At 74.2% G+C, this 114,696-nt stretch carries 99 protein-coding genes and 2 tRNA genes; 59 read left to right on the forward strand and 42 right to left on the reverse strand.

The genetic code is table 11. The features are described 5' to 3' along the window. Positions 1–723: 723 nt before the first annotated feature. From AB0883_RS00005 to AB0883_RS00030, 6 genes are all read right to left on the reverse strand, one after another. Complete coding sequence (locus tag AB0883_RS00005; protein WP_366638151.1) at positions 724–1,719, reverse strand: TauD/TfdA family dioxygenase; 996 nt, start codon at positions 1,717–1,719, stop codon at positions 724–726. A 51-nt stretch (positions 1,720–1,770) separates the two neighbouring features. After that, complete coding sequence (locus AB0883_RS00010) at positions 1,771–4,776, reverse strand: condensation domain-containing protein (protein WP_366638153.1); 3,006 nt, start codon at positions 4,774–4,776, stop codon at positions 1,771–1,773. 2 nt (positions 4,777–4,778) lie between these two features. After that, entirely contained in the window at positions 4,779–6,569 is a 1,791-nt protein-coding gene (locus tag AB0883_RS00015; RefSeq protein ID WP_366638155.1) for a non-ribosomal peptide synthetase, read from the reverse strand. A gap of 4 nt (positions 6,570–6,573) precedes the next feature. Then, positions 6,574–7,395, reverse strand: coding sequence for a hypothetical protein (locus AB0883_RS00020; RefSeq protein WP_366638157.1), 822 nt, complete (start codon positions 7,393–7,395; stop codon positions 6,574–6,576). Between the two features lie 91 nt (positions 7,396–7,486). Further along, positions 7,487–8,224 (reverse strand): ABC transporter permease, encoded by a 738-nt coding sequence (locus AB0883_RS00025; protein ID WP_366638158.1) that lies wholly within the window; start codon positions 8,222–8,224, stop codon positions 7,487–7,489. Then, a complete protein-coding gene (locus AB0883_RS00030) occupies positions 8,224–9,168 on the reverse strand; it encodes an ABC transporter ATP-binding protein (protein ID WP_366638160.1) in 945 nt (314 codons plus the stop codon). Before AB0883_RS00030 ends, AB0883_RS00025 begins: the two co-directional genes overlap by 1 nt. A 230-nt stretch (positions 9,169–9,398) precedes the next feature. Between AB0883_RS00030 and AB0883_RS00035 the strand changes: the two genes are divergently transcribed. From AB0883_RS00035 to AB0883_RS00060, 6 genes are all read left to right on the forward strand, one after another. Continuing rightward, on the forward strand, positions 9,399–9,629 hold the full coding sequence (locus AB0883_RS00035; protein WP_366638162.1) for a hypothetical protein: 231 nt from the start codon (positions 9,399–9,401) through the stop codon (positions 9,627–9,629). A 1-nt stretch (position 9,630) separates the two neighbouring features. Beyond that, entirely contained in the window at positions 9,631–11,103 is a 1,473-nt protein-coding gene (locus AB0883_RS00040; protein WP_366638163.1) for an amidase, read from the forward strand. A 126-nt stretch (positions 11,104–11,229) separates the two neighbouring features. Next, positions 11,230–12,162, forward strand: a complete 933-nt coding sequence (locus AB0883_RS00045; RefSeq protein ID WP_366638165.1) for an ABC transporter ATP-binding protein — start codon at positions 11,230–11,232, stop codon at positions 12,160–12,162. An 8-nt stretch (positions 12,163–12,170) separates the two neighbouring features. After that, positions 12,171–12,995: an ABC transporter permease gene (locus AB0883_RS00050; RefSeq protein WP_366638167.1), complete on the forward strand. Its 825-nt coding sequence runs from the start codon at positions 12,171–12,173 to the stop codon at positions 12,993–12,995. A gap of 38 nt (positions 12,996–13,033) precedes the next feature. Then, positions 13,034–14,182, forward strand: a complete 1,149-nt coding sequence (locus tag AB0883_RS00055) for a histidine kinase (RefSeq protein ID WP_366640193.1) — start codon at positions 13,034–13,036, stop codon at positions 14,180–14,182. Then, a complete protein-coding gene (locus tag AB0883_RS00060; protein WP_101411373.1) occupies positions 14,179–14,784 on the forward strand; it encodes a response regulator transcription factor in 606 nt (201 codons plus the stop codon). The genes AB0883_RS00055 and AB0883_RS00060 overlap by 4 nt, the downstream gene beginning before the upstream one ends. A gap of 9 nt (positions 14,785–14,793) precedes the next feature. On the opposite strand, the gene AB0883_RS00065 is transcribed toward AB0883_RS00060, so the two are convergent. Continuing rightward, positions 14,794–15,762 (reverse strand): peptidoglycan DD-metalloendopeptidase family protein, encoded by a 969-nt coding sequence (locus tag AB0883_RS00065; protein ID WP_366638170.1) that lies wholly within the window; start codon positions 15,760–15,762, stop codon positions 14,794–14,796. 202 nt (positions 15,763–15,964) lie between these two features. Here AB0883_RS00065 and AB0883_RS00070 point away from each other — a divergent pair, with 202 nt between their 5' ends. Continuing rightward, positions 15,965–16,690: a Clp protease N-terminal domain-containing protein gene (locus tag AB0883_RS00070; protein ID WP_366638172.1), complete on the forward strand. Its 726-nt coding sequence runs from the start codon at positions 15,965–15,967 to the stop codon at positions 16,688–16,690. A gap of 6 nt (positions 16,691–16,696) precedes the next feature. Here the strand turns inward: AB0883_RS00070 and AB0883_RS00075 are convergent, their stop codons facing one another. Together AB0883_RS00075 and AB0883_RS00080 are read right to left on the reverse strand one after the other, a co-directional pair. Next, the gene (locus tag AB0883_RS00075) at positions 16,697–17,215 is read right to left on the reverse strand and encodes a hypothetical protein (RefSeq protein ID WP_366638173.1); all 519 of its coding nucleotides are present in this window, start codon (positions 17,213–17,215) and stop codon (positions 16,697–16,699) included. A gap of 122 nt (positions 17,216–17,337) precedes the next feature. Next, the gene (locus AB0883_RS00080) at positions 17,338–17,529 is read right to left on the reverse strand and encodes a DNA repair protein (RefSeq protein WP_366638175.1); all 192 of its coding nucleotides are present in this window, start codon (positions 17,527–17,529) and stop codon (positions 17,338–17,340) included. Positions 17,530–17,864: 335 nt separating this feature from the next. On the opposite strand from AB0883_RS00080, the gene AB0883_RS00085 reads away from it, so the two are divergent. Continuing rightward, positions 17,865–18,527, forward strand: coding sequence for a GNAT family N-acetyltransferase (locus AB0883_RS00085; RefSeq protein WP_366638176.1), 663 nt, complete (start codon positions 17,865–17,867; stop codon positions 18,525–18,527). A 200-nt stretch (positions 18,528–18,727) separates the two neighbouring features. On the opposite strand, the gene AB0883_RS00090 is transcribed toward AB0883_RS00085, so the two are convergent. From AB0883_RS00090 to AB0883_RS00100, 3 genes are read right to left on the reverse strand one after another with little or no spacing between them, the layout of a single operon-like run. Next, positions 18,728–19,426, reverse strand: coding sequence for a TetR family transcriptional regulator (locus tag AB0883_RS00090; protein ID WP_121396225.1), 699 nt, complete (start codon positions 19,424–19,426; stop codon positions 18,728–18,730). Continuing rightward, on the reverse strand, positions 19,389–19,883 hold the full coding sequence (locus AB0883_RS00095; RefSeq protein WP_366638178.1) for a DCC1-like thiol-disulfide oxidoreductase family protein: 495 nt from the start codon (positions 19,881–19,883) through the stop codon (positions 19,389–19,391). Before AB0883_RS00095 ends, AB0883_RS00090 begins: the two co-directional genes overlap by 38 nt. Further along, positions 19,880–20,497, reverse strand: a complete 618-nt coding sequence (locus tag AB0883_RS00100) for a hypothetical protein (protein WP_366638180.1) — start codon at positions 20,495–20,497, stop codon at positions 19,880–19,882. The genes AB0883_RS00095 and AB0883_RS00100 overlap by 4 nt, the downstream gene beginning before the upstream one ends. A gap of 165 nt (positions 20,498–20,662) precedes the next feature. On the opposite strand from AB0883_RS00100, the gene AB0883_RS00105 reads away from it, so the two are divergent. Continuing rightward, positions 20,663–21,025 (forward strand): STAS domain-containing protein, encoded by a 363-nt coding sequence (locus AB0883_RS00105; RefSeq protein WP_366638181.1) that lies wholly within the window; start codon positions 20,663–20,665, stop codon positions 21,023–21,025. Between the two features lie 6 nt (positions 21,026–21,031). On the opposite strand, the gene AB0883_RS00110 is transcribed toward AB0883_RS00105, so the two are convergent. Next, positions 21,032–22,234, reverse strand: a complete 1,203-nt coding sequence (locus tag AB0883_RS00110) for a PP2C family protein-serine/threonine phosphatase (protein ID WP_366638183.1) — start codon at positions 22,232–22,234, stop codon at positions 21,032–21,034. A 90-nt stretch (positions 22,235–22,324) separates the two neighbouring features. Continuing rightward, positions 22,325–23,776 (reverse strand): glycoside hydrolase family 3 N-terminal domain-containing protein, encoded by a 1,452-nt coding sequence (locus AB0883_RS00115; RefSeq protein WP_366638185.1) that lies wholly within the window; start codon positions 23,774–23,776, stop codon positions 22,325–22,327. 166 nt (positions 23,777–23,942) lie between these two features. On the opposite strand from AB0883_RS00115, the gene AB0883_RS00120 reads away from it, so the two are divergent. Further along, a complete protein-coding gene (locus tag AB0883_RS00120) occupies positions 23,943–25,118 on the forward strand; it encodes an ROK family transcriptional regulator (RefSeq protein ID WP_366638187.1) in 1,176 nt (391 codons plus the stop codon). Positions 25,119–25,265: 147 nt separating this feature from the next. Here the strand turns inward: AB0883_RS00120 and AB0883_RS00125 are convergent, their stop codons facing one another. Both AB0883_RS00125 and AB0883_RS00130 read right to left on the reverse strand, forming a co-directional pair. Continuing rightward, a complete protein-coding gene (locus AB0883_RS00125; RefSeq protein ID WP_366638189.1) occupies positions 25,266–26,279 on the reverse strand; it encodes an ABC transporter permease subunit in 1,014 nt (337 codons plus the stop codon). Further along, a complete protein-coding gene (locus tag AB0883_RS00130; RefSeq protein WP_366638190.1) occupies positions 26,276–27,286 on the reverse strand; it encodes an ATP-binding cassette domain-containing protein in 1,011 nt (336 codons plus the stop codon). The genes AB0883_RS00125 and AB0883_RS00130 overlap by 4 nt, the downstream gene beginning before the upstream one ends. A 131-nt stretch (positions 27,287–27,417) precedes the next feature. On the opposite strand from AB0883_RS00130, the gene AB0883_RS00135 reads away from it, so the two are divergent. Continuing rightward, a complete protein-coding gene (locus AB0883_RS00135; RefSeq protein ID WP_233599637.1) occupies positions 27,418–28,212 on the forward strand; it encodes an ABC transporter ATP-binding protein in 795 nt (264 codons plus the stop codon). Positions 28,213–28,225: 13 nt separating this feature from the next. Then, entirely contained in the window at positions 28,226–29,122 is an 897-nt protein-coding gene (locus AB0883_RS00140) for a ribokinase (RefSeq protein ID WP_366638192.1), read from the forward strand. Between the two features lie 20 nt (positions 29,123–29,142). Here the strand turns inward: AB0883_RS00140 and AB0883_RS00145 are convergent, their stop codons facing one another. Next, the gene (locus AB0883_RS00145; protein WP_366638194.1) at positions 29,143–30,498 is read right to left on the reverse strand and encodes a BTAD domain-containing putative transcriptional regulator; all 1,356 of its coding nucleotides are present in this window, start codon (positions 30,496–30,498) and stop codon (positions 29,143–29,145) included. Positions 30,499–30,682: 184 nt separating this feature from the next. On the opposite strand from AB0883_RS00145, the gene AB0883_RS00150 reads away from it, so the two are divergent. Then, positions 30,683–31,270 (forward strand): hypothetical protein, encoded by a 588-nt coding sequence (locus AB0883_RS00150; protein WP_366638196.1) that lies wholly within the window; start codon positions 30,683–30,685, stop codon positions 31,268–31,270. Positions 31,271–31,281: 11 nt separating this feature from the next. Here the strand turns inward: AB0883_RS00150 and AB0883_RS00155 are convergent, their stop codons facing one another. Next, positions 31,282–32,031 (reverse strand): hypothetical protein, encoded by a 750-nt coding sequence (locus tag AB0883_RS00155; protein ID WP_366638198.1) that lies wholly within the window; start codon positions 32,029–32,031, stop codon positions 31,282–31,284. Between the two features lie 58 nt (positions 32,032–32,089). After that, positions 32,090–32,569: a DUF6232 family protein gene (locus AB0883_RS00160; RefSeq protein WP_366638199.1), complete on the reverse strand. Its 480-nt coding sequence runs from the start codon at positions 32,567–32,569 to the stop codon at positions 32,090–32,092. A gap of 364 nt (positions 32,570–32,933) precedes the next feature. Between AB0883_RS00160 and AB0883_RS00165 the strand changes: the two genes are divergently transcribed. Continuing rightward, positions 32,934–33,335 carry a nuclear transport factor 2 family protein gene (locus AB0883_RS00165; RefSeq protein ID WP_366638201.1) on the forward strand — a complete coding sequence of 134 codons (402 nt, stop codon included), beginning with the start codon at positions 32,934–32,936 and terminating at the stop codon, positions 33,333–33,335. Here the strand turns inward: AB0883_RS00165 and AB0883_RS00170 are convergent. Further along, positions 33,332–33,808, reverse strand: a complete 477-nt coding sequence (locus AB0883_RS00170) for a DUF6232 family protein (protein WP_121396212.1) — start codon at positions 33,806–33,808, stop codon at positions 33,332–33,334. The genes AB0883_RS00165 and AB0883_RS00170 overlap by 4 nt on opposite strands. Positions 33,809–33,907: 99 nt before the next feature. Between AB0883_RS00170 and AB0883_RS00175 the strand changes: the two genes are divergently transcribed. Next, positions 33,908–34,681, forward strand: coding sequence for an enoyl-CoA hydratase-related protein (locus AB0883_RS00175; RefSeq protein ID WP_366638203.1), 774 nt, complete (start codon positions 33,908–33,910; stop codon positions 34,679–34,681). A 118-nt stretch (positions 34,682–34,799) separates the two neighbouring features. Further along, positions 34,800–36,422, forward strand: a complete 1,623-nt coding sequence (locus AB0883_RS00180) for an acetolactate synthase (RefSeq protein ID WP_366638205.1) — start codon at positions 34,800–34,802, stop codon at positions 36,420–36,422. Positions 36,423–36,470: 48 nt separating this feature from the next. Here the strand turns inward: AB0883_RS00180 and AB0883_RS00185 are convergent, their stop codons facing one another. Genes AB0883_RS00185 through AB0883_RS00195 form a run of 3 tightly spaced genes read right to left on the reverse strand, consistent with a single transcriptional unit; the run spans position 36,471 to position 37,669 of the window. Continuing rightward, positions 36,471–36,905 (reverse strand): PLD nuclease N-terminal domain-containing protein, encoded by a 435-nt coding sequence (locus AB0883_RS00185; protein WP_366638207.1) that lies wholly within the window; start codon positions 36,903–36,905, stop codon positions 36,471–36,473. Positions 36,906–36,932: 27 nt separating this feature from the next. Continuing rightward, the gene (locus AB0883_RS00190; protein WP_366638209.1) at positions 36,933–37,280 is read right to left on the reverse strand and encodes a DUF202 domain-containing protein; all 348 of its coding nucleotides are present in this window, start codon (positions 37,278–37,280) and stop codon (positions 36,933–36,935) included. Further along, on the reverse strand, positions 37,277–37,669 hold the full coding sequence (locus tag AB0883_RS00195; RefSeq protein ID WP_366638211.1) for a DUF202 domain-containing protein: 393 nt from the start codon (positions 37,667–37,669) through the stop codon (positions 37,277–37,279). Before AB0883_RS00195 ends, AB0883_RS00190 begins: the two co-directional genes overlap by 4 nt. Before the next feature lie 40 nt (positions 37,670–37,709). On the opposite strand from AB0883_RS00195, the gene AB0883_RS00200 reads away from it, so the two are divergent. From AB0883_RS00200 to AB0883_RS00220, 5 genes are all read left to right on the forward strand, one after another. After that, positions 37,710–38,507 carry a GNAT family N-acetyltransferase gene (locus AB0883_RS00200; RefSeq protein WP_366638212.1) on the forward strand — a complete coding sequence of 266 codons (798 nt, stop codon included), beginning with the start codon at positions 37,710–37,712 and terminating at the stop codon, positions 38,505–38,507. 2 nt (positions 38,508–38,509) lie between these two features. After that, the gene (locus AB0883_RS00205) at positions 38,510–38,917 is read left to right on the forward strand and encodes a hypothetical protein (RefSeq protein ID WP_121396205.1); all 408 of its coding nucleotides are present in this window, start codon (positions 38,510–38,512) and stop codon (positions 38,915–38,917) included. Positions 38,918–39,283: 366 nt separating this feature from the next. Further along, a complete protein-coding gene (locus tag AB0883_RS00210; RefSeq protein WP_366638214.1) occupies positions 39,284–40,063 on the forward strand; it encodes an electron transfer flavoprotein subunit beta/FixA family protein in 780 nt (259 codons plus the stop codon). A gap of 11 nt (positions 40,064–40,074) precedes the next feature. Beyond that, entirely contained in the window at positions 40,075–41,034 is a 960-nt protein-coding gene (locus AB0883_RS00215; RefSeq protein WP_366638216.1) for an electron transfer flavoprotein subunit alpha/FixB family protein, read from the forward strand. A 171-nt stretch (positions 41,035–41,205) separates the two neighbouring features. Further along, on the forward strand, positions 41,206–43,914 hold the full coding sequence (locus AB0883_RS00220; RefSeq protein ID WP_366638217.1) for an HAD-IC family P-type ATPase: 2,709 nt from the start codon (positions 41,206–41,208) through the stop codon (positions 43,912–43,914). A gap of 118 nt (positions 43,915–44,032) precedes the next feature. On the opposite strand, the gene AB0883_RS00225 is transcribed toward AB0883_RS00220, so the two are convergent. Continuing rightward, a complete protein-coding gene (locus AB0883_RS00225; RefSeq protein ID WP_366638219.1) occupies positions 44,033–44,818 on the reverse strand; it encodes an anti-sigma factor in 786 nt (261 codons plus the stop codon). Beyond that, on the reverse strand, positions 44,772–45,374 hold the full coding sequence (locus AB0883_RS00230; RefSeq protein ID WP_366638220.1) for a sigma-70 family RNA polymerase sigma factor: 603 nt from the start codon (positions 45,372–45,374) through the stop codon (positions 44,772–44,774). The genes AB0883_RS00225 and AB0883_RS00230 overlap by 47 nt, the downstream gene beginning before the upstream one ends. A 230-nt stretch (positions 45,375–45,604) precedes the next feature. On the opposite strand from AB0883_RS00230, the gene AB0883_RS00235 reads away from it, so the two are divergent. From AB0883_RS00235 to AB0883_RS00265, 7 genes are all read left to right on the forward strand, one after another. Next, positions 45,605–46,435, forward strand: a complete 831-nt coding sequence (locus AB0883_RS00235) for a DUF4397 domain-containing protein (protein ID WP_366638222.1) — start codon at positions 45,605–45,607, stop codon at positions 46,433–46,435. After that, on the forward strand, positions 46,432–47,097 hold the full coding sequence (locus tag AB0883_RS00240) for a class F sortase (RefSeq protein WP_366638224.1): 666 nt from the start codon (positions 46,432–46,434) through the stop codon (positions 47,095–47,097). Before AB0883_RS00235 ends, AB0883_RS00240 begins: the two co-directional genes overlap by 4 nt. Before the next feature lie 167 nt (positions 47,098–47,264). Then, positions 47,265–48,440 (forward strand): cysteine desulfurase family protein, encoded by a 1,176-nt coding sequence (locus AB0883_RS00245; RefSeq protein ID WP_366638225.1) that lies wholly within the window; start codon positions 47,265–47,267, stop codon positions 48,438–48,440. A 168-nt stretch (positions 48,441–48,608) separates the two neighbouring features. After that, positions 48,609–49,682: a tRNA 2-thiouridine(34) synthase MnmA gene (gene mnmA, locus AB0883_RS00250; protein WP_366638226.1), complete on the forward strand. Its 1,074-nt coding sequence runs from the start codon at positions 48,609–48,611 to the stop codon at positions 49,680–49,682. A gap of 40 nt (positions 49,683–49,722) precedes the next feature. Next, on the forward strand, positions 49,723–50,727 hold the full coding sequence (locus tag AB0883_RS00255; protein WP_366638228.1) for a methionine synthase: 1,005 nt from the start codon (positions 49,723–49,725) through the stop codon (positions 50,725–50,727). 35 nt (positions 50,728–50,762) lie between these two features. Then, positions 50,763–50,888 (forward strand): VOC family protein, encoded by a 126-nt coding sequence (locus tag AB0883_RS00260; protein ID WP_366638230.1) that lies wholly within the window; start codon positions 50,763–50,765, stop codon positions 50,886–50,888. A gap of 73 nt (positions 50,889–50,961) precedes the next feature. Beyond that, complete coding sequence (locus tag AB0883_RS00265) at positions 50,962–51,963, forward strand: ADP-ribosylglycohydrolase family protein (protein WP_366638232.1); 1,002 nt, start codon at positions 50,962–50,964, stop codon at positions 51,961–51,963. A 182-nt stretch (positions 51,964–52,145) separates the two neighbouring features. On the opposite strand, the gene AB0883_RS00270 is transcribed toward AB0883_RS00265, so the two are convergent. Beyond that, the gene (locus AB0883_RS00270) at positions 52,146–52,676 is read right to left on the reverse strand and encodes a type II toxin-antitoxin system PemK/MazF family toxin (protein ID WP_366638234.1); all 531 of its coding nucleotides are present in this window, start codon (positions 52,674–52,676) and stop codon (positions 52,146–52,148) included. 197 nt (positions 52,677–52,873) lie between these two features. Between AB0883_RS00270 and ligA the strand changes: the two genes are divergently transcribed. The 6 genes from ligA to AB0883_RS00300 all read left to right on the forward strand — a co-directional run bounded on the left by ligA (position 52,874) and on the right by AB0883_RS00300 (position 63,833). Beyond that, positions 52,874–55,009 carry an NAD-dependent DNA ligase LigA gene (gene ligA / locus AB0883_RS00275; protein ID WP_366638236.1) on the forward strand — a complete coding sequence of 712 codons (2,136 nt, stop codon included), beginning with the start codon at positions 52,874–52,876 and terminating at the stop codon, positions 55,007–55,009. A 172-nt stretch (positions 55,010–55,181) separates the two neighbouring features. Continuing rightward, positions 55,182–57,827 carry a bifunctional diguanylate cyclase/phosphodiesterase gene (locus AB0883_RS00280; RefSeq protein WP_366638238.1) on the forward strand — a complete coding sequence of 882 codons (2,646 nt, stop codon included), beginning with the start codon at positions 55,182–55,184 and terminating at the stop codon, positions 57,825–57,827. Between the two features lie 178 nt (positions 57,828–58,005). After that, positions 58,006–58,311 carry an Asp-tRNA(Asn)/Glu-tRNA(Gln) amidotransferase subunit GatC gene (gatC, locus tag AB0883_RS00285; RefSeq protein WP_366638240.1) on the forward strand — a complete coding sequence of 102 codons (306 nt, stop codon included), beginning with the start codon at positions 58,006–58,008 and terminating at the stop codon, positions 58,309–58,311. Beyond that, on the forward strand, positions 58,308–59,789 hold the full coding sequence (gene gatA, locus AB0883_RS00290) for an Asp-tRNA(Asn)/Glu-tRNA(Gln) amidotransferase subunit GatA (protein ID WP_366638241.1): 1,482 nt from the start codon (positions 58,308–58,310) through the stop codon (positions 59,787–59,789). Before gatC ends, gatA begins: the two co-directional genes overlap by 4 nt. Before the next feature lie 13 nt (positions 59,790–59,802). Next, a complete protein-coding gene (gatB, locus tag AB0883_RS00295) occupies positions 59,803–61,302 on the forward strand; it encodes an Asp-tRNA(Asn)/Glu-tRNA(Gln) amidotransferase subunit GatB (protein WP_366638243.1) in 1,500 nt (499 codons plus the stop codon). Between the two features lie 173 nt (positions 61,303–61,475). Next, positions 61,476–63,833 carry a transketolase C-terminal domain-containing protein gene (locus tag AB0883_RS00300; RefSeq protein WP_366638245.1) on the forward strand — a complete coding sequence of 786 codons (2,358 nt, stop codon included), beginning with the start codon at positions 61,476–61,478 and terminating at the stop codon, positions 63,831–63,833. Between the two features lie 869 nt (positions 63,834–64,702). Here the strand turns inward: AB0883_RS00300 and AB0883_RS00305 are convergent. From AB0883_RS00305 to AB0883_RS00315, 3 genes are all read right to left on the reverse strand, one after another. After that, complete coding sequence (locus AB0883_RS00305) at positions 64,703–66,277, reverse strand: metallophosphoesterase (RefSeq protein WP_366638247.1); 1,575 nt, start codon at positions 66,275–66,277, stop codon at positions 64,703–64,705. Between the two features lie 57 nt (positions 66,278–66,334). Next, positions 66,335–67,510, reverse strand: a complete 1,176-nt coding sequence (locus tag AB0883_RS00310; protein ID WP_366638249.1) for a PQQ-dependent sugar dehydrogenase — start codon at positions 67,508–67,510, stop codon at positions 66,335–66,337. 67 nt (positions 67,511–67,577) lie between these two features. After that, a complete protein-coding gene (locus tag AB0883_RS00315) occupies positions 67,578–69,392 on the reverse strand; it encodes a SpoIIE family protein phosphatase (RefSeq protein ID WP_366638251.1) in 1,815 nt (604 codons plus the stop codon). Positions 69,393–69,581: 189 nt separating this feature from the next. Here AB0883_RS00315 and AB0883_RS00320 point away from each other — a divergent pair, with 189 nt between their 5' ends. Next, complete coding sequence (locus AB0883_RS00320; RefSeq protein WP_366638253.1) at positions 69,582–70,508, forward strand: 2-hydroxyacid dehydrogenase; 927 nt, start codon at positions 69,582–69,584, stop codon at positions 70,506–70,508. 21 nt (positions 70,509–70,529) lie between these two features. Here the strand turns inward: AB0883_RS00320 and AB0883_RS00325 are convergent, their stop codons facing one another. Continuing rightward, positions 70,530–70,907 carry a PH domain-containing protein gene (locus tag AB0883_RS00325; protein WP_366638254.1) on the reverse strand — a complete coding sequence of 126 codons (378 nt, stop codon included), beginning with the start codon at positions 70,905–70,907 and terminating at the stop codon, positions 70,530–70,532. A 204-nt stretch (positions 70,908–71,111) separates the two neighbouring features. Between AB0883_RS00325 and AB0883_RS00330 the strand changes: the two genes are divergently transcribed. After that, on the forward strand, positions 71,112–73,388 hold the full coding sequence (locus AB0883_RS00330; RefSeq protein WP_366638256.1) for a bifunctional diguanylate cyclase/phosphodiesterase: 2,277 nt from the start codon (positions 71,112–71,114) through the stop codon (positions 73,386–73,388). 73 nt (positions 73,389–73,461) lie between these two features. After that, positions 73,462–74,286 carry a MerR family transcriptional regulator gene (locus AB0883_RS00335; protein ID WP_366638257.1) on the forward strand — a complete coding sequence of 275 codons (825 nt, stop codon included), beginning with the start codon at positions 73,462–73,464 and terminating at the stop codon, positions 74,284–74,286. A gap of 110 nt (positions 74,287–74,396) precedes the next feature. Here the strand turns inward: AB0883_RS00335 and AB0883_RS00340 are convergent, their stop codons facing one another. Together AB0883_RS00340 and AB0883_RS00345 are read right to left on the reverse strand one after the other, a co-directional pair. After that, complete coding sequence (locus tag AB0883_RS00340; protein WP_366638259.1) at positions 74,397–77,399, reverse strand: carbohydrate binding domain-containing protein; 3,003 nt, start codon at positions 77,397–77,399, stop codon at positions 74,397–74,399. A 380-nt stretch (positions 77,400–77,779) separates the two neighbouring features. After that, positions 77,780–78,799, reverse strand: a complete 1,020-nt coding sequence (locus tag AB0883_RS00345; RefSeq protein ID WP_366638261.1) for a LacI family DNA-binding transcriptional regulator — start codon at positions 78,797–78,799, stop codon at positions 77,780–77,782. Positions 78,800–79,173: 374 nt separating this feature from the next. Here AB0883_RS00345 and AB0883_RS00350 point away from each other — a divergent pair, with 374 nt between their 5' ends. From AB0883_RS00350 to AB0883_RS00365, 4 genes are all read left to right on the forward strand, one after another. Continuing rightward, complete coding sequence (locus AB0883_RS00350) at positions 79,174–80,463, forward strand: extracellular solute-binding protein (RefSeq protein ID WP_366638262.1); 1,290 nt, start codon at positions 79,174–79,176, stop codon at positions 80,461–80,463. Positions 80,464–80,533: 70 nt separating this feature from the next. After that, on the forward strand, positions 80,534–81,550 hold the full coding sequence (locus tag AB0883_RS00355; RefSeq protein ID WP_366638264.1) for a sugar ABC transporter permease: 1,017 nt from the start codon (positions 80,534–80,536) through the stop codon (positions 81,548–81,550). A 162-nt stretch (positions 81,551–81,712) separates the two neighbouring features. Beyond that, positions 81,713–82,546 carry a carbohydrate ABC transporter permease gene (locus AB0883_RS00360; protein ID WP_366640194.1) on the forward strand — a complete coding sequence of 278 codons (834 nt, stop codon included), beginning with the start codon at positions 81,713–81,715 and terminating at the stop codon, positions 82,544–82,546. Then, positions 82,543–84,993: a glycoside hydrolase family 2 protein gene (locus tag AB0883_RS00365; protein ID WP_366638265.1), complete on the forward strand. Its 2,451-nt coding sequence runs from the start codon at positions 82,543–82,545 to the stop codon at positions 84,991–84,993. The genes AB0883_RS00360 and AB0883_RS00365 overlap by 4 nt, the downstream gene beginning before the upstream one ends. 80 nt (positions 84,994–85,073) lie before the next feature. Here AB0883_RS00365 and ilvD read toward each other — a convergent pair whose 3' ends face one another. Beyond that, entirely contained in the window at positions 85,074–86,921 is a 1,848-nt protein-coding gene (gene ilvD, locus AB0883_RS00370; RefSeq protein ID WP_366638266.1) for a dihydroxy-acid dehydratase, read from the reverse strand. 110 nt (positions 86,922–87,031) lie between these two features. Here ilvD and AB0883_RS00375 point away from each other — a divergent pair, with 110 nt between their 5' ends. The 5 genes from AB0883_RS00375 (at position 87,032) to serA (ending at position 95,161) form a co-directional block, all read left to right on the forward strand. Next, entirely contained in the window at positions 87,032–89,374 is a 2,343-nt protein-coding gene (locus AB0883_RS00375) for a bifunctional diguanylate cyclase/phosphodiesterase (protein WP_366638267.1), read from the forward strand. Positions 89,375–89,642: 268 nt separating this feature from the next. Next, complete coding sequence (locus AB0883_RS00380; RefSeq protein ID WP_366638269.1) at positions 89,643–91,529, forward strand: acetolactate synthase large subunit; 1,887 nt, start codon at positions 89,643–89,645, stop codon at positions 91,527–91,529. Next, positions 91,529–92,044 carry an acetolactate synthase small subunit gene (gene ilvN / locus AB0883_RS00385; protein ID WP_089001623.1) on the forward strand — a complete coding sequence of 172 codons (516 nt, stop codon included), beginning with the start codon at positions 91,529–91,531 and terminating at the stop codon, positions 92,042–92,044. Before AB0883_RS00380 ends, ilvN begins: the two co-directional genes overlap by 1 nt. Positions 92,045–92,165: 121 nt before the next feature. Continuing rightward, a complete protein-coding gene (gene ilvC / locus AB0883_RS00390) occupies positions 92,166–93,179 on the forward strand; it encodes a ketol-acid reductoisomerase (protein ID WP_366638271.1) in 1,014 nt (337 codons plus the stop codon). 383 nt (positions 93,180–93,562) lie between these two features. Continuing rightward, entirely contained in the window at positions 93,563–95,161 is a 1,599-nt protein-coding gene (serA, locus tag AB0883_RS00395; protein WP_366638273.1) for a phosphoglycerate dehydrogenase, read from the forward strand. A gap of 63 nt (positions 95,162–95,224) precedes the next feature. On the opposite strand, the gene AB0883_RS00400 is transcribed toward serA, so the two are convergent. Both AB0883_RS00400 and AB0883_RS00405 read right to left on the reverse strand, forming a co-directional pair. Next, on the reverse strand, positions 95,225–95,581 hold the full coding sequence (locus tag AB0883_RS00400; RefSeq protein ID WP_121396167.1) for a hypothetical protein: 357 nt from the start codon (positions 95,579–95,581) through the stop codon (positions 95,225–95,227). 319 nt (positions 95,582–95,900) lie between these two features. Beyond that, positions 95,901–96,746, reverse strand: coding sequence for an FAD:protein FMN transferase (locus AB0883_RS00405; RefSeq protein WP_366638275.1), 846 nt, complete (start codon positions 96,744–96,746; stop codon positions 95,901–95,903). 223 nt (positions 96,747–96,969) lie between these two features. On the opposite strand from AB0883_RS00405, the gene AB0883_RS00410 reads away from it, so the two are divergent. Together AB0883_RS00410 and AB0883_RS00415 are read left to right on the forward strand one after the other, a co-directional pair. Further along, positions 96,970–98,001, forward strand: a complete 1,032-nt coding sequence (locus tag AB0883_RS00410; RefSeq protein ID WP_366638276.1) for a 3-isopropylmalate dehydrogenase — start codon at positions 96,970–96,972, stop codon at positions 97,999–98,001. A gap of 196 nt (positions 98,002–98,197) precedes the next feature. Continuing rightward, positions 98,198–99,295 carry a branched-chain amino acid aminotransferase gene (locus AB0883_RS00415; RefSeq protein ID WP_366638277.1) on the forward strand — a complete coding sequence of 366 codons (1,098 nt, stop codon included), beginning with the start codon at positions 98,198–98,200 and terminating at the stop codon, positions 99,293–99,295. Between the two features lie 76 nt (positions 99,296–99,371). Here AB0883_RS00415 and AB0883_RS00420 read toward each other — a convergent pair whose 3' ends face one another. The 4 genes from AB0883_RS00420 to AB0883_RS00435 all read right to left on the reverse strand — a co-directional run bounded on the left by AB0883_RS00420 (position 99,372) and on the right by AB0883_RS00435 (position 101,887). Beyond that, positions 99,372–100,109, reverse strand: a complete 738-nt coding sequence (locus AB0883_RS00420) for a tyrosine-protein phosphatase (RefSeq protein ID WP_366638279.1) — start codon at positions 100,107–100,109, stop codon at positions 99,372–99,374. A gap of 57 nt (positions 100,110–100,166) precedes the next feature. After that, positions 100,167–100,625 carry a PRC-barrel domain containing protein gene (locus AB0883_RS00425; RefSeq protein WP_366638281.1) on the reverse strand — a complete coding sequence of 153 codons (459 nt, stop codon included), beginning with the start codon at positions 100,623–100,625 and terminating at the stop codon, positions 100,167–100,169. 168 nt (positions 100,626–100,793) lie between these two features. Continuing rightward, a complete protein-coding gene (locus tag AB0883_RS00430; RefSeq protein WP_121396158.1) occupies positions 100,794–101,324 on the reverse strand; it encodes a carboxymuconolactone decarboxylase family protein in 531 nt (176 codons plus the stop codon). A gap of 2 nt (positions 101,325–101,326) precedes the next feature. Further along, positions 101,327–101,887 carry a peroxiredoxin gene (locus AB0883_RS00435; RefSeq protein ID WP_121396157.1) on the reverse strand — a complete coding sequence of 187 codons (561 nt, stop codon included), beginning with the start codon at positions 101,885–101,887 and terminating at the stop codon, positions 101,327–101,329. Between the two features lie 340 nt (positions 101,888–102,227). Between AB0883_RS00435 and cimA the strand changes: the two genes are divergently transcribed. Further along, on the forward strand, positions 102,228–103,808 hold the full coding sequence (gene cimA, locus AB0883_RS00440; RefSeq protein WP_366638283.1) for a citramalate synthase: 1,581 nt from the start codon (positions 102,228–102,230) through the stop codon (positions 103,806–103,808). A gap of 49 nt (positions 103,809–103,857) precedes the next feature. Here cimA and AB0883_RS00445 read toward each other — a convergent pair whose 3' ends face one another. Beyond that, positions 103,858–104,838 carry an endonuclease/exonuclease/phosphatase family protein gene (locus tag AB0883_RS00445; RefSeq protein WP_366638285.1) on the reverse strand — a complete coding sequence of 327 codons (981 nt, stop codon included), beginning with the start codon at positions 104,836–104,838 and terminating at the stop codon, positions 103,858–103,860. 395 nt (positions 104,839–105,233) lie between these two features. Here AB0883_RS00445 and AB0883_RS00450 point away from each other — a divergent pair, with 395 nt between their 5' ends. The 7 genes from AB0883_RS00450 to arfB all read left to right on the forward strand — a co-directional run bounded on the left by AB0883_RS00450 (position 105,234) and on the right by arfB (position 110,697). Continuing rightward, a complete protein-coding gene (locus tag AB0883_RS00450) occupies positions 105,234–105,761 on the forward strand; it encodes a hypothetical protein (protein ID WP_366638287.1) in 528 nt (175 codons plus the stop codon). Between the two features lie 159 nt (positions 105,762–105,920). Further along, positions 105,921–106,970, forward strand: coding sequence for a MoxR family ATPase (locus tag AB0883_RS00455; RefSeq protein WP_366638289.1), 1,050 nt, complete (start codon positions 105,921–105,923; stop codon positions 106,968–106,970). Between the two features lie 29 nt (positions 106,971–106,999). Beyond that, on the forward strand, positions 107,000–107,986 hold the full coding sequence (locus tag AB0883_RS00460) for a DUF58 domain-containing protein (RefSeq protein ID WP_366640196.1): 987 nt from the start codon (positions 107,000–107,002) through the stop codon (positions 107,984–107,986). Continuing rightward, positions 107,983–108,942: a VWA domain-containing protein gene (locus AB0883_RS00465; RefSeq protein WP_366638290.1), complete on the forward strand. Its 960-nt coding sequence runs from the start codon at positions 107,983–107,985 to the stop codon at positions 108,940–108,942. Before AB0883_RS00460 ends, AB0883_RS00465 begins: the two co-directional genes overlap by 4 nt. A gap of 44 nt (positions 108,943–108,986) precedes the next feature. Continuing rightward, positions 108,987–109,850, forward strand: a complete 864-nt coding sequence (locus AB0883_RS00470) for a trypsin-like peptidase domain-containing protein (RefSeq protein WP_121396151.1) — start codon at positions 108,987–108,989, stop codon at positions 109,848–109,850. A 109-nt stretch (positions 109,851–109,959) separates the two neighbouring features. Further along, positions 109,960–110,262, forward strand: a complete 303-nt coding sequence (locus AB0883_RS00475) for a hypothetical protein (protein ID WP_366638292.1) — start codon at positions 109,960–109,962, stop codon at positions 110,260–110,262. A gap of 9 nt (positions 110,263–110,271) precedes the next feature. Beyond that, positions 110,272–110,697, forward strand: a complete 426-nt coding sequence (gene arfB / locus AB0883_RS00480) for an alternative ribosome rescue aminoacyl-tRNA hydrolase ArfB (RefSeq protein ID WP_121396149.1) — start codon at positions 110,272–110,274, stop codon at positions 110,695–110,697. A gap of 19 nt (positions 110,698–110,716) precedes the next feature. Here the strand turns inward: arfB and AB0883_RS00485 are convergent, their stop codons facing one another. Beyond that, entirely contained in the window at positions 110,717–111,607 is an 891-nt protein-coding gene (locus AB0883_RS00485; protein ID WP_366638294.1) for a 3-methyladenine DNA glycosylase, read from the reverse strand. Between the two features lie 34 nt (positions 111,608–111,641). Continuing rightward, positions 111,642–112,925, reverse strand: a complete 1,284-nt coding sequence (locus tag AB0883_RS00490; RefSeq protein WP_366638295.1) for a hypothetical protein — start codon at positions 112,923–112,925, stop codon at positions 111,642–111,644. Positions 112,926–113,120: 195 nt separating this feature from the next. Between AB0883_RS00490 and AB0883_RS00495 the strand changes: the two genes are divergently transcribed. From AB0883_RS00495 to AB0883_RS00505, 3 genes are all read left to right on the forward strand, one after another. Further along, positions 113,121–113,924, forward strand: coding sequence for a fumarylacetoacetate hydrolase family protein (locus AB0883_RS00495; RefSeq protein WP_366638297.1), 804 nt, complete (start codon positions 113,121–113,123; stop codon positions 113,922–113,924). Positions 113,925–114,031: 107 nt separating this feature from the next. Continuing rightward, positions 114,032–114,103, forward strand: a tRNA-Gln gene (locus tag AB0883_RS00500). A 132-nt stretch (positions 114,104–114,235) separates the two neighbouring features. Beyond that, positions 114,236–114,308, forward strand: a tRNA-Glu gene (locus tag AB0883_RS00505). Positions 114,309–114,696: the final 388 nt, after the last annotated feature.

Here is a 114,696-nt window from a genome sequence, read left to right on the forward strand (position 1 = left end):
CAGGAGGTGGGGGTGCATGGTGGGGGTTATTGGGTTGGCAGTGCGGAGTTGCTGGTCAGGCATTGTCGGGTGGTGGTGGGGCATGAGACCGTCACGCGGGACTGATGATCCGCGCACGCACGGTGTGGGAAGGGCGCCCCGCACCTCTGCGAACCGGTAACGGCGTGGACCGGGACCGGCTCTCCCGCCGTCGCGTTCCGGCTGCCCCGGGCCACCGCCACCGGGGCCGGGCGGGGGGAGGGATCGGCGTCCCACAGAAGGCCGTACCTCCGCGCGCGCGACGATTCCACGTCTGCGCAACGCATTGACGCGAGTCGCCGGCCGGCGAATGTGGCGGGGCGGGCGGCCCAGGGTCGCGGAATTGTCGACCCTAGCGCCGGGAGGCGAATGACGTCCTCGCGGGAAAAGCACCGCTCGGTCAAATGCGAATGATGCCATGCCTCGCCGCGGGGCGGAACACCGCGGTCGGGGAACCCGGACCGGGCCGGGCACGGCGGCTGCGCGGCGGCGGACGGCGGCTGCGCGCGCCGGGGGCCTGCGTGGCGCCGGACGGGGTGTGCGCGGGCAGGTGTCGTCGCCGGTGGGCGGCGTCCGCGGGGCGGGACACGGACGCGGTGGTGCGGGCTGCCGCATTCCGGCGCCGATCACCACCGCGTCCCACGGTCCGTCGTCGACGAGCCGGTCCGTGCGTACGGATCCTGCGTCGACCCTCCGGGCGGGCCGTCAGTTGCCGCTGTCGAGCACGTTCCCGTCGTGCGGGCGCAGGGCCCGGGAGCGCCGGAAGTCGCGGTGCACGAAGATCCGCTGGAGCCACCGGTCGCGGCCGTCGTAGCGGGGCGTGAACTCGGTCCGGCCGTGCAGGGCCAGCCGGTTGTCGACGACCGCGAGGTCACCGGGTTCCAGGATGAACGTCCGGCGGACGGTGCGCAGCGCGTCGCCGAGCATCGACAGCGCCTGCGCCGCCTCGGGGTCGAGGGGGAACGAGCTCTCGAAGTCGACCTGGACGTTCGGGTCCTCGAAGCTGCCGCTGAGGATGCCGTGCGGTTCCGGCGCGCTGCGCAGGTCGCCGAACGACGCCGGCGGTTCGGTGACGAACCGTGGCTCGTGCAGCACCCTGCGGACCTGCTCGGACAGCAGCGGCAGGGCGTTGCGGATCGACGTCACCTGCAACCCGGCCACGTTGTCGTGGTCGTTGCGTAGGCAGTGCAGCCCGACGTAGTCCGGGCGGTAGACGTGGAAGGCGTTCTCCACGTGCATGGACAGCGTCACCGAGCCCGCGTTGCCCTGGAACTTCTCCATGCCCGGCACCGGCACGACGTCCTGCACCAGCGCGCCGGCCTTCTCCTCCTTGAAGGCGATGAGCTCCCCGAGTTGCAGCCCGAGCAGCACCTGCGCGGCGGCGGGCACGGTGGACTCCCGCTGCGCCGAGCCGGCCACCGTGGGCGTGTCGGGCAGCTCGTCGGCGTCCACGGGCAGGTTCCGCACCAGCAGCACGGCGTCGGGCCCGGGATCCCAGGCGAAGCGCCGCACCATCTGGCGCAGGCGTACGGGCAGGTTGCTGGAGAGTTCGCGGGCCGTTTCGAGCCAGGCGGCCGAGTCCACCAGGCGCGGCGGTCGGCCCGCCAGGTAGCGGGCGATCGTGTCGACCTCGATGTTCTCCTCGCGGGTCAGGACGATCGAACGGTCGGTACTGCGTGTGGGCTGGACGTCGACAGTCACGCCGAGCCTCCTCTGCTGAGGTTCGAGACGGTGTGGGGGTTGAGCGAACGGTCAGTCGTCGTCCTCGTCGTCGTCCCAGAACGCGTCCTGCAGGTGCTCCGCGAGCTGCCGTGGCGTCGGGTTGGCGAACAGGTCGGCGAGCTGTACCGGCATCGACAGTTCGGTCCGCACCCGCTGCACGAGCTGGGCGCCCAGCAGCGAGTGGCCACCACTGGCGAAGAAGTTCGAGTCCGCGTGCAGGCCCGGCCGGTCGAGCATCTCGGTCCAGATCCCCACCAGGGCGACGGTCGTCTCGTCCGGCGGGTCGGCCTCGGCCGACGCCCTCGCCGCGGCGAGCGCGACGAGGGCCGCGCGGTCCACGGTGCCCGCCACGGTGACCGGCAGCTGGTTCAGCACGACCAGGTCGGGCGTGAGCGGCAGGGCGGCGCGGGCGTGCTCGCGAAGCCGCTCCGCCACGTCGGGCTTGCGGGACTCGACGAACGCGACGACCGTGACGTCCTGCGCGTCGCCGGTGGACCCGACGGCGGCGACCGCCTCCACGTCCGGGTGGGCGGCGAGGACGGACTCGATGTCGCGCAGGTGGATCCGCTGGCCGGCGACGCGTACCTGGGCCGACAGGGGGCCGACGACGTCGATCCGGCCGTCCGGCAGCAGGCGGGCGAGGTCGCCGGTGCGGTGGAACCGCCCGTACGTGGGGTGCTCGCCGAACCGGGCGGCGGTCAGCTCCGGCCGGCCGTGGTAGCCGGCGGCCAGCGTGTCGCCCGCGACGCACAGCTCCCCGCGTACGCCGATGCCCAGCTCGTGCCCGGTGCCGGGCTCGGTGACGAAGACGCGGGCGGCCGGGAGGACACCCGTCCCCTCCCGTCCGCCGTCGAGCGCGGCGTACCCGGCGACGCCGTGCGTGGTGTAGCCGTGGTGCGGCGTGCATCCGGTGGCGTGCAACTGCGCGGCGAGCGGCCGGGGGAGCGGTTCGTGGGCCACCAGGACGGCGCGGCCCGCGAGCCGGGCACCCGCGTGCTCGACCACCTTGCGCCACACCGCCGGCGGCGCCTGCACCACGGTCACCCCGTGCCGCTCCACCAGCTCGCCGAGCGCGTGGCCGTCGGCGCGGGCCCCGTCGGGGGCGACGACGACCCGGCCGCCGGTGGTCAGCGCGACCAGCAGCTCCGTCAGCGCCGCGTCGGTGGCGGCGCTGCCCAGCCAGGCGGTGACGGCCGGCCCGGTGGTGGTGACCCGGTCGGCGAGCCGCGCGACGGCACGGGCCAGGGCCCGGTGGGTGACCGTCACCGCGAGCGGGGCGGTCGCGTCGAGGTGGTACTCCAGGTAGGCCACCGCGTCGAGGCCGGGACCGGACGGCGCGTCGGTGCGGACCGCGTCGGTGGGGCCGGGAACGGCGGGGATACGCACCGCGCCGGGCACGGGGAGGCCCTCGGCGGCCAGCACCGGGTCGGCACCCGAGTCGGCCAGCCGCGCGGCGAGGTCGGGGATCGGCTGGGTCGGGTCGAGCAGGACGCAGCGCTTGCCCGCCAGCCACACGCCGAGCCACGCGGCGGCCAGCTCCGCGCCGCGCGGCGCCAGCACGGCGACCGTGCTCCCGGCCGAGGCCGCGACCAGGTCCCGGGTGGCGATCGCCGCCGACCACAGCCGGCCGTACGACACGGCGTCCGTGCCGTCCTGCACGGCGACGAGGTCCGGGTTCGCGGCGACCGTCGCGTGCACGGCGTCCAGCACGGACGCCGTGGTGGCCGACTCCGGCGGCGACGCCGGCAGGGCGAGGTCGGCCGCGCCACGGCGGGACAGCTGCGCCACCGGCCGGTCCAGGTCGTCGCCCAGCTGCACGAGCAGCGCGTCGTACCGTTCCAGCAGTAACCCGACGTCGGCCGCGTCGAAGGCGTCGACGCAGAACGCCGCGCGGACAGTGGTCGCCTCCTCGCCCGGCATGATGAAGAACTCCAGGTCGAAGCGGCTGTAGCCGTTCTCCACCATGACGTGGCGCACCGGCATCCCGGTCAGCGTGGCGGAGGCGTCGACGGTGCCGGGCACGTAGTTGAACAGGTGCCGGAAGAACGAGCTGCGCCACGACGACGGCGCGTCGCCGAGCACGGCGGGGGACACGTGCTCCAGCGGTACGTCGGCGTGGCTGATCGCCTCGAGGAAGGTACTGCGCGTCTGCTTAACGACGGCGCGGAAGTCGGCGTCCGGGTCGACCCGGACCCGCAGCGGCACCAGGTTCGCGTGGTAGCCGATGGCGCTCATGCTGCGCTGGTCGCGGACGTTCACCGGGGTGCCGATGACCACGTCGGAGCCCGCGCCGTGCTGGGCGAGCAGCACCGAGTACGCCGCGAGCAGCACGACGGCCTCGGAGGCGCGCAGTTCGCGCTGGAAGCGGCGCACCACGGCGCGGGCCGGCGCGGAGAGTTCGTGGTGGACGGTCCGGGCGCGCAGGGACGGCGCCCCGACGGGCGGCCGGGCGCACCACAGGCCCGCCTCGGCGGCCCGCAGCCCGTCGAGATTCTTGCGCCAGTACGCGACGCTGCGCTCGTCCGGCGCGCGCTCCGCGAGCGCGGCCACCGGGGCGTCGTCCGGCCGGCGTCCCGCCGCGAGCGCCTCGTAGCCGGCGAGCAGCTCGCGGAGCAGGATCGTGGTCGACATGGCGTCGAAGTTCAGGTGGTGCACGACGACGCAGCACACGTCGGCGTCCGCGCCCGCGCGGACGCCCGCCCGCAGCAGGGGGCGGCCGTCGATGGCGAAGGGCTCGGCGGCGAACGCGGTCAGGTCGGCGTCCCTCCCGTCGTCGCCCGCCCCGATCTCCACCACGGGCACGTCGACCTCGTCGGGACCGAGCACCTCCCGGGTGAGCGTCGCGTCGCCCGAGCGGAACACCGTGCGCAACACCTCGTGGCGGGCCAGGACCGCCCGCAGCGCCGCCGTGAGCAGCCCGCGGTCGATCCGGCCGGCCACCTCGAAGGCGACCGCCACGTTGTTGACCCCGGTGTCCGGCACCAGCCGCTCGAGCAGCCACATGGCTGCTTCCTTCCTGCTGGCTGCGATGGTCATGCTCACTCGTCCCCTCGGTCGGTGTCGGCGCAGACCTCGGCGAGTCGCGCCACGGTCCGGTTTTCCAGCACGTCGCGCAGCGACAGCGTGAGCCCGCGTCTGCGTGCCTCGTTGACGAGTTGGGCGGCGCCGAGGCTGGTGCCGCCCCGGACGAAGAAGTCGTCGTCGACGCCGATCGAGGAGACGGCCGTGTAGGTGGCGAAGAGCTCGCACAGCAGCGCCTGCAACTCGTCGGCCGGCGCCCGTCCGCCCGACGTCGCCGCGACCTCCGGCGCCGGCAGGGCCGCCGTGTCGAGCTTGCCGTTCACGGTCAGCGGCAGCGCCGCGAGGCTCACCACGGCGCTCGGCACCATGTAGTCCGGCAGCGTCTCGGCGAGGTCCTTGCGCACCTGCTGGGGGTCGATCCTCGCGTCCGTCCCGGGCACGACGTACGCGACGAGCTGCTTGACCTCGGGGGTGTCGGTGCGGATCACCGCCGCCGCGTGGCGCACCTCCGGGCGGCGCAGCAGCGCCGCCTCGATCTCGCCGAGCTCGATGCGGTAGCCGCGGATCTTCGCCTGGTTGTCGACCCGCCCGCAGAACTCGTACTCGCCGTCCTCGGTGGGCCGGACCCGGTCACCCGAGCGGTACATCCGGGACCCGGCCGGGCCGAACGGGTCCGGGAGGAACCGCTCGGCGGTCAGGGCGGGCCGGCCGAGGTAGCCGCGGGCCAGCTGGCCTCCCGCGATGAACAGTTCGCCGATCTCACCGGGCGCGACCGGCCGGAGCCGCTCGTCCAGCACGTGGAAGCGCACGTCCGGCATGGGCTGACCGATGGGCAGCGGTCCCGGCGGCACCGGCTGGTCCGGCTCGATGACCACGGTGCTGCACCCGACGGTCGTCTCCGTCGGGCCGTACTCGTTGACCACGCGCGCACCCGGGTGCCGGCGTCGCCACGCGTCGACGGTCTCGCCGAGCAGCAACTCGCCGCCGGCCATCAGCTCCCCGGTCGGGGAGGCCTCGGCGGGCAGGGCGGTGAGCAGCGGAATGTGCGACGGCGTCACCTTGACGAACGTCGGCCGCTCCTGCCCGTACGGTCCCGCCGCGGGCGTGCCCATCTCCTCCAGGGCGCCGAGGTGCACGCAGCCGCCGGTCGACAGCGGCGCGTAGAACGCGGTGACCGTCAGGTCGAACGCGAACGAGGAGTGCAGCACGGCGCGCCCGCGCACCCCCGGATAGGAGCGCTCGACGTGGCGGAGGTACGTGTCGAGCTGGCGGTGCTCGATCACCACGCCCTTCGGGCTGCCGGTGGAGCCGGAGGTGTAGATGACGTACGCGGGGTTGGCCAGCCGCAGGGGGGCGAGCCGGTCCGCGTCCGTCGGATCGGTGTCCGGCTGGCCGGCGTACGCGTCCGACTCGTCGAGGAGCACCCGCGGCAGGCCGGCTCCCGGCACCGCGTGCTGGTCGTCGGCGGTGGTCAGCAGCAGCATGGGCCGCGCGTCGGTGAGCATGTGCTCGATCCGCTGCGCCGGGTAGCTCAGGTCCAGCGGCAGGTAGGCCGCCCCGGCCTTGAGGGTGGCCAGCGCGGCCACGACCAGGTGCGCGGAGCGGATCCCGATCGCGACGAGCCGCTCCGGGCCCGCGCCGAGCGCCACCAGCCGGTGCGCGAGCCGGTTCGCCTCGGCGTTCAGCTCGGCGTACGTCATCCGGTGCGCGCCCCACACGACGGCGGTGGCGTCCGGGGTGCACCGCACCTGCGCGGCGAACAGGTCGGGAAACAGCGCGGGCCCGCGGCCCGCCGGGCTCGGCGCCATCGCGCTACCCCGCTATCCGCACGCCGGCGTCCGAGCCGGTCATCAGGCCGGAGACCGCCGCGGCGACGTCCGGGTGCCGCAGCATCTGGTCGTGGTCGACGTCGAGCCGGATGTTCCGCCCGAACACCTGCTCCCGCTGGGTCGAGTGTGCGGAGGTGATCGCCGTCGCCGTCTCCCACCGCGCGGTCGGGTCGATCTCCGCCGCCGCGCGCAGGTAGCCGACGAACGAGGCGAAGCTGCCGCCCAGCTCGCCCCGGACGTCGTCGTCCAGCCCGAGCCTGCGGCCCGCGACGTCGATGGCGTCCCGGAAGATCCCGGCGAGGGCGGGCCCGATGAGCGTGAGGTCCTCCAGGCCGTACTTCTCCTGGACCGCCTGACCGTCGGCGTGGAACGCGGCGATCTCCTCGGGGGAGAGGATGGTCCGCAGCGCGTCCGCGGCGGCGTGGAAGTCCCGGTACAACCCGACGATGTTCGGCAGCTCCGGATCCAGCAGGATCAGCGTGGGCGCCTCGTCCTGCACCTCGGCCAGCCGGGACGCGAGGGGGGCGGCGAACACCGCGCCCACGCAGTAGCCGATCACGGTGTCGACCGTGCGCTCGCGCCGGCGGACGCCCTTCACCCACCGCTCGACGTAGTCGTCGCCGGACATGGTCTCCTCGGCGCCCGAGGCGGGCGCCACCGTCTCCCAGATCTCGCCGGGCGCGCTCAGCAGCGGGACCAGGTCCCGGAAGCATGCCTGGGTGCGGCCGGTGCTGGTGAAGTCGACGGTGAGCGTGAGGCCGCCCGGTTCGCCCTTGCGCAGTATCTGCCAGGCACTCTTTTTCACGATGGAATCCCTCGTCGTAGCGGTGCGTACGGTCGTCGTGGTAGGAACGCGGGGCCTTCGGCGTCTGCCGTCCACGCCTGGTCGCGGGCGCTCAGACGCGGGCGCTGTCCTTCAGGTACCGCAGGGTCACGGCGCCGCCGAGCACCACGGTCCAGCCCGCGAGCACCAGGGCGGCGAGCCCGAGCCGGGAGTTGTCCTCGAACGGGCTGTGGCCGATCTCGGCCAGCCAGTGGCTCGGCACGACCGCAGACACCGCCTGAAGCCACTCGGGGAACGCGACCGCCGGGAACAGCGCGCCGCCGATCGCGCCGAGCAGCAGGTGCGTGACGGAGGTGAGGACCTGCACGCTCTCGGCCGTGGCGATCTGGCCGATGAGGACGCCCAGCAGCGCGAACGGCAGCGTGCCGAGCCAGACCCCCAGCACAAGTAGCAGCCAGCCGCCCAGCGGCAGCTTGACGCCCTGCAACAGCGCGCCGGTGAGCGCGACCGCCGTGATCGCCGGGAAGGCCACCACCATCGCCGCGGCCAGCTTCGCCGTCAGGTAGGCGGTCGGCGACAGGGGGGTGATGCGCAGCTGACGCTGCCATCCGGTCGACCGTTCGATCGCCACCCTCGAGCCGACGTTCAGCGCGACGAACAGCGCACCGAAGGCGGCGAGGCCGCCCAGCAGGTGCTCGCTGAAGTCGATGCCGGTGCGCTCGACGACCTCGCCGCGGAACAGGTTGGCCTGCATGAGGTAGAGCAGCGTCGGGAACAGGAACGCGCCGATCCAGAACTTGCGGGCCCGGATCACCCGTTTCACTTCGAGTTTGAGGAAACCCGTGCTCATCAGGCGGCCCCGCCCTTCGTCGCGGTGAGGGCCAGGAACGCCTGTTCCAGGCCGAGGGCGCCGATCTCGACGTCGTACGCCCTGGGGAAGCGCGCGAACAGCTCCCGGGCGGCGGCGTCGGAGTCGGAACAGACGAGTTCGACGCGCTGGCCCCGGGCCTCGGCGGTCATCACGCCGGGCAGCAGACGCAGCTGCTCGACCGTCGCGTCCGGAACGGTGGCGGACAGCGAGCGCCCGGCAACCACGCTGCGGATCTCGGCGACGGTGCCGTCGGCGATGACCACGCCGGCGCGGACGAGCACCACCCGGTCGGCGAACTCCTCGGCCTCCTCCAGATAGTGGGAGGCGAAGACCACGGTGCGCCCCGCGTCGGTGAACTCCCGCATGGAGGCCCAGAACATGTGGCGGGACTCGACGTCCATCGCCACCGTCGGTTCGTCCAGCACCAGCAGGCGCGGATCGGACACGAGGGCCATCGCCAGCCGCAGCCGCTGGCGCTGACCACCGGAGAGCCGGGTCCGGCGATCCGCGATGTCGGTGAGGTCGGTGCGGCGCAGCACCTCGGCGATCGGGAGCGGTTTGGCGTGCAGCGACGCCGCCATCGTGAGCAGCTCGCGGATGGACACGTCGTCGAGCAGCGCGCCGTCCTGGAGCGTCGCCCCGATGATGCCCCGGGTGATGGCCTCGCGCGGGGTGTGCCCGAAGACGCGGATCTCGCCACGGTCGGGGCGGGTGAGCCCCAGGATCATGTCGACGAGCGTGGACTTTCCCGCGCCGTTGGGCCCGAGTAACGCGACCACCTCGCCGGGAGCGAGGTGCAGGTCGATGCCGTTGACGGCGCGCACGTCGCCGTAGCTCTTGTGCACATCCGACACGTCGATCGCCTGTGGGTCTGCCGCACCGAGCGTGGGTGTGGCCACGAGGTTCCCGATTGCGTTGGTCATTGATTTCCCCATTAGATCGGTGCGGGTATGCGAATAGTATTTAGCAGCGTGACTCGGTCGGAATCCAGGAGTTCCGGGGCCACCCGCCGTGATGATTGGCGTCCGGCATGCCTTTTTCCGGGGGGGTGAGGGGTGACCGTAGGGGTTACCCCGCGATGGCCGTACCCGCCATCGTCGGACCTGTCGTGGTCCTGGGCTGCGCATTCCGTGGCCCGTGCGGGGAGGTGTTCGTGACACGTCAGAAGCGGAACGGTGACGTTCATTCGTCGAACGGCGACGTGAGAACGGACGTCGTGGTCCGTGACGACATCACGGCTGAGCTGTTCGCTTTTCCACACAGCGACTTTTTCCGGGAAACCGTGAGGGGCACCGAACGGGAATTGGCCGGTAATCGGCCCGTCGTTTCTGCCGCCCCGCGAACCGTCGCGACCGGCCGGCCCGATCACCCGGGGGTGGGCTGACATGGACCGCCTCGCCGCCGCGGCCGAGCGGGCCGACCGGCTCGGGCCGATGCTCGGCACCTTCCTGCACCGCTTCCCGATCGACGACCCCGGTACGGACGGGCCGCTGCGCGGCACGCTGATCGGCGTCAAGGACGTCGTCGCCGTCGCCGGCGCGCCGAGCACCTGCCAGAGCGTCGTGCACGACGCGAGCTGGTGGGCCGACCGCGACGCGACAGTGGTGGCCCGGCTGCGCGCGGCGGGCGCCGTGATCGTGGGCAAGACCACGATGGCGGAGCACGCGCTGTCCCGGCCGGACCCGGACGCGTCCTTCCCGGTGCCGCGCAACCCGTGGGACCCGCACCGGTGGACCGGCGGGTCGAGCTGCGGCAGCGCCAACGGCATCCCCGCCGGGTTCTTCGACGCGGGTGTCGGCACCGACAGCAACGGCAGCATCCGGATCCCGGCCGCGCTGTGCGGCGTGACCGGGCTGAAGCCGACGCAGGGTCTCCTGCCGGCGGCGGGCGTCCGCCCGCTGGCGCGGTCGGTCGAGACGGCGGGTCCGCTGGCCCGCACGGCCCGGGAGTGCGCGCGGCTGCTCGCCGTGATGGCGGACCGGCCCGCGGAGCTGTCCCGGCCGGCGCTCGCCGACCTCGCGGGCGTCCGCGTCGGCGTCCCGGGCGACCTCGTGCGGTACGCCGCCGGGCTGACCGACGACACCGCCGCCGCCTTCGACGCCGCGCTCGACGAGCTGCGGGCCGCCGGGGCGGAGGTCGTCGACGTGCCCTTCGACGAGGCGTTCCCGCTCTTCGCCGCGCAGCTCGTGACGATGCTGGTGGAGGCGTTCGAGGTGCACGGGGCGCAGTTCCGGGCGCGCTGGAACGACTACGGCCGGCCGTTCCGGTGGAACGTCGCGCTCGGCGGCGTGCTCCCGGCGGAGACGTACCTGCGGGCCCAGCGGGTACGCGGGTGGGGCGCCGAGGCCCTGCGGGCGCGGTTGCGCGACGTCGACGTCATCGCCACGCCCGCCTGGCCGTCCGCCGCCCCCCGCTACGACGACCAGGCCAGCCTCCAGACGATCTCCTTCCTGCCCAGCATCTGGAGCGCGGTCGGCTTCCCCGCGCTGGCGCTGCCGATGGGGGCCGACGGCGACGGGCTGCCGCTGTCGCTGCAACTGGCCGCCGCCCCCGGCCGCGACTTCGAGCTGGCCGCCGTCGCCGACGTCTACCAGCGGCGCACCGGCTGGCACGAGCGCGAGCCGAAGCTGGAGATCGTGACGGACCTCGCGGGAGTCTGCGCCCCGGAGGCGCCCACCGACGGCGTCGACCCCGTCCGGCGGGAGCGGCTGGCCCAGGCGTTCGGCGAGCTGGGCGTCCCGCTGGGCGAGGGGGACCTCGACCAGGTGACCATGACGTGGTCGAAGGTGCAGGCCCTCGCCGGGGTGTTGCCGGAACTCCCGGTGGACGTGCCGCCGTTCGTCGCCACCGGCGGGTGAGCTCGACCGCGACGGCGCGGGCGTCGCACACGTGGGGGACGCACGGGTGAGGCATGCGTACGACACGGTCGGAACGTGACGCGGCGGGGGTTGGTTCTGTCGCCAGTCGCCGGCAGCCTGTGAAGCATGGATGACGTCGTGATCGAAGTGGACGGGCTGCGCCGCAGCTACGGGGAGTTCGAGGCGGTGCGCGGGATCTCGCTGCGGATCCGCCGGGGCGAGCTGTTCGCCCTGCTGGGCACCAACGGTGCCGGTAAGACCACCACCATCGAGGTCCTGGAGGGACTGCGACCGGCCACCTCCGGCCGGGTCCGGGTGCTCGGGCTGGATCCGGTGCGCGACCGGGCCGCGCTGCGTCCCCGGACGGGGGTGATGCTCCAGCACGGCGGGTTCACCGGCGCGCTGACCGTTCGGGAGACGGTGGAGATCTGGCGCTCCCTCACCGTCCGGCCGCAGACCGTCGGTGAGGTGCTGGAACTGGTCGACCTCGGCGGCCGGATGAACGTGGCGGTCGAGCAGCTCTCCGGCGGCGAGGGCCGGCGGCTGGAGCTGGCGCTGGCCGTGCTCGGCCGGCCGGAGGTGCTCTTCCTCGACGAGCCGACCACCGGCATGGACCCGGCCTCCCGGCGCCGCACCTGGGACGTCGTCCGGGAACTCCAGAAGGGCGGGACCACCGTCCTGCTCACCACGCACTACCTGGAGGAGGCGGAGGTCCTCGCCGACCGGGTGGCCATCATGCGGGGCGGGAGCATCGTCGCCACGGGCGCCCCGGAGGACGTCGTGCGCACCCTGCCCGCCCGGATCAGCTTCCGGCTGCCGGCGACGGACGCGCTTCCCGACCTGCCGCACGCCGCCCGTTTGGTCGATGGCGACCGGGTCACGTACGAGTCCCGCCAGCTCCAGACCGACCTCACCCGGCTGCTCGAATGGGCCAACGCGGCCGACATCCGGCTGGCGTCCCTGTCGGCCCGACCGGCCACCCTGGAGGATGTCTTCCTGGACATCGCCGCCGACCACGACCTGACCGACCAGCACGCGGAACCGGAGGCCGCCCGATGAGCGGGACGATGACGACGCCGAGCCCCACCACCACCGCCGCCCCGCGCGACCGGGCCACCAGGCCGCTCTGGCAGATGGCCGCGATGCTGAAGATGGAACTGCTGGCGCTGCGTCGCAACTGGACGGCCACCACCATGTCCGTGGTGACCCCGCTGATGATCGCCATCCTGCTCGTCAGCGAGTACGGGGGCGAGGCGGTGTCGGGCGTCCGCCGGGTCGTCAGCATCACCACCCTGATCATTGTCTTCCTGGTGCACCACCACCTGACCACCGTGTACGCGTCGCGCCGCCAGGAGCTGGTGCTCAAGCGGCTGCGGGCGGGGCTCGCCTCGGACCGCACCATCCTGCTCGGCACGGCCAGCAGCACCGTGGTGATCTTCCTCGCCCAGTTCGTCGTGCTGGCCGGCTACGCCACCCTGGGGCTGGGCCTGCCGATGCCGAAGAACCCGCTGGTGATGGCGGTGGCGCTGCTGTTCGGCTCCGCGATCATGGCGGCGTTCTCGGCGGCGCTCTCCGCGATCACCCGCAGCTCCGAGGCGGCCATGCTGACCACCCTGCCGACCGTGGTGATCTTCCTGGCCACGCCGGGTGCGCTGCTGCCGCTCGGCGCGCTGCCGGAGTCGCTGGAACGGATCCTCTGGTTCCTGCCCATGGGGCCGTTCACCGAGATCATGCGCGTCGGCTGGCTCGCCCGCACCGACGAGGGCCAGGCCCTGAGCTTCGGCGGGACTCTGGCCGAGACGCTGCCCTCCTTCGGGGTGCTGCTGGTCTGGCTGGCGGTGTCGCTGTTCGTGGCCGCCCGGTACTTCCGATGGGAGCCCCGGCACGGATGATCGAGGTCATCGCGCCACCTGGCATCGGGAGCGTGAGCATGGAGCGGGCGCAGGTCGAGCGTGACGTCGGCCTGCGCCGCGCCCGTGCCGTCACGTTGAGCACCGTGGGCAGCGGCGTCCTGGGCACGCTGCTGCTGGCCGCCGTCGGACTGTCACGGGAGGACGATCGCCGCTGGGTGCTCGCCGGGACGGTGGGCGTCGTCCTGTTCGTCGCCGCGCAGAGCGGGGCGCTGTACGGGGCGATCACCCCGTGGCTGGCCGAGTCGACGCGGCGCCGCCTGCTCGCCGGGTTCGTCTGGGCCGCCGTGCTCTCCGTACCGCTGGTCGGGCCCGTGGGCGGGCCGGAATGGGCGACCTGGGGATTCCTGGGGGCGTCGGTGATCGGCTCGGTGTCCCTGCTGCGGCAGTGGTGGGCCGCCGGCCCGGCGGTGCTGCTGTCCGTGGCGACGGCCGCCGGGGTGGCGGCCTGGAACGGGGCCCCGGTCCGCGGCCAGGTCACCATCGTGCTGGTCGCCGGCCTCTGCATGGCCGCGTGGAACGCCCTGCAGCTCTGGCTGTGGGGGCTGCTCGTCCAGGCGCAGCGGGGGCGGGCCGCCCAGGGCCGGCTCGCCGCCACAGAGGAGCGGCTGCGGTTCGCCCGCGACGTGCACGACCTGCTCGGGCACAGCCTCTCGGTCATCGCGCTGAAGGCCGAGCTGGCGTCCCGGCTGGCGGCCACGGACGCCGGGCGGGCGAGCCGGGAGGCCGCCGAGGTGCAGCGGCTGGCCGCGTCGGCGCTGGTCGAGCTGCGCGAGGTGGTGCACGGGTACCGTGCGGTGGACCTCGGGGACCAGATCGCCGCGGTGGAGCAGGTGCTGCGTTCCTCCGGCATCCGCTGCGCGGTCGCGCTGCCGCCGGACGACGTACCGTCGGAGATCGCCCGGCAGCTCGTCGCGGTGCTGCGGGAGGCCAGCACCAACGTGCTGCGGCACAGCCGGGCCACCTGGTGCACCATCGAGATCAGCCAGGACGAGGACGAGGTACGGATGACCATGACGAACGACGGCGCCAAGGGGGCGTCGCCGGACCGGCACAGCTTCGGGCTGCGCGGGCTGGCCGAGCGGCTGGCCGAGGCCGGGGGGACCCTGCGCCACCGGATCGACGACGGGGTGTTCCGCCTCGACGTGACGGTACGGACCCGCCCGTGATCAGGGTGCTGCTCGCCGACGACGAGGACCTGATCCGGGCGGCGCTGGCCGCCCTGCTCGGTCTGGAGTCCGACCTGGAGGTGGTGACCGAGGCGCCGGACGGGCGGGCCGCCGTGACCGCCGCGCTGGCCCACCGGCCGGACGTCGCCGTGGTGGACCTCCAGATGCCGGCCCTGGACGGGCTGGAGGTGACCGCGGAGCTGGCGCGCGTCCTGCCCGCCTGCAAGGTGGTGATCCTGACCGGGCACGGCCGGCCGCCGCACCTGCAACGCGCGCTGGCGGCCGGGGCCAAGGGGTTCCTGCCCAAGGGCGCGCCGGGCGGGACGCTCGCCGACGTCATCCGCCGGGTGCACGCCGGCGGCCGGTACGTCGACCCGGCCCTGGCCGCCGACGCGCTCACCGCGCCCGAGTGCCCGCTCACGCCGCGCGAGCTGGACGTGCTCCGGCTGGCCGAGTACGACACGCCGGTGGCGGAGGTGGCCCGCCGTACCCACCTGTCGGCGGGCACGGTCCGCAACCACCTCTCCGCGGCGGTCAGCAAGCTCGGGGTGGCCAACCGGGCGGAGGCGTTCCGCACCGCCCGGGACAACGGCTGGCTCTGACGGCGCCGCTCAGATGAGCACGCTCCAGGTCACCGGGCCGACGAGGCCGTCGACGACGAGGCCGTTGCGGCTCTGGAAGCCGCGCACCGCGCTGGTGGTGACCGACCCGAAGCCGCCGTCCACGAGGAGGCTCGCCCCCCGGGCGTTGAGCGCGGTCTGCAGGCCGCGCACCAGGTCGCCGGAGTTGCCCTCGCGCAGGGGCAGCACGAGCGCGGTCCAGGTGATCGGGCCGACCAGGCCGTCGGCGTAGAGGCCCCGGCCGCTCTGGAAGCTGCGCACGGCGCTGGCGGTGGCGGCGCCGAAGTTCCCGTCCACCACGACGGAGATGCCGCGCGCCCGCACCAGGTACTGGATCACCCGGGGCACCCACCCCGACGCGCCCTGGCCGACGCTGGGGTAGCCGGTGCTGCCCAGCGGGGCCGTCGAGCCGAGGGTGATCCCCTGGTTGGCCAGGAAGACCCGGGGATCGAGCGAGGTCAGTCGGGGGCGGTGGATCTCGAAGTGCAGGTGCGGGCCGGTCGAGTTGCCGGTGGTGCCCATCAGGCCGATCAGCTGGCCGCAGCTGATCTGCTGGCCGGCGCTGACCAGCACCCGGTGCAGGTGGCCGTAGTAGGAGAAGTAGCTGTCGGCGTGGTTGATGTGGACGCTGTTGCCGGTGCGTCCGCCCAGGGGGCCGCTCGTCGTGTCGCCCGGGTACGAGTTGGTCCTGACGTCCCGGACGGTGCCGGCGGCGGCGGCGTAGACCGGGGTGCCCTGGCTGTTGGCCACGTCCCAGCCCAGGTGCCCGGGCCGGCTGGGAATCTTGTAGCCGGAGGTCAACGTGCCACGCGTCGGGTTGCTCCAGGCGCCGACGGCGGCCTGCGCGGGGCTGGGCAGGCCGACGACCCCGATCCCCACGCCGACGCCGAGCGCCGTGAGGAGGGTGCGGCGCCGGGCCGGTACGTGGCTCAGGCCGGCTGTCTCCGGTGCGTCACACATGTTGCCTCCGATGTTCGTCCCGCAGGGGCGGTTGGACGATGGAGACCGGATCGTAAATCTTCTATATCGACCGGGGCAATGGTGAAAGTTTCCTACGACCGTCACGCACCGTCGTCCGCCGGGGTCGGCGAGCCGGAGGCGCTGGGGACCGCATCGTCAACTTGGGGTTGACGGTCGAGTGCCGTCAACTTATGGTTGACGCATGACGGAACCAGTGCAGATGAACAACCCGGTACGTCTGGACGACCTGATCCAGGCGATCAAGAAGGCGCACACCGACGCGCTCGACCAGCTCACCGACGCGGTCATCGCCGCCGACCATCTCGGCGAGGTCGCCGACCACCTGATCGGCCACTTCGTCGACCAGGCCCGCCGCTCCGGCGCGTCCTGGACCGAGATCGGTCGCAGCATGGGCGTCAGCAAGCAGGCGGCGCAGAAGCGCTTCGTGCCGAAGCCCGACGACCCGCCGCTCGATCCGCAGCAGGGCTTCTCCCGCTTCACCCCCCGCGCGCGCAACGTGGTGATGGCCTCGCAGAACGAGGCCAGGGCCACCGGGCACGCCGAGATCCGCCCCGAGCACCTGGTGCTGGGGCTGCTCAGCGAGCCGGAGGCCCTGGCCGCGAAGGCGATCGTCGCCCAGGGGGTGCCGCTGGAGCGCGTACGCGAGGCCGCGACGGCCGCGCTGCCGCCCTCGACCGCCGAGGTGCCCGACCTGATCCCGTACGACGCCCAGGGCAAGAAGGCGCTGGAGCTGACCTTCCGGGAGGCCCTGCGGCTGGGGCACAACTACATCGGCACCGAGCACATCCTGCTCGCGCTGCTGGAGCACGAGAACGGCGCCGGGGCCCTCAGCGGGCTCGGCGTGGGCAAGGCCGCGACCGAGGAGTGGGTGGCGGCGGCCCTGCGGGCCGTGCAGATGCGGGAATGACCCGCCTCAGGGCGCGGCCGGGAAGCCGTAGCGGGCGGCGTGCTCGGGATCCGTCGGGTCGACCTGGCGGATCCCGGCGTCGGCGAGCCGCTTGTTGACCTCGTCGAGCCGCTCGCGCACCAACCGGGCCTCCTCCTCGGTGACCCGGCCCCGGTGCGGCCGGCCGGCGTGCTCGATGGTGCCGTAGTCGACCCGCTCCGCGCCCTTGCGGGCCTTCGGCGGGCGGACCCGCTCGGCGGTCTTCAGCAGTTGCGCCATCGGCACGTCGGTCGCCATCGCGTCGAACTCGCTCGCGGTGAGCACCACCCGGCGCGGCTCGCCGTCGCCGTGCCGGTCGTGGATCTCGACCACCGCGACGTCCAGCGCGGCGTCGTCGATGGCCTCCACCTCGACCGGGGTGGCGTCCAACCGCACGGGCCCCGCGACCAGGTCAGGGTGCTCCAGGACGACGACGCGGACCACCTCGTCGTCGGGCTGGATGGCCGTGCCGCTGAAGTCGGAGACGTGGATCGTCTTCTTGCCCATGCGCGGAGCTTCTCCTGTCGTAGGCCGGGATGCCGGACCAGAAGAAATTACCCGACAGGTGTGCGAAAGCCGCCGGTGGACCGTCCGGGTGTGTCGCGGAGCCGCCCCGCCGCCCGCAGCGGTCAGCGGGTGTTCAGGCCGCCGCGCGAGGAGGCGCCGGCGGGCTGCTTGTTCACCTCGCTCCAGGAGAGCGCCCCGGTCCCGGCGCGGTGACCCCGGTACGCCGACTGGGCCGGGAACCGCCCGCCGGCCTCGGTGGCCCGCCAGAGTCGCTCGGGGTCCTGGTGGTACCGGTCGTTCGGCTGATTCGGCATGACCATACCGTCCCAAACAAAGTTGTCCATGTATGAAAGTGAATATGACGACCGATCGATGCGTCCGGTTCCCGTGATCTGCGACCGTCCCACGAATTCGTGGCCGTCGGCGTGCCGGTACGTCTACCCGCCCGCCGCGCCACCCAACCCTCGCGCCGGGGCGCCTCCCCCCGGGGCCGGTCCGTCGGGTCGCGGGACGCCCGGTCGCCCGCCCCGGACGGGTTCCGTCCCGCGGGGTCGCCGCGCCCGCGTACGGTGATCGTCGGCGAGGCGGGCCGGGCGTCGGCGGCCCGGCCGCCGGGTGACCACCGACGGCCGCGGGGAGGTGACCGGCGATGTCCGACCGGCGGCTGCACCTGCACCTGGCGTGCTGGCTCGGCCAGTGGCCGGCGGGTCCCGGGCTGCATGTGGTCGGCTCGCACCGACGGGCCCGACCGGCCTGGGACGGCCGGCTCCGGCCGGCCGTCGCGGTGACCGCCGGCGCGAGCACCGTGCTCTCGGTGTCCCCCGACCGCGTCGCGGCGGTGCGCGAGTGGGCCCGGCGGCCGGGCGGGCCGCCGCTCGCGCAACTGCCCGCCGTGGTGGCGGGACCCGGCTGGGCGGTGCACGACAGCGTGTTCCGGTGGAGCGTGGCGCCGGCCCCACTGCCGGACGTGGGGGAGTGGACACCCGCGGGCGCCGCCGGGCTGCCGTCCTGGCTCCGCGTGTTCGACCGTCCGGTGCTGGTGGTGCGCGACGCCCGGGGGCACTACCTGGCCGGGGTCGGGATCAAGCGGCACGACGCGTACGGCCACGAGCTGGCCGTCGGCACCGTGCCGACGGCCCGGGGGCGGGGACTGGCCCGGCGGCTGGTCGCCCAGGCGGCGCGTCGGGTGCTCGCCGAGGGGGCCGTCCCGACGTACCTGCACGACCCCGCCAACACCGCCTCCGCCCGGGTGGCGACCGCCGCCGGCTTCCCCGACCGGGGCTGGCGCTCGTTCGGCGTCTACCCACCCTGAGCGCGCGCACGGCGGCGGCGCGCGGACCGTGGATCCCGGGCCGGATCCACGGTCCGCAGTCTCCCCCCAGGGTCCCGCGGGTGACGTACGCACCAATCACGCTACGTAACTGTTGTGGCGAAGACAAGGCGCCATGGGTGCGACCCGGGTGTCGAATAGGGATTTGACCTGCGACTATTCGCAGGATGGCGTCGTGGGGGTCAGTGACGCAGCGTGCGAATGAGGTCGAGCACCTGCCGGGTCACCGGGCGCAGCACCCGCAACCGGGACAGCCCCACCAGCCGGTCGACCAACGGCACCGCGCCGTCGATCAGCTGCCGGGTGCGGGCCTGGCCGGGCGAGCGGTCGTAGACCCAGTAGAGCACCACACCCATGTACGCCAACCAGAGCAGCTCCGGCAGGTGCGGGCGCAGCTCCGGGTCGACCCGGGCGGTGGAGCCGTCGAGCGCCTCGGCGAAGAGGCCGATCGCCGCCTCGCGCGGGCCGGACGACTCCGCCGAGAAGGGGCTCAGCGGGGAGGTCGGTTCCGCCGCCGTCTTGAAGAAGCTGGCGGCGAAGGCGTGCGACGGGGTGAGCACGTCGATCCCGGCGTGCATCACCCCGGCCAGCCGGGCGGCAAGGTCGGGTTCCCGGGCGAGCACCGGGCCGGCCGCCGCCCGGTGCTCCGTCTGGGCGCGGGCGTAGAACTCCTGGATCAGGTGTTCCTTGGAGCCGAAGTAGTAGTAGGCGTTGCCCACCGCCACCCCGGCCTCCTGGGCGATGGCGCGCATGGTGGTCCGGGCGTACCCGCGCTCGCGGAACAGCCGCATGGCGGTGTCCAGGATGAGCTGCCGGGTCTGCTCGCCGCGCGCGGTCGCCGGCTCACCCGCAGCGGTCGTCGGCGCAGTCTGCTCGGTCATCGGGGTCACCGTATCCCGCCAGGCCGTCGCCCGGCTCCGCCCACGGGTCGCGGACGCGTTCGCGGACCGAGGCGGCGGCGGCGACCACCCGCCGGGCGAGGGGGAGCAGGTGCGGTCGGGCCAGCCGCTCGGCGGTGCCCCGGTGGTCGGCCAGGGCCCAGAGGCAGGCGAACCAGGCGCCGTCGCCCGCGTACACCTCGCCGGTGTCCGCGACCACGGTGAGGTCGCGCAGCGTGGCGTCGTGGTCCAGGCCGGGGAAGCGCCGCCGGGCCTCGGCCGAGCCGGCCGGCACGAACTCCAGGGGTACGAGCTGGGCGCGGGACGCCAGCCAGCGCCGGGCGGACCGGCAGAGCGGGCAGTGCGCGTCGTAGAGGACCGTGAAGCCCCGGACGCCGCCGCCCCCGTGCGCGGTGGCGTCCGGGAATCCACCCGACCCGCCGACGGGCCTGGTGGTCATCGGACCGGCGGGCTGCCGGCCGGCCCGGTCTCCGCCCCCGGACCGGCGGGGTGCGGGCCGGCGGGGTGCGGGCCGGCGGGGTGCGGGCCGGCGGGGTGCGGGCCGGCGGGGTGCGGGCCGGCGGGGTGCGGGCCGGCGGGGTGCGGACCAGCGGGGTGCGGACCGGCCGGGTGCGGACCGGCCGGGTGCGGGCCGGCGGGGTGCGCGCCGCGCGGGGCGGGCGGCATCGGCAGCCGGCCGACCGGCGCGAGCGGCGGGTGGGTGGCGAACTGGCGCAGCCGGCCACGGCGGTACCGGCCGAGCGCGAAGACGTTGAAGAAGTGCAGCGCGCCGAGCACCAGCAGCACCAGGCCGATCTTGAGGGAGAGTTCCTCCATGGCCTGGGCGGTGGACCCGACCGGGTCGGGGTGCTTCATCGCCACCGTGACGTAGCCGAGGTTGAGCAGGTAGAAGCCGACGACGAGCAGGCTGTTCACGGCCCTGGCCAGCCGTTCGTCGGCGAAGACCTCCTCCAGGAAGACCAGCCCGTTGCGCGACAGCGCCCGGGCCACCCAGACGGTCAGCCCGATGCTGATCGCCAGGTAGACCAGGTACATCCAGACCTTCGTGTCCATCGCCGACGCCTCTCTTGAACGCGTTCAAATCTTGTCGCCTCAGCGTATGCGACTTCTTGAACGCGTTCAAGTGGCCCTCGCGGCCGTCGGCGTGGCCCGGCCGGGCGAGGGTCGGTATGGTCGAGTCGCGCCGGTGCCGGCGCGTCCTTCGACGGTGAGGCGGCCATGGACCGGGGCGAGCGGAACGCGGAGCCGGGGCGGGTGGTCCTGCGCCCGGCCGGTGAGATCGACATGGCCACTGCCGGCGACTTCGAGGCGACGCTCACCGAGGCGCTGCACCGGCCCGGCGTCCGGGAGGTCGTCGTCGACCTCGCCGACGTGCGGTTCCTGGACTCCAGCGCCGTACGCGTCCTGGTGCACGGCGTCTCCGTCGGCCGCGAGCGCGCCGTGACGCTGCGGGTGACCGGCCCGCAGCCGGGTGTGGCGCGGGTCCTGCGGATCACCGGGGTCGGCACCCTGCTCGGGCTCGCCGACTCCGACTCCGACGCCGGTCGGCCCGTCGCGCGCGGGTGGCGCGGGCTGGACTGACCGGGCTCAGGGCTCCGAGTTCGCCGACGCGTCGGCGGACCACTCGACCAGCAGCAGGGTCGCGTCGTCCTGCTGCGCCCCGCCCTGGTGTTCCTGCACCGCGTGACTGAGGCGGCGTAGCGTCTCCGCGGCCGGCAGCCCGGAACCGATGTGCCGTTCGGCGAGGTCCGCGAGGCGGGACAGCCCGAACATCTCGCCCGCCGGGTCGCGTGCCTCGGTCATCCCGTCGGTGTGCAGCAGCAGCCGGTCGCCGGGCTCCAGCCGGGTCTGCGCCACCTCGACGCGGCCGTCGGGCAGGCCGAGCGGGAGCCGGCGGCCCCCGGTCAGCTCCCGCACGGCCCGTCCCCGGCGCAGCAGCACCGGCGGCGGGTGCCCCGCGTTGACGTACCGCAGCAGTCCGGAGCCGGTGTCGAATTCGGCGAGCACCGCGGTGACGAAGCGCGCGTCGTGCCATTGACCGGCGATCGCGACGTCCACGGCCCGGACCAGGCCGGGCAGGTCCGAGCCGGCGCGCCGGGCCGCCCGCAGTGCCGCCAGCGCCACCGAGGTGGTGAGCACCGCAGGCAGGCCGTGCCCGACCCCGTCGAGGATCGCCAGCGTCACCCGCCCGTCGTGCACCGCGTAGTCGAAGGCGTCCCCGCCGACCTCGTAGCAGGGCTCGAGCAGGGCGCTGAGCACCACCTCCGAGGTGGCGAAGGTCAGCGGCGGGAGCAGGTTCCAGAGCAGCTCGGCGGAGACCCCCATCGGCCGGCTGCGCCGCGCCCGGTGCAGGGCGTCCCCGTAGTCCCTCTTGCTGGTGACCAGGTGACCGACCAGGCCGGAGACGAGCCGGCAGCCGTCGCGGAGCGCCTCGTCGGCGAGGTCGGCGTCGGCCGGCGGGAACACCTCCAGCAGCCCCAGCCGGTCGGTGCCGTTGACGATCGGCACCCACAGCCGGGGCGGTGGCCCCTGCCCCGCGTGCACCTCGACCTGGGTGAAGGCGCGCCCGGCCAGGCTGGTGTCGATCGGCAGCAGCTCCGGTGCCGTCCGCCCCGAGCCGGGCAGCGGGCGCAGGCCGTGCTGCTCGGCGTCGACCAGGTACACGGTCGCCGTCACGCCCAGCGGCCGGAGCACGGCGCCGACCGTGGCCGCGAGCTCGTCCGGCGGCAGCCGGTGGGACCGGGACAGCAGGTCGGCCAGGGCCCGGTGCCAGGGGTCGGTGGCGGTCATGCAGTCGCATACCCCGGCCGGGCCCGGTCGAAGCCGGCCGGGCCCGGCCGGGGGAGCGATCCGCCGCCTGACGGCGCGTACCCGTGGGCGTCAGCCGGCCAGGCCGAGCACCTCGGCGGCCGCGCGGCCGCAGGCGTGGCTCGCGCCGTAGGTGGTGACGAACGCCCGCACGCCGGCCGGCCGCCACCGCGACGGCCAGCCCATCTCGACCACGGTCACCGGGTGCTCGGCGGCCAGCGCGGTCACCAGCTCCGCCCCGCCCGGCAGCCGGTGCAGGTGGCGGCCGACCAGCACGATCGGCCGGTCCCCGGCGAGCTGGCGCAGGGCGGCCGGCCCGGTCTCGGTGGCGACCACCCGCAGCTCCTCCGCGCCGTCCAGGTGCGGCCCGAGACCCCACGGCACCCGCCCCTCGGCGATGGTCGACGCGGCGTGCAGTTGGACGACCAGCGGACGGTCCAGGCCGGTCAGCTCCCCCTCCACCCGGACGGCGCGGCGCGCCGCCGCGTACCCGAGTCCGTCGGGGGCGGTCGACGTCGTGCCGGCGGCCCGGGTCCAGGCGGCGAGCGCGGCGGCGCGGCCGGCCGCCTCCTCCACCCGCGCCCGGTCCAGGCGGCCGTCGCCGAGCGCGCCGACGATCTCCGCGACCACCCGCTCGACCAGTTCGGCGTCGACCTGGGCGCCGATGCACAGCAGGTCGGCGCCGGCGGCGAGGGCCCGGACGGCGGCCGGGCCGATCCCGCCGGCCGCCACCGCGGCGCCCTTCATCTCCAGCGCGTCGGTGATGACCGTGCCGGTGAAGTCGTACTCGCCGCGGAGCAGGTCGACCAGGACCGCCCGGCTGAAGGTGGCGGGGCCGTCGCCGGTCAGCGCGGGCACCCGGATGTGCGCGGTCATCACGGCCCGCGCGCCCGCCGCGACGACCGCGGCGAACGGCGGCAGGTCGCGCCGGCGCAGCACGTCGAGCGGCACGTCCACGGTGGGCAGCTCGTGGTGGGAGTCGGCGACCGTCGCGCCGTGCCCCGGGAAGTGCTTGGCGCAGGCGGCGACCCCGGCGGCCTGGAGACCGGTCACGGCGGCGGCGGAGTGCGCGGCGACCCGGGCCGGGTCGGCGCCGAACGAGCGGGTGCCGATCACCGGGTTCTCGTCGGCGGTGTTGACGTCCACGGTCGGCGCGAGGTTGACGGTGATGCCGAGGGCGGCCAGCTCCGCGCCGATGGCCTCGTAGACCCGGCGGGTCAGCGCCACCTCGTCGATCGCGCCGAGCGCCGCGTTGCCCGGGTACGGGCTGCCGGTGGCGTGCGCCAGCCGGGTGACGTCGCCGCCCTCCTCGTCGATCGCGATCAGCACGTCCGGGCGGCCGGCCCGCAGGGCGGCGGTGCTCGCCGCCACCTGCCCCGGGTCGTGGACGTTGGTGCCGAACAGGGTGTGCCCCGCGAGCCCCTCGGCGACCAGGTCGACCGCCCAGCCCGGGGGAACCGGCCCCGGGTACGCGGCGAGCAGCGTGCCGAGCGCGAGCCGGCGCAGTCCTGGATCCAGCCCCACGTGATCTTCCCCTTTCGTCCCCGCGGCACGGAAGTCGTACCGGCGGGGGTCGGTGACGTACCGGGTCGGCCGACCTCCCCGCTCACGGGCGGCCGATACGCTGTCGGCTACCCGCTCGCAGGTCGGTTTACAGTTAGCAAGGTTTACCAAAACTAGAGGACGTGGCATGAGTGCGACCCGGCTGCCCGGCACCCCCCGCCTGTTGCGGGCGCTGAACGACCGCGCGGCGTTGGAGCTGCTGCTGGAGCGGGGGCCGCTGACCCGGGCCCGGCTCGGCGAGCTGACCGGGTTGTCCAAGGTCACCGCCTCCCAGCTCGTCGAGCGGCTGGAGGAGCGGGGCCTGGTCACCCGGGTCGGCGAGCAGGCCGGCGGGCGGGGACCCAACGCCCAGCTCTACGCCGTGCGACCCGGCAGCGCACACGTGGTCGGGGTGGACGTCGGCGCCGACCGGGTGGTGGCCGCCTGCGCGGACATCACCGGGGCGGTGATCGGCCGGGTCGAGCAGTCGACCCAGGACACCGACGACCCCGTCGGGGTCGTGCACAACGCGGTCGTCCAGGCCGCGAGCAGCGCCGGGGCGAAGCTGTCGAGCGTACGGCGGATCGTGCTGGGCACCCCGGGCCTCGTCGACCCCGGCACGGGCGACATCACGTTCGCCTTCAACCTGCCCCGCTGGCACACCGGTCTGCTCGCCGCGCTCCGCGACGACCTGCACACCCCGGTGGTCTTCGAGAACGACGTGAACCTGGCCGCGGTCGCCGAGGCGCAGTCGGGCGCGGCCCAGGGGCTGACGGACTTCGTGCTGGTCTGGGTCGGCGCCGGCGTCGGCCTGGCGATCGTGCTGGGCGGGCGGCTGCACCACGGCAGCAGCGGCGCCGCCGGCGAGATCGGCTACCTGCCGGTGCCCGGCGCGCCCATCCCGCGCGACGTGTCCCGCCGGGCGAAGCCGGCGTTCCAGCAGCTGATCGGCGCGGACGCGGTCCGCGAGCTGGCCCGCGCGCACGGCTACCCGGACGACAGCGGGGCCACGGCGGTGCGGGCGGCGGTGGCCGACGGCACGGCGGGCGGTCCCATGCTCGACGAGGTGGCCCGCCGGCTGGCGCTGGGCGTGGCGAGCACGTGCGTGGTGCTGGACCCGCCGCTGGTGGTGCTCGCCGGCGAGGTCGGCCAGGCCGGCGGGGCGGCGCTGGCCGAGCGCGTGCAGCACGAGGTCGCGGCGATCACCCTGGTGCGCCCCCGGGTCGTGCCGACGGGGCTGACCGAGGAGCCGATCCTGCGGGGTGCGCTGCGTACCGCCCTGGACGCCGTCCGCGACGAGGTCTTCGGCTCGACCGTCGGCTGACCGGGGTCGGTCGCCTCCCGGCGCGGACCGCGCGCCGGCCCCCGCCGACCGGGGTCGGCGGGGACGATGGCGGCCGGGCGTCATGTGAAGGAATATTTCATCGCCGGCCCGGATACTGCAAGGACTTGCCGAGTCCCCGGCCGGCCGTCACATCAGGTCGCGGCGGCGGAACGCCGCGAAGGCGGCGGCGGCCAGCGCGCCGGTCAACCCGAGCAGCAACACCAGCGCCGGCTGCCAGGTCACCACGTAGAGGCCGTCGCAGGAGGCGGTCGACCCGGTGGCGCACGCCCGGTAGTCCCAGAACTCGACCCGGCCGTTGAGCAGGGCCGCCGCGTAGCTGGAGAGCATGTACCGGTCCACCTTGACGACTTCCAGGATCTCCATCACCAGCCGGGCGCCCAGCTCCCACACCACCAGGTAGCCGGCGATCGCGCCGAGCGCCGCCGAGGTGTGCCGGCCCAGGGTGGCGATGGCGAAGCCGACCACGGTGAGCAGCAGCACCAGCAGCATGCCGCGGCCCCAGGTCGCGCCCAGCGAGCCCCAGAACTCCCCGTCGAGCCGCCCCGGCCGCCCGCCGAACGCAGCGATCAGCCAGAACGTCCCGAGGTACGCCGCCGAGGCCAGCACGGACAGCAGCGCCGTCCCGCCGAGCAGCGTGCCCAGCTTGGTGCCGAGCACGGTCATCCGCCGGGGACGCCAGAGCAGCAGGTTCACCACGCCGCCGGAGTTCAGGTCGGCGCCGATGTAGGAGGCGCCGACCAGGAACCCGAAGAGCGCGAGGAAGGCGATGAGGAAGTAGAGCAGCGCCGCGGCCTCCTCGGCGAAGGTGAACACCCCGTGGAGGAAGTCGGCCGCCACGGGCGCCCGCTCCATCTGGGCCGGGTCGACCTCGCTGCAGTCGTCGGGGACGTACTCCCGCACGTCGTCCGCCAGCACGGCGCCGCGCTGCCGGTCCAGGCAGAGCTGGTGGGTGCGCTCCAGGTCGGCGCGCGCCGCGGCGGCGGCCCGCTGGGCGTCGAAGATCTCCTGGGCGGTGGGCCGGTGGGAACTCGCCAGTGTGGTCGCCGCGGTGACGCCGAACGCGAGCACCAGCAGGACGAGCATGAGCTGCACGAAGCGCCGGGCGCCGAGACGCTCCAGTTCGGCACGGACCAGGTTCACGCGTCCACTCCCCGCACGTCGAGGTCGATCACCGGTTCGGAGGGCCCGCCGTCGGGCGGCACCGAGTCGTCCACCTGCCGGGGCAGCGCCGGGTGCGCCGCCGTGCCGGTCAGTTCGAGGAAGACGCTCTCCAGGTCGGGCCGCAGCGGCGTCAGCTCGCGTACCCACAGGCCCGCCTCGCCGAGGGTGCGGCTGACCTCGGTGGCGTCGTCCACGTCGCCCACCACCAGGTGGTCGTCGTGCCCGGTCGCCGCCAGCCCGGCCGCCGTCAGCAGCTCCACGGCCCGTGCCGGATCGTCCACCCGCACCAGCAGCTCGTGCCGGTCGAAGCCGGCCAGCACCTCGTCGACGCGCCCGGCCGCCACCCGCCGGCCCCGCGAGATGATCGTCACGTGGTCGCAGATCAGCTGGATCTCGGCCAGGATGTGGCTGGAGACGAGCACGGTCACGCCGGCCTGCGCCAGCGAGCGCATCAGGTCCCGCATCTCCCGGATGCCGGCCGGGTCCAGCCCGTTCGCCGGCTCGTCCAGGATCAGCAGTTCCGGGTCCTTGAGCAGGGCGGAGGCCACCGCCAGCCGCTGCTTCATGCCCAGCGAGTAGCCCTTGACCCGCTCGTCGCCCCGGTCCCGCAGGCCCACCTGCTCCAGCACCTCGTCGACCCGGGCGGTCGGCACGCCGCCGGCCCGGGCGAGCAGGCGCAGGGTCCGGTGGCCGGTGAAGTTGCCGAAGAACTGCGGGCTCTCCACGATGGCCCCGACCCGCCCGGCCACCAGGGGCAGCCCGTCCGGCGAGGGGACGCCCAGCACCGTCATCCGCCCCGCGTCGGCCCGCACCAGCCCGAGCAGGGCGCGCAGCGTGGTGGTCTTGCCCGACCCGTTGGGGCCGAGGAAACCGTGGATCTGGCCGGCCTCCACCAGCAGGTCGAAGCCGTCGACCGCCACCCGGCGGCCCTGCCGCACGCTGTGGAAGGTCTTGCGCAGACCCTCGATCTCGATGACCGCGCTCATCCGCGCGGCTCCGTGCTGCGACCGGGCATGGACCGTCCTCCGGTTGTGGTGACCAACGACACGGCGCCCCACCCTATGGCCGGGACGCCGCCCGTGGGGGGAGCCCCGGCGTTGCGTGGTTGGATGGTCGGGTGACTGGGGACGAGGATCTGGTGGTCAGCCTCGACGGCGTCGGCGTACGCCGGGCTGGCACGGCACTGCTGCACGACGTCGACTGGCGGGTCGAGCTGGACGAGCGCTGGGTGGTGCTCGGGCCGAACGGCGCGGGAAAGACGACCCTGCTCAACCTCGCCGCCGGGCGGCTGCACCCGACCACCGGCACCGCCCACGTGCTCGGCGAACGGATCGGCCGCACCGACGTCAACGAGCTGCGCACCCGCATCGGGCTCTCCACCGCCGCGCTCGCCGAGCGGGTACCCGCCGACGAGCGGGTCAGCGACGTCGTCGTCACGGCCGCCTGGTCGGTGGTCGGTCGCTGGCGGGAGAGCTACGACAGCAGCGACGAGGCCCGGGCCCGCGCCCTGCTGGGCCAGCTCGGCATCGGGGGCCTCGCCGAGCGCACCTACGGCACCCTGTCGGAGGGGGAACGCAAGCGGGTGCAGATCGCCCGCGCGCTGATGACGGACCCGGAGCTGCTGCTGCTCGACGAGCCGGCCGCCGGGCTCGACCTGGGCGGGCGCGAGGACCTGGTCGCCCGGCTGGCCGAGCTGGCGTACGACCCGGACGCCCCGGCGCTGGTGCTGGTGACCCACCACGTGGAGGAGATCCCGCCCGGCTTCACCCACGCGTTGCTGCTGCGCGAGGGCGGCGTGGTCGCGCAGGGGCTCCTCGACGACACGCTCACCGGGGACAACCTCTCCAAGACCTTCGGGCTGCCGCTGGTGGTCCAGCGCTCCGGCGACCGGTTCACCGCCCGCGCCGCCTGACGGGGAGCTTGCGATGCGGCAGACCAGGGTCGTCGTGGTGGGCAGCGCCAACATGGACCTGGTGGGCACCGCCCCCGCCCTGCCCCGCCCGGGGGAGACCCTGCTCGGCACCGACTTCGTCATGGTGCCCGGCGGCAAGGGCGCCAACCAGGCCGTCGCCGCGGCCCGGGCCGGCGCCTCCTGCGCCTTCCTCGGGGCGATCGGCTCCGACTCGTTCGGCGTCACCCTGCGGGCGCGGATCACCGCCGCCGGGGTCGACACCGACCAGCTCCGCACGACGTACGGCACGTCGGGGGTGGCGCTGGTGATGGTGAACGCCGAGGGCGAGAACGCGATCCTGGTCAGCCCGGGTGCCAACGCCTCGATGACCGGCCTGACCGAGCCGGAGCTGACCGCCGTACGCGACGCGGACGTGCTGCTCGCGCAGCTGGAGATCCCGGTCGCGACGGTGACCGAGGCGGCCCTTGCCGCCCGGGCGGCCGGCACCCGGGTGGTGCTCAACGCCGCCCCGGCCGTGCCGGTGCCGCCGGAGCTGCTGGCGGCGACGGACCTGCTGGTGGTCAACGAGACCGAGGCGCAGGCGCTCACCGGGCGCGGCCGGGACGAGCCGTCGGCCCTGCTCGACCTGGCGCCCCGGGCGGTGCTCACCCTCGGCGCGGAGGGCGCCTGGTACGGGGACCGGGACGGCACCGCCGTGCACGTGCCGGCGGTCAAGGTCGACGTGGTGGACTCCACGGCCGCCGGGGACGCCTTCACCGCCGCGCTCGCGGTGGCCTGGGGCGAGGGCCGGGACGTGGTCGACGCGGTGCGCTGGGCGGCGGCGGCCGGGGCGGCCTGCGCCCGCCGGCTCGGCGCCTCCGTGGCGCTGCCCACCCGGGCCGAGATCGACGAGCTGTACGTCCCCGCCTGATCCGGCCGACCGGCCACGGGTCAGGCGCTCCGGCACGGCGCCTGCGCGGCCGGGCGCCCGCAGGTGCCCAGGCTGCACCAGCGGCGCAGGCCGCTCTCGTCGAGGAAGAGCCACCCGCACCGCTCGTCCGAGCAGGCGCGGACGGTCAGCCGACGCGGGTCGGCCAGCAGCGCGGCGGCGCTCCAGGCGGCGGCGTGCACGGGTAGCCGCAGCCCGGCTGAGAGATCCGTCCACCACCGCCCCCGGCCGTCGGTGTCGCGTCGGAGCACCAGCGTCCCGGTGGCGGCCTCGGCGGCCCGCGCGACGGCGTCGAACGCGTGCCGGTCGTCCGGGTCGGTCAGGCAGGCGTACAGCCGGGCGCGGAGGGCGCGGGCCTCGTCGAGCGCGGCGGCGGCCTCGCCGGGGTTGCGCCGGGCGAGGACGAGCAGCCTGCTCACGGCGACGTCGTCGGCCAGCCCCACGTGCCCGGCCCAGACCGCCAGGGTCCGGTATCCGCGTAGCCACTCCGATCCGGGCAGCGGCGGCTCGTGTCCCCAGCCGGCGAAGGTGTTGCAGAACTCCAACGCCGGATGCCCACCCACGCTCCACGGCAGGCTCTCGCCGTGGACCCGTACCTCGTAGACGGGTCGGTCGGGCCGGTCGAGGCGGTGGTCGTCGTGGAGGATCCGCCGGTGCACCTCCCGCAGCCGCATCCCCGGCTCGACGCCGAGATCGGCCACCAGCATCCGCCGGGCCGTGCGGTACAGCAGCAACGCGTCGGCCTGCCTGCCGGCCCGGTAGAGCGCGGTCATCAGCGCCGCGACGAGCCGTTCCCGGGTGGGGTACCGGGGGGCCAGCGGGGTCAGCTCGGCGATCACGCGGGCCTGCTGGCCCAGCGCCAGCCGTGCCTCGGCCCGCAGTTCGACGCCGGTGAGGTGGAGCTCCTCGATCGGGCCGTCGAGCCGTGCGCGCAGTTCGTCGTCGGCCGTGTCGGCGAGCAGCGGGCCCCGCCGGAGGCCCAGTGCCCGGTCGAGCAGCCGTACCCGCTCGGCCGGGTCGGCGACGCCGCCGGCCCGATGGACGAGGCCGGTGAACTCGCCGACGTCGACCCGGTGCCCGTCGGGTTCCACGAGGTAGCCGTCGCCCCGGGTGCTGATCCGGACCCGGTGCGGCGACAGCGCCGCCCGGAGCCGGCCGATGTAGGTGTGCACCGCGCCGCGGGCCGAGGCGGGCGGCTGGCCGTGCCAGAGCAGGTCGATCAGCCGGTCGGTGCCGACCAGGTGACCTGGTTCGAGCAGGAGGACGCCGAGGATGCACCGCTCCTGACGGCGGCTGCCGAGCTCGACCGGCTGTCCGTCCTGGCGCGCTTCGAAGGGTCCGAGCAGTCGGAAGTCCATACCCGCTAATACCACCTGACCGCCCCCGGGGTTGTCGGCCCGGTGAGCCGCTGGTGACCTCCCGGGCACCTGCGGGACGGGGCGGCGACGAACGGTGGTGTGACCACGGGCCCGGCGGTAAGGAACTGGTCAGCCACGCCGGCGATCCTGGTCCGACCGACCGTCGAGAAGAGCTGGAGTGACCATGCGTTGGAGAACGAGCATCGGAACCTTCCTGGCCGCCGCCGTGTTCGCCGCGACCCCGGCGACGGGGGCGTCCGCCGCCGGCACCGGCGCGTCCCCGGGCCCCGAGGGTGCCGCCCCTGCCGAGATCGCCGCCGCCCTCGCCGAGGCGAGCCGGTTCGGCAGCTGGGTGCCGGCGCCGCAGGAGGCCTTCGAGATGCCCGCCGGGGCGCGCTGCGACTTCGCCGTGCGCGTCCGACCCGTCGTGGACGAGGTCCGCAAGCTGGTGCTGGAGACGTATCCGGACGGTGCGCCGAAGCGGGAGTTGTACACCGGTGCGCTCGTCAACCGGGTGACCAACCTGGAGACCGGGGCGACGAGCCTGGCGGACGCCAGCGGCACCTCCCTGGTGACCTACGACACGGATGGCTCGATGACCTGGTACGTGGTCGGGCCGGTGCTGCTCGGGTTCCGGGAGAACGCCGGTTCGCTGCCGCGCGGCCTGTGGCTGGTGGACGGGGTGTTCCGGGTGGAGTTCACCCCGACGTACGACAAGACCATCACGATGGTGCGCGGCAGCACGCACGACGTGTGCACCGACGTGGCGTGAGCGCGCCCCGGTCAGGCCTCGACGTCGTCGGTGAGCCTTTCGCCCCGGCGGCGGAGCATGCCCAGCCCGGGGATGCCGGCGACGGCGAGCTTCAGGTCGCGGGTGACGTCGAGCAGGTCGTGCAGGTCCGGGCCGACCCGGTCCAGGGTGGCCAGGATCGGCAGGATGTCCGCCGTCAGGTGCTGCTTGAGCTTCGGCAGCTCGTCGACGAGCCGGATCGCGGCGTTCACCTCCTCGTGGCTGAGCTGCTCGACGAAGCGGTTCGCCATCGGGGCGCCCCGGCGCAGCGCCGGCTCGTACGCCGTCAGCAGCTCGGCGGCGGTGGCCGCCGCCTCGGCGGCGGTGCCCACGGTGCCGGCGGCCCGTACGGCCACCGCGTCGGCCTCGGCGACCACCGCGCCGGCCGTCCGGGACACCTTCTCCGCCTCGCCGACCACGACGGCCGCGGCGGCGGCCACCTCGGTGGCCGTCTCGATCGCGGTGGTCGCGGCGGCGCTGATGACCGCCACCTCCCGCACCGCGCCCTCGGCGTCGGTGAGCACCCGGTCGGTGCGGTCGAGGGTCTGCTCGATCCGGTCCACCACGCCGTCGATGCGGTCCACCATGCCGTCGACCCGCTTCAGCAGGGCCTCCACCGAGTCCAGCACGGCGAACGCGCGGGCCGGCACGGCGGCGAACGAGGCGGCTGAGCCGAGGGCCTGGTCGAGGGCGGAGCGGGTCAGACCGACGACCGCGGCGGGCCGGGGGAGGGGAATCACCATGGCATCCAGTGTGCGTCGCCCGCGCCCGTACCGCCGGACAGGGCGGCGGGCCCCGTGGTCAGGAGTCCGGGTACTGCTCCACCGCGCGCTGCACCGCCCGGTAGATCTGCCCGAACCGCAGCGCGTCGGGGGTGCGCAGCAGCAGCACCTCCCGGCCGTGGTGCTGGACCCAGAGCTCGTGCACCTTGCTGCCCCGCTCGTAGGAGCGGTCGAGCCAGCCGAGGGGGATCTCCAGGAAGGGGGCCAGGGCCAACGCGCCGACGACGCACCCGGCGAGGATGATCAGCGCCAGCTGCCACTCGCCCCGGTCCTGCGCCGACCAGGCCAGCGAGAGCACGCAGACCACCGCGACCAGCGGAGGCAGCGAGAGGAGCAGGACCAGGACGCCGCGACCCAGCACCCGCCCCCGTACCGCCAGCGTCTTCGGCCCCTGCGCGTGCCAGACGTACGTCACGTCGGCGATCGCCACGGCATGGCCCCCGGCCCGGATCGACTCCGACGTCACCTGTACCGCGTCGTCCCGGTAATAGATGGTCATCACTAAGCCTAACCACTGCCGCGCGGGGCCGTGCCGGACCGGGTGGTGTCGCGTCGGCCCTTTGGAGCTGAATCGTTTATGACATCGCCCTGTTGGTCGCTGGCGCTCGTCGGTAGGCCGGAGCGGCTGAGTCGTCTACGTCATCAGCTCCAAAGAACGCGCGAGGCGTACTGCCGCTGCCGTGCGACGGGTGCGCCTCGTCCGCCTTCGGTCCGGAGCTCACCGCAACCGCGATGGAGCGCCACCGCGACGGCGTCGGAGTGGCTTTCGAGAGCCGACGGGTCTCAAGGCCCGCGTCGCCAGCGCGTCGTCCGGCCGGTCCGGGGTCGGTCCGAGTCGGTTCGGGTCGGTATCGTGACCGGCCATGACGGAGCAGGAGCACAACGTCGAGGTGGTCCGCCGCTACCTGCGGACCTTCGTCACCAAGGACCTGGCGGAGTTGCGCGCGGTGGTCGACGAGGACGTGCTGATCTACGGCTCTGGTGCCGGGGTCCGGGGGCGGCACCACGTCGAGGGGGCCGTCGCCTCGCCGGGGCTGACCGTGCTCGACCAGGAGATCGTCGAGATCTTCGCGGCCGGCGACCGCGTGGTGGTGTCGCTGGCGCAGACCTACCGGCGGGACGCCACCGGCGCGACGGCGGTGCAGGGCGCGTGCAAGATGTACCGGCTGGCCGACGGCCGGATCGTGCAGTTCTGGGGCGAGCAGGACCTCTTCGGACTGCTGCGCGGCCTGGGCATGCTGCCGGACGGGCCGATCGGGTTCTAGCGGCGACGGGGCGACACCGGCTGGCCGGCCTCGACGGCCCGCTGCACCGCCCGGTAGATCTGGCCGAAGCGCAGCGCGTCGCCGGTGCACAGCAGGCGCACCGGCTGGCCGCGCCAGCGGGCCCAGATCTCCAACTGCCGGCTGCCCCTGGCGTACGAGCGGTCGAGGTGCTCGAAGAGGAAGTCGGCGACCGGGCCGACCGCGAGCCCGATCAGCACCGAGGCGCCGACGATGGCGATGGTGACGGTCAGGGAGCGGTCCAGCCAGAGCGCGAACGCGATGCCGAGCGCGGCGGCGACCAGGGGACCGGCGAGCGCCGCGCCGATCGCGCCGCGTCCGACGAGCACCCGCCAGGACCGGCTGCCGCGCCGGTGCCAGACCATGCTGATGTCGGCCAGCCGGAAGGTCCGGCCGTCCACCCGGACGGCGGTCGAGGTGACCTGCACGGACCTGTCGTCGTAGTACGTGATCATGGCGGTACTCCCGGTGGCGGGCCTGACACCACACTACTTACCCCAACGATCCGGGCCGTAAGGTTGGCACGCGACTTCGACGAGGAAGTGAGGGCCAGCGTGGGCGAGTTCGTGCGGTTGGAGACCAAGGACGGCATCGGCACCATCCGGCTGGAGCGGCCGCCGATGAACGCCCTGAACACCCAGGTGCAGGAGGAGTTGCGCGCCGCCGCCGCGGCGGCCACCGCCGACCCGGGCGTCCGCGCCGTCATCGTGTACGGCGGGGAGAAGGTCTTCGCGGCCGGCGCGGACATCAAGGAGATGGCCGACATGTCCTACGTGGACATGGCGGACCGGGCTGCCGGCCTGTCCAGCGCGCTCGGCGCGATCTCCCGGATCCCGAAGCCGGTCGTGGCCGCGATCACCGGCTACGCCCTCGGCGGCGGCTGCGAGCTGGCGCTGGCGTGCGACTGGCGGGTGGTGGCCGAGGACGCCAAGCTCGGGCAGCCGGAGATCAAGCTCGGCATCATCCCCGGCGCCGGCGGCACCCAGCGGCTGGCCCGGCTCGTCGGCCCGGCCCGCGCCAAGGACCTGATCATGTCCGGCCGGATGGTCGACGCCCAGGAGGCCCTGCGGATCGGCCTGGCCGACCGGGTCGCCCCGGCGGCCGAGGTCTACGACACCGCGGTCGAGCTGGTCCGCCCGTACCTCACCGGTCCGGCGCAGGCCCTGCGCGCCGCCAAGCTCGCCGTCGACGCCGGTCTCGACATGGACCTGAACTCCGGTCTGGCCTGGGAGAGCCAGCTCTTCGCGGCGCTGTTCGCCACCGACGACCGGCGCGAGGGCATGGCGGCGTTCGTGGCGAAGCGCAAGCCGGACTTCACCGGTCGTTGACCGGCCCGGGCCGGCGGGGCGGCCCGCCGGCCCAGGCGCCGAGCCGAGAAGTGTTCACATTCCCCCTACCGGTGAGTAGCGTGTGACTCCGGCCATGCGGACGAAGGGAAGAGCGGCGATGACGGAGCGGATCGAAGGTCACGGCGGGGAGCTCGCGCTCGCGGCGCTGCGCGCGTACGGGGTGCGGGAGATGTTCACCCTCTCCGGCGGGCACGTCTTTCCGCTCTACGACGCCGCGCACAAGACCGGCTTCCCCATCTACGACGTGCGGCACGAGCAGTCGGCGGTCTTCGCCGCCGAGGCGGTGGCGAAGCTCCAGCGCCGACCCGGCCTCGCCGTGCTCACCGCCGGCCCCGGCGTCACCAACGGCATCTCGGGGCTGACCAGCGCGTACTTCAACGCCTCGCCGGTGCTGGTGCTGGGCGGCCGGGCCCCGCAGTTCCGCTGGGGCGCGGGCAGCCTCCAGGAGATGGACCACCTGCCGCTGGTCGCCCCGGTGACCAAGCACGCCGAGACGGTGTTCAGCCCCGACGACATCCCGCGCGCGGTGACCGCGGCGCTGACCACCGCGCTCACCCCGCACCGGGGCCCGGTCTTCCTCGACTTCCCGCTGGAGGCGGTCTTCTCGGTCTCCGACGCCGAGCTGCCCGCGCTGCCGGGCATCGCGCCGGTCGAGCCCGACCCCGCCGAGGTGACGAAGGCGGCCGGCCTGATCGCCGCCGCGAGCCGTCCGGTGATCATCGCCGGCTCCGACGTCTACGCCGGGGACGCGGTCGACGCCCTGCGGGCCGCCGCCGAGTCGCTCCAGGTGCCGGTCTTCACCAACGGGATGGGCCGGGGCGCGCTGCCGCCGGAGCACCCGCTCGCCTTCGCCAAGGCCCGTCGCGTGGCGCTCAGGGGCGCCGACGTGGTCGTGGTGATCGGCACCCCGCTCGACTTCCGGCTCAGCTTCGGCGACTTCGGCGACGCCCGGGTGGTGCACGTCGTCGACGCGCCCAGCCAGCGGGCCGCGCACGTGCAGCCGGCCGCCGCCCCCGCCGGCGACCTCCGGCTGATCCTCACCGCGCTGGCCGACCACCCGGGCGACCGGGCCGACCACGCCGACTGGATCGCCGAGCTGCGTACCGCCGAGGACGCCGCGAAGGCCCGCGACGCCGAGGAGATGTCCGCCGAGACGGACCCGATCCGGCCCGCCCGGGTCTACGGCGAGCTGCGCAAGGTCCTGGCCCGCGACGCCATCACCATCGGCGACGGCGGCGACTTCGTCTCGTACGCCGGCCGCTACCTGGAGCCCGCGCAGCCCGGCACCTGGCTCGACCCCGGCCCGTACGGCTGCCTCGGCACCGGCATGGGCTACGCGATGGGCGCCCGCGTCAGCCACCCCGACCGGCAGATCTGCGTCCTCATGGGCGACGGCGCGGCCGGCTTCTCGCTGATGGACGTGGAGTCCCTGGCCCGGCAGAAGCTGCCGGTGGTGATCGTGGTCGGCAACAACGGCATCTGGGGCCTGGAGAAGCACCCCATGCGCGCCATGTACGGCTACGACGTCGCCGCCGACCTCCAGCCGGAGCTGCGCTACGACCACGTCGTGAGCGCCCTGGGTGGAGCCGGCGAGACGGTGGCGAAGGCCGGCGACCTCGGGCCGGCCCTGCGGCGGGCGTTCGACGCCGGCGTGCCGTACCTGGTCAACGTGCTCACCGACCCGGCGGACGCGTACCCCCGCTCGTCGAACCTGGCCTGAGTCCCAGCCCGCCGCCGTCGCCGGGAGGCCGGCGACGGCGGTGGGGATTCAGGCGCCGGGCGTGGACCCCTCGGGCCGGTCCTCCTCACGCGGCGGCTCGCCGTCGCGCCGGCGCATCTCGTCCTCGCGGCGGCGCAGGTCCTCCTCCCAGCGGCGGAACAGCTCCCCGTCCTCCCGCCGGGAGCGCTCGCCCAGCGAGCGGAGGAACTCGGGGTCGTCGTCGGGGGCGACCGGGCGGGGCCGCTCCCGGGGCGGCAGGACCCGGCCCTTCGGCGCTCCGCCGGCGGCTCGCCCGGGGACGCGCTCGCGACCCGCGGCGAACCAGGCGAGGGAGCCGAGCAGCGGGAAGAACAGGATGATCAGCACCCAGGCGATCCGGGGCAGGGCTTTGATCTCGCCCTCCTCGGCGGAGAGGCAGCTGATCAGCGCGCAGACGGCGAGGACGATCTGCGCGACGAAGAGGAGGACGTAGAGCCGGGCCATGGGTCAATGATGGCCTACCGGCTCCCGTCAACCCAGTCCACGCGCCGCCAGGAGGGTGCCGAGCAGCGCGAAGCCGACGGTGGCGAGGGCGACCAGGGGCAGCGACCGCCCGTAGCCGGGGGGTGGACCGCTGCCGGTGGCCCGCCGCCAGCAGAGCGTCAGCGCCGCGCCCCAGCCCAGCACGGCGACCCCGGCGACCAGCGCGCCGAACGTCCCGCCGGCGGACGGGCCGGTGAGCGCGAGCCGCACGGTCAGCACCATGATCACGGTGAGCGCCAGCGCCGTACGCCGCCAGGCCAGCCGGGTCCGCTCGGGTTGCAGTCCCGGGTCGCGCGCCGGCCGGTCCCGCCGTGGCGGCTCCGCCTGGTGGCTCACGGGCCGCCGACCGCCCGGGCCAGCACCGCCGCGACCAGCAGCAGCGCGCCGAGACCGACGGCGAGGGCGAGCACCGCCGGGAAGCGGGAGGCGGGCAGCTCCTCGCCGAGCCGGATGGCCCGCTCCGTACGCGCCCAGTGGTCGACCGCCCGCACGGCGACCGTGCCGCCGAGCAGCAGCAGCGCGACGGCGATCACCTCGCGCAGGTGCGCCAGCGGCAGGGGCGGCAGGAACTGCGCGGCGGCCAGTCCGCCCGCGACCAGCGCCAGCCCGGTACGCAGCCAGGCCAGGAAGGTCCGCTCGTTGGCCAGCGAGAAGCGGTAGTCGGGGGTGCTGCCGACCGAGCGCAGTTCGCGCGGGTCGAACCATCGCCTGATCGCCTGCCACACGTGGCTATTATCCGTTTCCGTCCGGTCGTAGCCTGGAGCGGTGACGGATCTTGACGTGACCACGCTGCGGAACGCGTACGACGAACAGTTGCGGGCGTTGGTGCCCGACCCGTTGCCGGCCGGGGTGGCGGTGGAACGGGACGGCCCGCTGATCCGCATCCTCGGCCTCGACCACGGCGGCTTCCTCACCTACCGGGACCTGGGCGGGCTGACCGGCGCGGCGCTGGACGAGCTGATCGCCCGGCAGGTGCAGATCTTCCGGGCGCGCGGCGAGTCGGTCGAGTGGAAGCTGCACGGCCACGACGAGCCGGCGGACCTGCCGGACCGGTTGCGCGCGGCGGGATTCGTCCCGGAGGAGCGGGAGACCGTGGTGATCGGGCCGGTCGCGCCGCTCGCCGCCGCGCTCCCGGTCGTCCCCGAGGGCGTACGCCTGCGCGAGGTGACCGCCCGGGCGGACCTGGACCGGATCGTGGCGATGGAGGAGGCGGTCTGGAACTCCGACCGCGGCCACCTGGCGACCGGCCTGGAGAAGGAGATCGCCGCCGACCCGCAGTCGATCACCGTGGTGGTGGCCGAGGCGGGCGACGAGGTGGTCAGCGCGGGTTGGGTGCGGTACGTGCCGGGGACGGGGTTCGCCACGTTGTGGGGCGGTTCGACGCTGGCGCCGTGGCGTCGCCGGGGCATCTACCGGGCGCTGGTCAACCATCGGGCCCGGCTGGCGGCCCAGCGCGACCGGACGCTGCTCCAGGTGGACGCCTCCGACGACAGCCGGCCGATCCTTCAGCGGCTCGGTCTCGTCCCGGTCACCACCACCACCCCGTACGTCTACACTCCGTGATCATGGAACAGCGGTTGACGGAAGACGAGCGGCTGACCCTCAAGACGGGCGCGTTCGGGGCGGTGTTCCTGGTGGCCAACGCGGACCCGGGGATGCTCGCCCTGTTCCGGGAGAGCTTCGCCGCCTCCGGCGCGATGGCCGACAGCAGCGGGGTGGTGAAGGAGGCGCTGACCAGCGGTCCGTTGCCGAAGCTGCCCAAGGACTCGGCGCTGGAGATCGAGTCGGTGGTGCTGCCGGCGTTGGGGCGGTCCGTGCGGATCCTGCGCGAGAAGTCGCCCCGGGACGTGGCGGGCTACCGCGAGGTGGTGCTGTCCGCGGCCGAGCGGGTGGCCGGCGCGCACCGGGGGGTGGCCCCGGCGGAGGCGGCGGCCATCGCGCGGATCAGGGACGCGCTGGATCAGCCGGCGTGAGCCGCTCCGGCGACCAGAGCGCCCGGACGGTGGCCCGCACGCACCGGTCGCGGAGCCGGCCGCAGGCGCACCGGTACGCCTCGGGTCGCGTCCGGCGGCAGCGGTGCCGCGGGACGTCGGCACGGCCGGATTTGGCTTTTTCTGACATTTCGTGACACCTCCTGTTTCGCCAGATTACCCGCCCGCAGGGCCGTCGGTGAGCTGTGTCACCCTGAGGGCGCCGGAGGCGGATGCTACTGGCAGGTAACATTGCGCCGTGGGCAACTGCACAGCACCGCGCGGTTGACCGGCGTCAACGGAAGCGCGAGGCTGCGCCCCAGACCGGGCGAGCGATCGCAACACCAACAGGAGGGTCGTCGAAGCGCGATGAACATCGTCGTACTCGTCAAGCAGGTGCCCGATTCGGGCGCGGACCGCAGCCTGCGTGCTGACGACAACACCGTCGACCGCGGTTCGGCGAACAACGTCATCAACGAGATGGACGAGTACGCCATCGAGGAGGCGTTGAAGATCAAGGAGGCGCACGGGGGTGAGGTGACGGTCCTGACGATGGGTCCGGACCGGGCGACCGAGTCGATCCGTAAGGCGCTCTCCATGGGCCCGGACAAGGCCGTGCACGTGCTGGACGACGCCCTGCACGGGTCCTGTGCCGTCGCCACGTCGAAGGTCCTCGCCGCCGCCCTCGGCCAGTTGAACGCCGACCTGGTGCTCTGCGGCAGCGAGTCGACCGACGGTCGGGTGCAGGTGATGCCGCACATGCTCGCCGAGCGGTTGGGCATCGCGGCGCTGACGGGCGCCCGCAAGCTCACCGTCGACGGCTCGACCCTGACCGTCGAGCGGCAGACCGAGGAGGGCTACGAGGTGGTCACCGCCACCACGCCCGCCGTGGTCTCCGTCTGGGACACGATCAACGAGCCGCGTTACCCGTCGTTCAAGGGCATCATGGCCGCGAAGAAGAAGCCGGTGCAGACGCTGTCGCTGGCCGATCTCGGGGTCGCTGCGGCCGAGGTGGGTTTCGAGGGCGCGACCAGCGCCGTGCTGGAGCACACCAAGCGCCCGCCGCGCTCCGGCGGCGCGAAGATCACCGACGAGGGCGACGGCGGCGTCAAGCTGGTCGAGTTCCTCGCCACCGAAAAGTTCGTGTGAGGGGTCTGGACATGTCTGAGGTTCTCGTCGTCGTCGAAGCCACCCGGGAATTCGGCGTCAAGAAGGTCACCCTGGAGATGCTCACCCTCGCCCGCGAGCTGGGCACCCCGAGCGCGGTCGTGCTCGGCGGCCCCGGCGCCGCCGAGGCGCTGAGCGCCAGGCTGGGCGAGTACGGCGCGGAGAAGATCTACGCGGCCGAGAGCGAGGAGATCGACGGCTACCTGGTCGCCCCCAAGGCGACCGTCGTGGCCGAGTTGGTCTCGCGGGTACAGCCGGCCGCGGTGCTGCTGGCCTCGTCGCAGGAGGGCAAGGAGATCGCCGCCCGGCTGGCGGTCAAGCTGGACAACGGCATCCTGACCGACGTGGTCGGTCTGGCCGCCGACGGCACCGCCACGCAGGTGGCCTTCGCCGGTTCCACGATCGTCAAGTCGAAGGTCACCCGCGGCCTGCCGCTGGTCACCGTCCGGCCGAACTCGGTCAACCCGACCCCGGCGGCGGCCACCCCTGCCGTGGAGCAGCTCACCGTCGCGGTCACGGACACCGACAAGCTGGCCAAGGTCGTCGACCGGGTCGCCGAGCAGAAGGGCTCCCGCCCGGAGCTGACCGAGGCCGGCATCGTGGTCTCGGGTGGTCGTGGTGTCGGCAACGCCGACAACTTCAAGCTGGTCGAGGAGCTGGCCGACCTGCTCGGCGGCGCCGTCGGGGCGTCGCGCGCGGCCGTCGACTCGGGCTACTACCCGCACCAGTTCCAGGTGGGTCAGACCGGCAAGACGGTCTCCCCGCAGCTCTACGTCGCCCTCGGCATCTCCGGTGCCATCCAGCACCGGGCCGGCATGCAGACCTCGAAGACGATCGTCGCGGTCAACAAGGACGGCGAGGCGCCGATCTTCGAGCTGGCCGACTTCGGCGTGGTGGGCGACCTGTTCAAGATCGTCCCGCAGGCCGCGGAGGAGATCCGCAAGCGCAAGTGAGCTGACCTCCGTCCGCGCGAGGGCCGGGAACCGCGACACGGTTCCCGGCCCTCGCCGTTTCTCCGGTCGCCGCCCGGAACGACCCACGGGCCCCGCGCCGGCCTGCGACGATGGAGACGCTCTCCCCGGGTACCCGGTGCGGCCGTCCCCGTGCGGAACAGGAGTGTGCCGATGCCGGCCAGGACGTCCGAGGGCGACCACCACGCGCTCGCCGTGCACGAGGTCGTGTTGCTGCTCGGCACCGACACCGGGCAGGGGCTGACCGACGAGGAGGCGGCGGCCCGGCTCCAGCGGTACGGGCCCAACGTGCTGCCCCGCGCGGCCGGGGGCGGGGCCCTCCGTCGCCTGCTGCGGCAGTTCCACAACCCGCTGATCTACGTGCTGGTCGCCGCCGGCATGGTCACCCTGCTGCTCGCCGAGTACGTCGACTCGGCGGTGATCTTCGGGGTGGTGCTCGTCAACGCCGTCGTCGGCTTCCTCCAGGAGTCCCGCGCGGAGGCGGCCCTCGACGCGTTGCGGGCGATGGTGCGTACGCAGGCCCGGGTGCTGCGCGGCGGCCGGCAGCGCCACGTGCCGTCGGACGACGTGGTCCCCGGGGACCTGGTGCTGATGGAGGCGGGGGAGAAGGTGCCCGCCGACCTGCGGCTGGTCCGCGCCGCCGAACTGCGGGCCGACGAGTCGGCGCTGACCGGCGAGTCGCTGCCCGTACGCAAGGACGAGCTGGTCGTACCGGCCGAGACGCCGGTGGCCGACCGCCGCAACCTGCTCTACTCCGGCACCCTGCTCACCGGCGGTACGGCGGTCGGCGTCGCGGTCGCCACCGGGGCGGAGACGGAACTGGGCCGGATCCACCGCCTGGTCGGCGGCGCGGAGGTGCTGGACACGCCGCTGACGGTCAAGCTCGCCCGGTTCAGCCGCCTGCTCACCGTGGCGATCCTGCTCCTCGCCGCGGTGACCTTCGGCATCGGCGTGGTACGGGGGCAGGACGCCGGCGAGACGTTCACCGCCGCCGTGGCGCTGGCCGTCGGCGCGATCCCGGAGGGGCTGCCCGCCGCCGTGACGGTCACCCTGGCGATCGGCGTGTCCCGGATGGCCCGCCGCCGGGCGGTGATCCGGCGGCTGCCGGCGGTGGAGACGCTGGGCAGCACCACCGTGATCTGCACCGACAAGACCGGCACCCTCACCGAGAACCAGATGACGGTCCAGGTGCTCTGGACGCCGCAGGGCCGCTACGAGGTGGGCGGGACCGGCTACGCCCCGACCGGCGAGATCCGGGACCCCGGGGGTGGCCCGGCCCCGACGGGGGAGGGCGCGCTGCGCTGGTCGCTGCTCGCCGGCGTGGGCTGCAACGACGCCCGGCTGGACGAGCAGGACGGGCGGTGGGTCGTGCTGGGCGACCCCACCGAGGGGGCGATGCTGGTGGCGGGCGCCAAGGTGGGGCTGCACGCGCACGAGGTCGCCGCGGAGCTGCCCCGGGTGGCCGCCGTCCCGTTCACCTCGGAGCGGCAGTTCATGGCGACCCTGCACGAGCGCCCCGACGGCGGGCGGATCGTGCTGGTCAAGGGGGCCGTGGAGCGGGTGGTCGAGTGGTCCGGCTCGGCGGCGTGTCCCGACGGCTCGACGGGACCGCTCGACGCCCCGGCCGTGCTGGCCGCCGCCCACGAACTGGCCGCCGAGGGGCTGCGGGTGCTCGCCACCGCGATGCGGCCGGTCGGCCCGGCGGACGGGCTCGTGGAGGAGGAACTGGCCGGCACCCTGGTCTTCACCGGGCTGCACGCGATGCTCGATCCGCCCCGGGCCGCCGCCGCGGCGGCCGTCCGGTCCTGCCACCGCGCGGGGATCGACGTGAAGATGATCACCGGGGACCACCTGGCCACCGCCAGCGCCATCGCGCGTCGGCTCGGGCTGCTGCGTACCGAGCCCGGCCCCGGCGACGTGCTGACCGGCGCCGACCTGGCGGCGCTGCCCGCCGGGGAGCTGCCCGCGGCGGTACGCCAGGCGTCGGTGTTCGCCCGGGTCTCGCCCGAACAGAAGCTGCGGCTGGTGGAGGCGTTGCAGGCCGACGGCCAGGTGGTCGCGATGACCGGCGACGGGGTCAACGACGCCCCCGCGTTGCGCCAGGCCAACATCGGGGTGGCCATGGGTCGCAGCGGCACCGAGGTGGCCAAGGAGGCGGCCGACGTCGTGCTGACCGACGACGACTTCGCCACCATCGAGACGGCCGTCGCGGAGGGGCGCGGCGTCTTCGCCAACCTGACCAAGTTCATCACCTGGACGCTGCCCACCAACGCGGCGGAGGGGCTGGTCATCCTCGTCGCGATCGTGCTCGGCTCGGCGCTGCCGATCCTGCCCAGCCAGATCCTCTGGATCAACATGACCACGGCGGTGTTCCTCGGCCTGACGCTCGCCTTCGAGCCGAGGGAGCCCGGGATCATGGACCGCCCGCCCCGCGACCCGGGTCAGCCCCTGCTGACCGTCGCGCTGGTGGTCCGGGTGCTGCTGGTCTCCGCGCTGCTGGTGGTGGGCGCCTGGTGGCTGTTCGAGTGGGAGCGTTCCGGCGGGGCCGACCTGGCGCAGGCGCGCACCGCCGCGGTGAACCTCTTCGTCACCGTGATGGCGTTCTACCTGTTCAGCTGCCGCTCCCTGACCCGCTCGCCCTGGCGCCTGGGCCTGTTCAGCAACCGCTGGCTGATCGTCGGGGTGCTGGTGCAGGCCCTCGGTCAGCTCGCCCTGACCTACCTGCCGGTGATGAACGACCTGTTCCGCACCGCGCCCATCGACGGGCAGGCGTGGCTGCGGATCCTGGGCATCGCCGTCGTGGTCTCCGCCATCGTCGCGCTCGACAAGCGGTTCGGCCGCTTCGGTCGCCGGCTCGGCTGAGCCGCCGGCCGGGGTCGGCGGGGCCGCCGGTCGCCTGGCGGGCAGCATCGCGGCACCGGCCGCCGGGGCGGGCGATGGGAGCTGATCGGCGGGCCGGGGAGCTGAGCCGGCCCGCCGATCAGCCCGTCAGGGTGCCCCTCACCAGGCTCTTGCCGGAGTGGGCGGTGTTGTTGTCGTACGCCTCGGCGGAGACGTCGACAACCGAGTATGCCTCAAGGTCCACGTTCGGCGGCAACGGCAGCAGTTCGTCCGTCGCGTCGCCGAGCACGCCGACCGAGAACATCTCCATGTTCCGCGGGTTGATGAGCCAGACCTCGTAGTACCCCGGGACGTCCGGGAGATTCGCCACGTGCAGGTGCAGTCGGCCGTTGTCGAAGACCCGGGCCTCGCCGTTGGCGTCCGGGGGCGTCTCGCCGTACGCCTTCAGCGGCGCGCTGGCCAGCACCACCCGCCGCGGCGCGGGCTCCGGCGTCGATCCGGTCGCGTCGAGCACGGCGACGGTGCCGACGACGCCGATCGCGGCGGCGGCCACCGCGGTCGCGGCGGTCACGGCCCAGCGCGACCAGCGCCCGCGCCTCGGCGCGAGGAGCACCCCGCCCGAGCGGTCGGACGGCGGTTCGCCCGACGGGCGCTCGTCGGCCGACCGCTCGGCGCGCGGCCCGGGCAGCACCGGGAGGGACTCCGCCGCCCGGATCTCCGCGACGATGCCCTGCCAGACGTGCTCCGGCGGGTCGGGCAGGTCGTGCAGGCCCTGGGCGCCGGCGCCGAGGCCCGCCACGTGCTGGAGGGTCTCCATCTCCGCCCGGCAGTGCGCGCAGGTGTCGAGGTGGGTGTTCTCTCCGGCTTCCGCCTCGGTCTCACCGAGCGCCAGGAAGACCAGCCGGTCGTGGTCCAGGTGCGGCACCGTCCACCTCCCATCTGCGTTTCAAGCTCGCCATGCCGCGCCGGATGTGGCTCTTGACCGTGCCCAGCGGCACCCCGGTCACCGTCGCGATCTGCTGGTGGGTCAGGTCGTCGAAGAACGCCAACTCCAGCATGCGCCGCTGGTCGTCGGGCAGTCGGGCCAGCTCGTCGGCGACCACGAGCCGGTCGACCACCGTGTCCGGATCCGGGCCGGCCGGCGCCGATTCCGGCAGCTGCCGGACCGTCTCGACCACCCGGGTCTCCCGGGCGGAGGCCCGCAGCCGGTCGATCACCTTGCGCCGGCCGATGCCGAGCAGCCAGCCGACCAGCGAGCCCTTGGCCGGGTCGAAGGTGTCCCGCCCCAGCCAGGCGGCGACGAAGGTGGTCTGGGTCACGTCCTCCGCGTCGCTGCGGTTGGCCAACGTGCTGGTGGCCAGGTGCAGGACCGCCCGGCCGTACCGGTCGTACGCCTCCCGCAGCGCCAGCTCGTCGCCCGCACGGAAGCGGGCGGCCAGGTCGTCCACGGGTGGGTCCGGCTCCTGCCGTGCCGCTGTCACAGGGCGGCTCGCCTTCCAGGGGGCATGCCCGACTGTAGCTCCCACAGTCATCGCCCCACCTCTCCGGTCGGTCTGGTCTCAGCAGCTCTTCGCTCCGCGGGCGGCGGACGGATGCGGCTGTGACGGACGAAAAGAAGTTGCCGCCGGCCGCATCCGGCGGTGGTGGACCGGGCGTAACTCGTTTTGCACACCAGGCCTGACGAACCAGTACCAATCACCAGGAGGCAGACATGCAGCTCTCGTACTTCCGTCGGGTCGCCGCGGGCGGCGCGGTCGCCGCGCTGACGTTCGCCGGAGCCGGCGCCCTCACCGCCACCCCCGCGTACGCCGCCTCGTCGAAGGTCTCCGTCGTGCACGGCATCCCGGACACCCCGGTCGACGTCTACGTCAACGGCGAGAAGACGCTGGACAACTTCAAGCCCGGCGACGTGGCGGGCCCGCTGAACCTCGAGGAGGGCGCGTACGACATCGCGCTCACCAAGCCCGGCGAGCCGATCGCCCAGGCGATCCTCAGCGTCGACGACGCCGCGGTGCCGGGCGGGGCGAACATCAGCCTCGCCGCCCACCTCGACGCCACCGGCAAGCCGAAGATCACGCCGTTCGTCAACGACACCGGCAGGGTCGCCGCCGGCAAGGCCCGGCTGATCGTCCGGCACACCGCCGCCGCCCCGGCGGTGGACGTACGCGCCGGCGGCACCCCGGTCTTCGAGGACCTCACCAACCCGAACGAGGCCAAGGGCGACGTCGACGCGGGCACCGTCAAGGCGGACGTGGTGCTCGCCGGCACCGACACCGTGGCGATCGGGCCGGCGGACCTCGACCTCAAGGAGGGCACCGCGACGATCGTGTACGCCATCGGCTCGGCCGAGGCGAAGAACCTGGGCGTCGTGGCGCAGACCATCACCGGTCTGCACTCGGCCCCGGCCGGGGTGCCCAGCGGCGACGGCGGCCGGGCCGGCACCGGCGTGGACACCTGGTGGTACGTGCTGACCGGCGCCGGCGTACTGCTCCTGGTCGGCGGCGGGGCGCGGGTGGCCACCGCCCGGACCGGTCGCAGGTGACGGTGCGCCACCGCGGGGCGCTGGCGGCCATGGCCGCCAGCGTCGCCGCGCTCACCGTCGCGACCGTGGTCGCCTGCGGCTCCCGGCCGGCCGAGGACGTCGGCGTCGACGAGGCGGCGGCCCTGGCCAGCCCCACGCCGGCCCCGTCGGTCACCACCGGCGACGCCGCCCCGGTGCCGGTCACCACGGGGGACCTGCCGGCCGGTAGGAAGGTCGTCCCGCCGGTACGGCTGGAGATCCCCACGATCGACGTCACCGCCACGGTGAACGCGGTCGGCATCAACAAGCGCACCAACGAGTTCGAGGTGCCGCCCAGCGTCGACCAGATCGGCTGGTACCGGTACGGGCCGGGCCTGGAGACCGACGCGGGCTCGGTGGTCGTCGCCGGCCACGTGGACAGCGCCACGCAGGGCGAGGGCGCCTTCTACCGCCTGCGCGAGCTGGACGAGGGCGACACCCTCACCGCGACCGGCAGCGACGGCGAGGCCCGGCGGTACCGGGTCGTCGCCCGGGAGGAGTACGACAAGACCAGGATCCCGCTGGACCGGTACTTCGCTCGCGACGGCAAGCCACGGCTGACCCTGATCACCTGCGGTGGGCCGTTCGACGCGAAGGCCCGCAGGTATCGCGACAACATCGTCGTCACGGCGGTGCCCGCCTGACCGACCGCACGGCGGGGACTCCGACGCGGCGGGACCCCGCACACCGGTCAGGCCCCGGGACCGGGCGGGGAGGAGCGCCCTCCCCGCCCGGTCCCGGCGTCCGTGCCCGTCGCACGGGGCCCCTCCGGCATCCGGGCCGCCTCGAACCGGTCGTAGGCTGAACGGCGATGGCTTACCTGGATCACGCCGCGACCACTCCGATGCTCGACGAGGCACTGGAGGCGTACGTCGCCACCGCCCGCGAGGTCGGCAACGCGTCCTCACTGCACGCGGCGGGCCGCCGTGCCCGGCGGCGGGTGGAGGAGTCGCGGGAGCGGGTGGCCGCCGCGCTGGGCGCCCGGCCCTCCGAGGTCGTCTTCACCGGCGGCGGGACCGAGAGCGACAACCTCGCCGTGAAGGGCATCTTCTGGGCCCGCCGGTCCGCCGACCCCCGGCGGGACCGGGTGGTCTCCAGCGCCGTCGAGCACCACGCGGTGCTCGACGTGGTGGACTGGCTGGCCGAGCACGAGGGTGCCGGCGTGGGCTGGCTCGCCGTCGACGCCGCCGGCCGGCTCAGCCCCGACGAGCTGCGCGCCGAGCTGGCCGCCCACGGCGACCGGGTCGCCGTGGTGACCGCGATGTGGGCCAACAACGAGGTCGGCACCGTGCAGCCGGTCGCCGAGCTGGCCGCGGTCGCCGCCGAGCACGGGGTGCCGTTCCACACCGACGCGATCCAGGCGGTCGGGCAGGTGCCGGTCGACTTCTCCGTCGGCGGGGTCGCCGCCCTGACCGTGACCGGGCACAAGCTCGGCGGGCCGACCGGGGTGGGCGCCCTGCTGCTCGCCCGCGACGTGTCGGCCACCCCGCTGCTGCACGGCGGCGGCCAGGAGCGCGACGTGCGCTCCGGCACCCTCGACACGGCCGGCATCGTGGCCTTCGCGGTCGCCCTGGAGGCGGCGGTCAAGGGCCAGCAGGAGTACGCGGCCCGGGTCGCCGCGCTCCGCGACGACCTGGTCGAGCGGGTCCGGCACGCGGTGCCCGAGGTCGTCTTCAACGGCGACCCGACCGACCGGCTGCCGGGCAACGCGCACTTCTCCTTCCCCGGCTGCGAGGGCGACGCCCTGCTGCTCCTGCTGGACGCCCAGGGCATCGCCTGTTCGACCGGTTCCGCCTGCTCCGCCGGGGTGGCGCAGCCCTCACACGTGCTGCTCGCCATGGGCGCCGACGACGACCGCGCCCGCTCCTCGCTGCGCTTCACCCTCGGCCACACCAGCACCCCCGCCGACGTCGACGCCCTCATCGCCGCCCTCCCGGCCGCCGTCGAGCGCGCCCGCCGCGCCGCCGCCCTCCGCACCCCCCGCTGACCCACACCACCCCCGCCCTGCGGCGATCATGCAGTTGTGGTGCCCGGAGCGTGACTTCCCGCGGCATTCGTCCCCCACCACAACTGCATGATCGGCGGGAGGACGGGGCGGGAGGGTGGGGAGGGGGTGGGGCGGGGATAGGGTCGGTGGGGCGAAGGGAGTGAGCCGGTGAGGGTGTTGGCGGCGATGTCGGGCGGGGTCGACTCGGCGGTCGCGGCGGCGCGGGCCGTCGAGGCGGGACACGACGTGACCGGCGTGCACCTGGCGCTGGCCCGCAACCCGCAGACCTACCGCACCGGCGCGCGCGGCTGCTGCACCCTGGAGGACTCCCGCGACGCCCGGCGGGCCGCCGACGTCATCGGCATCCCGTTCTACGTGTGGGACATGGCCGACCGCTTCCACGCCGACGTGGTGGACGACTTCGTCGCGGAGTACGCCGCCGGCCGTACGCCCAATCCCTGCCTGCGCTGCAACGAGAAGATCAAGTTCGCCGCGGTGCTGGACCGGGCCGTGGCCCTGGGCTTCGACGCCGTGGTCACCGGCCACCACGCCCGCCTCGGCGCCGACGGCCTGCTGCGTCGCAGCGTCGACCTGCCCAAGGACCAGTCGTACGTGCTGGCGGTGCTCACCCGCGAGCAGCTGGACCGGTCGATCTTCCCGCTCGGGGACTCGACGAAGGCCCAGGTCCGCGAGGAGGCCGCGCGGCGGGGGCTGGCGGTGGCCGACAAGCCGGACTCGCACGACATCTGCTTCATCGCCGACGGGGACACCCGCGGCTTCCTCGCGGAGCGGCTCGGCGAGGCGCCCGGCGCGGTGGTGGACGCCGCCACCGGCGCGGTGGTGGGCAGCCACACCGGCGCGTACGCGTACACGGTCGGGCAGCGACGCGGCCTGCACCTGGACCGCCCGGCGCCGGACGGCCGGCCCCGCTACGTGCTGTCCATCACGCCGAAGACCAACACCGTGACGGTGGGCCCGGCCGAGGCGCTGGAGGTCTCCCGGGTGCGCGCCGAGCGTCCCGTGTGGACGGGCGGCCCGCGCCCCGACGCGCCGCTGGAGTGCGAGGTGCAGCTGCGGGCGCACGGGGACGTGGTGCCGGCGACCGTCGAGCTGACCGCCGACGGGCTGCGCGCCGAGCTGCGCCGCCCCGTCCGCGGGGTCGCCGCCGGCCAGGCCGTCGTGGCGTACCGGCCGGACCCGGCCGGCGACGTCGTGCTCGGCTCCGCCACCATCGCCGGCTGACGACTCACCCGCCGATCCGCGGACCGGATAGTCTTCGGCCGTGACAGATCAGGTGTGGCCCTGGCCGGCCGGCGCGGCGACCGGCATCGGTTCGCTTCCCGGCACCGACATCGCCGAGGCGCAGCGGATCGTCCTCGGTGAGCTTCCCGCCCTGCCCCACCTGCCGGAGCTGCCGGCCCGGGGCCCCGGCGCCGACCTCATCGGCCGGAGCGCCGGCCTGCTGGTCGAGTTGCCGGTGGAGCTGTACGCCGCCCGCTGGCGGATCGCACCGCGCCCGGGACGAGACGTGCGCCGCGCCCGTGACCTGATGGAACGCGACCTCGACCAGCTCGCCGAGCAGGCCGAGGAGTACGCGGGGCCGGTCAAGGTCCAGGTCGGCGGCCCGTTGACCCTGGCCGCGTCCCTGGAGCTGCCGATCGGCGGCCGGATGCTGCGCGATCCCGGCGCGGTCCGGGACCTCACCAACTCGCTCGCCGAGGGGCTGCGCGGGCACGTGGCGGCGGTCGCCCGCCGGCTGCCGCGCGCCACCGTGCTGCTCCAGCTCGACGAGCCCTCGATGCCGACGGTGCTCGCCGGGCGGGTGCCCACCGAGAGCGGGCTCGGCGCGTACCGGGCCGTGGATCCGAGCGTCGCCGCCTCGCTGCTGCGCACCGTCGTCGAGGCGGCCGGGGTGCCGACCCTGGTGCACTGCTGCGCGCCGGACGTGCCGCTGGAGCTGATCCGCTCGACCGGTGCCGTCGGCGTGGCCCTCGACCTCGGTCTCGTCACCGACCTGGACCCGCTGGGCGAGGCGATCGACGCGGGGCTCGGGCTGCTGGCCGGGGCCGCGCCCACCGGGCCGTCGGCCGCCGGTCGCGCGCCGACCTCGGCGCAGGTCGCCGACCGCGTACGCCAGCTCTGGGACCGCCTCGGGTTCCCCCGCCGGCGCCTCGCCGAGCAGGTCGTGGTGACCCCGGCCTGCGGCCTCGCCCACGCCACCCCGCAGTACGCGCGCGCGGTGCTCGCCGCCTGCCGGGACGCGGGACGGCGGCTCGCCGAGGACTGAGGTTTCCCGTCGTACGGGCGGGGCAGAAGGCCGACATGACCGGACAACTGCGCACCGTGGTGATCGACTGCCCCGACCCCCGGGCCCTCGCCGGTTTCTACTCGGAGCTGCTGGGCGCCGACCCGGCCGGCCATCCCTTCTGCCTGGTCTTCCCCGGGTGAGCCGACCACCCGCGCCGGCGCAGCCGACTCCGTCGGGTGGTGCGGGTTGCGGGCGGGCGGCATGATCGCGGGAATGATCGACACCTCGCTCCGGCGGGCCGCCGGCTCCCTCTTCGGCCTCGCCTACGGTGACGCGCTGGGCAAGCCGACCGAGTTCCTGACCGTCGCCGAGATCGTTCGCCGCTACGGGCCCGCCGGCCCGCGCGAGCTCGCCGGCGACCCGGCGCTGGTGACCGACGACACGCAGATGGCGCTGGCGGTCGGCTGGGCGCTGCACGACGCGCCCGCGCCGACCCCGGAGGCGGTGGAGCCGCTGTTGCGCAGCCGCTTCCTCGACTGGGCGGCCAGCCCGGAGAACAACCGGGCGCCGGGCATGACCTGCCTGCGCGCCTGCGCGGAACTCGGGCGCGGGGTGCGCTGGCAGGAGGCGACGGTGGCCGGCTCGAAGGGCTGCGGGGCCAACATGCGGGTCACCCCGGTCGGCCTGGTCGACGTCGACCTGGACACCCTCGCCGGGCTGGCCCAGCTCCAGGCGGGGCTGACCCACGGTCATCCGACCGGCCTCGCGGCCAGCGAGCTGACCGCGTACGCGGTGCGGCTGCTGCGCGACGGCGCGGCGCTGGCGGAGCTGCCCCGGCTGCTCGTCGAGCGGGCCCGCGACCAGCGGCGGGTCTACCGCGCCGACTGGCTCGGCGACCTGTGGCAGCGCCCCGGCGTGGACGCGCCGGAGGACTTCATCGCCCGGGGCTGGGACGAGTGCCTCGCGGTCCTCGGCCGCCTCGACGCCGCCCTTGCCGGCCCGGACGACGGCGGCGACCCGTGCCGGCACACCGGCGAGGGGTGGATCGCCGAGGAGGCGCTGGCCACGGCCCTGTTCTGCGCGATCCGGCACGCCGACGACCCGGTGGCGGCGTTGGCCCGGGGCGCCACCACCGCCGGCGACTCCGACTCGATCGCCGCGCTGGCCGGCGCCTTCGTCGGCACCGCGCTGGGCATGGCGGCCTGGCCCGCCCCGTGGGCCGCCCGCATCGAGTACGCCGACCAGCTCACCACCCTCGCCCGGGCCTGGGACTGACCCCGCCACGCCCGTTCGACCGAGCCGGCGCCCCGCCCCCGGTCGAACGGGCGGATCCGTCGCGCCCGGGGCGCGCGGGCGGGATCCGTCGCAGCCGTCGCACCCGGGCGGTCGGACGGGCGGGATCCGTCGCACCCGGGGCCGCGCGGGCGCGGTCGGCCCGGGTCGGGGTGCGCCGCGCCTCAGGCGCCGGGCAGGTGGGGCAGGCGGCGGATGCGGCGCCACAGGGCGGGATCGCAGGCTCCGGCGTGGCCGGAGAAGTCGGCGAGCGGGACGTGCGCCGGCTCGGCCAGGTCGACGAAGCTGTCGTGGTCGGCGTCGGGGTCCCACTCGCGCGTCGGGATGCGGACGTGGTCGTCCCGGGCGCTCTTGTCCTGACTGGTGATCTTCAGGACGTCGGCGCCCCGGCTGTCGGCCCGCAGCACCAGGCAGGGCCGCACCTTCGAGCCGGTGCCGTCGGCGTACGGGACGTCGGCCCACCAGATCTCGCCGGGACGCGGCGCCCCGGCGGGGGGCCGCTCGGCGGTACGCGGCCGGGGCGGCGCGGTGGAGCGGCCGGGACCGCCCGAGGGCGTCCTGCGGCCGGGCCGCGTACCCGGCCGCCGGGGTGGACGCGGAGCGGCGTCCCGGCCGCCCCGCCGCCGGTCGTTCCACGCCCAGCCGGCGGCCACGGCCAGCACGATCGCCGCCGCCCAGAGCAGCCATTCCGGCATCCGTACCCCCGCCTGGTCAGTGGGCGCGGCGCGGACGCCGCGGGTGTGACGGCGAGGCGACCCGCCCCGCGGCCCCGCCGTCCGGCGATCCTCGCACGGCCGGGGCCCCGGCGCCGGTCGGGCGCGACGGGTGGCCGGCGGATTGTCCCACCGGACCGATACGGTGCCGAGGTAGCGGAATCACGGGAGGTCGCACGGTGTCCGAGGAAACCATTGCCCAGCAGGTCACTCCGGCACAGGAGGCGGCGGCCGGCACCGAGCCGACCCCGGAGGCCCGGGAGCGGCACGCCACGCTCAGCCAGGAGCTGACGGACCACCAGTACCGCTACTACGTGCTGGACGCGCCGACCATTTCCGACGCCGACTTCGACCGGCAGCTGCGCGAGCTGGAGGCGCTGGAGGAGCAGTTCCCGGCGCTGCGCACCCCCGAGTCGCCGACCCAGCGGGTCGGCGGCGCCTTCTCCACCGACTTCACGACGGTCGCCCACGCCGAGCGGATGCTCTCCCTCGACAACGCCTTCGCCGACGAGGAGCTGGCGGCCTGGGCCGAGCGGGTCGAGCGCGACGCGGGCGGGCCGGTGCCCTACCTCTGCGAGCTGAAGGTCGACGGGCTCGCCATCAACCTCACCTACGAACGCGGGCGGCTGCTCCGGGCGTTGACCCGGGGCGACGGCCGCGAGGGCGAGGACGTCACCGCCAACGTGCGCAGCATCCGCGACGTGCCGGGCCAGCTCGCCACGTCGGCCGAGTTCCCCGACATCCCGGAGTTCGTCGAGGTCCGCGGCGAGATCTACTTCCCGGTGGCCGCCTTCGCCGACCTCAACGCCGGGCTGGTCGAGCAGGGCAAGGCCCCGTTCGCCAACCCGCGCAACGCCGCCGCGGGCAGCCTGCGCCAGAAGGACCCGCGGATCACCGCCTCCCGGCCGTTGCGGCTGGTGGTGCACGGCATCGGCGCCCGCCGCGGCTTCAAGCCGGTCACGCAGTCCGAGTCCTACGCGGCGCTGAAGGCGTGGGGGCTGCCGACCAGCGACCGCTGGCGGGTGGTGCCCGACCTGGCCGGTGTCGCGGAATACATCGCCCACTACGCCGAGCACCGGCACGACGTCGAGCACGAGATCGACGGCGTGGTGGTCAAGGTCGACCCGGTCTCCATCCAGGGTCGCCTCGGCTCGACCAGCCGGGCGCCGCGCTGGGCGATCGCCTTCAAGTACCCGCCGGAGGAGGTGAACACGAAGCTGCTCGACATCGACGTCGAGGTCGGGCGCACCGGCCGGGTCACGCCGCGGGCCGTCCTCCAGCCGGTCAAGGTGGCCGGCTCCACCGTCGCGTACGCCACCCTGCACAACGCCCGCGAGGTCGAACGCAAGGGCGTCCTGATCGGCGACACCGTGGTGCTGCGCAAGGCCGGCGACGTGATCCCCGAGGTGCTCGGCCCGGTGGTCGACCTGCGCCCGGCCGACGCCCGGCCGTTCGTCATGCCCACCACCTGCCCGGCCTGCGGCACGCCGCTCGCGCCGGCCAAGGAGGGCGACGTCGACATCCGCTGCCCCAACTCCCGCACCTGCCCCGGTCAGCTGCGCGAGCGGGTCTACCACCTCGCCGGCCGCAAGGTGTTCGACATCGAGGCGCTCGGCCACAAGGGCGCGGCGGCGCTGCTCGACGCCCAGGTCATCACCGACGAGGGCGACCTGTTCTCGCTGGACGAGAAGCAGCTCGCCCGCTCGCCCTTCTTCGTCAACAAGGACGGCACGCTCGGCAGCAACGCCGGCAAGCTGCTCGACAACCTGGCCGTGGCCAGGGAGCGCGACCTGTGGCGGGTGCTGGTCGGCCTGTCCATCCGGCACGTCGGCCCCACCGCCGCGCAGGCGCTCGCCCGGCACTTCCGCTCCGTCGAGGCGATCGACCGGGCCAGCGAGGAGGAGCTCTCCTCGGTCGACGGCGTCGGGCCGACGATCGCGGCGAGCATCCGGGAGTGGTTCGCCGTCGACTGGCACCGCGAGGTGGTCCGCAAGTGGCGCGAGGCCGGCGTGCGGATGGCGGAGGAGGCGGTCGACGAGGGGCCGCGCCCCCTGGAGGGGCTCACCGTCGTGGTGACCGGCACGCTGCCCGGGTTCAGCCGCGACCAGGCGTCCGAGGCGATCCAGAGCCGGGGCGGCAAGGTGAGCGGGTCCGTCTCCAAGAAGACGTCCTTCGTCGTGGTGGGCGAGAATCCCGGCTCGAAGGCCGACAAGGCGGCCAGCCTGAAGGTGCCGGTCCTGGACGAGGACGGCTTCCGGGTGCTGCTCGACGCCGGCCCGGAGGCCGCCCGGGAGGTCGCCCGCACCGAGGAGTGACGACCGGGCGGGAGCCGCCACCGACCCGGCGGGGGCAGGTCGAGATACCAACTTAATTACGACTACGACCGATTCGCGACTGTCGTACCGGGCATTGCGACACGGAGGGCGTTTCATTGGTGGCACGGCGTGCGACCGGTCACGCCCGTGGACCGAGCGCTCGGGAGGTGTGATGGAGTCCGCGGACTCGCGAAACTCCGTTCCGCCTGGCCGGGCACGCCCGTTCTTCGCCTTCGTCTGGTCGGTGGTCGCGCTGGCGGCGGTGCTCTGCGTACGCCCGCTGCTCGACCTCCCGGCCGAGCTGCCGCGACTGCCGGTGGCGTTCTGGGTGATGGCGGCCCTGGCCGTCGGCTGCGACGCGCGCCCGTTCGTCCCGCCCGGCCGCCGGCAGACCTCCGCGGTCTTCCCGTCCACCTGCTTCACCTTCGCCATCCTGCTCGGCTGGGGGTTCGGCCCGGCGGTCCTGGTGCAGGCGGTGGCGGTCGTCGTCTCCGGCTGGCGGATGGGCCACGCCCCGTGGCGGACCGCCTTCAACGCCGCCCAGTACGCGGCGGCCCTGGGTGCCGCGTACGCGGTGACCTGGCTGGGGCCCGGGAGCATCTTCGACGACGGCCGGCTGCGCGGAACGGACGTGCTGGCGGTGGGCGGCGCGACGGTGGCCTGGTTCGCCGTCAACTACGCGCTGGTCAGCGCGGCCGTGCGGCTGCGCTTCGGCGACCGGTGGTGGCCCAGCCTGCGGCAGGGGCTGGGCTTCGAGCTGCTCTCCACCGGCTCGCTGCTGCTGCTCGCCCCGGTGCTGGTCGCGGCGGCGCGGGCCAGCGCGGCGCTGATCCCGCTGGTGCTGGTGCCGTTGTTCGCCGTCTACCGGATGGCCCGGCTCAGCGTCGAGCAGCAGCAGCTCGCCGCCCTGGACCCGCTCACCGGCCTGCCCAACCGCAAGGCGCTGCTGGCCGAGGTCGGCGAGCAGGTGCACGTGCACGCCGAACGGGCGGCCCGCGGCGAGCCCGGCGCCCGGCTCGCCCTGCTCCTGATCGACCTCGACCGGTTCAAGAACGTCAACGACGCGCTCGGGCACGCGGTGGGGGACCGGCTGCTGGTCGAGGTGAGCGCGCGGCTGACAGACGCGGTCGGTGAGGGCATGGTCGCCCGGCTGGGCGGGGACGAGTTCGCCATCGTGATGACCGGCCTGGCCGACGTCGACGAGGCCCGGGAACTCGCGGGCCGGGTGGTCCGGGCACTGGCCGAGCCGGTGTCGCTCGACGGGTTGCCGCTCGACGTGGGCGGCTCGATCGGCATCGCGCTCTTCCCGGAGCACGGCGAGGACTTCGCGACCCTGATGCGCCACGCCGACGTGGCGATGTACGACGCCAAGCACCGCAACGACACCGTGGCGGTCTACGCGGCCGAGTCCGACCACAACTCCGCCGAGCGGCTCGGCCTGCTCGCCGACCTGCGCCGGGTGCTGGAGGCGGGCCGATCCGCGACCGCCCCGCCCACCGTGGACGGTGACGGCGTCCCACCCGGCGGGGACGTCGACGGTTCCCCGGGCGACGGTTCCCCGGGCGACGGTTCCCCGGGCGACGGGGCGGTGACCGTCCCGGCGGGACCGACGCCGGGCGGCCGGCTGCCGGGTGACGGGCGGTCCGGCGGCGCGCGGGGCGGGGACGGGGCCGAACTCCCGGCCGACGTCGCCGGCCTCACCGCCGGCTCCGGCCGCTGGCGGCTGCGCCGCCGCCGGCAGCGGCCCGGTCCGCCGCCCGGCGACGAGCTGATCGACCGGATCGTGACCGCCGCGGACCCGATCCGCCGCCGGGCGTTGGCCGCGGGGGAGACCGGCCCCGACCGGGGCGACGGCCGCGTCCGCCGCAACGGCGCCGGGCGTCCCGGCGGGCAGGGCGGCGCGGTCGTACGCCGGCAGGGTCCGCCCGTCGACGACGGCGCGGGGGACCGCGGCGGCGACCGCGCCCCGACGGGCCGGCGGGGGGCCCGGCACGACGCGGCCGGCCGGCGGGACGCGGACACCGCTCCGGCCGTCGACGCGGGCGAGATCACCATGTACTACCAGCCGCAGATCGCCATCGCGACCGGTGAGGTGGTCGGGGTGGAGGCGCTGCTGCGCTGGCGGCACCCCCGACGGGGGATGGTGGACCCGGAGGAGCTGATCCGGGTCGCCGAGCAGAGCGCGGTGATGCGGCTGCTCACCCGTCGGGTGGTGGACGACGTGGTGGAACAGCTCGCCAAGTGGTCGGCCGCCGGGATGGGCCTGCCCGCGGCGCTCAACGTCAGCGTGCGGGACCTGCACACCGGGGAGATCGCCGACCAGATCGCCGACCGGCTCGCCCGCTACGGCGTACCGCCGCAGCGGCTGCAACTGGAGATCACCGAGGGCGCCCTGATGGCCGACCCGCGTCGGGTGCTGGCCACCATCACCCGGCTGCACCGGATCGGTGTGGGCATCTCGCTGGACGACTTCGGCACCGGCTACTCCTCCCTCCAGCACCTGCGGCGGCTGCCGCTGTCCGAGGTGAAGGTGGACCGCTCCTTCGTGCTGGGCATGGCCGAGGACGCCGACGACGCGGCGATCGTCAAGTCGACGATCGAGCTGGCGAAGGCGCTCGGGCTGCGGGTGGTCGCCGAGGGCGTCGAGGACGAGCGCACCTGGCGGATGCTGTACGCGGCGGGCTGCGACGCGGCGCAGGGCTGGTTCTACGCCCGGCCGATGCCGGCCGAGGAACTGGTCGGCTGGCTGGCCCGCTACCGGCCGGTCCGCCCGACGCCCAGCCCCGACGCGGAGATCCCCCGCCGGCACGCCCGCTGAGTCACCGCCGCGCCCGGGTGCGACCGCCGGTGGAGGGCGCTCGCCGCGCCGGAGGGGGAGTCGGGGACGCGCCGCCGGGGCGGAACAATAGACTCGCTCCGGTCACCGCGCGTCACGCACGTCGGCCGCGCGGCCGACACCCGGTCCGACCCGCAGCACCGTCACGAAGGGGGCACCGATGGCCGCCATCTCCCGCGAGGAGGTCGCGCACCTGGCGCGACTGTCGCGGCTCGCCGTCACGGAGAAGGAGCTGGACACCTTCGCCGGCCAGCTCGACGTGATCCTCCAGGCGGTCGCGCAGGTCGGCGAGGTCACCGCGGCGGACATCCCGCCGACGTCGCACTCGGTGCCGCTGACCAACGTCCTGCGGGACGACGTGGTGGTGCCCGGGCTGACCCCGCAGGAGGCGCTGTCGGGTGCGCCCGACGCCGAGGAGCAGCGGTTCCGCGTACCGCGGATCCTGGACGAGGATGTGGCGTCATGACCCAGACCGACCTGACCAGACTGACCGCGACGGAGATCGCGGGGCTCGTCGCCACCGGTGAGACCTCCGCCGTCGAGGTGACCCGGGCGCACCTGGACCGGATCGCCGCCGTCGACGACCGGGTGAACGCGTTCCTGCACGTCGACTCCGAGGGCGCGCTCGCCGCCGCCGCCGAGGTGGACGCCCGCCGCGCCGCCGGCGAGGAGCTGGGCCCGCTGGCCGGCGTGCCGGTCGCCGTCAAGGACGTGCTGACCACCAAGGGCGTGCCGACCACCGTGGGGTCGAAGATCCTGGAGGGCTGGCGCCCGCCGTACGACTCGACGATCGTGCAGCGGCTGCGCGCCGCCGGCACGGTGATGCTCGGCAAGACCAACATGGACGAGTTCGCGATGGGCTCATCCACGGAGTACTCGGCGTACGGGCCGACGCACAACCCGTGGGACCTGAGCCGCATCCCGGGCGGCTCGGGCGGCGGCAGCGCGGCGGCGCTGGCCGCGTACGAGGCGCCGCTGGCGATCGGCTCCGACACCGGCGGCTCGATCCGCCAGCCCGGCGCGGTCACCGGCACCGTCGGCGCGAAGCCCACCTACGGCGGCACCTCCCGCTACGGTCTGGTGGCGTTCTCCTCCTCCCTCGACACCCCCGGTCCCTGCGCCCGTAACGTGCTGGACGCGGCGCTGCTGCACGAGGTGATCGGCGGGCACGACCCGCGCGACTCCACCTCGATCCCGCAGCCGGTGCCGGACGTGGTGGCCGCCGCCAGGCTCGGCGCGACCGGCGACCTGACCGGCGTGAAGCTCGGCATCGTCAGCGAGTTCGTCGGCGAGGGCGCCGAGCCGGGCGTGATGGCGGCGTTCCGCGAGTCGGTCGACGCGCTGGCCAAGCTGGGCGCCGAGATCGTCGAGGTGTCCTGCCCGCACTTCCGGTACGCGCTGCCGGCGTACTACCTGATCGCCCCGAGCGAGGCCTCCTCCAACCTGGCCCGGTTCGACGGCGTCCGGTTCGGCCTGCGGGTCGGCGACGACGGCAACCGGTCGCTGGAGGAGGTCATGTCGCTGACCCGGGAGGCCGGCTTCGGCGCCGAGGTCAAGCGCCGGATCATGATCGGCACGTACGCGCTATCGTCGGGCTACTACGACGCCTACTACGGGCAGGCGCAGAAGGTCCGCACCCTGATCACCCGCGACTTCACCGCCGCCTTCGAGCAGGTCGACGCGCTGATCTCGCCGACCACCCCGTTCGTGGCGTTCCCGCTCGGGGCGCGCACCTCCGACCCGTACCAGATGTACCTGGCCGACCTGTTCACCATCCCGACGAACCTGTACGGCGGGCCGGGCATCTCGGTGCCGTGCGGGCTCTCCGACGGGCTGCCGGTCGGCTTCCAGATCATGGCCCCGACGATGGCCGACGACCGGATGTACCGGGTCGCCGCCGCGCTGGAGAGCGTCGTCGGCACCTTCACCCCACCGGCACTGTGAGGCAGGAGCTCAGATGACGACGACACTGCCCGCGTACGACGAGGTCGTCGCGCGCTACGAACCGGTGATCGGCCTGGAGACCCACGTCGAGCTGGGCACGAACACCAAGATGTTCTGCGGCTGCCCGACCGACTTCGGTGGCGAGCCGAACACCCGGGTCTGCCCGGTCTGCCTGGGCCTGCCCGGCTCGCTGCCGGTGGCGAACCGGGCCGCCATCGAGGCGACCATCCGGATCGGCCTGGCGCTGAACTGCTCGATCGCCGAGTGGTGCCGGTTCGCCCGGAAGAACTACTTCTACCCGGACATGCCGAAGGACTTCCAGATCAGCCAGTACGACGAGCCGTTGTGCTTCGAGGGCTACCTGGACGTCGAGGTCAACGGCGAGCTGGTACGCATCGGCATCGAGCGGGTGCACCTGGAGGAGGACACCGGCAAGACGCTGCACGTCGGGGGTGCCACCGGGCGCATCCACGGCGCCACCGAGTCGCTTGTCGACTACAACCGGGCCGGCATCCCGCTGGTGGAGATCGTCACCAAGCCGGTCCCCGGCACCGGCGCGCTGGCCCCCGAGGTGGCCCGCGCGTACGTCACCGAGCTGCGCGACGTGATCCGCTCGCTGGGCGTCTCCGACGTGCGGATGGAGGAGGGGTCGCTGCGCTGCGACGTGAACACCTCCCTCAACCTGCCCGGCGAGGAGTGGGGCACCCGGACGGAGACCAAGAACGTCAACTCGCTGCGATCGGTCGAGCGGGCGGTCCGGTCGGAGATCATCCGGCAGGCGTCCGTACTCGACGCGGGCGGCCGGATCACCCAGGAGACCCGGCACTTCCACGAGGACACCGGCGACACCACGCCGGGCCGCTCCAAGGAGACCGCGACCGACTACCGGTACTTCCCGGAGCCCGACCTGGTGCCGCTGGCGCCGGACACCGCCTGGGTCGCCGAGCTGAAGGCCACCCTGCCCGAGCTGCCCCGGGTGCACCGCCGGCGCCTCCAGGAGCAGTGGGGCCTCTCCGACGCGGACATGCAGTCGGTGCTCAACGCCGGCGCGGTCGAGCTGATCGAGCGGACCGTGGCCGCCGGCGCCTCCCCGGCCGCCGCCCGCAAGTGGTGGCTGGGCGAGCTGTCCCGGCGGGCCAACGAGACCGGCGTGGAGCTGGCCGACGTCGGGGCCACCCCGACGCAGGTCGCCGAGCTCCAGGGACTGGTCGACGCCGGCAAGCTCAACGACAAGCTGGCCCGTACCGTCCTGGAGGGCGTGGTGGCCGGCGAGGGATCGCCGACCGAGATCATGACCAACCGGGGCCTGGAGGTGGTCTCCGACACGGGCGCGCTCACCGCCGCCGTGGACGAGGCGATCGCCGCCAACCCGGACATCGCCGACAAGATCCGCAGCGGCAAGGTCGCCGCGGCCGGAGCGCTGGTCGGCGCGGTCATGAAGACCACCCGCGGCCAGGCCGACGCCAAGACCGTCCGCGAGCTGATCCTGGAGCGCCTCGGCGCCCAGTCCTGACCCACCCCACCCCACCCCCCTCACTCACCCCGTCGATCATGGGGTTGGCGGCAGTTCGAAGATCGATGACTGCCGCCAACCCCATGGTCGACACAGACGGGTGGGCAGGTGGGCGGAGCGGCACCGCACACCCCTCGGCAGGGCGTCAACGGCGACGCCCGGATGGAGCCACCGTGAACCAGCCCGACCTCGACGTCCTCGACGAGATCCAGCAGCGGGTGCTCTGGCTCGCGACCCGGATCGTGGACGCGGCCAACCACGACCGGGACACCGGCGACGGGGTGAAGGTGGGCGGGCACCAGGCGTCCAGCGCCTCGCTGGTCACCGCCATGACGGCGCTGTGGTTCGCGCACCTGGACGCCGAGGACCGGGTGGCGGTCAAGCCGCACGCCTCGCCGGTCTTCCACGCCATCCAGTACCTGCTCGGCAACCTCGACCGCTCCTACCTGACGAGGCTGCGCGCCCGGGGCGGGCTCCAGTCGTATCCGTCGCGGACCAAGGACCCGGACGAGGTCGACTTCTCCACCGGCTCGGTCGGGCTCGGCGCGGCGGCGCCGCTGTTCGCGGCCGCGACCCGCCGCTACGTCGACGCGCACTTCGGCGCCCGCCCGCGCTCCCGCTTCGTCGCGCTGATCGGCGACGCCGAGCTGGACGAGGGGAACATCTGGGAGGCCGTCGCCGACCCGGCCACGACCGGCCTGGGCAACGTGACGTGGCTGGTCGACTTCAACCGGCAGTCGCTGGACCGGGTGGTGCCCGGGGTGCGGATCAACCAGTGGCGGGGCCAGTTCGAGGCCGCCGGCTGGCACGTGGTCGAGGTCAAGTACGGCCGACGGCTCGCCGAGGCGTACGCCCGGCCGGGCGGCGAGGCGCTGCGCGACTGGATCGACGCGATGCCCAACGAGCAGTACCAGTCGCTGTTCGGGGTCACCGGCGAGGTGCTGCGCAAGCAGTTCCTCGACGGCGCGCCCGAGGGCATCGAGGCGTTCATCGCCGACGTCGGCGACGACGAGCTGGGTCCGCTCGTGACCGACCTGGGCGGACACGACATGGCGGCGATGCTCGACGCGTACGCCCAGTGCGACGCGGTCACCGACCGGCCCAGCGTGGTCTTCGCGTACACCGTCAAGGGGTGGGGTCTGCCGATCGCCGGCAATCCGCGCAACCACTCGGCGCTGCTCACCACCGAGCAGGTCGACGCGCTGCGCGCCGCGCACGGGCTGACGCGCGAGACCGAGTGGGACCGCCTGGACCCGGCGTCCCCGGCGGGCATCCGGGTTGGCGAACGCCGGGAGGCGCTGTCCCGCGCGCCCCGCGAGCGGGCGCTGGGCGTCACCGTCCCGGACACGACGCGGGTACGCGCGAACAAGCCGATCTCGACGCAGGAGGTCTTCGGCCGGGTGCTGGTCGAGCTGGCTCGCAACCCCGAGGTGGGCCGCTACCTGGTGACCACCGCGCCGGACGTGGCGACCTCCACCAACCTGGCCGGGTTCATCAACAAGACCGGCGTCTTCGCCCCGACTGAGCAGCGCTCCTGGACCGAGGACCGGATGCTGCGCTGGACGGAGAGCCCCGCCGGCCAGCACATCGAGCTGGGCATCTCGGAGATGAACCTGTTCCTGCTGCTCGGGCAGCTCGGCCTCGCCTGGGACCTGTCGGCGCAGCCGCTGCTGCCGGTCGGCACGGTCTACGACCCGTTCGTGCTGCGCGGCCTGGACGCGTTCCTCTACGGCACGTACTCCGGCTCCCGGTTCGTGGTCGCGGGCACCCCGTCGGGCATCACGCTCGCCCCGGAGGGTGGCGCCCACCAGTCGACCATCACCGCCTCGGTGGGCCTGGAGCTGCCCGGGGTGACGTTCCTCGAACCCGCGTACGCGGCCACCCTGGACTGGCTGCTCTGCGACGCGCTGGGCCAGATCGCCGGCGGGGCGGCCCCGGCGGCGACGGCGGCTCCCGCCGAGGACGGCGCGTACTACTTCCGGCTCAGCACCCGCCCGATCGACCAGGCGCCCTTCGAGGCGGCCCGGGCCCGGCTCGGCGACGCGGTGCTGCGCCGGCAGGCGGTCGCCGGGGCGTACCGGCTGGTGGACGCCCACGAGGCGTACCCGCACCTGGCCGACGCCCCGGTGGTGCAGCTCGCCGCCTCCGGCGCGGTGCTGCCCGAGGTGCTCGCGGCGGCGGCGGAACTGGCCGAGGAGGGCATCGCCGCGCACGTCGTCGACGTCACCTCGCTGGACCGGCTCTACCGGGCCTGGCAGCGCACCCTGCGCCAGGGCGTACGCACGGCCACCGTGCCGAGCGTGCCGGGCGCGCTGCGCTCGGCGTTCGCCGACCGCGTGCCGGTGGTGACAGTGCACGACGCCGCCTCGCACGCCATGGCCTGGCTCGGCTCGGCGCTCGCCGCCCCGGCGGTGCCGCTGGGCGTGGACGAGTTCGGCCAGTCCGGCAGCGTCCACGAGCTGTACGACCTGCACGACCTGCTGCCCGGCAGCATCGTCAACGCCGCCCTCGCGGCGCTGTCCCTGCGCTGACTGCGAGCCCGGCGGGGGCGGTTCACCGGTGGCGAGCTGATGGCTCTTGGCGGTGGGTGGGCCGGCGCGAAGGCCGTCCATTGCGTCGGGGCGGCCGGCGGCGGCTGCGCTGGGCGGCTGCGGTGGGCGGCTAAGCGGTCGGCTGCGGTCGGCTGCGGCTGCGCTGGGCGGCTTCGCTGGGCGGCTGGGCGGGCGGCTGCGGCGGGCGCGTGCCGGTGTGGGTACCCGAGCGCGGCCGGGACGCTGGACGCCCCGCCGTGCAGCTGCGACACGATCGCGAATCTCCGAGCAAGCGCCCGGACCTTGACGGTCACCGGCGCGCAGCCAGCCGACGGTCGCCGTCGGGATAACTGAAGGTGATTGCCGCTCTGTGTGACGGAGTGTGATGGTGAGTGGGGGGCGTGGCGACGCCTGCTTCCGCCCTTTGCTCTGCAGCCACGGACGCACCATCCCGCTGACCAGCTAAAACGCAAAACGCGTTCAGGGAGGGTCGGCAACAGGCCGCCACGTTGAGTTACTGGTGCGTCCATGGCTGCAGAGCAAAGCGTCCGAGGGCGTGGTCGGCCGCGAGCGAGTGTCGCTACTTTCCGTGACAGTCGCGGGGGCGGGTGCGCGCAACGCGGTGACGGCGGAGTTCGCGGCGGTGGACGCGACCCGGGTGGGGGATCCGGTCAGGACAACCGCTCGGCACATGAGGACCAAGACCAGAGCGGTCAGGGACAGGGCAGTCAGCGGCGAAACGGTCATGGGCGTGCAGTCGGCGGCGAAACGGTCTTGGGCCGGGCAGTCGGCGGTGAAACGGTCTTGGGCCGGGCAGTCGGCGGCGGGACGGTCAGGCCGAGGGCCGGGGCCGGGGTCAGCGGGTCGGGTCAGCGGGTCGGGGTGGGGGTGACCGGGACGGGAGCACCGGCCTTCGGGTCCTCCACGACGTGCCGCTCCAGGTTCACCTGCGCCTGCCCCGTGCCGCCGACGGTGATGTCGTCGTACGCCTGGAGCAGCTTGTCCTTGTCGAAGTAGAGCACCGTCATCGACAGCGGGGTGGGCTTCTCGCCCTCCAGGCCGCGCAGCCCGGCACCGCCCGTGGACCCCTGCACCATCAGCTGGGTGGGGCCCTTCCCGGGCACCTCGGGCAGCTTCGAGACCTGCCGATCGTGGGTGTGCCCGGCGAGCACCAGCGGGCACGTGCCCGACAGCGGGCCGGCGGAGGCCGGGTCGTGCACCAGCGCGATGTCCACCGGGCGCGGCGAGCTGCGTACCGTGGCCGCGAGCTGGTCGCCGACGCCGATGAGCTGGTCCGCGGTCTGCTGGGTGAGCCCGCTGCCCGCCGGTGAGGTGTTCTTGTCGGGGGTGAAGCGCGGGTCGCCGATACCGGCGATGGTCAGCCCCGCGACCGTGGTGGTCGTGTTGCTCAGCACGATCGCGTTCGGCTGGCGGGCCACGGCCGCCGCGGTCCGCCCCGAGTCGTGGTTGCCCCGGATGTAGACGTACGGCTTCCTGAGCAGGCCGATCGAGCCGACGTACGAGGCCTCCGGCTCGGAGCCCCAGTCGGTGATGTCCCCGGTGTCGATCACCACGTCGATGCCGAACTGCTCGACGACGGTGCGGATGAGCTGCCAGCCGGTCGGATTGAGGTGCATGTCGGAGACGTGCAGTACGCGGGTCGTGCCGGGGGCGGGCTCGTAGACCGGCAGCGACGACACGGTCGTGTAGAGCTGGCTGACGTTGCCGACGATGCGCTGGAGCTGCTCGGCGTACCGGGTGTAGTCGTTCGCGATCCGCCGGGCGTCACCGACGATCGCGGGGGCGTTGACCAGCAGCCCCTCGTAGCGCGGCTCCTCGATCGACTCCGGCCGGATGGTGGCCGCGGCGGCGCCCAGGCTGCCGGCGGTGATCACCAGCGCCAACCCGCCCGCCCAGGCTGCCCGGCGGGTGTCGCGGAAGAGCAACAGCGCCAGCAGCAGGGTGACCAGCACCGCCGAGGCGAGCGTCCGCAGGCCGAGGCGCAGCACACCCTCGCGGACGTCGTCCACGGCCGACTGGCTGGCCCGGTTGATGCTCGCCGGATCGTCGAGCAGCGCCTCGGTGCGGCTCTGGTCCAGCGCGCCCAGTTCCACCGTCAGGTGGGTCGGCCCGTCGTGGCTGTCGAGCAGCAGGGCACCCAGCGGCGGGATGTCGACGGTGGTGCCGCCGCCCGTCGCCGGCGCGACCGTGAGCTCGGCCTGGAACGGGCCGATGTCGGTGCTGACCCGCCCGCCGGCGAGCACGCCGATCACCACGCCGACCAGGGCGACGACGAGGACCGCCAAAGTCACCCCGGTCGCCCGGAGGGCGCGCCGACCGGTCCGGTCGGCGCCACCCCGCCGCAGTGCCGGGCGTGGGGCAGGACCGGTCGCCGGGGCGTCCTCGTCCCGGTTCGCGTGCTGTTCGTTCTCCTGGCCGTCCATGGTGAGATTCTGACCTGCCCACTGAAGGATCTTGGGAAACCCGGATGAGCCGGTGCGTCAGCTCCGGCCGGCCCCGCCGCCCGAGAAGACCAGCCGCAACAGCCGGTCGTCCTCGGGTTGCGGCTGGCCCCGCCCGTCGTGGTTGGAGGTGCTCACCCAGATCGAGCCGTCGGGAGCGGCGGCCACGGCCCGCAGCCGCCCGAAGCGGTCGGTCAGCAGCTCGCGCGGCTGGCCGAGCACGGTGCCGGTGTCGGTCAGCTCGACCAGCCAGAGTCGCTCGCCGCGCAGGCACGCGGTGACGAGCAGCCGGTCCACGGCGGTCAGGCCGGAGCAGGACGCGTCCGACGTCGGCCACTGGGCGATCGGGTTGACGAAGCGCTTGTCGTCGTCGCGCCCCTCGACCGTCGGCCAACCGTAGTTGCGTCCCTTGGTCACCTGGTTGATCTCGTCCCAGGTGTTCTGGCCGAACTCCACGGCGTACATCCGCTTGCCGGCGTCCCAGGCGATGCCCTGGACGTTGCGGTGGCCCAGCGACCACACGGGGGAGTTCGGGAACGGGTTGCCGGGCGCCGGCTTGCCGTCCCTGGTGATCCGCAGGATCTTGCCGCCGAGGCGCTTGACGTCCTGCGCCTGCGGCCGGTCGCCGGCGTCGCCGGTGCTCGCGTAGAGCAGGCCGTCCGGGCCGAAGGCCAGGCCGCCGCCGTTGTGGATGCCGGCCTTGGGGATGCCGGTGAGGATCGGGGTGGGCGTGCCGCCCAACTCCAGCCGGACGATCCGGTTGTCCCGCTCGGTGGTGTAGTAGACGAAGACCGTCTTGTCGCGCTGGTAGTCGGGCGAGACGGCGATGCCCATCAGCCCGCCCTCGCCGGAGGCCGCCACGTCTCCGATGGTCTGCACGGGGGTGACCTTCAGCCCGTCGGGCCCCGACTCGGGGCCGACCCGCAGGATCCGGCCGCTGTCCCGCTCGGTGACCAGCGCCGCGCCGTCGGGCAGGAAGGCGATGGCCCACGGCACCCGCAGGCCCTTGGCCAGCACGGTGGTGACGACCTCCTGGCCTGCGTCGCCGGGGCTCGCCGTCGCCGACGGCGTCGGGAAGGTGGGCGGCTCACCGGCGGGGTCGGGCTCCGGCTCGCCGAGGCTGCAACCGGCGGTCGCCAGCAGCAGCGCCGCGCACGAGGCCGCCAGGGCCGCCCGGAGACGGTGGGTGCGGGGGTACGGGGGACGGGCGCTCACCCGGCCCAGGGTAGTCCGCCGGGGCGTCCCACCGGGGTCGACGGATCGGACCGGCTCCGTGCGGCGGTCAGATCGCCCGGACGGCGAGCAGCGCGACGTCGTCCTCCCGGCGGGGCGCGGCGGTCAGCAGCAGGTCGCAGAGCTCGCCCAGCGGCAGCCGGTCCGTGCCGCCCAGCCGGGCGACCAGCTCGGTCATCCCCTCGTCGATGGACCGGTCCCGCCGCTCGATGAGGCCGTCGGTGTAGAGCAGCAGGGTGTCGCCGGTGGCAAGGTGGGCGTGCCGGCTGGTCCGCCGCACCTGACGGTTCAGCCCGAGCAGCGGCTCCGGCGTCCCGGCGAGCACCTCCACCCTGCCCCCGGCCCGGACCACGAGCGGCGCGGGATGGCCCGCGTTGCACCAGGTGACCCGCTGGCCGCCGGCGTCGTCGGCGTGCAGCCGTACGAGGGTCGCGGTGGCCGCGGCGGGGATGTGCAGCCCGCGGATCGTCTCGTCGAGGCGGCTCATCAGCTCGCCGACCGCGTCGGACCGGCCGTACGCGTTGCCCCGGACGAGGTTGCGCAGCTGTCCCATGGTCGCGGCGGCCTCGATGTCGTGCCCGGCCACGTCGCCGATCGCCGCGATCAGCTCCCCGCCGGGCTGACGGAAGGCGTCGTACCAGTCGCCGCCGACCTCGACCCGGTCCGCCGCCGGCTGGTAGCGGGCGGCCAGTTCGAGGTCGTCGGTGACGGGCAGCCGCGGCAGCATGCTGTGTTGCAGGACGTGCGCGACGTGCCGCTGTTCGCCGTACATCCGGCTGTTGCCGATCGCCTGTCCGGCCCGGCGGCCGACGTCCTCGGCGATGAGCAGGTCGCTGTCGTCGAAGTGCCGTCGTTGCGGCCCGTTGATCAGGGTGATGCTGCCGAGCACCCGCCCGGCGTCGGTGATCGGCACGCTGAGGTGCGAGGAGAAGCCGAGGCGGGCGGCGATCTCCGGCATCTCCGGCCCGATCGTGCCCCGCCGCACGTCGGCGAGGGTGGCGGCGCCGCCCAGCACGGGCCGCCCGGTACGCAGCACCGCCCGGGTGATCGAGTCGGGGCTCAACCCCGTGCGCATCAGCTCGGCGAAGCGGGCGACGTCGGGGGCACGGGCCGGGTCGCGGTGCGCGGCGGTCACGTCGCGCGGCGCCCCGTCGGGCCCGACCAGGGTCACCAGCGACCAGTCGGCCAGCAGCGGCACCATCGTGTCGCGCAGGTGGCGCAGCGCGGTGGCCACGTCGAGCGTCCCGGCCAGGGTCCCCGCCAGCCCGGCCAGCAGCTCCAGCCGGCCGTTGGCCTCCTCGGTGCGCCGCCGGGCCTGCTCGGCGCCCTCCAGGGCGATCCGCAGCCGCAGCTCCGAGGAGCAGGCGGCGGCCAGGTCGGCGAGCGTCCGCAACTGCTCGGCGGTCCAGTCGCGCGGCTTGTCGTCGATCGCGCAGAGCGACCCGAGGACGCGTCCCTCCAGATCGGTCAGCGGCATCCCGGCGTACGCCACCACGCCCAGCTCGGGCACGGCGAGGTTGTCCCGCAGGGCGGGATGGAGGCGGGCGTCCGGCAGCACCATCGGGGTGCCGAGGTCGATGACGTGCTGGCAGAACGAGTGGCTGAGCGGGGTCTGCCGCCGGGCGGCCCACGGCCGGGCCAGGCCCACCTCGCCGGGGAAGAACTGGCGTTCGGCGTCGACCAGGGAGACCAGCGCGACCGGCACGTCGAGCAGGTCCCCGACCAGCCGGGCGAACCTGTCGAACGCCTCGTCGGGGGCGGCCGTCAGCCGGGTCTCGGCGAGGGAGCGCAGCCGGTCGGGATCGCGGAGCGCCGGGATCGGGTCGGCCCGCTCCGGGGCGTCGTCGCGGGAGCCGTCGGTCATTGACCACCTGTCCGTGCCGGATGGAGGCCGACCGGCACTCCGGTCCTCCCTTATACCCCCTCCGGACCAGAATCGACGCGGTCGCCGGAGCGTCGCCCTGATCACCTCAGCCGCGTCGGGCGGGCCCGTCGGGTGCCGGGGGCCGCCCCGCGCGGCGGGCACCACCGCCGGGGGCTATCGTCGGCGGGCGTGAAGGTATGGATCCCGCACCAGGCCGGCCGGACACTCCTCGGTGAGCTGCCGCCGGAGGTCACGGTCGAGGTGGCCGAGGACGTCTCCCGGCTCCCCTCGGACACCGCCGGCGTCCGGTTCTGGGTGCCGCCCTTCCTGGCCGGCGGGGACGCCACCGCGCTGCTGCGCGAGCTGCCCGACCTGGCCGTGGTGCAGCTCCTCTCCGCCGGGGCGGACGCGTGGGCCGGCCGGGTCCCGCAGGGGGTGACGCTCTGCGACGCCAGGGGGGTGCACGACCCGTCCACGGCCGAGTGGGTGGTCGCGGCGATCCTGTCCCAGCTGCGCGGCTTCCCGGCCCTCGCCCGCGCGCAGGCCCGGCGCGACTGGGCGTACGACGAGGTGGCCCCCAGCGACGAGCTGACCGGCAAGCGGGTGCTGATCGTCGGGGCGGGCTCGATCGGCACGGCGGTGCGGGACCGGCTCGCGCCCTTCGAGGTGAGCTTCACGCTGGTGGCCCGGACCGCCCGTCCCGAGCAGGGCGTGCACGGCGTCGAGGAGCTGCCGGGGCTGCTTCCCGAGGCCGACGTGGTGGTGCTGCTGGTGCCGCTGACCGAGCACACCCGGGGGCTGGTCGACGAGAGGTTCCTCGCCGCGATGCGGGACGGCGCGCTGCTGGTCAACGCCGCCCGTGGGCCGGTTGCCCGGACTCAGGCGCTGGTCGCCGAGCTGCGTACCGGCCGGATCTCGGCCGCGCTGGACGTCACCGATCCCGAGCCGCTGCCCGCCGACCACGAGCTGTGGACGATGCCGAACGTGCTGCTCACCCCGCACGTCGCCGGATCGGTGCGCGGCCTGCTGCCGCGCGCGTACCGGCTGGTCGGCGACCAGGTCCGCCGGTTCGCCGCCGGCGAGCCGCTGATCAACACGGTGGTGGACGGCTACTGACCGGTGCCGGCGCGGCGGTGCTCAGCCGGCCGCGCCGGGCAGGGTCTGACCGGTGGCCGAGACCAGCCGGGGCAGGTCGGAGCCGCGTACGGCCGGCAGCGTGACGCGCTGGCCGTCGTCGAGCCGGGCGACCGCCCGACCGCGCGGGTCGGCGGCCAGCTCGACGACCCGGTCCCAGCTGATCCGGCGCTGCCCGACCAGCGCCCGCAGGCGCAGCTCGCGGGCGTCCGCGTCGGTGCCGGCCCGCCACGCCCACACCGTGACGGCGAGCGGGACGAGCAGCACCGGCAGCAGGTACCACCGGGCGCCGGCCACCGGCAGGGCGCCGAAGAAGGCGACGATCGCGGCGGCCAGGATGGCCTGGTTGTGCCGGAAGTGGACGGTGTCGGAGCTGCTCACCCCCCGATGATCCCACCCCTGCCGGCCCCGGTACGCGCCGGGCGGCACCGGGGCGCACCGCGGCCGTCAGTGACGGGGATCACGGTCGCCCGGGCGTCACCGCCCTCGTGCCCGCTCGTTGGCGACTGGTGGGCAGCGGACCGACCCCGGGTCCGGCGCCCCGCACCGTCGCACCGCCCGTGCCCCCTCACGAAGGCGACCGCCGTGCCCCTCGCGTACCCGCAACGCGCGTCCATCCCCCGTCCCGCACTGCCGGACACCCTCGTCCTCGCCGCCGTCGCGCTGCTCCTGCTCGCCGGCGCGGCCGGTCGGGTGCCCGCCCTGGCCGTCGTGGCGCTGGCCGGCGCGGTCAGCTGCGCCCTGGCGGGCGCGCGGCTCTCCCGGCTCACCGCCGCCCCGCCGCCGGCGCCCGTCCCCGCACAGGTCCCGACCCGGTCCCGCGCCGCCCGCCGGCGCGCGGCGCCGCCCCGCCGCGTCGCCGTGCTGCTCGACGCCGCGGTGGTGACGGCGGGGCTCACCGCCGCCGTGCTCCCGCTCGCCGAACCGGGCCAACGGTCCGCCGTCGTGGTGTCGGGGCTGGCCGCCTCCGCCGCGTTGTTCGTCGCGGGTCTGCCTCCGGCGGCGCGGCGGCCCCGCCCGTCCGCCCGGGTCCGGCTGCGCGGGGCCGTCGACGCGACCGCCGCCGGCCTGGGGCTGGTCCTCGCCGGCTGGCTGCTGCTGCCCCGCGACCCGCTCGACCCGACGGCGCGGTTCGCCGTGGCCGTGGCCCTGGGCGGGCTCGCGCTCGCCGTGCTCCTGGTGCTGACCGGGCCGCACCGGCGTACCGGCGCGGCCCGCTGCCGGGGCGGGGCGGCGCTCACCCTGTCCGGGCTGGTGATGCTGGCCGCGGTGCAGACGGGCACGGCACCGGGGCGGGCGGCGCTGGTGTCCGTACCCCCGCTGGTGGGTGGGGTGCTGCTGACGGCGGCGGGGGCGCGACGGGCGACCCGCCCGGAGCCGGACCCGCCCGCCCCGCCGGCCATGGTGTGGCCCCGGGCGGTGGTTCCGGCCGTCGCGGCCGTGGCGGCCGTCGGGTGGCAGCTCCGTGACGGCGGGCCGCCGGACCTCACCGCGGTCCTGCTCGCCCTCGCGTTGGCCCCGCCGCTGGTGCTCCGCGACCTGCTCCGGGCGGACGACCCGGCGCGGTCGACCGGCCCCGACGGCCCGCCGGTCCGGCATCGCCCGGCGGACCCGGACCACTCGGGCGCGCCCGTGGACCGGGCCGCGCTGCTGCGAGCCCTCGCCACCCTCCGCGACGCGCCGGGTCCCGCCGGCGCGCTGCTCGTCGTCGACCTCGACGGAACCGGCCCCGCCGCCGACGGGCACCAGGGCCGCGAGGACGTGCTGGCCGAGGCCGTCCGCCGGGCCCGCGCGGTCGTCGGTCCCCGCGACCTGCTCGCCGACGTCACCGCCACCGGCTTCGCCGTGGTCACCGAGGTCGGGCCGGTGCTGGCGTACGCGCTGGGCACCCGGCTGCTCGCCGCGCTCACCGAGCCCTACCGGACGGCGGGCGGGGCGCTGCGGCTGCGGGCCGGCATCGGGCTGGCCGAGATCGGCAACGGCGGCCCGGAGGACGTGCTGCGCCAGGCGGACCTGGCCCGGCGGCGGGCCGTGCAGCTCGGCCGGGACCGGGTCGAGTGGTACGACGCCTATCTGGAGGAGCAGCTCGTCCGCCGGCTCGACCTGGAACGGGAGCTGCCCGGGGCGGTCGCCCGGGGCGAGCTGGACCTCGTCTACCAGCCGGTGCTCGACCTGACCGACCGGCAGCCGGTGGGCACGGAGGCGCTGCTGCGCTGGCGCAGCCCGGTGCTCGGCACGGTGCTCCCCGCCGAGTTCCTGCCGGTGGCCGAGGACCTCGACATCGTGGGCGAGCTGGGCTGCTGGGTGCTCGACCGGGCCTGCCGGCAGCTCGCCGCCTGGTCGGCGGGCAGCCGGCAGCTCTGGATGGCGGTCAACGTGACCGTCCGGGAGCTGGCCTCACCCGACTTCGTGCCGCGCACGGCGGCCGTGCTCGACGCGTACGGGTTGGCGCCGGACCGGCTGGTGGTCGAGGTGGCGGAGCCCCGGGTGGGCGCCGAGCTGCCGACCGTGGTGGCCCGGCTGGCCGGGCTGCGTTCGCTGGGCGTGCGCACCGCGCTGGACGACTTCCGGGCCGAGCACGCCTCGCTGGCGCAGCTGCGCCGGTTGCCGATCGACCTGCTCAAGGTCGGCCCGCAGCTGGTGGACCCGGCGGACCCGCAGCGCCCGCTGATCGACGTGGTGGTGAACGTGGGGGACCGCCTGGGTCTGGACATCGTGGCCGAGGAACTGGAGTCGGCCGGCCTGGTCGACGGCGCGCGGCGGGCCGGCTGCCGGTACGGGCAGGGCTTCGCGCTGGCCCGCCCGGCCACCGCGGAGCGGGTCGAGGCGTACTTCGAGGAGTTCCCCTCGGCCTCGCGCTGACCGGGCGGCCCGCGGGGCCCCGCCCCGCCTGGTTGACTCTGACACCGTGTCAGGGCCGAACGTGTGAGGGGCCATGTTCACCATCGGAGACTTCGCCAGGCTCGGCCGCGTGTCGGTCCGCATGCTGCGCCACTACGACGGCATCGGGCTGCTCCGCCCGGCCGCCGTCGACCCGCACACCGGGTACCGGTCCTACCGGGCCGAGCAGCTGCACCGGCTCAACCGGGTGATCGCCCTCAAGGAACTCGGGCTCACCCTCGGGCAGGTGCGGGCGATCCTCGACGACACCGTCGAGGTCGCCGAGCTGCGCGGCATGCTGCGGCTGCGCCGGTCCCAGCTGGAGGCCCAGCTGGCGGCCGACACCGCCCGGCTGGCCGGGGTCGAGGCGAGGCTCCGCATGATCGAGACGGAGGGTCGGATGACCAGCCAGGACGTCGTACTCAAGGAACTGCCCGCGGTCCGCGTGGCGGAGCTGACCGCGGTGGCCCGCAGCTACGAGACCCCGGACATCTCCACCGTGATCCAGCCGCTCTACCCGGAGCTGTTCCGGCGCCTCGGCGAGGCGGGCGTCGCCCCCAGCGGCCCGAGCCTGGCCTGGTACGAAGCGGCGGGGGAGGGCGAGGCCGTGGTGGTGCACGCCGGGGTGACGGTGGCCGAAGACCCCGCGGCGGCCCGGGACTTCGCGGTCGTCGACCTGCCCCCGGTGCCCGCCGCCGCGACGATCATCCATCACGGGCCGATGGACGAGGTGGAGGGCAGCGTGCAGGCGCTCGCCGCCTGGATCGAGGCGAACGGCTGGCGGGCCGACGGCTACGTCCGCGAGCTGTACCTGGACTACTGCGCGGAGGACCCGGCGAAGGGCGTCACCGAACTCCAGTTGCCGGTGGTGCCGGCGTGAGCGGCGGCCCGACCCGAGTGCGGGTCGGGCCGCAGCCTGGAGGAGCAGGGCGCGCGAGGCGCTGCGCAGCCGGTGTCGGGGCGACCGTGCCGACCGCCCCGACACCGATGTCACCGCAGGTAGGGGCCGGTCTCGCCGACCTTGCCCGGTGCCGGGTTGCCCGGCAGGTCCAGCACGTACACGCGCAGGTTGCCCTTGCCGCTGACGGTCGCCGCCAGCGTTCCGTTGCTGACGGTCCGGACGTCGCCGGTGACCGCGTCGACGTACCGGCCGTTGGGCACTCCGGTGAACGTCGCGCTCCCGGAGACCGTGACCAGTGCGAAGCTGTCCACGCCGCCGGCGGTGAAGCGCCGCTTGTACGCCATGGCGCCGCTGATCCCCTCGGTCGAGTACTGCCCCTTCTGCAGGGCGGGCACCGCCCGGCGGATCTGGTTGAGGCGCTGCACGTGCTTCACCAGCGGCTTGTCCAGGGTGGCGGCCACCGGTCCGGTGGCCGTGCCGACCCGGCCGAAGTCCGTCGCGGTGACCGTGCCCGCCAGGTGGTCGCCGTAGTAGGCGCGGCCGGTGGTGGCCAGCGGGCAGGTCGGGCCGCAGTCGATCTTCGCGCCCTTCTGGAACTCGATCTCGGAACCGTAGTAGAGCGTCGGGATCCCCCGGAACGTCCACATCAGGCTCATGTTCTCCGCCCAGGCGTCGGTGCCGCCGGTGTACCGGGTGTTCGACTTGTTCGGGCCGTAGTCGTGGCTGTCGACGTACACGACGTTGTAGGTCGCGTCGTTGTAGCTGTCGTCGGAGTCCCTGCCGTTGCCGAAGGCGTTGTTCGCGTCCCCGAAGTTCATGTGCATGCGCATGTCGATGACGTTCATGCCGGAGAACTTCGAGTGGTCCGGCGCGTGGTAGGTGTTGCCGCGCAGGAACGCGTTGTCGCTGGTGGGCTGGCCGCTCGGGCCGATCAGCTGCTCGTGGTCGTACTGCTCGATGGCGGCCCGCACGTCGTCGGGGCTGTACTCCTTGCGCTCCTTCCAGGTGAAGAACTGCGCCGAGTGGTTGACCGAGCCCCGGTTCCACTTGTCGTTGACGAACGCGGCGACCTCGCCGAAGACGTAGAAGTCGCGCCCGGACTCGCCGTGCGTGGCGAGCGCGTGCTGCTGGATGGCGGGCAGGAACCGCCGGTTCCAGGTGACGCGGGGGATGTGCACGGCCGTGTCGACGCGGAAGCCGTCCACCCCCATGTCGATGAACCTGTTGTACGCGTCGATCAGGTACTTCTGCACGGCGGCGTTCTCGGTGTTGAGGTCGGCCAGGTCCTCGTGCAGCCAGCAGCTACGCGAGTCCTCGCCCTCCCAGTTGCCGATCCAGCACTGGTGGTAGAGGTCGGCCGGGAAGAGCTTGCTGGTCGGGGTGGGCCACTGGCACTCGTAGAGGCGGAAGCCCTCGGGGCTGGTGCCGGCCGGGGCGCCCCAGCGCGGGCACTGGTTGCCGGCCGGCGCGGTGCCCGACCAGACGTCCCCGTTGTAGGGGCGGCCCTTGGCGAGGGCGTTCTGCGCCGGGGTCAGCTCCGGGTCGGTGCCGGGGTGCTCGACCGTGGGGTCGTACTCGCGCCCCGCCTCCTGCCTGCTGTACATCCACTTCCACTGCTCGTCGCGGACGCCGTACACCGTCGGGGTGAACAGCCCCTTGGCGCCCCACCGCGAGCTGTGGTTGTAGACCACGTCCTGGAAGATCTTGATGCCCTTGGCGTGCGCGGCGTTGATCAGGTCCTGGTAGCTCGCGCCGGGGCTCTCCAACCGGGGGTCGACCCGCTGGAAGTCCCAGCCGTGGTAGCCGTGGAAGTCGTAGTCGGAGCGGTTCAGCACGACCGGGGTGATCCAGAGGGCGGAGAAGCCGAGCCCCTTGACGTAGTCGAGCTTGTCGATCAGGCCCTTGAAGTCGCCGCGGAACATCGGGTCGTCGTTGGCCGCGTTGCCGGACTTCACGTGCTGGCTGCCGCCCCGGTTGTTGGCGGCGTCGCCGTCGGCGAACCGGGCGGTCATCACGAAGTAGATGCTGTCCTCGCGGGGGTCGCCGCCGAGCGGGGTGCCGGCTGCCGGCGGGGGCGCGGTGGCCCCGGTGGTGACCGCCACGGGGGCGCTGGCCGGGGAGGTGTTGCCGGCCGCGTCGTACGCCCGGACGGTGTACTCGTAGCGGGTGTGCGGGCTCAGGGCGGCGTCGATGTGGCCGGTGGCGGCGGTGCTCACCGTGACGGTGCCCTGCGGCCCGCCGGTGCGGGTGAGCCGGTAGCCGGTCACCCCCCGGTCGTCGGTGGACGCCGCCCAGGACACCGCGACCCGCAGCCCATTCGCGGTCGCGCCCAGGCCGGTGGGTACGGACGGCGCCGTGGTGTCCGGCGTGCCGGGGGCGCACGGTGCGGCCGTGCCGGCGGTCACCACCCCCGCCTGGACGGTGCTCACCCCGGCGCCCAGCGTGTAGTCCGCGCCGTTGTTGTTGTCCCAGGCGCCGGCGCCGTCGTTGAACGCCGCCCGCAGCGTGCCGGCGGTGCCGAGGTCGACGACCCGCCGGGCCCACCCGGCGCAGCCAGCCTCCATCGGTACGCCGGGAACGGTGGTCCAGGCGCCGCCGGCGACCTGGTGGTGGATGTTCGCGGTGGCCCAGCCCCGCGTCCCGAGGTGGTACCAGACGTCGGCCGTCCGGCCGGTCGGCGGGTTCGACGGGGTGGGCGTCGGGGAGCCGGCGCAGGGATCGGCCGTGCCGACCACGCCGTCCGCGACGGTCACCGTCCCGGTGCCGGTGCGGTAGTTCGCGCCCCGGTTGTTGTCCCAGGTCGTGCCGTTGTGGTTGAACACGACCTGGAGGCCGGTGGCGGTGCCGACGTCGACGGTGCGCTTGCGCCAGCCGGCGCACGCCGCCTCCATCGCCACCCCGGGCACGGGCGTCCACGCGCCGCCGTCCGGGGCGTAGTGGATGTTGACCTGGCCGGTCCAGGTGGCGGCGGGTCGGTAGTAGACGGTCACGGAGTTCGCGGCGGAGGCCGTGCTGAGCGGGGCCAGCCCGACGGTGAGCCCGGCGGCCAGCGCCGCCGCGATCAGCCGTCGTCGTCCGGTGCGGGAATGCATCGGAGCTCCTCGGGGGTGGTTGTCGGCGAGGGCCGAGGGGGAAGGGGGCGCCTTGCGTGACAGCCGTCGGTGCTGGGGGATGTCCGGACCGGACAGTGATGTGACGGGTCACGTCATGAGATGACGGATGTTTCTGCAAGGTCTTGCAAGTGGCGAGAAAGTTACCACCATCAACGTCCCGACACCAGACGTTCACGTTGATCGGAGGCAGGCCCGCCGGCCTCGGGAGCGCGGAGCCGGGCGGGCGGGTGGCCCGGGCGCCGCCGCGCGGCCCGGGTGTGCGGTGAACCGATCAGGTCGGCGCGCAGGGGCGCGGGTGAGCGCCTGCGGCCCCGGGTCGGGAGGTCGATGGACGGGCGCCCGGGTCGGCGCGGTCCGCCTCAGCTCGCGCGCGGCGGCGCCGTGCTGCCCCGGGGGGTCAGGTGGGCCGTCTCGTCCTGGACGCGGTCGGCCGGCGCGCCGCCGATCACCGCGAGCAGTTGCCGGGCGGCGTGCGCGCCGTACGCCGGGATGTCCCGGCCGAGCGCGGTCAGCGGCGGGTGTACCAGCTGGCAGAGGGGCGAGTCGTCCCACGCCACGATGGACAGGTCGCCCGGCACGGCGAGACCCATCTCCTGGGCCACCGACAGCCCCGCTATCGCCATCACGTCGTTGTCGTAGATCACGGCGGTGGGGCGGCCGGCCGAGCTGAGCAGCCGCCGGGTGGCGCGGGCGCCCTCCTCGCCGGTGTAGTCCGACGGCACGGTGACCGCGTCGGCCAGGCCGAGCCGGCGGCACACCTGGGTGAACGCCTCGGTGCGGATCTCGGTGTGCAGCAGGGCGGGCAGCCCGCCGACGCGGGCGATGCGGCGGTGGCCGAGGGCGACCAGGTACTCCACGGTCTCCACCAGCGCCGCCGCGTCGTCGGACCAGACGCTGGCCAGCCCGCCGGTGCCGCCCGGGCCGCCGATCACCACCGCGGGCAGGCCCAGCTCCTCCAGCACCGGCACCCGGCGGTCGTCGGCGCGCAGGTCGCAGACGAGGACGCCGTCGACGCGGCGCTCGCCCCACCACCGGCGGTAGACCGCGACCTCCGCGTCCTGGTCGGCCACCACCTGGAGGGTGAGGGCGTACGACCGGGCGGAGAGTTCGGCCTCGACGCCGCTGATCAGCTCCATGAAGAACGGCTCGATGCCGAGCGTGCGGGCCGGGCGGCACAGGGTCAGGCCGACCGCGTCGGCGGTGGCCCCGGAGAGGGAGCGGGCGGCGCGGCTCGGGTTGAAGCCGATCTCGGCGGCGATGGCGAGGATCCGCTGCCGGGTGGCCTCGGAGACCCCGGGCTGGCCGTTCAGCGCGTAGGAGACCGCCCCCTTCGACACCCCGGCACGGCGGGCGACGTCGGCGATCGTGGGCCGCTTCACCGGCGTACTCCTCCACTCTCCCGCCCGGGCGGGTGTCACCACGAGGCCGGGGCGACCGGCGGCGGTCCACGCTACTGCACCGCCCCCGGATCGGGCCGGCGCGACCGGGGCGCGCCGCCGGGCCGGTCGCCGACTTTCTCGGTTAAGTGATCGTGGGGCGACTCGGACCGTGCCGCTGGCGCGCGTTCCGTTCTCTCACCAAAATGGTTCCACCTCCCATGATCGCGCTCCCACGCCGATGCAGATTACCGCGAGATGCCTGCGGTGACTGCCCGTTGACACTGCCGAAACCGGACCGTACGGTGGCGGAACTTATCCGGTTCAGTCAACGGCTCTCGATGTCGGGAGCGATCCCATCTGGCGCGGAGGATGACATGAGACGGTCCTTGACGCACTGGGCCAGGGCGGCCGCCGTCGGCGCGGTCAGCCTGGTCATGGTCGCGGCGTGCAGCGGCAACAGCGGGGGTGGCGGCGAGTCCCGGGCGGGCGGCCCGGTCACCCTCAAAATCAACTTCTGGGGCGACTTCGGGCTCGACGAGCTCAAGACGAAGTACGAGGACGCGAACCCGAACGTCAAGATCAGCCTGAACACCGGCGAGTACAACGCCCAGCACGAGGACCTGCAGAAGAAGCTCGTCGCCGGCTCCGGCGCGCCGGACATCGCCGCCGTCGACGAGGGCTTCGTCGTCCAGTTCCGCGGCCAGGCCGACAAGTTCGTCAACCTGCTCGACAAGGGCGCCGGCGCGTACGAGCAGAAGTACCTGCCGTGGAAGTGGAAGCAGACCCTGACGCCCGACGGCAAGGCCCAGATCGGCCTCGGCACCGACGTCGGCGGCCTGGCCATGTGCTACCGCACCGACCTGTTCGCCGCAGCCGGTCTGCCCACCGCACGCGACCAGGTCTCCGCGCTCTGGCCCACCTGGGACAGGTTCATCGAGGTCGGCCAGCAGTACACGGCCAGGAGCGGCAAGAAGTTCATCGACGCCGGCACCAACATCTTCAACCCCGTCCTCGGGCAGCAGCCGGTCGGCTTCTACGACGAGAGCGAGGCGCTGAAGATGGACGGCGGCCCGAAGGTCGCCTTCGACGTGGCGGCCCGGACCATCGCCGCCGACCTCTCGGCCAACCTCACCGCGTTCTCCCCCGAGTGGAACAGCGGCTTCGTCAAGGGCAACTTCGCCGTGCTCGCCTGCCCGGCCTGGATGCAGGGGCACATCAAGAACACCGCGCCCGGCACCAGCGGCAAGTGGGACGTGGCCGCCATCCCCGGCGGGGGCGGCAACTGGGGCGGCTCGTTCCTGACCATCCCCAAGCAGGGCAGGAACGTCGACGAGGCGTACAAGTTCGTCGAGTGGCTGATCCAGCCCGAGCAGCAGATCGAGATCTTCAAGAAGGTCGGCAACCTGCCCTCCCAGCCGGCGCTCTACCAGGACCCGGCGATCAGGGACTTCACCAACCCCTTCTTCAGCGACGCCCCGGTCGGCCAGATCTTCTCCAGGACGGCGGAGAACCTGACCCCGCAGTACCTCGGCCGCCGGAACGGCCCGACCCGGGTGGCGGTGGAGAACGTCCTGAACCGGCTGGCCACCGGAAACCTGAAGGGCAAGCCCGACCAGGCGTGGACCGAGGCGGTCAAGGAAGCCGAGAAGGCCGCCAAGTCCTGACCGTACGCCGGTCGGGGCGGGTCGCCCCGTCCCGACCGGCCGCCCCATCCGGTCCCCTGGAGGTCCCCCCATGTCCACCACCCGCGCCGCCCCCGCGACGCCCCGGCCCGGCCGGGACTCCGGCGCGACGGCCAGCCACCGGAACCGCCCCTACGAGCCCGGCCCCTGGCGCACCCGGCTGCACCGCTTCGACATGCGCTACGTGCCGTATTTGCTGATCGCCCCGTTCTTCCTGCTGTTCGCCGTCTTCGGGCTCTTCCCGATCGTCTTCAACGGCGTCGTCGCCCTGCGCCACTGGCGGCTCGACGACCCGACGCTGACCGGCTGGGCCGGGCTGGAGAACTTCCGCCGCCTGTTCACCGACGACGACTTCTTCAACGCGCTCTCCAACACCTTCGGCATCTTCCTGCTCTCCACCGTGCCGCAGCTGCTGCTGGCGCTGGTCGTCGCGTCGCTGCTGAACCGGAAGCTGCGGGCCCAGACCTGGTTCCGGGTCGGGGTGCTGCTGCCGTACATCACCCCGGTGACGGCCTCCACGCTGATCTTCTCCGTGGTCTTCGCCCGGGACACCGGCATCGCCAACTGGGCGCTGTCGCTGCTCGGCACCGGCGAGACCGCGCCGATCGACTGGCGGTCCGCCAAGTGGTCCTCGTGGATCGCCATCGCCACCATGGTCAACTGGAAGTGGATCGGCTACAACGCGCTGCTCTACCTGGCCGCCATGCAGTCCATCCCGCGCGACGTCTACGAGGCCGCCGCCGTCGACGGCGCAGGGCCGTGGCGCCAGCTCTGGCGGATCACCGTGCCGATGATCCGGCCGGTGGTCATCTTCACCGTGGTGCTCTCCACCATCGGCGGCCTGCAACTGTTCACCGAGCCGATGCTCTTCGACGCCAACCCGGCACTGGGCCTCGGCGGCGACGACGGGCAGTGGCAGACCGTCGCGCAGCTCATCTACAAGGTCGGCTGGCGGGACCTCAACCTCGGCTACGCCGCCGCCATGTCCTGGGCCCTCTTCCTGGTCATCCTGCTCGTCGCGGCGGTCAACGCCCTGATCACCAACCGCCTGGGAGGTGGTAAGCGGTGAGCGCGAGGAGTGAGCTTGCGAGCCCCGCAGTCGCGAACGAAGGCAGGCACCGGTGAGCGCGAGGAGTGAGCTTGCGAGCCCCGCAGTCGCGAACGAAGGGAGGCGCAGGTGAAGGTTTCGAACTCCCGGCGGGCGGCGCTGACGGGCCGGGCGCCGCAGCACATGCCCGGCACCGTCTGGACCTACCTGTTCCTGAGCGTCGTGATCGCGTTCTCGGCGTTCCCGCTCTACTGGATGTTCGTCATCGCCACGAACACCGACGAGGCGCTGGCGAAGATCCCGCCCCAGGTGCTGCCCGGTGGTCAGCTGGTCACCAACCTGCGGGAGGTCTTCTCCATGCAGGACGTGTTCTTCCTCCAGTCGCTCGGCAACAGCGTGATCGTGTCGTCGGTGGTGACGGCGTCGGTGCTCTTCTTCTGCTCGCTGGCCGGCTTCGCCTTCGCCAAGCTGCGGTTCAAGGGACGCAACGCGCTGATGGTCATGGTCGTCCTGACCATGACGGTGCCGAACCAGCTCGGCGTCGTCGCGCTCTACATCCTGATGGGCCGGATGCCCGGCGAGGGCGGCTGGAACGGCACCCTCCTCGCGGTGATCGTGCCCGGCCTGGTCACCGCGTTCGGCGTCTTCTACATGCGGCAGTTCATCCTCGACGCGGTCCCCGACGAGCTGGTCGAGGCCGCGCGGATGGACGGTGCGAGCACCATGCGGATCTTCTGGAGCGTGGTGGTGCCGGCGGTCCGGCCCGCCATGGCGGTGCTCGGCCTGCTGACCTTCGTCGCCACCTGGAACGAGTTCCAGTGGCCGCTGATCACCCTCGGCGGCACCGACTACCCGACCTCGATGGTCGCCCTCTCCGACCTCGCCAGCGGCAACTACGTGCTGTACCGGCGGGTGCTGGCCGGCGCTCTGGTCGCCACCCTCCCGCTGCTGGTGATGCTGTTCGTCGGCGGCCGTCAGATCGTCCGCGGAATCATGGAAGGTGCGGTGAAGTCGTGACCCGGCAAGCGTTGCACGAGGACTGGACCCTGCGGGCGGTACCGGGACCGCAGGTGCCGCCCGCGATCGCGGGCCGCGCGGTGCCGGCCACCGTCCCCGGCTGCGTACACACCGACCTGCTCGCCGCCGGCCTGATTCCCGACCCGTACCTGGACGACAACGAGAAGGCGCTGGCCTGGATCGGGCGTACCGACTGGGTCTACGAGACCACCTTCCGCCACGAGCCGGGCGACGACGAGCGGGTCGACCTGGTCTGCGCCGGCCTGGACACCGTCGCCACGCTCATGCTCAACGGCGCCGAGGTCGGCCGCGCCGAGAACATGCACCGCGGCCACCGCTTCGACGTCCGGTCGCTGCTGGTCGCGGGGTCCAACACCCTGGCCGTACGCTTCGACTCCGCCTACCGCTACGCCGAGGCGCAGCGGGACCGGCTCGGGGACCGGCCGAACGCCTATCCGGAGCCGTTCCCGTTCATCCGCAAGATGGCCTGCAACTTCGGCTGGGACTGGGGGCCGACGCTGGTCACCGCCGGCATCTGGCAGGAGATCGGGCTGCACGCCTGGTCCGCGGCGCGGCTGGCCGTCGTGCGTCCCCTGGTGACCGTCGAGGCCGGCGACGGCCGGGTGGAGCTGCACGTCGAGGTCGAGCGGGCCGGGGACGCGCCGCTCGCCGTGCGGGCGACCGTGGCGGGGGTGCGCGCCGAGGCGACGATCCCGGCCGGGCGGCGCACGGCCGCGCTGACCCTCACCGTCCGCGATCCGGCGCTGTGGTGGCCCCGGGGGTACGGCGAGCAGCCGCTGCACCCGCTGGAGGTGACGCTGTACGACGCCGAAGCCCGCCCGCTCGACACGTGGTCCCGCCGGATCGGGTTCCGCTCCGTACGCCTCGACACCGCCCCCGACGCGCACGGCACCCCGTTCGCCCTGCACGTCAACGACACCCCGGTCTTCGTCCGGGGGGTCAACTGGATCCCCGACGACGCGTTCCTGACCCGGATCACCCGGGACCGGCTGGCGCACCGGTTCCGGCAGGCCGCCGACGCGAACGTCAACCTGCTGCGCGTCTGGGGCGGCGGGCGGTACGAGTCGGACGACTTCTACGACCTCGCCGACGAGCTGGGGCAGCTCGTGCAGCAGGACTTCCTCTTCGCCTGCGCCGCCTACCCGGAGGAGGAGCCGTTGCGCGCCGAGGTGGCCGCCGAGGCCGCCGAGCAGGTGGTCCGGCTGGCACCGCACCCGTCGCTGGTGCTCTGGACCGGCAACAACGAGAACATCTGGGGCTGGCACGACTGGGACTGGCAGGAGCCCCTCGCGGGGCGCACCTGGGGGCGCGGCTACTACCTGGAGCTGCTGCCCCGGATCGTGGCCGAGCTGGACCCGACGCGCCCGTACTGGCCGGGCAGCCCGTGGTCGGGCAGCGAGGAGATCCACCCCAACGACCCGGCGCACGGCACCACGCACATCTGGGACGTCTGGAACACCGACGACTACACGAAGTACCGCGAGTACGTGCCGCGTTTCGTCGCCGAGTTCGGCTACCAGGCCCCGCCCGCGTACGCGACGCTGCGCCGGGCGCTGTCGGACGAGCCCCTGGCGCCCGACTCGCCCGGCATGGCGCACCACCAGAAGGCGATCGACGGCGACGCCAAGCTCCGGCGAGGGCTCGACGCCCACCTGCCGCCACCGGCGGACTTCGACGACTGGCACTGGCTGACCCAGCTCAACCAGGCGCGGGCGATCCAGCTCGCCGTCGAGCACTTCCGCTCCCACCGGGACGTCTGCGCGGGCACGATCGTGTGGCAGCTCAACGACTGCTGGCCGGTGACCTCGTGGTCGGCTGTCGACGGCGACGGTCGCCGCAAGCCGCTGTGGTACGCGCTGCGCCGGGCGTACGCGGACCGGCTGCTGACCGTCCAGCCCCGCGCGGGCGGCCTGGCCGTGGTCGCGGTCAACGACGGGGCGAACCCGTGGCGGGCGACCGCCTCGGTGACCCGGCTGACCCTGACCGGCGAGCCACGGGCCAAGACGACGCTGGAGCTGGACGTCCCCGCGTACGCCAGGATCGAGCTGGCGCTGCCGGCGGAGCTGGCGCGGCCGGAGCAGGCCCGCCGCGAGCTGCTGGTGGCCGACGCGGGCGGGACGGCCGAGCGGGCGCTCTGGTTCTTCGCCGAGGACCGCGACGCCGACTGGCCGCCGGCCGGGTACGACGCGGCGGTCGAGCCGGTCGACGGCGGGCACCGGGTCCGCGTCACCGCCCGCACGGTCCTGCGCGACCTGACGCTCTTCCCGGACCGCCTCGACCCGGCGGCCGAGGTCGACGAGGCGCTGGTCACCCTGCTGCCGGGGGAAACGGCGACCTTCACGGTGCGCACGAACGCCCCACTGGCCCCGGCGGCCCTGACCACCCGGCCCGTCCTGCGCCACGTCAGCGACACCGTCACCGGCTGACGGTCGACGACGGAGATCTTGGCAGGGAACGGCCCCTGGAGGGGCACTCCCGCACCAAGATCTCCGTCGTGCCGCAGCGGCTACTCCGGGACGCGGCGGTAGGCGCCGTCGCTGGCCGAGGTCGCCATCGAGGCGTACGCGCGCAGCGCCGCGGACACCGGTCGCTGCCGGTCGACCGGGGTGTACGGCCTGTCGCGCTTCTCCTGCGCGATCCGCCGGGCCTCCAGCACGTCGGGGGCCACGTTCAGCTCGATCGACCGGCCCGGGATGTCGATCACGATCTCGTCGCCGGACTCGACGAGGGCGATCAGCCCGCCGGAGGCCGCCTCCGGGGAGACGTGCCCGATGGAGAGCCCGGAGGTGCCGCCGGAGAAGCGCCCGTCGGTGAGCAGCGCGCAGGAGCGGCCCAGCCCCCGGCCCTTCAGGAACGAGGTCGGGTAGAGCATCTCCTGCATGCCGGGGCCGCCCTTCGGCCCCTCGTAGCGGATCACCACCACGTCGCCGGCGACGATCCGCTTGTTGAGGATCGCCTCGACGGCGTCGTCCTGCGACTCGTAGACCTTGGCCGGGCCCCGGAAGGTCAGGCACTCCTCGGGCACCCCGGCGGTCTTCACCACGCAGCCCTCCGGGGCCAGGTTGCCGTGCAGGATGGCCAGCCCGCCGTCCGCGCTGTAGGCGTGCGCGAGGTCCCGTACGCAGCCCTCGGCGGCGTCGGTGTCCAGCGACGACCAGCGGTTGGTGGTGGAGAACGGCTCGGTGGTGCGCACCCCGCCCGGGGCGGCGTGGAACAGCTCGACCGCCTCCGCCGTCGCCGACCCGCCCCGGACGTCCCAGTCGGCGAGCCAGCGCTCCAGGCTGGGGGAGTGCACCGTGTGCACGTCCCGGTGGAGCAGGCCGGCCCGGTCCAGTTCGCCGAGGATGGCCGGGATTCCGCCGGCCCGGTGCACGTCCTCCATGTGGTACTGCGGGGAGTTCGGGGCGACCTTGGCCAGGCAGGGCACCCGGCGGGAGACGGCGTCGATGTCCGCGACGTCGAAGTCCAGCTCGGCCTCGCGGGCGGCGGCGAGCAGGTGCAGGATCGTGTTGGTCGAGCCGCCCATCGCCACGTCCAGGGCGACCGCGTTCTCGAACGCGGCCCGGCTGGCGATCGCGCGGGGCAGCACGGAGGCGTCGTCGCCGTCGTACCACCGCTTGGCGATCTCCACGACGGTGCGGCCGGCCTCGACGAAGAGCGACCGGCGCGCGGCGTGGGTCGCCAGCGTCGAGCCGTTGCCCGGCAGCGCCAGGCCGATCGCCTCGGTGAGGCAGTTCATCGAGTTGGCGGTGAACATGCCGGAGCAGGAACCGCAGGTCGGGCAGGCCGACCGCTCGATCTCGCCGAGCTGGTCGTCGGTGACGGCCTCGTTGGATGAGGCGATCATCGCGTCGATCAGGTCGATCTTGGAGTGCACGACGCCCTCGATCGCCACGGTCTTGCCGGCCTCCATCGGCCCGCCGGAGACGAAGACGGTCGGGATGTTCAGCCGCAGGGCGGCCAGCAGCATGCCCGGAGTGATCTTGTCGCAGTTGGAGATGCAGACCAGGGCGTCGGCGCAGTGCGCGTTGACCATGTACTCCACCGCGTCGGCGATCAGCTCCCGGCTGGGCAGGGAGTAGAGCATCCCGCCGTGGCCCATGGCGATCCCGTCGTCCACGGCGATGGTGTTGAACTCGCGGCCCACCCCGCCGGCCTCGGCCACCGCCTCGGCGACCAGGCCGCCCATGTCCTTGAGGTGCACGTGACCGGGTACGAACTGGGTGAAGCTGTTGGCGATGGCGACGATCGGCTTGCCGAAGTCGTCGTCGGTCATCCCGGTGGCCCGCCACAGGGCCCGGGCGCCGGCCATCGTCCGACCGTGCGTGGAGGTCTTCGACCGCAGCTCAGGCATGCCCACCAGTGTGACACCGCCGCCGGGCCGGCCGGCCGCCGTGCGCGCCGTGTCCCAAAGGATGCACACCCGGGCCCCCACGTTCCGCGCGTATCCGGCACAGTTGGAACGTGCAGTTCCCCCCGGGCATGGTCGCGGTCGCGGTGCTGTGCGGGCTGGTCGCCGCGGCGGCCACCGCGCTGTCGGCCGCCGGCGTCCTGCGCCGCGCCGGGCCGCACCGGCAGGCGTACGCGCTGCTCGCCGCCGCGTCCGGGGTGGCGCTGGTCACCCTGCTGGTCGGGGTGGCCGTGGCGCTCTCCGTCGCCGGGCACGCGGGGCACGCCCCGGACCGGCGCATGGGCTGGGCCGGCGTCGTGTCGATCGGCACGGCGGTCAGCGGGCTGATCTTCTCCGCCGGGCTGCTCCGGCTGCCCGGCGTGGCCGCCACGGCGGCGGCCACCGCCCGGCTGGCGCTCGACGGCCTGGTGATGGCGACGGCGTTCTGGTTCGTCGGTTGGGTGATCTTCTCCGAGCCCACCCGGCTGCTCGGCGACGCCACCCCGGCGGCCTGCGTGCCGATCCTGCTCGCCACGGTCAGCGCGGCCCTGACCGCCGGGCTCGCCCTGATCGTGGCCTTCCGTGCCCCGCCGCCGCGCGGTCGCGCCGCCCGGGTCGGCGCCGGGGCCACCGCCGTCACCTGCGGCGGGCTCGGCATCGCCACCGGTCTCTGCCAGGCCGGGCCGGGCATGGCGCTGGTCGGGGCGGGCGTGCTCGCCGCCGGCCTGGTCGCCGCCGCGTCGGCGGCCCGCCGGCCGGACGCGGCGGACCGGCCGGCCACCGACCTGATCCGCCGCGACGGCGCGTACGCGTTCGTCCCGATGTTCGCCATGGCCGCCTCGGCGATGTACCACCTGCTCCAGGACGGCCGGTTCGACGCGCTGGGCATCGTCGCCGGCAGCGTGGAGGGCTTCGCCCTGGTGACCCGGCAGTACCTGACGCTGCACGACGTGCGCGGCTACGCCCGGCGGCTGGCCGAGCGGGAGGCGCACTTCCGCGAGCTGGCGCACACCGACCAACTGACCGCGCTGGCCAACCGGCGAGGGCTGTTGCAGGCGCTGCACCGGTGCGCCGAGGCCGGCGCCCCCTGCGTGCTGCTCGGGCTCGACCTCGACGGCTTCAAGCACGTCAACGACATGCGCGGCCACGACGTGGGCGACGCGGTGCTGGCCGAGGTCGGCGAGCGGCTGCGCGCCAACCTGCGACCCGGCGACGTGGCGGCCCGGCTCGGCGGCGACGAGTTCGCGGTGCTGATGCACGGCCAGCCCGCCGACGCGGACCGGTTCGCCGAGCGCCTGCTCGGCGTGCTCGGGCGTGCCTACGACCAGCCGGAGGGGCCGGTCTTCCTGTCGGTGAGCATCGGGGTGGCCGGCTGGACGGGCGAGCCCGACGTGGAGCTGCTGCTGCGCCACGCCGACCTGGCGCTGCGCTACGCCAAGCAGCGCGGCAAGAACCGGATCGAGCGCTACGACGCCGCGTACGACCAGCTGCTGCGCCGGCGTACCACGCTGGAGCACGAGCTGCGCGGCGCGATCGAGCGCGACGAGCTGCGCCTGGCGTTCCAGCCGGTGGCGTCGCTGCCCTCGGTGCGCCCGGTCGGCGCGGAGGCGCTGCTGCGCTGGCGCCACCCGGTGCTGGGCAACGTCGGCCCGGACGAGTTCATCCCGCTGGCCGAGGAGTGCGGGATGATCGCCAAGCTGGGCGCCTGGGTGCTGCACCAGGCGTGCCACCAGCTCTCCCGCTGGCTGGCCGACGGCCACGACGTCTGGGTCTCGGTCAACGTGTCCCCCCGGGAGCTGCACGCCCCGGAGTACGTGGTCCAGGTCGCCGAGGCGCTGCGCGCCCACCGCGTGCCGCCGCAGCGGCTGGTGCTGGAGGTCACCGAGCACGCCGTCGCGACGGACCTGGACGAGCTGATCCGGCGGCTGACGGCGCTGCGGCTGACCGGGGTCCGGATCGCGTTGGACGACTTCGGCGCCGGATACTCGTCGCTCGGTCAGCTGCGCCGCCTGCCGATCGACATCCTCAAGATCGACCACGGCCTGGTCGCGGAGCACGAGCCGGTGCGGCCGGTGGGCAGGGACGGCCCCGCGTTCGCGCCGATGGTCGACATCGTCATGCGGCTCGGTCACCAGCTCGGCCTGGAGGTCATCGCCGAGGGGGTGACCACGCCGACGGAGCTGGCCGCCGTGGTCGCCGCCGGCTGCCGGTTCGGCCAGGGAGCGCTCTTCGGCTGGGGCGTGCCGGCCGAGCACCTGGAAGCCATGCTGGAGGCGGCCACGTCCCCGGGGGCCCGCCCGGCCCCGGCCCCGGCGTCGGTCGGCCCGCCCGCGTCGCCGCCGCCCCGGCGGCTGCCGACGCTGCCCGCCCCGCGCCCCTCCGGGCAGGGGTCCGCGCAGGTGGAGCGGGGTTCCTAGCGCCCCGGACGGGTGAAATCCGACGCTCCGTTAACCAACATGTGGGATCAGTTGACTCATCGCGTGAGATGCGTCAGGCTTGCCGCATGTCGTCGTACCGGTCGCTGCGAGTACTTACCTGAGCGCACTCTCCATGTCGAGAGTGCGCTGGCCCCGTGCATCCTGCACGAGGGCTTTTTTGTTGCCGTCGGACCCATCGACGCCGGGCGTCGCCCCGCGTCACCCGCTCGAACAGCCGCACCCACTCCAGCCGAAGGCCTGAACCGCCATGACGAGACCCACGCCAGAGACACTCGCCCACTCCGCCCGGCGGGCCCGCACGGTCGCCGAGCCCGCGAGCGACGCCGAGCACGCCGGCGCCGCCCGCGCCGCGGCCACCCCGGCCGTCCCGGGGGTACGCACACCCGCCCCGGCCCAGGTCAGCGGTGCCGGATCGCTCGTGCGGTCCCTCGAGGCGCTCGGCGTCGACATCGTCTTCGGCATCCCGGGCGGCGCCATCCTGCCGGCGTACGACCCGCTCTACGACTCCACCGTCCGGCACATCCTGGTCCGCCACGAGCAGGGCGCCGGGCACGCGGCGACGGGCTACGCCCAGGCGACCGGCCGGGTGGGGGTCTGCATGGCCACCTCCGGGCCCGGCGCCACGAACCTGGTCACCCCGATCGCCGACGCGTACATGGACTCGGTGCCGATCGTGGCGATCACCGGGCAGGTCGCGCGGCCCTCGATCGGCACGGACGCCTTCCAGGAGGCGGACATCCAGGGCATCACCCTGCCGATCACCAAGCACAACTTCCTGGTGCAGGAGGCCGAGGAGATCCCCCGGGTGCTGGCCGAGGCGTTCCACCTGGCCGCCACCGGCCGACCCGGGCCGGTCCTGGTCGACATCCCCAAGGACGTCCTCCAGGCGCCCACCACCTTCACCTGGCCGCCGACGCTGGACCTGCCGGGCTACCGCCCGACCCTGCACCCGCACGGCAAGCAGATCCGCGAGGCGGCCCGGCTGATGGCCACCGCCCGGCGCCCGGTGCTCTACGTCGGCGGCGGCGTGCTGAAGGCCGGCGCCACGGAGGGGCTGCGCCGGTTGGCCGAGCTGACCGGGATCCCGGTGGTCACCACGCTGATGGCGCTCGGCGCGTTCCCCGACTCGCACCCGCAGCACCTGGGAATGCCCGGCATGCACGGCACGGTCTCGGCGGTCTACGGTCTGCAGAAGGCCGACCTGATCGTGGCCCTGGGCGCCCGCTTCGACGACCGGGTCACCGGCAAGCTGGACTCGTTCGCCCCGGACGCGGCGGTGGTGCACGCCGACATCGACCCGGCCGAGATCGGCAAGAACCGGCACGCCGACGTCCCGATCGTCGGCGACGCCCGGCACGTCATCGACGAGCTGATCGCGGCGGTAACCAACGAGCAGGCGGCCGGCCGGCGCGTCGACCTCGCCGACTGGTGGACCCAGCTCGACGACCTGCGCAACCGCTACCCGCTGGGCTACGAGGAGCCGGCCGACGGCACCCTCTCCCCGCAGTACGTGATCAAGCGGCTCGGCGAGCTCGTCGGCCCGGACGCGATCTACGTGGCGGGAGTCGGCCAGCACCAGATGTGGGCCTCGCAGTTCATCTCCTACGAGAAGCCGTACACCTGGTTGAACTCCGGCGGCCTCGGCACGATGGGCTACGCGGTGCCGGCGGCGATGGGCGCCAAGGCCGGCAAGCCGGACACGGTGGTGTGGGCGATCGACGGCGACGGCTGCTTCCAGATGACCAACCAGGAGCTGGCCACCTGCGCGCTGGAGGGCATCCCGGTCAAGATCGCCGTGATCAACAACGGCAACCTCGGCATGGTGCGGCAGTGGCAGACCCTGTTCTACGGGGAGCGCTACTCCAACACCGACCTCGGCACCCACAAGCACCGCATCCCCGACTTCCTCAAGCTCGCGGAGGCGCTCGGCTGCGTGGGCCTGCGCTGCGAGAACGCCGAGGACGTCGACCGGACCATCGCCGCCGCGATGGCCATCGACGACGCGCCGGTGGTCATCGACTTCGTCGTCGGCAAGGACGCCATGGTGTGGCCGATGGTCGCCGCCGGCACCAGCAACGACGAGATCATGTTCGCCCGGGGCGTCCGCCCGGCCTTCGACGAGGATGACATCTGATGACCATGCACACGCTGAGCGTCCTGGTGGAGAACAAGCCGGGCGTCCTGGCCCGGGTCTCCGGGCTGTTCTCCCGGCGCGGCTTCAACATCGACAGTCTCGCCGTCGGGGAGACGGAGAACCCGGACGTCTCGCGGATCACCATCGTGGTCAACGCCGAGTCGTCCCCGCTGGAGCAGGTCACCAAGCAGCTCAACAAGCTGGTCAACGTGCTCAAGATCGTCGAGCTGGACCCGCAGGTCTCGGTCGCCCGGGAACTGCTCCTGGTCAAGGTGCGCGCCGACCGCGCGGCCCGGGCCCAGGTGCTGGAGACGGTCGGTCTGTTCCGGGCCCGGGTGGTCGACGTGGCGCCGGACACGCTGACCATCGAGGCCACCGGCACCCCGGACAAGCTCGACGCGCTGCTGCGCGACCTCGAACCGTTCGGGATCAAGGAGATGGTCCAGTCCGGGCTGGTGGCGATCGGGCGCGGCTCGCGCTCCATCACCGCCGGGCCCTCGCTCCGGGCCGCCTGACCCCGACCCGGCCGGCGCCCCGCGCCGGTCGGGACCGCCCGACCAGTGCCGGCGCGTCGCGCCGCCTGACACCGCACAGATCCACGACGGGCCGCCCGGGCCGCCGTACGAAAGGGAAATCATGAGCGTTGAGGTGTACTACGACGACGATGCCGACCTGGGCCTGATCCAGGGCCGGAAGGTCGCGGTGATCGGGTACGGCAGCCAGGGCCACGCCCACGCGCTGTCGCTGCGCGACTCCGGAGTCGACGTGGTGATCGGTCTGCCGGAGGCCTCCAAGAGCCGGGCCAAGGCCGAGGAGCAGGGCCTGCGCGTGCTCACGCCGGCCGAGGCGGCGGCCGAGGCCGACGTCATCATGATCCTCGCGCCGGACACCGCCCAGCGCAGCATCTACGCCGAGTCGATCGCGCCGAACCTGGCCCCGGGCAAGGCGCTCTTCTTCGGCCACGGCTTCAACATCCGCTACGGCCTGATCAAGCCCCCGGCCGACGTGGACGTGGCGATGGTCGCGCCGAAGGGCCCGGGTCACCTGGTGCGCCGCCAGTACGCCGACGGCAAGGGCGTACCCTGCCTGGTCGCCGTCGAGCAGGACGCCAGCGGCAGCGCCCTCGCGCTGGCCCTGTCGTACGCCAAGGGCATCGGCGGCACCCGTGCCGGCGTCATCCGGACCACCTTCACCGAGGAGACCGAGACCGACCTCTTCGGCGAGCAGGCGGTGCTCTGCGGCGGCGCGGCGGCGCTCGTGCAGACCGGCTTCGAGGTGCTCACCGAGGCGGGCTACGCCCCCGAGGTGGCCTACTTCGAGTGCCTGCACGAGCTGAAGCTGATCGTCGACCTCATGTACGAGGGCGGCATCGCGAAGATGCGCTACAGCATCTCCGACACGGCCGAGTACGGCGACCTCTCCCGCGGCCCGCGCGTCATCGACGCCCGGGTCAAGGAGGAGATGCGCAAGATCCTCAGCGAGGTCCAGTCCGGCGAGTTCGCCCGGGAGTGGGTGGCCGAGGACGAGGCCGGCCGGCCCAACTTCAGCAAGTGGCAGGCCGAGGGCGCGGCGCACCCGATCGAGGAGACCGGCAGCAAGCTGCGCGGCATGATGAGCTGGGTCGACCGCCCGATCACCGAGACCGCCTGAGACACACCCCCGGCGGCCCGGCCCGGGCGCTCTCCCCGGCGCCCGGACCGGGCCGCTCCCTGTCCGCACCACCACGCCGCTCGCGCAGGCCGTGTCCGCCCCGGCTCGCCGCGCGACGGGCCCGGCCGAACCGGCCGGGGCCGACCGGCGCACCCGCCACGCCGGGGCGACCCCACGCGCCCGTCACGCGCCGTTCACCGGCGGGCCGTCACCCGTTGTGAGGGCACTCACCCCGTAGTCCGGGACATGCCGGCCGGCCTGGCCCCTACGATCGCGGGGTAGGTGCGTAGCCGGCACCTGACGGCCATGGCCCGGATCAGCGCAGGGCGCAGCGCGGCGTCCCGCAGCCCGGCCCACCGCTCTGACGACAACTACGAGGACCAATGACTCCTGTCGTACTGATCGCCGAAGAACTCGCCCCCGCCGCCATCGAGGTGCTCGCCCACGACTTCGACGTCCGGCACGTCGACGGCACCGACCGTCCGGCCCTGCTCTCGGCGCTCTCCGAGGCCGATGCCGTCATCGTGCGCAGCGCCACCCAGATCGATGCCGAGGCGATCTCCGCCGCGCCCCGGCTGAAGGTCGTCGCCCGGGCGGGCGTGGGTCTGGACAACGTCGAGGTGCCGGCCGCCACCGCGCGGGGCGTCATGGTCGTCAACGCCCCCACCTCGAACATCGTCTCCGCCGCCGAGCAGGCCCTCGCGCTGCTGCTCGCCGTGGCCCGCAACACCGCCAGCGCCAGCGCCGCGCTGAAGGCGGGGGAGTGGAAGCGGTCGAAGTACACCGGCGTCGAGATCCAGGGCAAGACCGTCGGAGTGGTCGGCCTCGGCCGCATCGGCGTGCTCTTCGCCCAGCGGATCGCCGCCTTCGGCACCCGGCTGATCGCGTACGACCCCTACATCCAGCCGGCCCGCGCGGCCCAGCTCGGCGTGCGCCTGGTGGGGCTGGAGGAGCTGCTGCGGGAGAGCGACTTCATCTCGATCCACCTGCCGAAGACCCCGGAGACCGTCGGCCTGATCGGCGAGAAGGAGCTGGCCGTCGTCAAGCCCGGCGTCCGGATCGTCAACGCCGCCCGGGGCGGGCTCGTCGACGAGCAGGCCCTGGCCGACGCGATCGCCGAGGGCCGGGTCGCCGGCGCGGGCGTGGACGTCTACGCCAAGGAGCCCTGCACCTCCTCGCCGCTGTTCGCCTTCGACAACGTGGTCGCCACCCCGCACCTGGGCGCCTCCACGGGCGAGGCGCAGGACAAGGCCGGCCTGGCCGTGGCCAAGAGCGTGAAGCTGGCGTTGCAGGGCGAGTTCGTGCCGGACGCCGTGAACGTGCAGGCCGGCGGCGTGGTCGCCGAGGACGTGCGGCCGCTGCTGCCGCTGGCCGAGAAGCTCGGCCGGGCCTTCACCGCCGTCGCGGGCGGGGTCGCCGCCAGCGTCACCGTCGAGGTGCGCGGCGAGATCGTCAACCACGACGTCTCGGTGCTGAAGCTCGCCGCCACCAAGGGGCTGTTCAGCTCGGTGGTCGAGGAGCAGGTCACCTACGTCAACGCGCCGCACCTGGCCGCCGAGCGCGGCGTCGAGGTCACGCTGGTCGCCCAGACCGACGCGGTCGACCACCCCAGCCTGGTCACCGTCCGCGGCGCGCTGCCCGACGGCCGTACGGTCAGCGTCTCCGGCACGGTGACCACCGCCGGCGGTCGCGACGTCATCAAGCTCACCGAGGTCGACGGCTTCGACGTGGAGATCGGCGCGGAGGGCATCCTGGTCTTCCTGCGCTACGTCGACCGCCCGGGCGTGGTCGGCACGGTCGGCACGCTGCTCGGCGAGGCCGGCGTCAACATCGCGGCGATGCAGGTGGCCCGCCGCGAGGCCGGCGGCGAGACCCTGATGACCCTCACGGTCGACCAGGCGCTCGGCGCCGACCTGCTCACCTCGGCGGCGGACTCGATCGGCGCGGTCGCGGCCAGCGCGGCGGACCTGCGCGACGAGTGACCTGAACGCGCGACAGCGGGGGCCCGGCGGATCCGCCGGGCCCCTCGTCGTGCTCGGGGAACGTCAGCCGGGCAGCCGGGCCGGCGGCGGGTAGACCGAGCCGTCCTGCGCGTCGAAGAGCATCAGGTCGTACGCGCCGGCCAGCCGTTCGATGTCGAGCAGCACCTGGTCCTCGCAGGTCGGGTGCAGGTTCAGTTCGACGTGGTCGCTGGCCGCGTGCAGCGGCGCCACCGCCCACGGGGTGCCGGGGCCGGCCGGCCGGTCCGGGTAGCTGCCGGTGATGGCGCGGTAGAACGCCACCACCCGCGGGTCCGGGTACCGGTCGACGTGCTGCCCCTGCCGGCACCGCAGCACCGCCGCCCGCACGTCCTCGGGTGTCGCCCCGTCCGCCAGGGCCCACACGCTCAGATCGAAACTCACGGCGGACAGCGTGCCATCCGCCGTTCACCGCGTCGAAATCGGCCCGCCGCCGGATCGGCACGCTCCTGTCGCGACGGTCCGCTGTGGAGACCCTTGCGTTGAGTTGCGTCGATTCGCTAGCGTATCGGTGCGGTCACTGGCCGAGCTCGCGGCGTGGGCCCGTCTTCGGGTGGCGAGGTCGACGTCCGGCCGACCGGCCCGCACCCCTCGATTGCGCGAGCCACGCGCACTCGTCGCTGACCGGCCCTCATGGTCGTTGCCGAGACCGTGGGGGCCGATCGCGCGTCCGGCCCGCTCCCTGAGGCGACGCGGGGCCGGCTCAGCGGCGGTGGGCGAAGAGCGCGCGGTAGTCCGACCCGTCGCGGAACCAGTCCAGCCCGGCCGGCCCGGCCGCGTAGAGCGCGGTGGCGTAGGCGTCGGCGACGGCGAGGTCCGGCCCGACCACAGTCGCGGCGACCAGCTGGTCGGCGGGCTCCCCGGTGTGCGGGTCCACCACGTGCCCCTGCCGGCCGCTCACCCCCGAGGTGCCGACCGCGCCCGCGGTCATCTCCAGCACGAGCGGCGCCCGGTGCTGGTCCGTCGGGTGGTGCACCGCCACCCGCCACGGGCCGCCGTGCGCCGCGTGCCCGCGGACGACCAGGTCGGCGCCGGTGAGCACGGCGTAGTCGTGGACGCCGGCGGCGCGCAGCCGGGCGGCGGCGCGCTCCACCGCCCACCCGCCGAGCAGGCCGCCGGGGTCGAAGCCGCCGGGCACCGCCCAGGCGTCGAACCAGCCGTCGGTGGCCGCCCGCATCGCCGCGCAGCGGTCCACCAGGTCGGCCAGCGGCGGGTACGAGTCGGGGCTGATCTCGCCCCGGCGCAGCCGGGAGACCAGGCTCTCCGGCCGGGTCGGGCCGTAGGTGAGGTCGATCGCCCGCAGCTCCGCCACCGCGTCCCGCAGCGCCTCCCCGACACCGCGACGGCCCAGCCACTCGGGGGCGTTGAGCAGCAGCGAGTATTCCGCCGTGCTGGTCCGCACGGTGTGCTGGACGGCGATCCGGTCCCCGCCGACCGTGCCGGGCCGGTCCACGCGGTGACTGCGGGCGCCCAGCCGCAGGTCCGGCCGGCGCGGCTGGAAGGCCGACTGGTCCACCCATCGGGTCCGTGGCTGCTGGTCGATCCGCATGACGCTGCTCCCTCGCTGACGCCGGCCGCGTCCTCGCGGCCTCCGTCACGGGCCCCCGTTGACCCGCTCGTCATCACGCTAGGCAGCGGAGATGACCCCACCATGAATGCCACCTGGGAGGATCCTGTGCATCCTCCTTTCCCGCATTCTGGAAGGATCGTACCGGGGGGCGGGACGGCGGCGTACGGTCGGACGAAACGGCGAGGCGAGGGGGCACAGGGACGTGGCACGGATCGCGGTGGTGGCCGGGGACGGGATCGGACCCGAGGTGGTCGCGCAGGCCCGCAAGGTCATCGACGCCGTGCTGCCGGGGGTGGACGCCACCGAGTACGACCTCGGCGCCGCCCGCTGGCACCGCACCGGCGAGGTGCTGCCCGACTCGGTGCTGACCGAGCTGGCCGGGCACGACGCGATCCTGCTCGGCGCCGTCGGCGACCCGACCGTGCCGCCGGGCGTGCTGGAGCGGGGCCTGCTGCTGAAGCTGCGCTTCGCCTTCGACCAGTACGTCAACCTGCGCCCGTCGCGGCTCTGGCCCGGCGTGGCCGGGCCGCTGGCGAGCGTCAAGCCCGGCGAGGTCGACCTGGTGGTCGTCCGCGAGGGCACCGAGGGCCTCTACGCCGGCGCCGGTGGCGCGCTGCACCGGGACACCCCGGCGGAGGTCGCCACCGAGGAGAGCCTGAACACGCGGCACGGCGTGGAGCGCGTGATCCGCGACGCCTTCGCCCGCGCCGCGCGCCGGGAGCGGCGCAAGGTCACCCTCGTGCACAAGACCAACGTGCTCACCCACGCCGGTTCGTTGTGGGCGCGCGCGTTCGAGGCCGTGGCGGCCGAGCACCCCGACGTGGCCACGGAGTACCAGCACGTCGACGCCGCCGCGATGTTCCTGGTCACCCAGCCGCAGCGCTACGACGTGGTGGTCACCGACAACCTGTTCGGCGACATCCTCACCGACATCGCCGCCGCCGTCACCGGCGGGATCGGGCTGGCCGCCAGCGGCAGCATCAACCCCGAGGGGGCGTACCCCTCGATGTTCGAGCCGGTACACGGCTCGGCGCCGGACATCGCCGGGCGCGGCGTGGCCGACCCGGTGGCGGCCGTACTCTCGGCGGCCCTGCTGCTCGACCAGCTCGGGCACGCCGACGCCGCCGCCCGGGTCACCGCGGCGGTGGGCGTGGAGCTGGCCGGGCGGGCCCCGGGCGCGGCACTGCGTACCGAGGAGGTCGGCGACCGGCTGGCCGGGTACGCCACCTCCTGAGGCCGCCGGCCACTCCGTCCCGAAGTTCCGACCACGCCGCCCGGCCGCACCACGGCCCGGCGGTGCACACCCGTCCGGTGCTGCCGGTACGCCCGGGCGGCGCTACCCGCTGAACGACCGTTCGGGGTAAGTTTCTCGCACCAGATTTCTCGGCATGCGGACCCGTGTGCCGTAGTCCCGCAGGGAGGTCAGCGCGATGAGCGGTGGTGACAAGCTCGACTTCGAGATCCGTCCGAATCCCGCGCCGGTATCCGTCGCCGACCGGGCCGCCCTGCTGGCCAACCCGGGGTTCGGCCGGGTCTTCACCGACCACATGGTCACCATCCGCTACGCCGACGGCAAGGGCTGGTACGACGCCCGGGTCGAGGCGCGGGCGCCGATCCCGATGGACCCGGCCGCCGCGGTGCTGCACTACGCGCAGGAGATCTTCGAGGGGCTGAAGGCCTACCGGACGGCCGACGGCGGGGTCACCATGTTCCGCCCGGAGGCCAACGCCGCCCGGTTCGCCGCCTCCGCCCGGCGCATGGCGATGCCGCCGCTGCCCGAGGAGGCGTTCGTCGACTCGCTGCGTCAGCTCGTGGCCACCGACCAGGGCTGGATCCCCGAGGGTGAGGACGGCAGCCTCTACCTGCGGCCGTTCATGTTCGCCAGCGAGGTGTTCCTCGGCGTCCGGCCCGCCAACGAGTACCTCTACGTGGTGATCGCCTCGCCGGTCGGCGCGTACTTCTCCGGCGGGGTGAAGCCGGTCACGGTCTGGGTCTCCCCGGACTACACCCGGGCCGCCCCGGGCGGCACCGGCGCGGCGAAGTGCGGCGGCAACTACGCCGCCTCGCTGGTGGCGCAGGCCGAGGCGATCGAGCACGGCTGCGACCAGGTGGTCTTCCTGGACGCGGTGGAGCGTCGCTTCGTCGACGAGCTGGGCGGCATGAACGTGTTCTTCGTCTACGACGACGACACCGTGGTCACCCCGCCGCTGACCGGCACGATCCTGCCCGGCATCACCCGGGAGTCGGTGCTCACCCTGGCCGCCGACGCCGGGCACCGGATCGAGGAGCGGCCGGTGAGCTTCGCCGACTGGCAGGCGGACGCCGCGAGCGGCCGGCTCCGCGAGGTGTTCGCCTGCGGCACCGCCGCCGTCGTCACCCCGATCGGGCGGGTGCGCTTCCCCGACGGCGAGTTCCTGGTGGGTGGCGGCGAGCCCGGCCGGGTCACGACGGCCCTGCGCCAGCAGCTCGTCGACCTCCAGCGCGGCAAGCTCGACGACCCGCACGGCTGGGTTCGCCGCATCCTCTGACCCGCCGCCCCCCTGTGGCCCCGCCCCGCCCCCGCGCCGTCCGGTGCGGGGGCGGCGCCGGCACGGGAGGGCGGGGTCAGGTCAGCAGGTGGTCGCGCAGCGCGGCGAGTTGGGCGTCGGTGACGCCGGCGTGGCGCAGGTAGCCCTCGACCGAGCCGTGGGCCTCGCGCAGCTCGGCCAGGAAGAGCGTCATCGCCTCGGCGGGGCAGGTCAGCACCGGCAGGGTGTGCCCGGCCTGCCGGCCGGTGGCCTCGAACCAGGCGCGGTAGCGCTCGCCGGCCTCGGTGCTCAGGGCGTAGTCGGCGGCGATGTCGTCGTCGGCGACGCCGAGCACCGCGAGGGTGAGCCCGCAGACGATGCCCGTGCGGTCCTTGCCGGCGACGCAGTGCACGACCACGGGGGCGTTGGCGGAGTCGGCGATCAGCCCGACCGCCTCGGCGAGCCCGGCGCCGCCGGTCCCGGCGAGGTCGGCGTACCGGTCGGCCAGGTAGCGCGCCAGGTCGGTGCCGGGACGGTAGGGGCGCTCGCCCCACTCCGCGTGCTCCGGGTGGATGTTGTGCCAGGTCAGGCCGTCGAAGTGGGGGACCCGGCCGTCGCGCTCCACCTCGTACGGGCGGCGCAGGTCGATGACCGTGCGGACGCCGAGAGCGGCGAACGCCTCCCGGTCGGTGTCGTCGAGGCGGTGCAGCGAGTCGGAGCGGTAGAGCCGCCCCGGGCGCACCGTGCGGCCGTCGTGGCCGACGTGGCCGCCCACGTCGCGGAAGTTGAACATCGCGGAGAAGGGGATCCTGCGACCGACCTCGATGGAGTCCACGCTGACACGGTAACGGCCTCCCGCGATCCACGGGAGGCCGTCGCGTGCCGGTGTCGGCTAGCGGGCGGTGCCGGGCGGGATGGCCGAGTACGTCTCGCCGTAGTAGCCGCCGAGGCGGTCGCGGTAGGTGGGGTCGGTGTCGGCGGTCTCGTCGTACTCCGGGGCGGCCTTGATCTGGTCCTTGCTCCGGTCGACGTACACCTTGCGCTCGTCGTGGTCGACGTGGTTGACGGTCCCGGCCGGGACCATGACCTTCCGGCCGAAGATCCACGGTCCGGTGTCCACCACGAGGTAGCTGTCGTTGACCTCGTGGCTGGCGCTGTCGATCCTGCCGATGCCGCCGTCGGTGGCCTCGACCTTGTAGCCGACCAGGTCGGCGTCGGCGACCCTCGCGGTGTCGCGGTAACGCCACGGGTCGAACGTGCCGGCCGGGGCGCCACCGGCGAACTCGCCCTGGCCGCCACCGTGCAGCGGGTCCGGGCTGCCGTGGGTGCTGTGCGGGTCGAGCCTGTCCATCTGACAACTCCTGCCCCGACTGTCGCCAGTCGTCTCGCCGGTCCGGGTCTCTCTCGTCTCCTCCCGAGGAGCTACCCGGGCCGTCGCCACCGGAAACGGCGGGAGCCGGTGCCGGAGACGACGGGGGGCCGGCGCCGCACCGCGGCACCGGCCCCCCGTGCGTACCCGTCAGGCGAGCGCGGCCTGGGCGTCCAGGGTCACCGCGGCGGCGTGCACGACGGCGGCGATGCGCAGCCCCTCGTGCACCTGCTCACGGCTGAAGCCCGCGTTGCGCAGGGTCTTCTCGTGCGACTCCAGGCACACCCCGCAGCCGGTGATCGCCGAGACCGCCAGGCACCAGAGCTCGAAGTCGGCCTTGTCCACGCCCGGCTTGGCGATGATCTGCATCCGCAGCCGCGCCGGGATCGACTGGTACTGCTCGTCGCCGATCAGGTGCTTGGCCCGGTAGTAGACGTTGTTCATCGCCATGATCGCCGCGGCGCCCTTGGCCGCCTCGACCGCCTCCGGCCCGAGGTGGGTGGCCGCCTCGGCGGCGATCTCACGCAGCACCACCGGGTTGCGCGCCGCGACGGCGCAGGCCAGGGCGGTGCCCCACGCCTGCTCCGGCTTCAGCGTGCTGGTGCCGATGGTGGAGCCGAGGTTGAGCTTGATGTCCTTGGCGTACTCCGGCAGGGCCGCCTTGACCGCGTCCAGACCCATGGTCAGGCCCCGGCGCCGGCGAGGAGCTTGGTGGCGTCCAGGGTCTCGCCGCCCTTGTTCCAGTTGCACGGGCAGAGCTCGTCGGTCTGGAGGGCGTCGAGCACCCGCAGCACCTCGGAGACGTTCCGGCCGACCGAGCCGGCGGTCACCATGACGAACTGGATCTCGTTGTCCGGGTCGACGATGAAGGTCGCCCGCTGGGCCACGCCGTCCTCGCCGAGCACGCCGCAGGCGGCGGTCAGCTCACGCTTGACGTCACTGAGCATCGGGAACGGCAGCTCGCGCAGGTCCGGGTGGTCCTTGCGCCACGCGTAGTGGACGAACTCGTTGTCCACCGACACGCCGAGGACTTGGGCGTCCCGGTCGGCGAACTCCTCGTTCAGCCGGCCGAACTCCGCGATCTCGGTCGGGCAGACGAAGGTGAAGTCCTTCGGCCAGAAGAAGACGACGCGCCACTTCCCCTGGTGGGACTTGTGGTTGATCGACTCGAACGCCTTGTCGGCGTCCAGCGACACGCAGGCGGTGAGTTCGTACTCGGGGAAGCGGTCACCGACAGTGAGCACAGGTCCTCCTTGACAGCGGCACGAGGCCGGTAACTGGATCGGTTCCAGATACTTCCGCAGCCCCGTTTCCGCCGCGTGGCGGCCGGGTGACTTGTGAAGTCGATCACGAGCGGCGGGTTGTGCCGGCGCGCCGGCCATCCGTGCGGTACCGGGACCCTCCGTCACCGTCCCGCCATGTGGATTACGTCTCCCAAAACCGGGTTCCGGGTGGCAGAGTGGCGATCGTGACCAGTACCGACCTGATTATTCGCAGCTAGCGCGCCGGCCTCCCCTCCGCCGAGCGCGCAGACCTCCCGCATCCGCGGGGGGTCTTTTTGTTGCTCCCCGAAAGGACTCCCTGATGACGTTCCAGGTGTACGACACCACGCTGCGCGACGGCGCCCAGCGCGAGGGGCTCAGCTACTCGGTGGTCGACAAGCTCGCGGTGGCCCGCCTGCTCGACGAGTTCGGGGTCGGCTTCATCGAGGGGGGCTGGCCCGGCGCCGTGCCGAAGGACACCGAGTTCTTCCGGCGGGCGCGCACCGAGCTCGACCTGAAGCACGCGCTGCTGGTCGCGTTCGGCGCCACCCGGCGGGCCGGGGTGGCCGTCGGCGAGGACCCGCAGGTCCGTGGCCTGCTCGACGCGCAGACGCCGGCGATCGCCCTGGTCGCCAAGGCGGACCTGCGGCACGTCGAGCGGGCGCTGCGCACCACCGCGGCCGAGAACCTGGCGATGGTCCGCGACACGGTGGCGCACCTGGTGGCCGAGGGGCGCCGCGTCTTCGTCGACGGGGAGCACTTCTTCGACGGCTACCGGTCCGACCCGGCGTACACGGCCGCCGTCGTGGAGACCGCCCTCGCGGCCGGCGCCGAGCGGGTGGTGCTCTGCGACACCAACGGCGGGATGCTGCCGTCGCAGGTGACCGCCGCCATCGCCGACCTGACCGCGCGGCTCGGGGTCGGCCCGGAGCTGCTCGGCATCCACTGCCAGAACGACACGGCCTGCGCGGTGGCCAACACCGTCGCCGCCGTGGAGGCGGGGGTGCGCCACTTCCAGGGCACCGCCAACGGCTACGGCGAGCGCCCCGGCAACGCCGACATCTTCGCCGTGGTCGCCAACCTCCAGCTCAAGCTCGGGCTGCCCGTCCTACCGGACGGCTGCCTGGGGCAGATGGTGCGGGTCGCCCACGCCATCGCCGAGATCGCCAACATCGCCCCCGACACCCACCAGGCGTACGTCGGGGCCGCGGCCTTCGCCCACAAGGCGGGGCTGCACGCGAGCGCGATCAAGGTGGATCCGCTGCTCTACAACCACGTGGACCCACAGGTGGTGGGCAACGACATGCGGATCCTCGTCACCGAGATGGCCGGCCGGGCCAGCGTCGAGCTCAAGAGCCGTGAACTCGGCCTGGACCTGGCCGGCCATCCGGAGGCGCTGTCGCGGGTCACCCGGCGGGTCAAGGAGCTGGAGGCCGGCGGCTGGTCGTTCGAGGCCGCCGACGCGTCATTCGAGCTGCTGGTCCGCTCGGAGCTGGACACCGCCCCCGCCAGGCCGTTCGCGCTGGAGTCGTACCGGGTGCTGGTCGAGCACCGGGAGGACGGCGCGGTCGTCTCCGAGGCGACCGTCAAGATCCGCGTACGGGGGGAGCGGGTCATCGCCACCGCCGAGGGCAACGGTCCGGTCAACGCCCTGGACGAGGCGCTGCGGGTCGGGCTGGCCCGGCACTACCCGGAGCTGCGCGACTTCGAGCTGGCCGACTACAAGGTGCGGATCCTGGAGGGCACCCACGGCACCGGCGCGGTGACCCGGGTGCTGCTGGAGACGGTCGACGGCAGCAACCGCGACTGGACCACGGTCGGCGTGCACCCCAACGTCGTCGAGGCGTCCTGGCACGCCCTCGTCGACGCGCTCACCTACGGCCTCGACCGCGCCCGGGTCTGAGCCGCCCCGGCCACCCACGCCACCGGCGGCTGCGGGGACGGCCCGGGCGTCACCGCGCCGGGAGGCGCAGCTCGGTCAGGACGGCGCGGTGGTCGCTGCCCCGCACGCGGTGCACGCTGACCGCCCGCACCGCGATCCGCCGGTCGACCAGCACGTGGTCGATGGTCACCGGCGGGATGGGGTCCCCGTCGTACGGGCCCCAGGTGCCGACCAGGCCCGCGCCCGCCTGGTCGGCCGCGTCGACGTAGCCGGTGTCCAGCAGGGCGCGCAGCGGGGCGTGGTCGAGGGTGGCGTTGAAGTCGCCGGCGAGGATCCGCAGCGGCCCGTCCGGGGTGGCGGGCGGCTGCGCCGCCAGGTCGGTGCGCCAGTGGCCGACCTGGTCCACCGCGTACGGGGCCGACGGGTGCGCCGACTCGACCAGAACCGCCGGCGCCCCGGGGACCGCCACCGTGCCGTAGGCCTGGTCGAAGCCCCAGCCGCCCCGGTTGTGCCGGACGCCGCCGTCGCTGATCGGGAACCGCGCGTAGAGGCCGGAGCCGACGGTGCCGATCCGCGGGTGGAGCTGCCGGTGGGGGAGCAGCCCGGGCAGGCCGAGCCGGTCCAGCTCCGCCTCGGCGTCCGGGGTGAACTCCTGCACGGCGAGCACGTCGACCCGGTTTCGCCGGACCAGGTCGACCAGCGCCCGCGCGTCGCCGGCCCCGGCGAGCAGGTTGGCGGTCAGCAGCCGCACCGTGGGCCCGGTGACGGAGGGCTGGCCGGACGGCAGCGCCCGGGGCGCCACCACGGCCACCAGGAGCGCCGTGACCAGCGCCGCGACCACCGCGGGCGCGCGGCGCCGCAGGGCGAGCGCGAGCACCAGTGGCAGCAGGCTCCCGGCGGCGGCGTACGGGGTGAAGGCGAGCAGTTGCACCAGCGGTCCCCGGTCGAGTCCGCCCAGTCGTACCGCCGCCCAGGCGACCCCGGGTGCGACGGCGGCCCAGCAGAGCGCGGTGCGTAGCCGCGCCGCCGGCCGCGCGGCCTCGATGATCACGGCTGGAGGGTAGCGTCCCCGCGCCCGTCCGGCGGTCCCGGACGTGCGCCACGCGGCGGCCCGGACGCTGTCGCGCCGCGCATTCGTGAATGGCCGAGCGCTCGCTTCTCACAATTCGGCGGCATCAGATGGAGCAATTAACGGGATGTGATCAACTATTGACGCCCGGCATTTTGCGGTGCTACCTTCCAGTGGGTTGAGACGTCGAAACTCTGAGTAGTAATAGCTGCTCAGAGCCGGTGAGAAATTGTTGAAGCGGCAACATCTAGGTGCGGCCTGAAGGTGTGGGCTCCAGGCGGTTGTCGCTATTTCCCCGGCCCGAAAAATGGAAATCAACCGTCCCGCGATCGGCGGGACCGGTCGAATCCGCACGGTCAACAAAAGGGAGACCTGTCATGACCACACTCTTCCGACGCAAGGCGGTGGCGGTGGCGTTCGCCGCGCTGGCGCTCACCCTGGCCGGGGGCGGGATCGCCGTCGCCCAGCCGGCGGCGCAGGCGCCCGCCGAGGTCGCCCAGCCGGCCGCCCGCCAGCCCGGCTCCGGCAGCCAGCCGGCGGTGACCCCCGCCGAGGCCCGCAAGGCCAAGGCCGCGCTGGCGCAGGGCCCGTCCGCGCAGGCGACGGCGCCGGGCACCGTCGCCTCCGCCGTCGTCACCAACGGCGGCACCGTGCTCCGCGGCTCGCCCGAGGTGGTCTCCGCCACCCGGTACGGCCCCGGGGAGTACCAGGTGCTGTTCAACTACAACGTCTCGCTGAAGACGTTCGTGGCCACCATCGGCACCACCGACCCGTACAACGTGCCCCCGGGCGGCGAGATCTCCGTCGCGCCGCGGCTCCAGACGCCGAACGCGGTCTTCATCCAGACCCGCAGCTCGTCCGGGAGCGTGGCCGACCGGCCGTTCCACCTGGTCGTCGCCAACTGAGCACCCACTGACGACGCCGGCCCCCATCTCGTGTGGGGGCCGGCGCCGCCGCGCCGTCCCTGCCGGACCGGGAAGCTCGTCCCGGTTCGGGCCCCTTAGGGCCGCCCCGGCGCCGATAATCCGACGTTTGTCCGACCGTCGGCACGGGAAGCAAGCACCGTGACGGACATCTCGGACACCCTGGCCAGCGTGCCCAGCCCGGCCGATCCCGATGCGACCCCGGCCGACCTGGAACAGACGCTCTTCGAGGTCAAACGCGTGATCGTCGGGCAGGATCGGCTCGTCGAGCGCCTGCTCACCGCCCTCATCGCGGACGGGCACTGCCTCCTGGAGGGCGTGCCCGGGGTGGCCAAGACGCTCGCCGCGCAGACCCTGGCCACCGTGGTGGGCGGCACCTTCTCCCGGATCCAGTTCACCCCGGACCTGGTCCCCTCCGACATCGTCGGCACCAGGATCTACCGTGCGTCGCGCGAGGACTTCGACATCGAGCTGGGCCCGATCATGGCGAACCTGGTGCTCGCCGACGAGATCAACCGGGCACCGGCGAAGGTGCAGTCCGCCCTGCTGGAGGCGATGGCCGAGCGGCAGGTCTCCATCGGCGGGCACAGCTATCCCGTGCCCGAGCCGTTCCTGGTGCTGGCCACCCAGAACCCCATCGAGTCGGAGGGGGTCTACCAGCTGCCGGAGGCGCAGCGCGACCGGTTCATGATGAAGATCGTCGTCGACTACCCGAGCGACGCCGACGAACTCGCCATCCTCTACCGGATGAGCGCCGACCGGCCCGTCGCCCGGCGGGTCCTCGACCCGCAGCGACTGCGGGACCTCCAGGCCCGCGCCGCCCACGTCTTCGTGCACCACGCGATCGCCGAGTACGTGGTGCGGCTGATCTTCGCCACCCGCGACCCCGGCCGGTTCGGCCTGCCCGAGATCGCCCCGCTGCTCGCGTACGGGGCCAGCCCCCGGGCCACCCTCGGCCTGGTGCGCGCCGCGCGGGCCCAGGCGTTGCTGCGCGGTCGCGGGTACGTGCTGCCCGAGGACGTCCGCGAACTCGCCGTCGACGTGCTCGCCCACCGGCTGGTGCTCTCCTTCGACGCGGTCGCCGACGGGGTGGCCGCCGAAGCGGTGGTCCGGCGGCTGGTGGAGGCCGTGCCGCCGCCCCGCGTCGCCACCGCCCACCCGGAACACGCGGCCGACCTGGCGGCGGCATGAGGTGGCGCGGGGCCACCGCGCCGGCCCCCGTGCCGGCCGACCCGGGACTGGCCGACCTCACCGCGGACGGTCGCCTGCGCCGGCTGGAGCTGACCGTCACGCGCCGCCTCGACGGGCTGCTGCACGGCCGGTACCGCGGCCTGCTGCCCGGGCCCGGCAGCGAGACCGCCGGCAGCCGGGAGTACCGGCCCGGTGAGGACGAGGTACGCCGGATGGACTGGGCGGTGACCGCCCGCACCACGGTCCCGCACGTACGCGAGGTCGACGCCGACCGGGAGCTGACCACCTGGCTGCTGGTCGACGCGAGCCCCAGCATGGAGTACGGCACCGCCGAGCTGGACAAGCGGGAGCTGGCCGTGGCGGCCGTCGCGGCGGTCGGCTTCCTCACCGGCGGCGTCGGCAACCGCCTCGGCGCGCAGGTGCTCGGCCCGGACGGGCTGCGCCGCTTCCCGCCCCGCAGCGGGCGTACCCACCTGTTCGGGCTGCTCCGGGCCCTGCTGGCCGCCCCGCGCGTCGGCGGCCACGACGGGGACGAACCGGCGCCCACGGGCCCCGACCTGGCCGACGGGCTGGCCGCCGTGCACCGGGTGGCGCTGCGCCGCGGCCTCGTCGTGGTGGTCTCGGACCTCCTCGACGGGCTGCCCGACGACCCACGGCAGGCGCCGTCCTGGGAGGCGCCCCTGCGCCGCCTCGCCGCGCGGCACCAGGTGCTCGCCGTGGAGGTCACCGACCCCCGGGAGCTGGAGCTGCCCGACGTCGGCCTGGTCACCCTCGTCGACCCGGAGACCGGGCGGCGGCGCGAGGTCTGGACCGGCGACCGCGCGCTGCGCGAGCGCTACGCCGCCGCCGCGACCGCCCAGCGCGAGCAGGTACGCCAGGCGCTGCGCCGCAGCGGGGTCGCGCACCTGCCGCTGCGCACCGACCGGGACTGGGGCGCCGACATCGTGCGGCACGTGCACGCCCAGCGGCGCCTCGCCGCCGCCCCGGCGCGGGCGGCCCGGGGAGGTGCGGCGTGATCTGGCAGTCGCCCGTCCGGCTCTGGCTCCTGCTCGGGGTGCTCGCCCTGGCCGTCGGCTACCTGCTGATGCAGCGCCGACGCACCCGGTACGCCGTCCGCTTCACCAACCTGCGGCTGCTCGACCGGGTCGCGCCGCACCGCCCGGCCTGGCGCCGGCACGTGCCGGCCGGGCTCTTCCTGGCCATGCTGGCGCTGCTGGTGGTGGGCTTCGCCCGGCCCACGGCGGAGGTCCGGGTGCCCCGCGAGCGGGCCACGGTGATGGTCGCCGTCGACGTCTCCACCTCGATGCTCGCCGGCGACGTGGAACCGGACCGGCTCAGCGCCGCCAAGGAGTCCGCCCGGCGCTTCGTCGACGGCCTGCCGGACGAGTTCAACGTCGGGCTGGTCGCCTTCGCCGGCAGCGCGGCGGTGCTGGTGCCGCCGAGCACCGACCGGGAGGCGCTGCACGAGGGCATCGAGCGGCTGGTCGAGGGGGCCACCGGCGTGCAGGGCACCGCCATCGGCGAGGCCATCAGCACCTCGCTCGGCGCGGTGAAGGGCTTCGACAGCCAGGCGGCGGAGGATCCGCCGCCGGCCCGGATCATCCTGCTCTCCGACGGGGCGAACACCTCCGGCATCGACCCGATGGAGGCGGCGTCCGAGGCGGTCGAGATGAAGGTGCCGGTGCACACCATCTCCTTCGGTACCCCGGGCGGCACCGTGGACCGGGGCGGCCGGCCGATCCAGGTGCCCGTCGACGGGCAGACCCTGCGCGCGGTCGCCGAGGAGACCGGGGGCGGGTTCCACGAGGCCAGCACGAGCGACGAGCTGCGCGCCGTCTACGAGGACATCGGCACCTCGGTCGGCTACCGCACCGAACGGCAGGACGTCTCGGCCCGCTTCATCGGGCTCGGGCTGATGTTCGCCATGGGCGCCGCGGCCGGCTCGATGCGCTGGTTCGCCCGGCTGCCCTGAACCTGTCCGGCCACCGTCGAGAAGGACACGTGAGGAGCGTACGCATGGCAGTGCAGACCGGGCTCGGCGAACCGCGCGGCCCCTGGTTCATCTCCCCCGAGCTGGATCCGGACGGGCGGGCCCGGTGGGACGGGCCCGGACCGGACGGTGGCCCGGGCCGGTGGCACCCGCGCGGGCGGGTGCTGGCGGCGCTGGCGGTGGTGGCCCTGTCGACCGCCTCCGGCGCGGTGGCCGGCGGCATCGTGGCCGGCCGCGACGACGCTCCGGGCCCGGCGGCGGCCTCGGCGGCCCCGGTCCCGGCGGAGCTGGTGACCGCCGCCGGCAAGACCGTGCCGGGGGTCGTCTCGGTGCTGGTGGGCGGGGCCGGCGGCGCCTCGGCCACCGGCTCCGGCTTCGCCGTCGACGACCAGCAGCACATCATCACCAACGACCACATCCTGGCCAAGGGGCGCGGCGGCTCGGTGACGGTGGAACTGCCCGACGGGCGGCGGTTCGCCGCCGAGGTGGTCGGGCGGGAGCCGCGCAGCGACCTCGCCGTGCTCCGGGTGCCGCCGTCGGCCGGCCTGGCGGCGTTGCCGCTGGCCAAGCCGGGATCCACCCGGGTGGGGGAGCCGGTGCTGGCGGTCGGCTCGCCGCTCGGGCTGCCCGGCACCGTCACCGCCGGCATCGTCAGCGCCCTGGACCGGCAGGTACGCCTCGGCGACAACCGGCACACCGCCGTGCAGACCGACGCCTCGATCAACCCGGGCAACTCGGGCGGCCCGCTGGTGAACGCGCGCGGCGAGGTGGTCGGGGTGAACACGGCCATCGCCACGATCGACGGCAACGGTTCGATCGGCATCGGCTTCGCCATCCCCATCGAACAGGTGCAGCAGACCGCCGACACGATCATCGGAAAGGGCGGCTGAGCTGCGATCTTGCCCCGTCGGAATGCTCGGGAATGTGAAAACTGTCGGATACCCGGCGCGAAATGATCGGCCAATGGAAATATCACGCTGAGTATGGATACTGGCGTGGGTGGAGCGTCCTGAAATCGTGGTCCTCCTGCTGGTGGGCCTGCTGATCGGTACCGGTGTGGGGTCGGCGTACGCCCGGGCACGACGCGGGTGGGCCGACTACCAGACCGTCAGGAAGACCGTGCCCGGCGCCCGGCGCGCCGCGTGGCTGCTGATCAAGGTGGCCACCACGAAGATCGGGGTGATCGCCCTGCTGCTGGTGGGGGCGGTCGCGTACGCCGCCGCCGACTCCGACGGCAGCCCCGCCCCGCCCGCGCAGACCCCGAGCCCGGCCGCGACCCCGAGCGTCCGGCCGGGGCGCTAGCCTCGGGGGGTGGACGACGGACTGCGGGTGAACGACCGGTGGACCGTGCCCGCCGCCGAGCTGCGGGAACGCTTCTCCCGGTCGTCCGGGCCCGGTGGGCAGGGCGTCAACACCACCGACTCGCGGGTCGAGCTGAGCTACGACCTGGCCGCCTCGCCCGGCGTACCCGAGCCGCTGCGGGCGCGGGCGCTGGAGCGGCTCGCCGGCCGGCTGGTCGACGGCGTGCTCACCGTCACCGCCAGCGAGCACCGGGCGCAACTGGCCAACCGGGAGGCCGCCCGGGAACGGCTGGCCGCGCTGCTGCGCGAGGCCGCCGCCCCGCCGCCCCCGCCCCGCCGCCCCACCCGCCCGTCGCGCGGCGCGAAGGAACGCCGCCTGGCCGAGAAGAAGCGCCGGTCACAGCGCAAGCGCGACCGCCGCGTCGACGGCGACTGACCCGGGGCGGGGCGGCCGCTCACCCGTCGACGGTCGACAGCAGCCGGTCGCACTCGGCGACCAGGCGCGCCCGCAGAGGTGCGGCCCGCTGGGCGAACGACCGCTGCGCCCGCACGTACTCGTGCCGGCCCTCGGCGGTCTCCACCCGCACGGGTGCGTAGCCGAGGGCGCCCAGGTCGTACGGCGAGGCGCGCATGTCCAGCGTGCGGATCTCCCGCGCCAGCTCGAACGCGTCCGCGACCAGCTCGCTCGGCACCAGCGGGGACAGCTTGTAGGCCCACTTGTAGAGGTCCATGTTGGCGTGCAGACAGCCCGGCTGCTCGTGCGCGTGCTGCGTCTCGCGCGTCGGGGTGAGCAGGTTCAACGGCCGGGCCGGCGCGGTGAAGAACCGGTACGCGTCGAAGTGGCTGCACCGCACGCCGCGCTCCTCCACCAGGGCGGCGGTCCGCTCCGGGCTGAGCCGCAGCGGCCAGGCGTTGTGGCGTACCTCCTCCTGGGTCTGCCGGTAGACCATGGCCCACTCGTGCATCCCGAAGCAGCCGAGGTGCGCGGGCCGGTCGGCGGTCGCCGCGAGCAGCGCCCGGATCCACCCGATCGACTCGGCGCGCCGCGCGCGTACCGCCTCGGTGTCGAGGGTGACCCCGGCGGCGGTGGCGCGGTAGTCCCGGCCGAACGCGGCCGGGTCCGCGTCGCCCAGCACCACCCCGGCGCCGGGGTGCCAGCGGCGCAGCTGGGCCGGGCGGTGCGAATAGTAGGTGAAGAGGAAGTCCTCCACCGGGTGCTTCCCGCCCCGTCGGCGGCGCGCCAGGTGCGGGGTGAGCCAGGCGTCGACCCGCTCCTCGTGCGCCCGGCGCCGGGCCTGCCAGCGCGCCGCGTCGAGCACGGCGGTCGGGGCGAGGGCGGTGGTCACGGACCCCAGGGTACGACCGCCGCCCGGCGCCCCGTCAGGGCACGTCCACCCGGACCCCGGCGGAGAACACCCCGCTGCGCAGCTCCAACTGCTCCGGCGGCGCCTGCCCGTCGACGGTGAAGACCAGCGGCAGCACCGTCCGGCTGCCGGCCGCCATCGGCTGGGCGAAGACGTCCCGGCCCTGGTTGGCCGTCCGCGTCGCCTGCTCGTCGGTGCTGACGAAGTTGCCGTCGGGCAGGTACGCCCGTTGCAGCCGGCCGTGCCAGCTCTGCTGCTCCGGGGTGAGGTTGCGCACCCCGACCGTGGCCTCGCACTGCCGGGCCGCCGCGCCGGGCTCGCACGCGACGCGGTACACGGTGAACTCGAACGCCGACTCGCGCAGCGGCTCGCCGACGGCCCCGTTGACCCCCTGACCCACCCACGCGCCGCTGGTCGGCTGGCTGCCGGTGTCGACGGCGGCGACCTGCCGGGTGGCCGTCCAGGCCGCCGTCCCCACCGTGCCGGCGAGGACGGCGGCGGCCACGGGGACGATCAACCAGACGGACGGCTTGCGGCGGACCTGTTCCGGTCGCGGCGCGGCCGGGCGCGGGTAGACGGTCCCCGGCCCCTCGCCGGCGAGGGCCGCGGCGACCGGCCGGCGGCGCCGGCGCCAGGTCCAGGCCCCGCCCACCGCGAGCACCGCCACCGTGGCGAGCCCGGCCAGCAGCACCGGCGTCCGGCGCCACGGCGGCGCCTCGGAACGCTCGGACGCGGCGGCCGGCACGCCCGCGCTCCAGGTCGCGGTCGCGCAGTCGTACGGCCGGCTGCCGTCACGGGCGAAGGCGCAGGCCGGCGCGGTCATCGGCCGGGCCGGGGCGGCGGTGCTGAGCGCCGTGCCCAGGGTGGTGGTGCTGCGGGCGGGCAGCTTCAACTGCCAGGTCACCTCGGTGGCCGACTGCCCGGCGCCCCGGGTGGCCCGGCCCCCGTCGGTGATGGCGGTCGCCGAGGCCCCGGGCGGCAGCTCCTGCCGGACCGTGGTGTCGACCGGCGTACCGCCGCTGTTGCGGACCTGGATCCGGTAGCGCGGCGCCGGCGAGCGCTCCGGCAGCACCGCGACCGTGACCGGCGGCTTCGCCACCGGCGGGGCGGCCCGGGTCGGGCTGGGCACCGCAGGCGGCGCCGACGGCATCGCCGGCTCCGGGGTCGGCGCGAGCACCGGTGGTGGCGGCGCGGCCGCCGCGGGTGGGGCCGCCGTGGGCAGTGCCGGCACGGCGGCGAGAATGCCGAGGCAGTGTACGAACACTGCGAGGGCCCTGTGGTGTCGTGTCGATGCAGGCATACGAACGAACCTCCGGAGCCGACGCTAGGGGCGCGACGACGCCGGGCGGGTACGAAGTCGCGAACTCCGCCCCCGCGAGCGGGCGGTGGCGTAGGGTGCGCCCTCACAGGTCTGCGGGTGCCGCCGCCGGCCGTGCCGGTGCGCCTCCCCTGCGGCCTCGGCCGGGGCGCGGGTCGCCGGGGCTAGATTGGCCTGGTGCGTATCGCTCGTTTTGCTCATGCCAAGGGAATGTCGTTCGGGGTCGTCGAGGGCGAGTCGGAGGCGGGCCCGCAGGGCCTGACCGTCGCCGAGATCGAGGGCCACCCGTTCGGGCAGATCACCTTCAGCGGTGCCCGTTGGGCGCTGTCCGACGTCCGCCTGCTCTCGCCGATCCTGCCCAGCAAGGTCGTCTGCGTCGGCCGCAACTACGCCGAGCACGCCGCCGAGCACGGCACCGAGGTGCCGAAGGAGCCGCTGCTCTTCCTCAAACCGTCCACCTCCGTGATCGGGCCCCGGGACGCGATCCGGCTGCCGATCTTCTCCAAGCAGGTCGAGCACGAGGCCGAGCTGGCCGTGGTGATCGGCGCGCCGGGCGCCCGCCGGGCCGACCGCGCCGCCGCGGAGCGGGCCATCTTCGGCTACACCTGCGCCAACGACGTCACCGCCCGGGACCTCCAGCGGTCCGACGGCCAGTGGACCCGCGCCAAGGGCTTCGACTCGTTCTGCCCGATCGGGCCGTGGATTACCACCGGGCTCGACGTCCGCGACCTGGAGATCCGCTGTGAGGTGGGTCGCAATCCCGAGGAGATGGAGGTCCGCCAGCTCGGCCGGACCCGCGACATGGTCTTCGACGTGCCGGCCCTGGTGTCGTACGTCTCGCACGTGATGACGCTGCTCCCCGGCGACGTGGTGCTCACCGGCACGCCGGCCGGGGTTAGCCCGCTCCTGGACGGGGATACGGTCACCGTGCGGATCGAGGGGATCGGAGACCTGACCAACCCGGTGGTACCCGTCGCCTGATCCGCGTCGAGGCCCCGTTTCCGCAGTTCAGGGGCGGTTTGGGGGACTCGATTTGGCCTGCTGGCACCGGGAGGGTAAAGTTTGATCCCGGCACCGCAAGGGGCCAATGGGGTATGGGGTAATTGGCAGCCCGACTGATTCTGGTTCAGTTAGTCTAGGTTCGAGTCCTGGTACCCCAGCGCAGCCGAGGTTCGGAAGAGCTTCGGGCGCTGGATCTCGTAGGAGACGACTCCGGTTCCCGGCAGGGGATCGGGGTTCTCTCTGATAGAGTCCAGCGGCACCGCTCGCGGAGCGGTGCCGCAAGTAGTTCTGGCCCCGTCGTCTAGCGGCCCAGGACGCCGCCCTCTCAAGGCGGTAGCGCCGGTTCGAATCCGGTCGGGGCTACATCTCGAACGGCCCGTTCCACTCCGGTGGGGCGGGCCGTTTCGCATGTCCCGCATCGCGCCGTCGGCCCAGCGGGCACCCGACTGGCACGCGGCCACGGTCGCGCCGCCCTGCCGTCCGCTGGCCGCTCAGTGGTAGCGACCACTGGGTGGTTCTGCGGTGCTGGCCGGGTGGTTCCGTGGTGCCGTCACTGGGTGGCCCTGCGGTGCTGGCCGCTGGCGGCTCCTGATGCCGCCACCGGATGGCTCGCTCGACTGGTTGGCCGCTGGCGGGCGAGACCTGGTTGCCGCTGGCCGGCTGCGACCCGACTGCCGGCGTCGGTCGCCCCGATTTCCGTCCCCGGAGGGGACGCCGCTAGACTACAGCCGCACCGCTCGGAAGGGCGGTG

The organism is Micromonospora sp. NPDC047812, assembly GCF_040704175.1.
In the GTDB taxonomy this organism is placed as follows: domain Bacteria; phylum Actinomycetota; class Actinomycetes; order Mycobacteriales; family Micromonosporaceae; genus Micromonospora.

Coding starts and splice junctions, on each gene's coding strand:
- AB0883_RS00010 (WP_366638153.1), bottom strand. CDS start 4,776: ATGACCATCGCAGCCAGCAGGAAGGAAGCAGCCATGTGGCTGCTCGAG.
- AB0883_RS00015 (WP_366638155.1), bottom strand. CDS start 6,569: ATGGCGCCGAGCCCGGCGGGCCGCGGGCCCGCGCTGTTTCCCGACCTG.
- AB0883_RS00025 (WP_366638158.1), bottom strand. CDS start 8,224: ATGAGCACGGGTTTCCTCAAACTCGAAGTGAAACGGGTGATCCGGGCC.
- AB0883_RS00030 (WP_366638160.1), bottom strand. CDS start 9,168: ATGACCAACGCAATCGGGAACCTCGTGGCCACACCCACGCTCGGTGCG.
- AB0883_RS00040 (WP_366638163.1), top strand. CDS start 9,631: ATGGACCGCCTCGCCGCCGCGGCCGAGCGGGCCGACCGGCTCGGGCCG.
- AB0883_RS00045 (WP_366638165.1), top strand. CDS start 11,230: ATGGATGACGTCGTGATCGAAGTGGACGGGCTGCGCCGCAGCTACGGG.
- AB0883_RS00050 (WP_366638167.1), top strand. CDS start 12,171: ATGACGACGCCGAGCCCCACCACCACCGCCGCCCCGCGCGACCGGGCC.
- AB0883_RS00055 (WP_366640193.1), top strand. CDS start 13,034: ATGGAGCGGGCGCAGGTCGAGCGTGACGTCGGCCTGCGCCGCGCCCGT.
- AB0883_RS00065 (WP_366638170.1), bottom strand. CDS start 15,762: ATGTGTGACGCACCGGAGACAGCCGGCCTGAGCCACGTACCGGCCCGG.
- AB0883_RS00070 (WP_366638172.1), top strand. CDS start 15,965: ATGACGGAACCAGTGCAGATGAACAACCCGGTACGTCTGGACGACCTG.
- AB0883_RS00075 (WP_366638173.1), bottom strand. CDS start 17,215: ATGGGCAAGAAGACGATCCACGTCTCCGACTTCAGCGGCACGGCCATC.
- AB0883_RS00080 (WP_366638175.1), bottom strand. CDS start 17,529: ATGCCGAATCAGCCGAACGACCGGTACCACCAGGACCCCGAGCGACTC.
- AB0883_RS00085 (WP_366638176.1), top strand. CDS start 17,865: ATGTCCGACCGGCGGCTGCACCTGCACCTGGCGTGCTGGCTCGGCCAG.
- AB0883_RS00090 (WP_121396225.1), bottom strand. CDS start 19,426: ATGACCGAGCAGACTGCGCCGACGACCGCTGCGGGTGAGCCGGCGACC.
- AB0883_RS00095 (WP_366638178.1), bottom strand. CDS start 19,883: ATGACCACCAGGCCCGTCGGCGGGTCGGGTGGATTCCCGGACGCCACC.
- AB0883_RS00100 (WP_366638180.1), bottom strand. CDS start 20,497: ATGGACACGAAGGTCTGGATGTACCTGGTCTACCTGGCGATCAGCATC.
- AB0883_RS00105 (WP_366638181.1), top strand. CDS start 20,663: ATGGACCGGGGCGAGCGGAACGCGGAGCCGGGGCGGGTGGTCCTGCGC.
- AB0883_RS00110 (WP_366638183.1), bottom strand. CDS start 22,234: ATGACCGCCACCGACCCCTGGCACCGGGCCCTGGCCGACCTGCTGTCC.
- AB0883_RS00120 (WP_366638187.1), top strand. CDS start 23,943: ATGAGTGCGACCCGGCTGCCCGGCACCCCCCGCCTGTTGCGGGCGCTG.
- AB0883_RS00130 (WP_366638190.1), bottom strand. CDS start 27,286: ATGAGCGCGGTCATCGAGATCGAGGGTCTGCGCAAGACCTTCCACAGC.
- AB0883_RS00140 (WP_366638192.1), top strand. CDS start 28,226: ATGCGGCAGACCAGGGTCGTCGTGGTGGGCAGCGCCAACATGGACCTG.
- AB0883_RS00145 (WP_366638194.1), bottom strand. CDS start 30,498: ATGGACTTCCGACTGCTCGGACCCTTCGAAGCGCGCCAGGACGGACAG.
- AB0883_RS00150 (WP_366638196.1), top strand. CDS start 30,683: ATGCGTTGGAGAACGAGCATCGGAACCTTCCTGGCCGCCGCCGTGTTC.
- AB0883_RS00155 (WP_366638198.1), bottom strand. CDS start 32,031: ATGGTGATTCCCCTCCCCCGGCCCGCCGCGGTCGTCGGTCTGACCCGC.
- AB0883_RS00160 (WP_366638199.1), bottom strand. CDS start 32,569: ATGACCATCTATTACCGGGACGACGCGGTACAGGTGACGTCGGAGTCG.
- AB0883_RS00165 (WP_366638201.1), top strand. CDS start 32,934: ATGACGGAGCAGGAGCACAACGTCGAGGTGGTCCGCCGCTACCTGCGG.
- AB0883_RS00170 (WP_121396212.1), bottom strand. CDS start 33,808: ATGATCACGTACTACGACGACAGGTCCGTGCAGGTCACCTCGACCGCC.
- AB0883_RS00180 (WP_366638205.1), top strand. CDS start 34,800: ATGACGGAGCGGATCGAAGGTCACGGCGGGGAGCTCGCGCTCGCGGCG.
- AB0883_RS00185 (WP_366638207.1), bottom strand. CDS start 36,905: ATGGCCCGGCTCTACGTCCTCCTCTTCGTCGCGCAGATCGTCCTCGCC.
- AB0883_RS00205 (WP_121396205.1), top strand. CDS start 38,510: ATGGAACAGCGGTTGACGGAAGACGAGCGGCTGACCCTCAAGACGGGC.
- AB0883_RS00210 (WP_366638214.1), top strand. CDS start 39,284: ATGAACATCGTCGTACTCGTCAAGCAGGTGCCCGATTCGGGCGCGGAC.
- AB0883_RS00215 (WP_366638216.1), top strand. CDS start 40,075: ATGTCTGAGGTTCTCGTCGTCGTCGAAGCCACCCGGGAATTCGGCGTC.
- AB0883_RS00220 (WP_366638217.1), top strand. CDS start 41,206: ATGCCGGCCAGGACGTCCGAGGGCGACCACCACGCGCTCGCCGTGCAC.
- AB0883_RS00235 (WP_366638222.1), top strand. CDS start 45,605: ATGCAGCTCTCGTACTTCCGTCGGGTCGCCGCGGGCGGCGCGGTCGCC.
- AB0883_RS00245 (WP_366638225.1), top strand. CDS start 47,265: ATGGCTTACCTGGATCACGCCGCGACCACTCCGATGCTCGACGAGGCA.
- AB0883_RS00260 (WP_366638230.1), top strand. CDS start 50,763: ATGACCGGACAACTGCGCACCGTGGTGATCGACTGCCCCGACCCCCGG.
- AB0883_RS00265 (WP_366638232.1), top strand. CDS start 50,962: ATGATCGACACCTCGCTCCGGCGGGCCGCCGGCTCCCTCTTCGGCCTC.
- AB0883_RS00270 (WP_366638234.1), bottom strand. CDS start 52,676: ATGCCGGAATGGCTGCTCTGGGCGGCGGCGATCGTGCTGGCCGTGGCC.
- AB0883_RS00280 (WP_366638238.1), top strand. CDS start 55,182: ATGGAGTCCGCGGACTCGCGAAACTCCGTTCCGCCTGGCCGGGCACGC.
- gatC (WP_366638240.1), top strand. CDS start 58,006: ATGGCCGCCATCTCCCGCGAGGAGGTCGCGCACCTGGCGCGACTGTCG.
- gatA (WP_366638241.1), top strand. CDS start 58,308: ATGACCCAGACCGACCTGACCAGACTGACCGCGACGGAGATCGCGGGG.
- gatB (WP_366638243.1), top strand. CDS start 59,803: ATGACGACGACACTGCCCGCGTACGACGAGGTCGTCGCGCGCTACGAA.
- AB0883_RS00305 (WP_366638247.1), bottom strand. CDS start 66,277: ATGGACGGCCAGGAGAACGAACAGCACGCGAACCGGGACGAGGACGCC.
- AB0883_RS00315 (WP_366638251.1), bottom strand. CDS start 69,392: ATGACCGACGGCTCCCGCGACGACGCCCCGGAGCGGGCCGACCCGATC.
- AB0883_RS00335 (WP_366638257.1), top strand. CDS start 73,462: ATGTTCACCATCGGAGACTTCGCCAGGCTCGGCCGCGTGTCGGTCCGC.
- AB0883_RS00340 (WP_366638259.1), bottom strand. CDS start 77,399: ATGCATTCCCGCACCGGACGACGACGGCTGATCGCGGCGGCGCTGGCC.
- AB0883_RS00350 (WP_366638262.1), top strand. CDS start 79,174: ATGAGACGGTCCTTGACGCACTGGGCCAGGGCGGCCGCCGTCGGCGCG.
- AB0883_RS00355 (WP_366638264.1), top strand. CDS start 80,534: ATGTCCACCACCCGCGCCGCCCCCGCGACGCCCCGGCCCGGCCGGGAC.
- AB0883_RS00360 (WP_366640194.1), top strand. CDS start 81,713: ATGCCCGGCACCGTCTGGACCTACCTGTTCCTGAGCGTCGTGATCGCG.
- ilvD (WP_366638266.1), bottom strand. CDS start 86,921: ATGCCTGAGCTGCGGTCGAAGACCTCCACGCACGGTCGGACGATGGCC.
- AB0883_RS00380 (WP_366638269.1), top strand. CDS start 89,643: ATGACGAGACCCACGCCAGAGACACTCGCCCACTCCGCCCGGCGGGCC.
- ilvN (WP_089001623.1), top strand. CDS start 91,529: ATGACCATGCACACGCTGAGCGTCCTGGTGGAGAACAAGCCGGGCGTC.
- ilvC (WP_366638271.1), top strand. CDS start 92,166: ATGAGCGTTGAGGTGTACTACGACGACGATGCCGACCTGGGCCTGATC.
- serA (WP_366638273.1), top strand. CDS start 93,563: ATGACTCCTGTCGTACTGATCGCCGAAGAACTCGCCCCCGCCGCCATC.
- AB0883_RS00405 (WP_366638275.1), bottom strand. CDS start 96,746: ATGCGGATCGACCAGCAGCCACGGACCCGATGGGTGGACCAGTCGGCC.
- AB0883_RS00415 (WP_366638277.1), top strand. CDS start 98,198: ATGAGCGGTGGTGACAAGCTCGACTTCGAGATCCGTCCGAATCCCGCG.
- AB0883_RS00425 (WP_366638281.1), bottom strand. CDS start 100,625: ATGGACAGGCTCGACCCGCACAGCACCCACGGCAGCCCGGACCCGCTG.
- AB0883_RS00430 (WP_121396158.1), bottom strand. CDS start 101,324: ATGGGTCTGGACGCGGTCAAGGCGGCCCTGCCGGAGTACGCCAAGGAC.
- cimA (WP_366638283.1), top strand. CDS start 102,228: ATGACGTTCCAGGTGTACGACACCACGCTGCGCGACGGCGCCCAGCGC.
- AB0883_RS00450 (WP_366638287.1), top strand. CDS start 105,234: ATGACCACACTCTTCCGACGCAAGGCGGTGGCGGTGGCGTTCGCCGCG.
- AB0883_RS00470 (WP_121396151.1), top strand. CDS start 108,987: ATGGCAGTGCAGACCGGGCTCGGCGAACCGCGCGGCCCCTGGTTCATC.
- AB0883_RS00490 (WP_366638295.1), bottom strand. CDS start 112,925: ATGCCTGCATCGACACGACACCACAGGGCCCTCGCAGTGTTCGTACAC.